Origin of the sequence: Pseudomonas sp. QC2 (genome assembly GCF_002859085.1) — a bacterium.
GTDB lineage: Bacteria > Pseudomonadota > Gammaproteobacteria > Pseudomonadales > Pseudomonadaceae > Aquipseudomonas > Aquipseudomonas petroselini.
Genome location: NZ_PKKS01000011.1, coordinates 1 through 115,343 on the forward strand (window position 1 = coordinate 1; position 115,343 = coordinate 115,343).

At 60.9% G+C, this 115,343-nt stretch carries 97 protein-coding genes and 2 tRNA genes (1 of these 99 running past the window's edge); 46 read left to right on the forward strand and 53 right to left on the reverse strand.

The window, feature by feature from the left end; genetic code table 11:
- Nucleotides 1-371 precede the first annotated feature (371 nt).
- Nucleotides 372-1,691, forward strand: coding sequence for an MFS transporter (locus tag QCBJ_RS11110; protein WP_015885648.1), 1,320 nt, complete (start codon nt 372-374; stop codon nt 1,689-1,691).
- A gap of 90 nt (nt 1,692-1,781) precedes the next feature.
- The gene (locus QCBJ_RS11115; protein WP_015885650.1) at nt 1,782-2,414 is read left to right on the forward strand and encodes a flavin reductase family protein; all 633 of its coding nucleotides are present in this window, start codon (nt 1,782-1,784) and stop codon (nt 2,412-2,414) included.
- A gap of 61 nt (nt 2,415-2,475) precedes the next feature.
- On the opposite strand, the gene QCBJ_RS11120 is transcribed toward QCBJ_RS11115, so the two are convergent.
- Both QCBJ_RS11120 and QCBJ_RS11125 read right to left on the reverse strand, forming a co-directional pair.
- A complete protein-coding gene (locus QCBJ_RS11120; protein WP_046035272.1) occupies nt 2,476-2,721 on the reverse strand; it encodes a hypothetical protein in 246 nt (81 codons plus the stop codon).
- 44 nt (nt 2,722-2,765) lie between these two features.
- Nucleotides 2,766-3,107 (reverse strand): antibiotic biosynthesis monooxygenase family protein, encoded by a 342-nt coding sequence (locus QCBJ_RS11125; protein ID WP_064054598.1) that lies wholly within the window; start codon nt 3,105-3,107, stop codon nt 2,766-2,768.
- A gap of 328 nt (nt 3,108-3,435) precedes the next feature.
- Between QCBJ_RS11125 and QCBJ_RS11130 the strand changes: the two genes are divergently transcribed.
- Nucleotides 3,436-4,365 (forward strand): AraC family transcriptional regulator, encoded by a 930-nt coding sequence (locus QCBJ_RS11130; RefSeq protein ID WP_015885653.1) that lies wholly within the window; start codon nt 3,436-3,438, stop codon nt 4,363-4,365.
- A gap of 123 nt (nt 4,366-4,488) precedes the next feature.
- On the opposite strand, the gene QCBJ_RS11135 is transcribed toward QCBJ_RS11130, so the two are convergent.
- The 4 genes from QCBJ_RS11135 to edd all read right to left on the reverse strand — a co-directional run bounded on the left by QCBJ_RS11135 (nt 4,489) and on the right by edd (nt 9,589).
- The gene (locus tag QCBJ_RS11135) at nt 4,489-5,916 is read right to left on the reverse strand and encodes an ATP-binding protein (RefSeq protein ID WP_218189864.1); all 1,428 of its coding nucleotides are present in this window, start codon (nt 5,914-5,916) and stop codon (nt 4,489-4,491) included.
- A gap of 31 nt (nt 5,917-5,947) precedes the next feature.
- Complete coding sequence (locus QCBJ_RS11140) at nt 5,948-6,682, reverse strand: response regulator (RefSeq protein ID WP_015885655.1); 735 nt, start codon at nt 6,680-6,682, stop codon at nt 5,948-5,950.
- A gap of 127 nt (nt 6,683-6,809) precedes the next feature.
- The gene (locus QCBJ_RS11145) at nt 6,810-7,766 is read right to left on the reverse strand and encodes a glucokinase (protein ID WP_015885656.1); all 957 of its coding nucleotides are present in this window, start codon (nt 7,764-7,766) and stop codon (nt 6,810-6,812) included.
- The gene (gene edd, locus QCBJ_RS11150) at nt 7,763-9,589 is read right to left on the reverse strand and encodes a phosphogluconate dehydratase (protein ID WP_015885657.1); all 1,827 of its coding nucleotides are present in this window, start codon (nt 9,587-9,589) and stop codon (nt 7,763-7,765) included. The genes QCBJ_RS11145 and edd overlap by 4 nt, the downstream gene beginning before the upstream one ends.
- Nucleotides 9,590-9,810: 221 nt before the next feature.
- Here edd and gap point away from each other — a divergent pair, with 221 nt between their 5' ends.
- From gap to QCBJ_RS11185, 7 genes are all read left to right on the forward strand, one after another.
- The gene (gene gap, locus QCBJ_RS11155) at nt 9,811-10,812 is read left to right on the forward strand and encodes a type I glyceraldehyde-3-phosphate dehydrogenase (protein ID WP_015885658.1); all 1,002 of its coding nucleotides are present in this window, start codon (nt 9,811-9,813) and stop codon (nt 10,810-10,812) included.
- A 138-nt stretch (nt 10,813-10,950) separates the two neighbouring features.
- Nucleotides 10,951-11,469 carry an RNA polymerase sigma factor gene (locus QCBJ_RS11160; protein ID WP_015885659.1) on the forward strand — a complete coding sequence of 173 codons (519 nt, stop codon included), beginning with the start codon at nt 10,951-10,953 and terminating at the stop codon, nt 11,467-11,469.
- Between the two features lie 74 nt (nt 11,470-11,543).
- Complete coding sequence (locus QCBJ_RS11165; protein ID WP_102060834.1) at nt 11,544-12,512, forward strand: FecR domain-containing protein; 969 nt, start codon at nt 11,544-11,546, stop codon at nt 12,510-12,512.
- A gap of 115 nt (nt 12,513-12,627) precedes the next feature.
- Nucleotides 12,628-15,198, forward strand: coding sequence for a TonB-dependent receptor (locus tag QCBJ_RS11170; RefSeq protein ID WP_046035270.1), 2,571 nt, complete (start codon nt 12,628-12,630; stop codon nt 15,196-15,198).
- Nucleotides 15,199-15,335: 137 nt separating this feature from the next.
- On the forward strand, nt 15,336-15,944 hold the full coding sequence (locus QCBJ_RS11175; RefSeq protein WP_102060835.1) for a biliverdin-producing heme oxygenase: 609 nt from the start codon (nt 15,336-15,338) through the stop codon (nt 15,942-15,944).
- 148 nt (nt 15,945-16,092) lie between these two features.
- Entirely contained in the window at nt 16,093-16,494 is a 402-nt protein-coding gene (locus QCBJ_RS11180; RefSeq protein WP_015885663.1) for a YbaN family protein, read from the forward strand.
- A 138-nt stretch (nt 16,495-16,632) separates the two neighbouring features.
- A complete protein-coding gene (locus tag QCBJ_RS11185; protein WP_102060836.1) occupies nt 16,633-18,771 on the forward strand; it encodes a methyl-accepting chemotaxis protein in 2,139 nt (712 codons plus the stop codon).
- A gap of 123 nt (nt 18,772-18,894) precedes the next feature.
- Here QCBJ_RS11185 and QCBJ_RS11190 read toward each other — a convergent pair whose 3' ends face one another.
- The gene (locus QCBJ_RS11190) at nt 18,895-19,458 is read right to left on the reverse strand and encodes an NAD(P)H nitroreductase (RefSeq protein WP_015885665.1); all 564 of its coding nucleotides are present in this window, start codon (nt 19,456-19,458) and stop codon (nt 18,895-18,897) included.
- A gap of 139 nt (nt 19,459-19,597) precedes the next feature.
- Between QCBJ_RS11190 and QCBJ_RS11195 the strand changes: the two genes are divergently transcribed.
- The 7 genes from QCBJ_RS11195 (at nt 19,598) to QCBJ_RS11225 (ending at nt 32,027) form a co-directional block, all read left to right on the forward strand.
- On the forward strand, nt 19,598-21,025 hold the full coding sequence (locus QCBJ_RS11195; protein WP_093543232.1) for a di-heme oxidoredictase family protein: 1,428 nt from the start codon (nt 19,598-19,600) through the stop codon (nt 21,023-21,025).
- A 31-nt stretch (nt 21,026-21,056) separates the two neighbouring features.
- Complete coding sequence (locus tag QCBJ_RS11200; RefSeq protein WP_102060837.1) at nt 21,057-22,121, forward strand: imelysin family protein; 1,065 nt, start codon at nt 21,057-21,059, stop codon at nt 22,119-22,121.
- Between the two features lie 2 nt (nt 22,122-22,123).
- Complete coding sequence (locus QCBJ_RS11205; protein ID WP_102060862.1) at nt 22,124-23,221, forward strand: DUF1513 domain-containing protein; 1,098 nt, start codon at nt 22,124-22,126, stop codon at nt 23,219-23,221.
- Between the two features lie 263 nt (nt 23,222-23,484).
- Nucleotides 23,485-24,642 carry an efflux RND transporter periplasmic adaptor subunit gene (locus tag QCBJ_RS11210; protein WP_102060838.1) on the forward strand — a complete coding sequence of 386 codons (1,158 nt, stop codon included), beginning with the start codon at nt 23,485-23,487 and terminating at the stop codon, nt 24,640-24,642.
- Entirely contained in the window at nt 24,639-27,698 is a 3,060-nt protein-coding gene (locus QCBJ_RS11215) for a multidrug efflux RND transporter permease subunit (protein WP_102060839.1), read from the forward strand. The genes QCBJ_RS11210 and QCBJ_RS11215 overlap by 4 nt, the downstream gene beginning before the upstream one ends.
- Nucleotides 27,699-27,866: 168 nt before the next feature.
- Entirely contained in the window at nt 27,867-28,997 is a 1,131-nt protein-coding gene (locus QCBJ_RS11220; protein WP_102060840.1) for an efflux RND transporter periplasmic adaptor subunit, read from the forward strand.
- A gap of 3 nt (nt 28,998-29,000) precedes the next feature.
- Entirely contained in the window at nt 29,001-32,027 is a 3,027-nt protein-coding gene (locus tag QCBJ_RS11225; protein ID WP_064054584.1) for a multidrug efflux RND transporter permease subunit, read from the forward strand.
- 60 nt (nt 32,028-32,087) lie between these two features.
- On the opposite strand, the gene QCBJ_RS11230 is transcribed toward QCBJ_RS11225, so the two are convergent.
- The 5 genes from QCBJ_RS11230 to colR form a co-directional block, all read right to left on the reverse strand.
- Complete coding sequence (locus QCBJ_RS11230) at nt 32,088-32,315, reverse strand: hypothetical protein (RefSeq protein WP_015885673.1); 228 nt, start codon at nt 32,313-32,315, stop codon at nt 32,088-32,090.
- Nucleotides 32,312-33,031: a lipopolysaccharide kinase InaA family protein gene (locus tag QCBJ_RS11235; RefSeq protein WP_015885674.1), complete on the reverse strand. Its 720-nt coding sequence runs from the start codon at nt 33,029-33,031 to the stop codon at nt 32,312-32,314. The genes QCBJ_RS11230 and QCBJ_RS11235 overlap by 4 nt, the downstream gene beginning before the upstream one ends.
- A 4-nt stretch (nt 33,032-33,035) precedes the next feature.
- On the reverse strand, nt 33,036-33,716 hold the full coding sequence (locus QCBJ_RS11240; RefSeq protein ID WP_043205833.1) for a class I SAM-dependent methyltransferase: 681 nt from the start codon (nt 33,714-33,716) through the stop codon (nt 33,036-33,038).
- Between the two features lie 187 nt (nt 33,717-33,903).
- A complete protein-coding gene (locus QCBJ_RS11245; protein WP_046035261.1) occupies nt 33,904-35,184 on the reverse strand; it encodes a HAMP domain-containing sensor histidine kinase in 1,281 nt (426 codons plus the stop codon).
- Nucleotides 35,174-35,857: a two-component system response regulator ColR gene (gene colR / locus QCBJ_RS11250; protein ID WP_003175870.1), complete on the reverse strand. Its 684-nt coding sequence runs from the start codon at nt 35,855-35,857 to the stop codon at nt 35,174-35,176. The genes QCBJ_RS11245 and colR overlap by 11 nt, the downstream gene beginning before the upstream one ends.
- Before the next feature lie 201 nt (nt 35,858-36,058).
- Between colR and QCBJ_RS11255 the strand changes: the two genes are divergently transcribed.
- Both QCBJ_RS11255 and QCBJ_RS11260 read left to right on the forward strand, forming a co-directional pair.
- Complete coding sequence (locus tag QCBJ_RS11255) at nt 36,059-38,008, forward strand: LTA synthase family protein (RefSeq protein WP_102060841.1); 1,950 nt, start codon at nt 36,059-36,061, stop codon at nt 38,006-38,008.
- Nucleotides 38,009-38,058: 50 nt separating this feature from the next.
- On the forward strand, nt 38,059-38,796 hold the full coding sequence (locus tag QCBJ_RS11260) for a phosphatase PAP2 family protein (protein WP_102060842.1): 738 nt from the start codon (nt 38,059-38,061) through the stop codon (nt 38,794-38,796).
- A 102-nt stretch (nt 38,797-38,898) separates the two neighbouring features.
- On the opposite strand, the gene groL is transcribed toward QCBJ_RS11260, so the two are convergent.
- From groL to QCBJ_RS11285, 5 genes are all read right to left on the reverse strand, one after another.
- Entirely contained in the window at nt 38,899-40,545 is a 1,647-nt protein-coding gene (gene groL / locus QCBJ_RS11265; RefSeq protein ID WP_015885679.1) for a chaperonin GroEL, read from the reverse strand.
- Between the two features lie 50 nt (nt 40,546-40,595).
- The gene (gene groES, locus QCBJ_RS11270; protein ID WP_003175874.1) at nt 40,596-40,892 is read right to left on the reverse strand and encodes a co-chaperone GroES; all 297 of its coding nucleotides are present in this window, start codon (nt 40,890-40,892) and stop codon (nt 40,596-40,598) included.
- Between the two features lie 247 nt (nt 40,893-41,139).
- Complete coding sequence (locus tag QCBJ_RS11275; RefSeq protein ID WP_015885680.1) at nt 41,140-41,616, reverse strand: FxsA family protein; 477 nt, start codon at nt 41,614-41,616, stop codon at nt 41,140-41,142.
- A 66-nt stretch (nt 41,617-41,682) separates the two neighbouring features.
- Nucleotides 41,683-42,414, reverse strand: a complete 732-nt coding sequence (locus tag QCBJ_RS11280; RefSeq protein WP_046035258.1) for a HugZ family protein — start codon at nt 42,412-42,414, stop codon at nt 41,683-41,685.
- 117 nt (nt 42,415-42,531) lie between these two features.
- On the reverse strand, nt 42,532-43,539 hold the full coding sequence (locus QCBJ_RS11285; RefSeq protein WP_046035257.1) for a DUF481 domain-containing protein: 1,008 nt from the start codon (nt 43,537-43,539) through the stop codon (nt 42,532-42,534).
- Nucleotides 43,540-43,740: 201 nt separating this feature from the next.
- Here QCBJ_RS11285 and QCBJ_RS11290 point away from each other — a divergent pair, with 201 nt between their 5' ends.
- The 4 genes from QCBJ_RS11290 to QCBJ_RS11305 all read left to right on the forward strand — a co-directional run bounded on the left by QCBJ_RS11290 (nt 43,741) and on the right by QCBJ_RS11305 (nt 48,521).
- Nucleotides 43,741-44,055, forward strand: coding sequence for an MGMT family protein (locus QCBJ_RS11290; RefSeq protein WP_046035256.1), 315 nt, complete (start codon nt 43,741-43,743; stop codon nt 44,053-44,055).
- 43 nt (nt 44,056-44,098) lie between these two features.
- A complete protein-coding gene (locus tag QCBJ_RS11295; protein ID WP_015885684.1) occupies nt 44,099-45,631 on the forward strand; it encodes an AmpG family muropeptide MFS transporter in 1,533 nt (510 codons plus the stop codon).
- A 200-nt stretch (nt 45,632-45,831) separates the two neighbouring features.
- The gene (locus QCBJ_RS11300) at nt 45,832-47,547 is read left to right on the forward strand and encodes a proline--tRNA ligase (protein WP_043205836.1); all 1,716 of its coding nucleotides are present in this window, start codon (nt 45,832-45,834) and stop codon (nt 47,545-47,547) included.
- Between the two features lie 20 nt (nt 47,548-47,567).
- Nucleotides 47,568-48,521, forward strand: coding sequence for a hypothetical protein (locus tag QCBJ_RS11305; RefSeq protein WP_015885686.1), 954 nt, complete (start codon nt 47,568-47,570; stop codon nt 48,519-48,521).
- A 69-nt stretch (nt 48,522-48,590) separates the two neighbouring features.
- Here the strand turns inward: QCBJ_RS11305 and dinB are convergent, their stop codons facing one another.
- Nucleotides 48,591-49,649: a DNA polymerase IV gene (gene dinB / locus QCBJ_RS11310; RefSeq protein ID WP_064054577.1), complete on the reverse strand. Its 1,059-nt coding sequence runs from the start codon at nt 49,647-49,649 to the stop codon at nt 48,591-48,593.
- Between the two features lie 278 nt (nt 49,650-49,927).
- Here dinB and QCBJ_RS11315 point away from each other — a divergent pair.
- The 4 genes from QCBJ_RS11315 to QCBJ_RS11330 all read left to right on the forward strand — a co-directional run bounded on the left by QCBJ_RS11315 (nt 49,928) and on the right by QCBJ_RS11330 (nt 54,603).
- Nucleotides 49,928-50,004 (forward strand) — tRNA-Met (locus tag QCBJ_RS11315).
- Between the two features lie 314 nt (nt 50,005-50,318).
- Nucleotides 50,319-50,395 (forward strand) — tRNA-Met (locus tag QCBJ_RS11320).
- 279 nt (nt 50,396-50,674) lie between these two features.
- The gene (gene mprF, locus QCBJ_RS11325) at nt 50,675-53,317 is read left to right on the forward strand and encodes a bifunctional lysylphosphatidylglycerol flippase/synthetase MprF (protein WP_015885688.1); all 2,643 of its coding nucleotides are present in this window, start codon (nt 50,675-50,677) and stop codon (nt 53,315-53,317) included.
- Nucleotides 53,317-54,603, forward strand: a complete 1,287-nt coding sequence (locus QCBJ_RS11330; protein ID WP_046035253.1) for a virulence factor family protein — start codon at nt 53,317-53,319, stop codon at nt 54,601-54,603. Before mprF ends, QCBJ_RS11330 begins: the two co-directional genes overlap by 1 nt.
- A gap of 136 nt (nt 54,604-54,739) precedes the next feature.
- Here QCBJ_RS11330 and recJ read toward each other — a convergent pair whose 3' ends face one another.
- On the reverse strand, nt 54,740-56,449 hold the full coding sequence (gene recJ / locus QCBJ_RS11335) for a single-stranded-DNA-specific exonuclease RecJ (protein WP_102060843.1): 1,710 nt from the start codon (nt 56,447-56,449) through the stop codon (nt 54,740-54,742).
- Nucleotides 56,450-56,605: 156 nt separating this feature from the next.
- Nucleotides 56,606-57,148 (reverse strand): YaeQ family protein, encoded by a 543-nt coding sequence (locus QCBJ_RS11340; protein WP_003193952.1) that lies wholly within the window; start codon nt 57,146-57,148, stop codon nt 56,606-56,608.
- A 148-nt stretch (nt 57,149-57,296) separates the two neighbouring features.
- On the opposite strand from QCBJ_RS11340, the gene QCBJ_RS11345 reads away from it, so the two are divergent.
- Together QCBJ_RS11345 and QCBJ_RS11350 are read left to right on the forward strand one after the other, a co-directional pair.
- Entirely contained in the window at nt 57,297-58,496 is a 1,200-nt protein-coding gene (locus QCBJ_RS11345) for a CaiB/BaiF CoA-transferase family protein (RefSeq protein WP_015885691.1), read from the forward strand.
- Nucleotides 58,496-59,368 carry a TIGR02285 family protein gene (locus QCBJ_RS11350; protein ID WP_102060844.1) on the forward strand — a complete coding sequence of 291 codons (873 nt, stop codon included), beginning with the start codon at nt 58,496-58,498 and terminating at the stop codon, nt 59,366-59,368. The genes QCBJ_RS11345 and QCBJ_RS11350 overlap by 1 nt, the downstream gene beginning before the upstream one ends.
- Nucleotides 59,369-59,538: 170 nt before the next feature.
- On the opposite strand, the gene QCBJ_RS11355 is transcribed toward QCBJ_RS11350, so the two are convergent.
- Nucleotides 59,539-59,823 carry a DUF3509 domain-containing protein gene (locus QCBJ_RS11355; RefSeq protein ID WP_043205838.1) on the reverse strand — a complete coding sequence of 95 codons (285 nt, stop codon included), beginning with the start codon at nt 59,821-59,823 and terminating at the stop codon, nt 59,539-59,541.
- Between the two features lie 318 nt (nt 59,824-60,141).
- On the opposite strand from QCBJ_RS11355, the gene QCBJ_RS11360 reads away from it, so the two are divergent.
- The gene (locus tag QCBJ_RS11360; RefSeq protein WP_043205840.1) at nt 60,142-60,342 is read left to right on the forward strand and encodes a hypothetical protein; all 201 of its coding nucleotides are present in this window, start codon (nt 60,142-60,144) and stop codon (nt 60,340-60,342) included.
- An 87-nt stretch (nt 60,343-60,429) separates the two neighbouring features.
- Here the strand turns inward: QCBJ_RS11360 and thrC are convergent, their stop codons facing one another.
- From thrC to ffh, 9 genes are all read right to left on the reverse strand, one after another.
- A complete protein-coding gene (gene thrC / locus QCBJ_RS11365; RefSeq protein WP_102060845.1) occupies nt 60,430-61,839 on the reverse strand; it encodes a threonine synthase in 1,410 nt (469 codons plus the stop codon).
- Between the two features lie 67 nt (nt 61,840-61,906).
- Entirely contained in the window at nt 61,907-63,211 is a 1,305-nt protein-coding gene (locus QCBJ_RS11370; protein ID WP_025854832.1) for a homoserine dehydrogenase, read from the reverse strand.
- A 129-nt stretch (nt 63,212-63,340) separates the two neighbouring features.
- Complete coding sequence (locus tag QCBJ_RS11375; RefSeq protein WP_015885696.1) at nt 63,341-64,072, reverse strand: thioredoxin fold domain-containing protein; 732 nt, start codon at nt 64,070-64,072, stop codon at nt 63,341-63,343.
- A gap of 141 nt (nt 64,073-64,213) precedes the next feature.
- Nucleotides 64,214-65,110 carry a site-specific tyrosine recombinase XerD gene (gene xerD, locus QCBJ_RS11380; RefSeq protein WP_015885697.1) on the reverse strand — a complete coding sequence of 299 codons (897 nt, stop codon included), beginning with the start codon at nt 65,108-65,110 and terminating at the stop codon, nt 64,214-64,216.
- 374 nt (nt 65,111-65,484) lie between these two features.
- A complete protein-coding gene (gene rplS / locus QCBJ_RS11385) occupies nt 65,485-65,835 on the reverse strand; it encodes a 50S ribosomal protein L19 (protein WP_003175895.1) in 351 nt (116 codons plus the stop codon).
- A gap of 45 nt (nt 65,836-65,880) precedes the next feature.
- Complete coding sequence (trmD, locus tag QCBJ_RS11390) at nt 65,881-66,654, reverse strand: tRNA (guanosine(37)-N1)-methyltransferase TrmD (protein ID WP_173390389.1); 774 nt, start codon at nt 66,652-66,654, stop codon at nt 65,881-65,883.
- Nucleotides 66,636-67,172 carry a ribosome maturation factor RimM gene (rimM, locus tag QCBJ_RS11395; RefSeq protein WP_102060846.1) on the reverse strand — a complete coding sequence of 179 codons (537 nt, stop codon included), beginning with the start codon at nt 67,170-67,172 and terminating at the stop codon, nt 66,636-66,638. Before rimM ends, trmD begins: the two co-directional genes overlap by 19 nt.
- 5 nt (nt 67,173-67,177) lie before the next feature.
- A complete protein-coding gene (rpsP, locus tag QCBJ_RS11400) occupies nt 67,178-67,429 on the reverse strand; it encodes a 30S ribosomal protein S16 (RefSeq protein WP_003175899.1) in 252 nt (83 codons plus the stop codon).
- A 251-nt stretch (nt 67,430-67,680) separates the two neighbouring features.
- Entirely contained in the window at nt 67,681-69,057 is a 1,377-nt protein-coding gene (ffh, locus tag QCBJ_RS11405; RefSeq protein ID WP_010207982.1) for a signal recognition particle protein, read from the reverse strand.
- 234 nt (nt 69,058-69,291) lie between these two features.
- Between ffh and QCBJ_RS11410 the strand changes: the two genes are divergently transcribed.
- From QCBJ_RS11410 to QCBJ_RS11420, 3 genes are all read left to right on the forward strand, one after another.
- A complete protein-coding gene (locus QCBJ_RS11410) occupies nt 69,292-70,104 on the forward strand; it encodes an inner membrane protein YpjD (protein ID WP_015885700.1) in 813 nt (270 codons plus the stop codon).
- 12 nt (nt 70,105-70,116) lie between these two features.
- Nucleotides 70,117-71,355, forward strand: coding sequence for a transporter associated domain-containing protein (locus tag QCBJ_RS11415; protein ID WP_015885701.1), 1,239 nt, complete (start codon nt 70,117-70,119; stop codon nt 71,353-71,355).
- Nucleotides 71,356-71,705: 350 nt separating this feature from the next.
- Nucleotides 71,706-73,016, forward strand: coding sequence for an MFS transporter (locus QCBJ_RS11420; protein WP_102060847.1), 1,311 nt, complete (start codon nt 71,706-71,708; stop codon nt 73,014-73,016).
- A 112-nt stretch (nt 73,017-73,128) separates the two neighbouring features.
- Here the strand turns inward: QCBJ_RS11420 and purT are convergent, their stop codons facing one another.
- The 5 genes from purT to QCBJ_RS11445 all read right to left on the reverse strand — a co-directional run bounded on the left by purT (nt 73,129) and on the right by QCBJ_RS11445 (nt 76,481).
- Nucleotides 73,129-74,310 (reverse strand): formate-dependent phosphoribosylglycinamide formyltransferase, encoded by a 1,182-nt coding sequence (gene purT, locus QCBJ_RS11425; RefSeq protein WP_014719785.1) that lies wholly within the window; start codon nt 74,308-74,310, stop codon nt 73,129-73,131.
- Nucleotides 74,311-74,379: 69 nt separating this feature from the next.
- Nucleotides 74,380-74,847: a VUT family protein gene (locus QCBJ_RS11430; protein WP_015885703.1), complete on the reverse strand. Its 468-nt coding sequence runs from the start codon at nt 74,845-74,847 to the stop codon at nt 74,380-74,382.
- Between the two features lie 258 nt (nt 74,848-75,105).
- Nucleotides 75,106-75,321, reverse strand: a complete 216-nt coding sequence (locus tag QCBJ_RS11435; RefSeq protein WP_015885704.1) for a DUF1289 domain-containing protein — start codon at nt 75,319-75,321, stop codon at nt 75,106-75,108.
- Complete coding sequence (locus tag QCBJ_RS11440; RefSeq protein ID WP_015885705.1) at nt 75,318-75,842, reverse strand: gamma carbonic anhydrase family protein; 525 nt, start codon at nt 75,840-75,842, stop codon at nt 75,318-75,320. Before QCBJ_RS11440 ends, QCBJ_RS11435 begins: the two co-directional genes overlap by 4 nt.
- 36 nt (nt 75,843-75,878) lie before the next feature.
- On the reverse strand, nt 75,879-76,481 hold the full coding sequence (locus QCBJ_RS11445; RefSeq protein WP_015885706.1) for a CoA pyrophosphatase: 603 nt from the start codon (nt 76,479-76,481) through the stop codon (nt 75,879-75,881).
- A gap of 146 nt (nt 76,482-76,627) precedes the next feature.
- Here QCBJ_RS11445 and QCBJ_RS11450 point away from each other — a divergent pair, with 146 nt between their 5' ends.
- From QCBJ_RS11450 to nagE, 7 genes are all read left to right on the forward strand, one after another.
- On the forward strand, nt 76,628-77,176 hold the full coding sequence (locus tag QCBJ_RS11450) for an NUDIX hydrolase (RefSeq protein WP_043205844.1): 549 nt from the start codon (nt 76,628-76,630) through the stop codon (nt 77,174-77,176).
- A gap of 37 nt (nt 77,177-77,213) precedes the next feature.
- Nucleotides 77,214-77,717 carry a murein L,D-transpeptidase family protein gene (locus tag QCBJ_RS11455; protein WP_015885708.1) on the forward strand — a complete coding sequence of 168 codons (504 nt, stop codon included), beginning with the start codon at nt 77,214-77,216 and terminating at the stop codon, nt 77,715-77,717.
- Nucleotides 77,718-77,979: 262 nt separating this feature from the next.
- Entirely contained in the window at nt 77,980-78,738 is a 759-nt protein-coding gene (locus QCBJ_RS11460; RefSeq protein WP_102060848.1) for a GntR family transcriptional regulator, read from the forward strand.
- Nucleotides 78,739-78,748: 10 nt separating this feature from the next.
- A complete protein-coding gene (nagA, locus tag QCBJ_RS11465) occupies nt 78,749-79,855 on the forward strand; it encodes an N-acetylglucosamine-6-phosphate deacetylase (protein ID WP_102060849.1) in 1,107 nt (368 codons plus the stop codon).
- Nucleotides 79,848-80,858, forward strand: coding sequence for an SIS domain-containing protein (locus QCBJ_RS11470; protein ID WP_102060850.1), 1,011 nt, complete (start codon nt 79,848-79,850; stop codon nt 80,856-80,858). The genes nagA and QCBJ_RS11470 overlap by 8 nt, the downstream gene beginning before the upstream one ends.
- Nucleotides 80,859-80,894: 36 nt before the next feature.
- Nucleotides 80,895-83,408 carry a phosphoenolpyruvate--protein phosphotransferase gene (ptsP, locus tag QCBJ_RS11475; protein ID WP_102060851.1) on the forward strand — a complete coding sequence of 838 codons (2,514 nt, stop codon included), beginning with the start codon at nt 80,895-80,897 and terminating at the stop codon, nt 83,406-83,408.
- A gap of 27 nt (nt 83,409-83,435) precedes the next feature.
- Nucleotides 83,436-85,133 carry an N-acetylglucosamine-specific PTS transporter subunit IIBC gene (gene nagE, locus QCBJ_RS11480; RefSeq protein ID WP_102060852.1) on the forward strand — a complete coding sequence of 566 codons (1,698 nt, stop codon included), beginning with the start codon at nt 83,436-83,438 and terminating at the stop codon, nt 85,131-85,133.
- A 151-nt stretch (nt 85,134-85,284) separates the two neighbouring features.
- On the opposite strand, the gene QCBJ_RS11485 is transcribed toward nagE, so the two are convergent.
- From QCBJ_RS11485 to purL, 5 genes are all read right to left on the reverse strand, one after another.
- Nucleotides 85,285-85,548, reverse strand: coding sequence for a DUF6124 family protein (locus tag QCBJ_RS11485; protein ID WP_015885714.1), 264 nt, complete (start codon nt 85,546-85,548; stop codon nt 85,285-85,287).
- 365 nt (nt 85,549-85,913) lie between these two features.
- Entirely contained in the window at nt 85,914-86,201 is a 288-nt protein-coding gene (locus QCBJ_RS11490) for a HigA family addiction module antitoxin (protein ID WP_010207958.1), read from the reverse strand.
- 14 nt (nt 86,202-86,215) lie between these two features.
- Nucleotides 86,216-86,494 (reverse strand): type II toxin-antitoxin system RelE/ParE family toxin, encoded by a 279-nt coding sequence (locus QCBJ_RS11495; RefSeq protein WP_015885715.1) that lies wholly within the window; start codon nt 86,492-86,494, stop codon nt 86,216-86,218.
- A gap of 331 nt (nt 86,495-86,825) precedes the next feature.
- Nucleotides 86,826-87,137 carry an NIF3 1 gene (locus tag QCBJ_RS11500; RefSeq protein ID WP_015885716.1) on the reverse strand — a complete coding sequence of 104 codons (312 nt, stop codon included), beginning with the start codon at nt 87,135-87,137 and terminating at the stop codon, nt 86,826-86,828.
- A 4-nt stretch (nt 87,138-87,141) separates the two neighbouring features.
- Nucleotides 87,142-91,038: a phosphoribosylformylglycinamidine synthase gene (gene purL, locus QCBJ_RS11505; protein WP_015885717.1), complete on the reverse strand. Its 3,897-nt coding sequence runs from the start codon at nt 91,036-91,038 to the stop codon at nt 87,142-87,144.
- A 287-nt stretch (nt 91,039-91,325) separates the two neighbouring features.
- On the opposite strand from purL, the gene mltF reads away from it, so the two are divergent.
- Complete coding sequence (mltF, locus tag QCBJ_RS11510) at nt 91,326-92,786, forward strand: membrane-bound lytic murein transglycosylase MltF (protein ID WP_015885718.1); 1,461 nt, start codon at nt 91,326-91,328, stop codon at nt 92,784-92,786.
- Between the two features lie 109 nt (nt 92,787-92,895).
- On the opposite strand, the gene QCBJ_RS11515 is transcribed toward mltF, so the two are convergent.
- From QCBJ_RS11515 to treP, 5 genes are all read right to left on the reverse strand, one after another.
- A complete protein-coding gene (locus QCBJ_RS11515; protein ID WP_102060853.1) occupies nt 92,896-93,174 on the reverse strand; it encodes a PTS transporter subunit EIIB in 279 nt (92 codons plus the stop codon).
- Nucleotides 93,175-93,176: 2 nt separating this feature from the next.
- A complete protein-coding gene (gene ptsP / locus QCBJ_RS11520) occupies nt 93,177-95,693 on the reverse strand; it encodes a phosphoenolpyruvate--protein phosphotransferase (RefSeq protein WP_102060854.1) in 2,517 nt (838 codons plus the stop codon).
- A 180-nt stretch (nt 95,694-95,873) separates the two neighbouring features.
- Nucleotides 95,874-97,094, reverse strand: a complete 1,221-nt coding sequence (locus tag QCBJ_RS11525; RefSeq protein ID WP_046035244.1) for a carbohydrate porin — start codon at nt 97,092-97,094, stop codon at nt 95,874-95,876.
- A 71-nt stretch (nt 97,095-97,165) separates the two neighbouring features.
- Nucleotides 97,166-98,812 (reverse strand): alpha,alpha-phosphotrehalase, encoded by a 1,647-nt coding sequence (treC, locus tag QCBJ_RS11530; RefSeq protein WP_102060855.1) that lies wholly within the window; start codon nt 98,810-98,812, stop codon nt 97,166-97,168.
- Between the two features lie 118 nt (nt 98,813-98,930).
- Nucleotides 98,931-100,373 (reverse strand): PTS system trehalose-specific EIIBC component, encoded by a 1,443-nt coding sequence (gene treP / locus QCBJ_RS11535; RefSeq protein WP_015885722.1) that lies wholly within the window; start codon nt 100,371-100,373, stop codon nt 98,931-98,933.
- A gap of 239 nt (nt 100,374-100,612) precedes the next feature.
- Between treP and treR the strand changes: the two genes are divergently transcribed.
- The gene (treR, locus tag QCBJ_RS11540) at nt 100,613-101,317 is read left to right on the forward strand and encodes a trehalose operon repressor (RefSeq protein ID WP_015885723.1); all 705 of its coding nucleotides are present in this window, start codon (nt 100,613-100,615) and stop codon (nt 101,315-101,317) included.
- Nucleotides 101,318-101,447: 130 nt separating this feature from the next.
- Here treR and QCBJ_RS11545 read toward each other — a convergent pair whose 3' ends face one another.
- The 5 genes from QCBJ_RS11545 to QCBJ_RS11565 form a co-directional block, all read right to left on the reverse strand.
- Nucleotides 101,448-101,693, reverse strand: coding sequence for a helix-turn-helix domain-containing protein (locus QCBJ_RS11545; protein ID WP_015885724.1), 246 nt, complete (start codon nt 101,691-101,693; stop codon nt 101,448-101,450).
- A gap of 185 nt (nt 101,694-101,878) precedes the next feature.
- Nucleotides 101,879-103,456, reverse strand: a complete 1,578-nt coding sequence (gene guaA / locus QCBJ_RS11550; protein ID WP_015885725.1) for a glutamine-hydrolyzing GMP synthase — start codon at nt 103,454-103,456, stop codon at nt 101,879-101,881.
- An 80-nt stretch (nt 103,457-103,536) separates the two neighbouring features.
- A complete protein-coding gene (gene guaB / locus QCBJ_RS11555; protein WP_015885726.1) occupies nt 103,537-105,006 on the reverse strand; it encodes an IMP dehydrogenase in 1,470 nt (489 codons plus the stop codon).
- Between the two features lie 104 nt (nt 105,007-105,110).
- Complete coding sequence (locus QCBJ_RS11560; protein WP_015885727.1) at nt 105,111-105,659, reverse strand: hypothetical protein; 549 nt, start codon at nt 105,657-105,659, stop codon at nt 105,111-105,113.
- A gap of 141 nt (nt 105,660-105,800) precedes the next feature.
- Complete coding sequence (locus tag QCBJ_RS11565; RefSeq protein ID WP_102060856.1) at nt 105,801-106,568, reverse strand: sulfite exporter TauE/SafE family protein; 768 nt, start codon at nt 106,566-106,568, stop codon at nt 105,801-105,803.
- Between the two features lie 99 nt (nt 106,569-106,667).
- Here QCBJ_RS11565 and QCBJ_RS11570 point away from each other — a divergent pair, with 99 nt between their 5' ends.
- From QCBJ_RS11570 to leuA, 4 genes are all read left to right on the forward strand, one after another.
- Nucleotides 106,668-107,558 (forward strand): LysR family transcriptional regulator, encoded by an 891-nt coding sequence (locus tag QCBJ_RS11570; protein WP_102060857.1) that lies wholly within the window; start codon nt 106,668-106,670, stop codon nt 107,556-107,558.
- A gap of 30 nt (nt 107,559-107,588) precedes the next feature.
- A complete protein-coding gene (xseA, locus tag QCBJ_RS11575) occupies nt 107,589-108,968 on the forward strand; it encodes an exodeoxyribonuclease VII large subunit (protein ID WP_102060858.1) in 1,380 nt (459 codons plus the stop codon).
- A 3-nt stretch (nt 108,969-108,971) separates the two neighbouring features.
- The gene (locus tag QCBJ_RS11580; protein ID WP_015885731.1) at nt 108,972-109,793 is read left to right on the forward strand and encodes a M23 family metallopeptidase; all 822 of its coding nucleotides are present in this window, start codon (nt 108,972-108,974) and stop codon (nt 109,791-109,793) included.
- 324 nt (nt 109,794-110,117) lie between these two features.
- Nucleotides 110,118-111,797 (forward strand): 2-isopropylmalate synthase, encoded by a 1,680-nt coding sequence (gene leuA / locus QCBJ_RS11590; RefSeq protein WP_015885732.1) that lies wholly within the window; start codon nt 110,118-110,120, stop codon nt 111,795-111,797.
- Nucleotides 111,798-111,959: 162 nt separating this feature from the next.
- Here the strand turns inward: leuA and QCBJ_RS11595 are convergent, their stop codons facing one another.
- From QCBJ_RS11595 to der, 3 genes are all read right to left on the reverse strand, one after another.
- The gene (locus tag QCBJ_RS11595) at nt 111,960-112,751 is read right to left on the reverse strand and encodes an amidohydrolase (protein ID WP_102060859.1); all 792 of its coding nucleotides are present in this window, start codon (nt 112,749-112,751) and stop codon (nt 111,960-111,962) included.
- A complete protein-coding gene (locus tag QCBJ_RS11600) occupies nt 112,739-113,887 on the reverse strand; it encodes a pyridoxal phosphate-dependent aminotransferase (RefSeq protein WP_102060860.1) in 1,149 nt (382 codons plus the stop codon). The genes QCBJ_RS11595 and QCBJ_RS11600 overlap by 13 nt, the downstream gene beginning before the upstream one ends.
- A gap of 114 nt (nt 113,888-114,001) precedes the next feature.
- A protein-coding gene (gene der, locus QCBJ_RS11605; RefSeq protein ID WP_043205850.1) for a ribosome biogenesis GTPase Der crosses the window boundary here: on the reverse strand, nt 114,002-115,343 show its 3' portion. 128 nt of this gene lie beyond the right edge of the window; the window shows 1,342 of its 1,470 coding nt (coding positions 129-1,470); its start codon lies off the right edge, out of view; it ends in the stop codon at nt 114,002-114,004.

The window sequence follows — 115,343 nt, forward strand, 5'->3', positions numbered from 1 at the left end:
TCGTTGGTTCATGGGGGACTCTTGGTTCCAGGGCATGATCAGTTACCTCCTGATCATGCGTATTAACCTGTAAACCATGTCCCCGGTTAGAAATGTAAACGATGTCCCCGGTTTGTACCGGGGCAAGCCCCCTCCCACATTTTGATTTGTGAACACGCTCAAGTGTGGGAGGGGGCTTGCCCCCGATGAGGACAGCAGCCATAAGCGGATTTCCGCTCATCACCTGAAAATCATCAGCAACTTTCCGCTCAATAAAATCTTGTAACCCTTCTATTCCGGGCCTTCACCCACCTGGCACAGCTCCTGCTATAGCTCCAGCCAGGCAGTGCTCAAGCACGCTCCATAAAAACAACTAGATGAAGGATCCTTCAATGGATAACTCCAACTCCCTGCCTCTGGGGTCGGCGGCTGCGCCGGCGAAAGAGCGCACCACGTCCAGCCGGATCAAATCGATTTTCAGCGGATCGGTCGGCAACATGGTCGAGTGGTACGACTGGTACGTCTACGCCGCTTTCTCGCTGTACTTCGCCAAAGCCTTCTTCCCGAAAGGCGACACCACCGCCCAACTGCTCAACACCGCCGCGATCTTCGCCGTGGGCTTCCTGATGCGCCCGATCGGTGGCTGGCTGATGGGCCTGTATGCCGACAAAGTCGGACGTAAAAAGGCCTTGATGGCCTCGGTCTACCTGATGTGCTTCGGCTCGTTGCTGATTGCCCTGAGCCCTGGCTATGAAATCATCGGTATCGGTGCGCCGATCCTGCTGGTATTTGCCCGTTTGCTGCAGGGCCTGTCGGTCGGCGGCGAATACGGCACCTCCGCCACTTACCTCAGTGAGATGGCGACCAAGGAACGTCGCGGTTTCTACTCCAGCTTCCAGTACGTGACCCTGATTTCCGGCCAGCTCATCGCCCTGGCGGTACTGATCGTGCTGCAACAAGTGCTGACCACCGAGCAACTGTATGCCTGGGGCTGGCGTATCCCGTTCGCCATTGGCGCCCTGTGTGCGGTGGTCGCGCTGTACCTGCGGCGCGGCATGGAAGAAACCGAGTCGTTCACCAAAAAGGAAAAAGCCAAGGAAAGCGCCATGCGCACCTTGATGCGCCACCCCAAGGAACTGCTGACCGTGGTCGGCCTGACCATGGGCGGTACGCTGGCGTTCTACACCTACACCACCTACATGCAGAAATACCTGGTGAACACCGTCGGCATGAGCATTTCCGACTCCACCACCATCTCGGCGGCGACGCTGTTCCTGTTCATGTGCCTGCAACCGATCGTCGGTGGGCTGTCGGACAAGGTAGGCCGTCGGCCGATCCTGATCGCCTTCGGTATCCTCGGCACGCTGTTCACCGTGCCGATCCTCACCACCCTGCACACCATCCAGTCCTGGTGGGGCGCGTTCTTCCTGATCATGGCTGCGCTGATCATCGTCAGCGGCTACACCTCGATCAACGCCGTGGTGAAAGCCGAACTGTTCCCGACCGAAATCCGCGCCCTGGGCGTGGGCCTGCCATATGCGCTGACGGTGTCGATCTTCGGCGGTACCGCTGAATACATCGCGCTGTGGTTCAAGAGCATCGGCATGGAGACCGGCTACTACTGGTATGTGACCGCATGCATCGCGGTGTCGCTGGTGGTCTACGTGACCATGAAGGACACCCGCAAGCACTCGCGCATCACCACCGACTAAAGAACCAATGCAGTAAAACAAGTGGGAGCGGGCTTGCTCGCTCCCACATTGGTTATGATGCGTGCCCCAGAACCGAGTATGGAACAGGCCATGTCCGACGATATCCACTTCTACGAACCCGCCAACGGCCATGGTCTGCCCCATGACCCGTTTAATGCCATCGTCGGGCCACGGCCGATCGGCTGGATTTCGTCACACGACAGTGAAGGCCGCCTGAACCTGGCGCCCTACAGCTTCTTCAATGCGTTCAACTACATTCCGCCGATCATCGGGTTTTCCAGTGTCGGGCGCAAAGACAGCCTGAACAACATCGAACAAACCGGCGAGTTTGTGTGGAACCTGGCGACCCGCCCGCTGGCCGAGCAGATGAACCAGAGTTGCGCCGCCGTTTCCCCCGAGGTCAACGAGTTCGAGTTGTCCGGCCTGACGCCGGTGGCTTCCAAGATCGTTGGCGTGCCACGGGTGGGCGAGAGCCCGGTGTCGTTCGAGTGCAAGGTGACGCAGATCATCCAGTTGCAACGTGCGGACAAAGCGTTGGTGCCGAGTTGGCTGGTGCTGGGCGAGGTGGTCGCGGTGCACATCGCCAAGTGGCTGCTCAAGGATGGGGTCTACGACACCGCCGCCGCCGAGCCGATTTTGCGCGGTGGTGGCCCGGCGGATTACTTCCAGTTGGGGCCGGAGGCGCTGTTCAAGATGTACCGGCCAGGCGCCACCAAACCCTGACTGAATACAATAAAAAGTGGGAGGGGGCTTGCCCCCTCCCACATTAGATTGTCGGCGTTGCTCAGTTGGCGGCGCTCGCCCAGGTCAGTTGACCCTCTTCATCCACACCGATCAGCCGTTCAAGCTGCACGGTGGCTGCATCGTCGGCGTCGGAAGCGGTCTTGAACGTCTGTCCATCAAGGATCTTGTGAAACTTCGGTGCGCCCATGCCATCCAGTGCCTTGACGGCGACGGCGGCGCTGTAGCCACCTTCACCCGGTACTACGGCGGATACGGCTTCGTGGTGGGCAAATTGTTTACGTGCCATGTTGCAGGTCCTGGCCAATGGAAAGTCGGCCATTCTAAACCTGATCAGCCGGCGAGTTGCAGGTACTCGCCGTAGGCATTCGCGGCGGATGCATCGGTGAAGGTCTGGAAGTCCATGCTGCGCACGACCATGTCGTTCAACAGCTCGGTAAAGATCATCAGGGCCGGAGAGTCGAAGTAGGCGCTCATCGCCTGCTCGCTGCTCCAGAAACCGGAGATCAACCAGACATCAGGGTCGACCTGGGAATGCTGCAACGAGAATTGCAGGCAACCCTGAGCCTGGCGGCCCGGTTCGATCAAACTGCTCAAGCGTGCACCGAGTTCGGTGCTGCACCCGGTGCGGGCGCGGATAAAGGCCATATGGCTCGCGGGAATGGGGGTGGACATGTTCGACTCTCCCGTTGAGAAGTGATGCTCGGCAAGCACTGTGAGGGTGTGTTGCCACAGGATCAAAGATAACGGCGCGGGTGAGCACGCGGTTAGTCGATTCCTGCCGGCTTATTGCACAATCCTGCGAGAAGCGTAGAGAGGACGTTCGGCCCAGGGCTTTATTCCACGGGCAAACGCCGTGTTTCAGGGAGATGACAGGCCCGCTGCTTGCCTGATTCACGATAGGGCGCAGGATCAGGCAAGGATTGTGCAGAATCGACGTAACACTGTTTGAACCGTCGCCGCTAAGCTTGCCCCCATCACCGCAGCCTGTAGAGGACGCCCCATGCCGTCGCCCGAATCCAAATCCATCCCCCTCGATGCCGAGATGGAAAAACAGCGCGCCGAGCTGGCCAGTATCGTGCACCGGCATACCTGGGAAGAAGGCTCCTACGGCACGGCCATCACGACGCTGTACCTGAACCGCCACAACACGCCGCGCGACTTCATGCCGGTGCTGGTCGAGCCGGCCCTGTGCATTCTGGCCAGCGGCAGCAAGGAAGTGCGCCTGGCTGACGAAATCTTCGCCTACGACCCGCTCAACTATTTAGTCTTTTCGGTGGCCATGCCGGTGGCCGGGCGGATCATTGATGCCACCCCGCAAGACCCGAACCTGTCGGTACGCATCAACATCGACCCGGCCCAGCTCACCGCCTTGATTGCCGAAGCCGGCCCGATGGGCGTGCCGACGCGTCCAACCTCCCGTGGCATGTACGTGGACCGTATCGACACCCAATTGCTCGACGCCGTGCTGCGCCTGGCGCGCCTGCTCGATACGCCCAAAGACATCGCCATGCTCGCGCCATTGATCAACCGGGAAATTCTCTATCGCCTGTTGCGGGGCCCGCAGGGTTATCGGCTGTATGAAATTGCCGTGGCCAACAGTCAGAGCCATCGCGTCAGCCAGGCGATCAAGTGGTTGAATGGCAACTACGAACAACCGCTGCGCATCGATGACTTGGCCAAGGAAGTGAACCTGAGCGTCTCGACCTTGCACCACCGCTTCAAGGCAATCACCGCCATGAGTCCGCTGCAATATCAGAAGCAACTGCGCTTGCAGGAGGCCCGGCGATTGATGATTGCCGAAGGGTTGGAAGCGTCGGCGGCGGGGTATCGCGTGGGGTATGAAAGCCCGTCGCAGTTCAGCCGGGAATACAGCCGGCTTTTTGGTGCGCCGCCATTGCGTGACCTGGCGCGGTTGCGCCAGAGCATCTGAACCAATGAAGATCAAAATGTGGGAGGGGGCTTGCCCCCGATTGCGGTGGGTCAGCTACAGACTAAGCTGACTGACATACTGTCATCGGGGGCAAGCCCCCTCCCACACGTTGACCGCTTGTGTTCAGTCTAAGCCGCGCGGTAGTTGCAGGGTCACCCGCAACCCACCCTCGCGCAGATTCTGCAAACTCACTTCGCCGCCATGGCTATGCGCAATGTTGCGCGCTATCCCCAAGCCCAAGCCGTAACCCTGCTGCTGCCCGGCCAGGCGGAAGTGCGGTTCGAACACCTGCTCCAACCGCTGCTCCGGCACGCCGGGGCCTTCGTCATCCACGTGCAGGATGAACTCCGCGCCATCGTCCTCGATGTGCAAATGCGCGTTCTGCCCGTACTTCAAGGCGTTGTCGATCAAGTTGCCGATGCAACGCTTGAGCGCCAGCGGCTTGCCCGGATAAGTGCTCAGGGCGCGGCCATGTTGAGTCACGCGGCCATTACCGTTAGGCGCCAGATACGGCTCCACCAGGCAGTCGAGCACGTGATTGAGGTCGACCGGCTCGATGTTTTCGTGGATATCGGTGTCTTTCACACATTGCAGCGCGCCCTTCACCAGCAACTCCAACTCATCCAGGTCGCGGCCAAACTTGGCTTGCAGGTTTTCGTCTTCAAGCAATTCAACGCGCAGGCGCAGGCGGGTGATCGGCGTGCGCAAGTCGTGGGAGATCGCACTGAACAATTGGCTGCGTTCGGTCAGGTAGCGGCTGATGCGCTCGCGCATGGCATTGAACGCACGCCCTACTTCCACCACTTCGCTGCCACCGCCTTCGGCCACCGGCTCAACATCGGCCCCCAGGGACATGTCCCGCGCCGCCCGCGCCAGGCGCTTGAGCGGCCGGCTCTGCCAGTGCACCAGCAACCCGATAAACAGCAGCAGGAAACCGCTGGTCAGCACGATAAACCACACTTGCTGGGACGGCAGGCCTTGTTCCTCAAGGCTGGTGTAGGGCTCGGGCAACAGCGAGGCGATGTACAGCCATTCGCCCTGGGCGAGTTGGATCTGGGTGACCAGCACCGGCGGGTTCACCGGTTCCAGGGTCAGGGCGTAGTGCGCCCAGGAGCGCGGCAGTTCATCGAGTTTCAGGCCGGCGTTGAAGATACGCAGGTCTTCGGCGCTGACGAACTCCACCGACATGTGCACATCGGCGCCGAGGGTTTGTTTCAACACCTCGTCCACCGCCTCGAGCACCGCCTGTTTACGCGGGGTCTGCGGCAGGATGGCCATGTCCAGCGGACGATCATTGAGGGTCACCACAAAACGCGTGCCGCCCATGCTGCGCAATTGGTCCAGCACCAACGGCCGATACGCCACCGGCAACGAACGGAAGTAACTCACGCTGGCGGTCATCGAATGCGCCAGGCTGCGGGCGCTGGTGACCAGCCCTTCGAGCTGGGTGGCACGCAACTGCGACACCCAGATCACACTGGACAGCGCCTGGGCAAACAACACGGCCAGCAGCGTCAGCAGCAGCATGCGCCCCAACAGCGAGCGCGGCACCGGGAAGCGCCGACGGCGCTCGGTCAATGGTTCAGTGGGCATTGCCGGCAACCACGCTGGCTGCCAGTTGATACCCACTGCCGCGCACCGTACGGATCAGCCTCGGCGGTTTTTCGGTATCGCGCAGGCGTTGGCGCAGGCGGCTGACGGCCATGTCGACGATACGGTCCAGCGGCATCAGGTCGCGGCCACGGGTGGCGTTGCCGATGGTGTCGCGGTCGAGGATCTGTTGCGGGTGGTCGAGAAATAATTTGAGCAAGGCAAAGTCGGCGCCGGAGAGGATCACCTCTTCGCCATCCACGTGGAACAGGCGGTGGCTGATCATATCCAGGCGCCACTCATCAAACACCAGCACATCGCCGCCACTGCTGCGCTCCTGGCCGAACTGGCAACGGCGCAACAGGGCCTTGATCCGCGCCTGCAGCTCGCGGGGGCTGAAAGGCTTGCCGATGTAGTCATCGGCACCCAGCTCCAGGCCGATCACGCGGTCAGCCTCGTCGGAGCTGGCGGTGAGCATGATGATCGGCACCTGCGCCTGGCGCGGGTGCTGGCGGATCCAGCGGCAGAGGCTGAAACCGTCTTCGTCTGGCAACATCACATCAAGGATGACCAGGTCGCAGGGCGCCTCGTTCATCGCCTGGCGGAACCCCGCGCCATCCGGCACGCCACGCACCTGGAAGCCGGCGCGACTGAGGTAGGTCTGCAGCAATTCGCGGATTTCCTGGTCGTCGTCGACGAGGAGAATCGATTTACTGATTACGCTCACGGGGTCCTCCTTGTTGTTATGGGGTGTACTTGATGGCCTCATCGAGGGCAAGCCCCCTCCCACACTTTGAATGTATTCACACATCAAACTGTGGGACGGGGCTTGCCCCCGACAGGGCCATCACTGCCTATGCAAAAGCCTGTTCGAGCGCCACACCCGCCCCGGTCAACCCGGAATACGGCGCCGTCACCAACCACACCGGAATGCCCTTGAAGTAGTCGCTCATGCAGCCTTTGTCACTGAAGCTCTTGGCAAAGCCACTGCGGATAAAGAAGTCGGCAAACCTCGGTATCACCCCGCCCACGATATACACACCACCGCGTCCACCGGTGGTCAGCACATTATTGCCTGCGACGCGGCCCAGCCAGATGCTGAACTGGTCCAATACTTCCATCGCCACCGGGTCACCGGCCAGGCCTGCGGCCGTGATGGCCTCGGGCGTTTCCAGGACCGGTGTGTGGCCATCAACCGCACAAATCGCACGGTACAGACGCGGCAACCCGCCACCGCTCAACGCGGTTTCCGCACTGACGTGACCGATCTCGCTGTAGATGTGCTGCCACAACTGGGTTTCCCGTGGGCTGCTCAGCGGCAAATCGACATGCCCGCCCTCCCCCGGCAACGCCGCAAAGCGGCCAGCGCCGAGGTCCAGCAACGTACCGACACCCAGGCCGGTGCCCGGGCCGATCACCACCGCCGGGCGCAACGGCTCCGGCGTGCCTGCGCAGACCACGCGGAATTCGTCGGGCTTGAGACGGGTCATGCCCAGGGCCATGGCCGAGAAGTCATTGACCAGCAGCAGCTCATCCACTTGCAGGGTTTTGCAGAAGGCAGTCTTGCTCAGGCGCCAGTGATTGTTGGTGAATTTAAATTCATCCCCGCTCACTGGCCCGGCGACTGACAGGCACACCGCGCCGATGTCCCCGATTTCCAGGCCTTCCTCGTTGAGGTAGACCTTGATCGCCTCTTCAGGACTCGTGTGATCCGCCGTGGCATGCACACGGATCGAATGCAGTTCCTGATCCCGCCACAACGCAAAACGGGCATTGGTGCCCCCGATGTCACCGACCAGCGCTAACTTCACTTAAGCGTCTCCAAGGCAGAGGTAAAGGCGCTGGCACCCTGCTCTGCGGAGCTTGCGGCCATGCGCATAAATGCAAACAGCTCGCGACCGGCCCCCACGTTATTGCCCAACAGGCCCGTGGCAGGCGCGCGCGCTGCAAACTCTTCGGCGTCCACCTTAAGCTCCAAGGTGCCCTTCACGCCATCCACGCGAATGATATCGCCATCGCGCACCCGCGCCAGTGGCCCGCCGCTCTGGGCTTCGGGGTTGACGTGAATCGCGGCGGGGATCTTACCCGACGCGCCGGACATCCGCCCGTCTGTTACCAGCGCGACCTTGAAGCCGCGGTCCTGCAGCACGCCAAGGAACGGCGTCATCTTGTGCAATTCGGGCATGCCGTTGGACCGTGGGCCCTGGAAGCGCATGACCGCGACAAAGTCTTTTTCCAGTTGCCCGGCCTTGAAGGCGTCGGCCAGGTCCTGCTGGTCCTGGAACACCACGGCAGGGGCTTCGACGATCTGGTGCTCCGGCGCCACGGCCGAGACTTTCATCACGCCACGGCCAAGGTTGCCTTCCATCACACGCAAGCCGCCTTCGGGGGAGAACGCACGGGCCACGGGGCGCAGGATGGTTTCGTCGAGGCTTTCGATGGGGCCGTCGCGCCAGATCAGCTCGCCGTCGACCAGGAACGGTTCCTGGGTGTAACGGCTCAGGCCCTTGCCGGCCACGGTGTTGACGTCCTCATGGAGCAGGCCGGCTTCGAGCAATTCGCGGATCAGGAACGACATGCCGCCCGCCGCCTGGAAGTGGTTGATGTCGGCCTTGCCGTTTGGATACACGTGGGACAGGGTCGGCACCACCTCGGAGAGGTCGGCCATGTCATCCCAGGTGAGGATGATGCCCGCCGACATCGCGATGGCCGGCATGTGCAGGGTGTGGTTGGTGGACCCGCCGGTGGCATTGAGCGCGATGATCGAGTTGACGATGGATTTCTCGTCGACGATCTCGCCGATCGGCGTGAAGTTGCCGTTGGCCTTGGTCAGGCGCGTGACCTGGTGTGCGGCTTCGCGGGTCAGCGCATCACGCAGCGGTGTGTACGGGTTGACGAACGAGGCGCCCGGCAAGTGCAGGCCCATCACTTCCATCAACAGCTGGTTGGTGTTGGCAGTGCCGTAGAAGGTGCAGGTGCCGGGGCTGTGGTAGGACTTCATCTCCGATTCCAGCAGCTCTTCGCGGGTGGCCTTGCCTTCGGCGTAGCGCTGGCGCACGTCGGCCTTCTGTTTGTTGGAAATACCCGACGGCATTGGCCCGCCCGGTACGAAGATCATCGGCAGGTGGCCGTAGCGCAGCGCGCCCATCATCAGGCCGGGGACGATCTTGTCGCAGATGCCCAGCATCAGCGCGGCGTCGAACATGTTGTGGGACAGCGCTACCGCCGTGGACATGGCAATCACTTCGCGGCTGAGCAGGCTCAGCTCCATGCCGGGCTCGCCCTGGGTCACGCCGTCGCACATCGCCGGGGTGCCGCCGGCGAACTGGCCGACCGAGCCGACTTCGCGCAGGGCTTTCTTGATCTGTTCCGGGAAATGTTCGTACGGCTGGTGCGCCGAGAGCATGTCGTTATATGAAGAAACAATTGCCACGTTGGCGGCATTCATCATGCGCAGGCTGTTTTTGTCTTCGGTGCCGCAACCGGCCACGCCATGGGCGAAGTTGGCGCATTGCAGCTTGCCGCGCATCGGACCGTCGCTGGCTGCGCCGCGAATGAGCGCAAGGTAAGCCTCGCGGGTGGCGCGGCTGCGGGCGATAAGCCGTTCGGTGACCTCAAGGACGCGGGGATGCATGTGTAGAACTCCAGGCTAACGGATGTGGCGACCTGAGTGTCTATGCTGATCAAACGCCCGCAGCGCATGGGATGGCAGGGAGTCGTTTGGATCATCGGACCAGTTGATTCAGGTCACTCGTTGTAGATTGAACAAAATATTGCCACTAAAAAGGCTTGTTTTCTATTTTTATGCGAATAATCTTGTAATTCTTACAACAAATCGACGACAGGCACTTTCCAATGACTCTTCGTATCGCAATCAATGGTTTTGGCCGTATCGGCCGTAATGTCCTGCGCGCACTGTATACCCAAGGCTACCGCCAGGATTTGCAGATCGTCGCCATCAATGATCTGGGCGACAGTTCGATCAATGCTCATCTCCTCAAATACGACACCGTACATGGCACTTTCGAAGCAGAGGTCGCCCACGATCAGGAAAGCCTGACCGTCAATGGTGACCGGATTGCCGTGAGTGCCATCCGCAACCCGGCCGACCTGCCGTGGGCCGCGCACAAGATCGACGTGGTGTTTGAATGCACCGGCCTGTTCACCGACCGTGACAAGGCTGCCGCCCATATTACCGCCGGCGCACGCAAGGTGATCATCTCGGCACCGGCCAAGGGCGCGGACGCCACGGTGGTCTACGGCGTCAACCATGACATTTTGCGTCAATCGCACCAGATCATCTCCAACGCCTCGTGCACCACCAACTGCCTGGCGCCGGTCGCCCAGGTGCTGCACCGCGAGTTGGGCATCGAAAGCGGCTTGATGACCACGATTCACGCCTACACCAACGACCAGAACCTCACCGATGTCTACCACACCGACCCGTACCGCGCGCGTTCGGCCACCCAGAACATGATCCCGAGCAAGACCGGCGCCGCCGAAGCGGTCGGCCTGGTGCTGCCGGAACTGGCGGGCAAGCTGACCGGCATGGCCGTGCGGGTACCGGTGATCAACGTGTCGCTGGTGGACCTCACTGTGCAGTTGAAGAAAGAAGCCACTGCCGAAGAAGTCAACGCGCTGCTGAAAGAAGCCAGCCAACACTCGAAGATCCTCGGCTACAACACCCTGCCGCTGGTTTCCAGTGACTTCAACCATAACCCGCTGTCGTCGATCTTCGATGCCAATCACACCAAAGTCAGCGGCAAATTGCTGAAAGTGCTGGCCTGGTATGACAACGAGTGGGGCTTCTCGAACCGTATGCTGGATAACTGCCTGGCGCTGTGCAACGCGGAATAATTTGAGTTGTGCAGGGCTTGTGTGGGAGGGGGCTCGCCCCCTCCCACATTTGATCGATACAGGCTCACAGCAATAGCCACTTGCCATTTTAGTTGATGATAAGCATTATCATTAACTGCAAACCGGTCTGGTATCACTGTGAGCCAATCTCGCTTCAACCACGTCTTTATCACCCAACGGGTGGTTCTGCTTCGCACCTTGCAGCGGATGGTGAATAACCACAGCACCGCCGAGGACCTGTTGCAGGAAACCTACCTGCGCGTCACCCGGGCCCTCAGTGAGCGGCCGATCGATCACCTTGAGCCCTTCGTCTATCAAACTGCGCGCAACCTCGCGCTGGATCATCTGCGCGCGCGTAGGATCCAGGCCCGTACGCTGCAGGAAGATGTTCCGATGGACGTCCTGCAAAGCGTCGCCGCGCCCATCAGCACCCCCGAAGACGCCACCCAGGCCGAGCAGATGCTTGAAGCCCTGAGTGTCAGCCTCGGCCAGTTGAGCGCCCGCCAACAGCAGATTTTCATCCTCAGCCGCCTGCACGGTTGCAGTTACCAGGAGATCGCCGATCAGTTGGAAGTGTCCTTGAGCACCGTGCAAAAGGAACTGAAATTGATCATGGCCATCTGTGTAGGTGTGGCCGAACGGCTGGATCGGCCTTAAGCTTCTCCCGACAGAAACGTCGACCCAAGCTGTAGGAAAGTTGAATAGAACGTGGCGAAGACCCGAGGAACACCGTGACGGACCCGAATAAACTGCGCCCCCATGAGCTGGCTCATGAGGTGTTGCAAGACACGGCTATGGACCAAGCCCTCGACTGGCTGATCGCCCTGCAGTGCCCGCTGCCCGGGCAGCGGGCTGAATTCGAAGCCTGGCTGGCCAGCGACCCCGCGCATGTCCACGCGTTCGGCAAGGCCCAAGCCGCCTGGGGTGGCGCGCCGGTCCACAGCGCTGCTGTCGCACTGGCCGCGCCGCGCAAACCCAGCGCCTGGCGCCGGGTCAAGCCGCATTGGAAACCGCTGGCGACTGCCGCCGTGTTGTTGATCGGCCTGTTCAGCTTCAGCAACCTGCCGGTACGCCTGCAAGCCGACCACCTCACCGTGGTGGGCGAACGCCAGCGCCTGCAATTGGACGATGGCTCCAAAGTGCTGCTCAACACCAACTCGGCGTTTTCCAGCAGCATCAAGGACCACCAGCGCATCGCCCGCCTGTACCAGGGCGAAGCGTTTTTCGACGTCGTGCCCAGCCATGGCCTGCCCCTGGAGATCGACGCCGGCCCCGTACGCGCCAGCGTGCGCGATACCGCCTTCGCCGTGCGCTACCTCAATGGCGAAGCGCAGGTGCAAGTGCAGCGCGGCGATGTGGACCTGAGCAATACCTTCGACGATGCCCGTGTGCGCCTGAGCGCCGGTGAAAGTATCCGCATCGGGCCCAAGGGCTTTGGCCAACCCGCCAAACTGGACGCCAACAAGGACTTGGCCTGGGTGCAAGGCCGGCTGATCTTCGAAAACTGCCCGATGAGCGAAGTGCTCGCCGAGCTGCGTCGCTATTACCCCGGCTGGATCGTCAACACCAACGACCAACTCGCCAGCGTCGCCGTCACCGGCAATTACCGCCTCGACCAGCCCCTGGACGTGGTGCGTTCGCTGGCGCACATCACCTCGGCCAAGCTGTCGGAATACCCGGCGCTGGTGATCTTGAACTAAATGAGAATTATTTTTACTCGATAGCTGTCGGTGGTACGTCTCGTCTTAGCCAATGCAACTGATTCCTATTTGTCTCAGTTCGCAACTATAAGACTCGTACCCCGGAGCGCTCTCGATGTCCTCTTGTTTCAACCGCCGGTCCTCTTCGCCCGTCCTGTCCTTGCTGACGGCAGCCATCCTGCTGGCCGCTGCGCCAGTGATGACCGCCACCGCCGCCGAACCTGCCCCGCGCAGCCACGGCAATTACACTTTCAGCATCGAGCAGCAGCCGCTGGTTTCGGCACTGAACGCCTTTACCGCCGTGACCGGCTGGCAAGTGGGCCTGCCGGCGGAACTGGGCCAGGGTGTATCGTCCCCTGGCGTAAGCGGCCCGTTGTCGCCGGAAAAAGCCCTGGACCGGCTGTTGGTGGGGACCAACCTGAGCTACCGCAAACTGGGCAGCAACAGCATCGTCCTGGAAAAGCGCGCAGCGGGCGGCGCCCTCAACCTGCAACAGGTGACCATCAGCGCCACCCGTAACGAGCAGGATGTGAGCAGCGTGCCGAGCACCGTCAGCGTGCATGAGCGCGAAGCGCTGGACCGCCAGAACGTCAACACCATTCGCGAACTGGTGCGCTACGAGCCTGGCGTTTCAGTCGGCGGCGCCGGCACCCGTGCCGGTAACGCCGGTTTCAACATTCGCGGCATCGACGGCGATCGCATCCTCACCCAGGTGGACGGCGTGGAAGTGCCGGACAACTTCTTCAACGGCCCCTACGCCAAGACCCGTCGCAACTACGTCGACCCGGAAATCGTCAAGCGCGTGGAGATCCTACGCGGCCCGGCGTCGGCCCTGTACGGCAGCAGCGCGATTGGTGGCGCGGTGAGTTACTTCACCCTCGATCCGGACGACATCATCAAGCCCGGCCAGGACGTCGGCGCGCGCCTGAAGACTGGCTACAGCTCCGCCGACGAAAGCTGGCTGACCTCCGGCACCGTCGCCGGCCGTGTGCAGGACGTCGACGGCTTGCTGCACCTGAGCCAGCGCAATGGCCACGAGATGGAGTCCTACGACGGCAACAACGCCACCGGCCTGGCCCGCACCGGCGCCAACCCGGAAGACGCACGTACGACCAATATCCTGGCCAAGCTCGGTTGGAACTACGGCGATGACAACCGCCTGGGCCTGACGTATGAAAAGTACAAGGATGATCGCGACACCAACCTCAAGAACGCCGTGGGCGGCCCGTTCAACGCCGGCCCCTTCGTCTCGAACTGGTACCGTGCCCGTACCGGCAACGACACCATTACCCGCGAACGCTTCGGCCTGGAAAACAGCATTGCCCTCGAGTCGCCGATTGCCGACCGCATCAAGACCAGCCTCAACTACCAGATTGCCAAGACCGACCAGACGACGGCCGAAATCTACCAGCCAAGTCGACGCGTATTGCGTACCCGCGAGACCTTGTACCAAGAACGGCAATGGGTGTTCGACGCCCAGCTGGACAAGGCTTTCAGCCTCGGCGAAACCGATCACCACGTCACGTACGGTACCACCCTCAAGCAGCAGAAAGTCACCGGTTCGCGCGAAGGCGCCGCCACCTGCCTGGCCGTCGGCAGTGGTTGCACGGCCATCGGCGCACCCAGCCCCTCGGCCGGTGACAGCGTGCGCAAGGCCAGCGACTTCCCAGACCCGACCATCAACACCTACTCGCTGTTTGCCCAGGACCAGATCGCCTGGAACAACTGGACCTTCCTGCCCAGCGTTCGCTACGACTACACCCAGCTCAAGCCCAAGCTGACCGAGGACTTCCTCAACGCCACCGACCCGACCCGCATTTACCCCCACGACGACAGCACCAAGACCTGGCACCGGGTCTCGCCGAAATTCGGCCTGACCTACGCGCTGACCGATCACTACACCTGGTTCGGCCAATACGCCGAAGGCTTCCGCACGCCGTCGGCCAAGGCGTTGTACGGTCGCTTTGAAAACCTCCAGCAAGGTTACGTGGTCGAGCCCAACCCGGACCTCAAGCCGGAAACCAGCAAAGGCATCGAGACCGGGATTCGCGGCAACTTCGACGCGGGCAACTTCGATGTCGCGGTGTTCTACAACAAGTACAAGGACTTCATCGACGAGGACAACACCTCGGTAAGTCCGACCGGCACGATCTTCCAACCCTTCAACATCAAACGCGCCACCATCAAGGGCATTGAAGCCAAGGGCCGCATGAACCTGGACGCCTTCGGCTCACCGCAGGGTCTGTATACACAGGGCGCCGTGGCCTACGCCTACGGCCGTAACGACGAAACCGGCCAGCCGCTCAACAGTGTCAACCCACTCAAGGGCGTGTTCGGCCTGGGTTATGACCAGGAGCAATATGGCGCCCTGGTCAGTTGGACCCTGGTCAAGAAACAGAACCGCGTCGACAAAAATACGTTCTTCTCGCCCGACGGCAACACCACCAGTGCCCCGTTCAAGACCCCAGGCTTCGGCATCGTCGACCTGACCGGTTTCTACAAGGTCACCCACGACGTGACCGTCAACGGCGGCCTCTACAACCTGACCGACAAGAAGTACTGGAACTGGGACGACGTGCGCAGCTACGACGGCGTCGGCGAAGCCGGTGTGACCTCCCCGGCCAACCTCGACCGCCTGACCCAGCCAGGTCGCAACTTTGCGATCAACGTGATCTGGGACATCTGATGAAACCCGCCTCACCCCGGCGTAATTATTCAGCGCCGGGGTGAGGATTTTTTACTGTGCCGCGTCTTCTTGTTCGTCTAGTTGATAACAGCTCTCTTTCGGGCACCCAGGCGCTTCCCTTCTCAAGGACTTTTTCCATGACCGCTTCCCCTACCGCTGAACGCCCAAGCCTGCGCTCCCAGCGCCTGAACCAGATCACCCACGAGCCACACACCAAGCTCGACGCACTGGTGAAGGCTCATGCCCCGTTTGAAACCCAAGCCAACTTCGCCCGTTTCGTGGTGGCGCAATACCTGTTCCAATCGGAACTGGTGGCCCTGTACAACGATGCCGAACTGATCAAGATCGTGCCGGACCTGGCCGAGCGCTGCCGCGCCGAAGCCGCCAAGCTGGATCTGGGCGACCTGGACACCGACGTGCCTGCACCGGTCGCCGGCGCCGTGAAAAACCCGAGCAAGGCCGAAGCCCTGGGCTGGCTGTTTGTGTCCGAAGGTTCCAAGCTGGGCGCCGCGTTCCTGATCAAGCGCGCCGTGGGCCTGGGCCTGAGTGAAACCTTCGGTGCCCGCCACCTGGGTGAGCCGGCCGGTGGTCGTGCCGAAGGCTGGAAAAGCTTCACGCGCACTCTCGACGCCCTGCCATTCAGCGCCGAAGAAGAAGCTGCTGTGGAAAAAGGCGCGATCGACGCGTTTGTACGCTTCACCGTATTGCTGGAACAGGCGTACGCTAGCGCCCCTGAATTGGCCTGACCTCCAGATTGAAATGCCATCAACTGTGGGAGGGGGCTTGCCCCCGATAGCTGAGTACCAGTCACCCTCTACAGTGACTGAACTACTGCCATCGGGGGCAAGCCCCCTCCCACAGTTGGCGCTCACTTCGCGACGTTACAAATAAACCATGACCCGCAAAACCCCATCCACCTCGAAAATCGCCCGGATCCTCTTCGGCCTGCTGGCCTACGTCAGCCTGGGCATCGGGTTGGTGGCGATTGTCATACCGGGTTTGCCCACCACCGAATTCATCCTGCTGGCCGCCTGGGCCGCCACCAAAAGCTCGCCGCGTCTCAGCGCCTGGCTGGAAAACCATCGGCTGTTCGGGCCGATCCTGTCCAACTGGCGCAACGGCAAGATCATTGCCCGGCGGGCCAAGGTCAGCGCCACCGTGAGCATGCTGCTCTGCGCCACGCTGATGCTGGTGATGCTCGACCACGGCTGGCCGATCTACCTGGCGATTGCCGGGATGAGCCTGGGCAACCTGTGGATCTGGTCACGCCCCGAACGGCTCGCACAGCCCGTATAACGGCGCGTACAGGCGCTTACGCGCCGTTCATCGCCTGCCTCTCATGTATTGATTTATGACGCCGATGTTTCAGACATAGCGCTGAATGGACTTGGCTCTGGTGCTTGCATACCCATGAGTGCATTCGTGAGTGAACCTATGTTCAACACCCTCTCCATCCGCTTGAAAATTGTGCTGCTGTCCGGTCTTTGCCTGTTGGGGGTGATAGCGCTGATCATCAGCATCAACCTCTACGAGACCGATCAGAACGACCATCTGATCAGCGATTCAAGCTCACGAATGCTCACAAGCAGCGTCCAGAACCTGCTGCAAGCCAAGGCTGCCGAACAGGCGGTGCAACTTCAGAAAACCTTCGGCGAGAACCTGCTGGTGGTGACCGCCCTCGCCGACCAAGTCAAAGACCTGCGCAACCTCGCCATCAAACGCTCACTGGACCCAGGCGCCTTGCGTGAAGAACTCAACCAGAGCCTGAAAACCACCTTCGAACGCAACAGCAAGGTGCTCGGTGTCTGGCTGTCGTTCGAGCCCAATGGCCTGGATGGCAAGGACAGTGATTTCGTCGACGACAAGGCCCGCGCCTCCAACGAAAAAGGCCGTTTCTCCAGCTACTGGAACCGCGTCGGTGGTGAAGGTTTGAACACCCTCATGGTTGAGGAAGATCTGACCAAGACCACCCTCAACCTCAGCGGAACGCCCTACAACATTTGGTACACCTGTCCACGAGACACCCGCAGTATTTGTCTGCTGGACCCGTACGAAGACACGGTGACTGGCACACCGGTACTGATGACCACTATCTCCCTACCGCTGATCGTGGACGGCAAAGTGATCGGCGTGGTCGGTGTCGATATCGGGCTCAACAGCCTGCAAGCGGCGACGGACTCGGCACAAAAAGAACTGTTTGACGGTGCGGCGCACTTGGAGATCCTGTCCAGCACCGGCCTGATTGCCGCCTACAGCGGTGAATCAGACAAAGTTGGCAAAAACCTGGTCGACATTCTGGGTACCGAAGGCAAGGAAATCGTGCAACTGCTGGCCAGTGGCACCAACGTCAACCGCGAACAGGGCGATACGATCCGTGCGGTCTACCCGGTCAAACCAATTGCCGATGCAAAAGCCTGGGGCGTGGTGATCAAACTGCCCAAACACGTGATGCTTGCCGACGCCACGAAACTGCAAGGCGTGCTCGACGCCGCCCAGGCCAGCGGCACTCTCAAGGCCTTATTGGTAGGCGCCGCCGCGTGCCTGCTTGGCCTGCTGCTGATCTGGCTGACCGCCACCGGCGTGACCCGTCCGATCAACAGCGTGGCCGCCATGCTCAAGGACATCGCCAGCGGCGAAGGCGACCTCACCCAACGCCTGGCCTATGCCAAAAAGGATGAACTGGGCGAACTGGTGAACTGGTTCAACCGCTTCCTCGACAAGCTGCAACCGACCATCGCCCAAATCAAGCAGAGCATCACCGAAGCCCGGGGCACGGCGGACCAGTCTTCCGCCATCGCGCGCCAGACCAGTGAAGGCATGCAGGTGCAGTTCCGCGAAATCGACCAAGTGGCCACCGCGTCCAATGAAATGAGCGCCACCGCCCACGACGTCGCCAACAGCGCCTCGAATGCTGCCAACGCGGCACGCGGTGCAGATCAATCGGCACGCGAAGGCATGCAAATCATTGAGCAGAGCACACGGGATATCACGACCCTGGCCGGGGAAGTCAGCAAGGCGGTGACGGAAGTCGAAGCCCTGGCGGTCAATAGCGAGCAGATCGGCTCAGTGCTGGAAGTGATCCGCAGCATTGCCGAGCAGACCAACCTGCTGGCCCTCAACGCCGCCATCGAAGCGGCGCGCGCCGGGGAAAGTGGCCGTGGGTTTGCGGTGGTGGCCGACGAAGTGCGCAACCTGGCCAAGCGCACCCAGGATTCGGTGGAGGAAATCCGCCTGGTGATCGAACGCATCCAGAGCGGCACCCGTGGCGTGGTGGCCACCATGCATTCGAGCCAAAGCCAGGCCCAGAGCAATGCGGGGCAGATCCATCAAGCGGTGCAGGCCCTGGGCAAGATCAGCGATGCTGTCACCGTGATCAGCGACATGAACCTGCAGATCGCCAGCGCCGCCGAACAACAAAGCGCGGTGGCCGAAGAGGTCAACCGCAATGTCTCGGCGATCCGCACCGTGACCGAAACCCTGACCGGGCAGGCGACTGAGTCGGCGGCCATCAGCAGCCAACTCAATGCCTTGGCCAGCCAGCAGATGAAACTCATGGATCAGTTCAAGGTTTAAATAACACCAAAGGAGCAATGTGGGAGGGGGCTTGCTCCCGATGGCAGAGTATCAGTCTACTTATCTGTAGCTGACACACCGCTATCGGGGGCAAGCCCCCTCCCACATGGGGTCCACGAACGGCTAAAGACCCTGCCAGGCCTGGACGAACGCCGCCACATCTTCCTTAGCCGCCGTACGCGGCGGGTTCTGCGGCGTACCCAAATAGAGGAAGCCAATCACTTCCTCATCCGCCGTCAGCCCCAGGCCTTTGGCGACGTGGGCCGAGTAGGACAACTCACCAGTGCGCCACACCGCACCAATCCCTTGGGCATACGCGGCCAGCAGGATGCCGTGGGCCGCGCAGGCGGCGGCCAGCCGTTGTTCGGACTTGGGCACCTTGAAGTGTTCCTGCAAACGGGCAATCACCACCACCACCAGCGGCGCACGCAGCGGGCCGTTCTGGGCCTTGTCGATGGCGGCTTGCGGTGCGTCCGCGTCTTGCAGGCGCGCAGCCTCGGCCAGCAGCGTGCCCATTTGCTCACGGGCAGCCCCTTCAACCGTCAGGAAACGCCAAGGGCGCAGCTGGCCGTGGTCGGGTGCACGCATGGCGGCGGCGAACAGCACGTCGCGCTGCTCCTGGGTCGGTGCCGGTTCCAGCAGGCGCGGCACGGAAACACGGTTGAGCAAAGCGTCGAGAGCCTGCATTGGCCACCTCCAGAAAAAAATGTGCGGTCATTCTAGCGGGAATGAATCGGATACCACCAAACGATAATTGCTCTTATTCATTGCGCCCCGCCCTGTTAGACTTTGCGCCCCTATTTTGCGCCTTCACTCAGGAAACCCGATGTTCCGTTCGCTTTTTCGCCTGTCCGCAGGGTTGCTGGCCTTGAGCCTGACTGCCTGCGATGACGCGCCCAGGTTTACCAAGGCCGAGCCGGGTGAATCACGGGCGGGCGGCGCTGCGACGGTGAACAAGCGCGACCAGAACGCGTTTTCCTTGCCCTCGGCGAACCTGTCGCCCACGCGGCGCCTGGACTTCAGCGTCGGCAACAGCTTCTTTCGCAGCCCGTGGGTGATCGCCCCGTCCACCACCACGGCGCGTGATGGCCTGGGCCCGTTGTTCAACACCAACGCCTGCCAGAACTGCCATATCAAGGACGGCCGTGGGCATCCGCCGTTGCCCGACGCACCCAATGCGGTGTCGATGCTGGTGCGCCTGTCGATTCCGGACGCTGCGCCCTATGCCAAACTCATCGAACAGATCGGCGTAGTGCCCGAGCCGGTCTACGGCGGGCAACTGCAGGACATGGCGGTGCCGGGCGTAGTGCCCGAAGGTAAGGTGCGCATGGACTACACACCGGTCAACGTGACGTTCAAGGACGGCACCGTGGTCGAGTTACGCAAGCCGGACCTGCAAATCACCCAACTCGGCTACGGCCCGATGCATCCGGACACACGCTTCTCCGCCCGCATCGCCCCGCCGATGATCGGCCTGGGCCTGCTCGAAGCCATCAGCGATGCCGATATCCTGCGCAACACCGACCCGAAGACCGCCGACAAGGAAGCCATCGTCGGCCGCGCCAACTGGGTCTGGGACGACGCCCAGCAAAAAACCGTGCTCGGGCGTTTTGGCTGGAAAGCCGGGCAACCCAACCTCAATCAACAAAATGTTCACGCGTTCTCTGGTGATATGGGCCTCACGACTTCCCTGAGACCGTTCGATGACTGCACCGATGCCCAAGTCGCCTGCAAACAAGCCCCTAACGGCAATGGCCCCGACGGCGAGCCGGAGGTCAGCGACAATATCCTGCGCCTGGTGCTGTTCTACACCCGTAACCTGGCCGTACCGACGCGCCGAGGCGTCAACACGCCACAGGTGCTGGCCGGTAAAAACCTGTTCTATCAAGCTGGCTGCCAGGGTTGCCACACGCCCGCGTTCACCACGGCCGCCAACGCCGCCGAACCTGAGCTGGCCAACCAAGTGATCCGCCCCTACAGCGACCTGCTGTTGCACGACATGGGACCGGGCCTCGCCGACAACCGCAGCGAATTCAAGGCCGGCGGCCGCGACTGGCGCACGCCGCCGTTGTGGGGTATCGGCTTGACGCAAACCGTGAGTGGCCACACCCAGTTCCTGCATGACGGCCGCGCTCGCAACCTGCTGGAAGCCGTGCTGTGGCACGGCGGCGAAGCACAAGCGGCGCAGCAGCATGTGTTGTCTTTTAATGCCGAGCAGCGCGCTGCGTTGCTGGCGTTCCTGAATTCTTTATAAGCTTCGCCCCAATTACAGAAGGGAGCTCGACATGTTCCGTCCCAAGTTGTTGTTCACCAGCCTTGCCGCCCTCGCCCTCGGTGCCTGCTCGCCGCAAGACCCGCAAGCCGTGACCTCGGCGGCCATCGCCAAGCAAGTGATTCTGCCCACCTACAGCCGCTGGGTTGAAGCCGACCGCCAACTGGCCGTCAGCGCCCTGGCCTACTGCCAGGGTAAAGAGAGCCTGGACACCGCGCGTGCCGACTTCCTCCACGCACAAAAGGCCTGGGCCGAGCTGCAACCGCTGTTGATCGGCCCGCTGGCTGAAGGCAACCGTGCGTGGCAGGTGCAGTTCTGGCCGGACAAGAAAAACCTGGTCGGCCGCCAGGTCGAGCAACTGGTCGCCAGCCAGCCGCAGATCGACGGTGCCACCCTGGCCAAGTCCAGCGTGGTGGTGCAAGGCCTGTCGGCCTACGAATACATCCTCTACGACGCCAAGACCGATATCGCCGACGACGCCCAAAAGGCCCGTTACTGCCCACTGCTGATGGCCATCGGTGATCGCCAGAAGGCGCTCGCCGAAGAGATCCTGGCCAGCTGGAACAGCACCGACGGCATGCTCGCGCAGATGACCAAGTTCCCGAACCAGCGCTACGCCGATTCCCACGAAGCCATTGCCGATCTGCTGCGCGTCCAAGTGACCGCACTGGACACCCTGAAGAAAAAGCTCGGCACGCCGATGGGCCGCCAGACCAAGGGTATCCCGCAGCCTTTCCAGGCCGATGCGTGGCGTAGCCAGTCGTCCCTGCAAAGCCTGCAAGCCAGCCTCGCGGCGGCCCAGACCGTGTGGGTCGGCGTCGACAACAAAGGCCTGCGCGGCCTGCTGCCGTCCGAGCAGAAACCGTTGGCTGACAAGATCGACGCCGCCTACGCCGCGTCCCTGAAACTGTTCGACAGCAACCCGCGCACCCTCAACGAGCTGCTGGCCGACGATGCCGGGCGCCAGCAGCTCAACGATATCTATGACAGCCTCAACGTCGTCCACCGCCTGCACGAAGGCGAATTGGCCAAGGCGCTGGGCATCCAACTGGGCTTCAATGCCAACGACGGTGACTGATGATGCTCAGGCGACAGGCTTTGGCCGTTGGCAGCGTGCTGCTCAGCGCACTCACGTTGGGTGGCTGGACGCTGTTCAAAAGTAAAGACAAGGGCCCGCTGCTGCTCTCGGCGCGGGATGATGCGGACGGCAAGCACTACGCCGTGGGCTATCGCCTGGACGGCAAGCCGGTGTTTGCCACCCAGGTCGGCCAGCGCTGCCACGACATCATCAACCACCCGACGTTGCCGATTGCGCTGTTTGTCGCCCGTCGCCCGGGCACCGAGAGTTACCTGATCGACCTGCGGGATGGCGCGTTGCTGCAAACCATCACCTCGAAGGCCAACCGCCACTTCTATGGCCACGCGGTCATTCACAAGAGCGGCGACTGGCTGTACGCCACCGAAAACGATACGTCCGACCCTGGCCGCGGCCTGCTCGGCGTGTACACGTTCGAAGGCGAACGGCTGGTGCACACTGGCGAAATCTCCACCCACGGTATCGGTCCGCACCAGGTGTCGTGGATGCCCGACGGCGAAACCCTGGTGGTGGCCAACGGCGGCATTCGCACCGAAGCCGAAAGCCGCGTGGAGATGAACCTCAACGCCATGGAACCGAGCTTGGTGCTGATGCAGCGTGACGGTACGCTGATCAGCAAGGAAACCCTCGGCCAGCAGATGAACAGCGTGCGCCATATGGGGATCGCCCGCGACGGCACCATTCTCACCGGGCAGCAGTTCATGGGGCCGTCCCAGGAACGCTCCGAGTTGTTGGCGATCAAGCGTCCAGGGCAGCCCTTCGTGGCATTCCCGGTGGCCGATGAACAGCTGCAGGCCATGGGGCACTACACCGCCAGCGTTGCAGTGCACAGCGAGCTGCGCTTGGTGGCGTTGACCGCACCGCGTGGCAACCGCTTCTTCATCTGGGACATGGACAGCGGCGAACTGCGGCTTGATGGGCCGCTGCCCGACTGTGCCGGTGTCGGTGCCGTAGACGATGGGTTTGTCGTGACGTCGGGACAAGGGCGTTGCCGGTTCTACGACTGCCGCCAGAACCCACTGCTTGCAAAACCGTTGGAGCTGCCGGCGGGGCTCTGGGATAACCATCTGCATCTGATCTAACGCCGGGACTCTCTTCAGCGCCTTAGCGCCTGGGCTGACGCCCTGGCGCATGCCCCTCCCTCAGCAACACTCCGCATTTTTCCTACAGCAAATATGAAAAAACCTTTCATTTAGAGATCTGTATTCCTACAGAAACTCGCGAATTTACTGCTTATTGCCCCCGCCTTTCTCGTGAAAACTTCGGCGCTCAGCGTGTCGTCGGATGGTCCTGCCTGCGCGTCCTTCATGCAACACCTCACTCGCCTCACTATAAGGAACCAGCTATGCCGGGCCGTCGGATGCTTACCATGCTCAGTATCGTCCTGTTAGTCGTACTGATGCTTGCCAGCTACAAGGCGTTTTGGGTTTACCAACAGCTGCAGATCCTGCATGCGCCAAAGCCGTCCGTGAGCGTGGCGGTCTCCAACGCATTCGAAAAGCGCTGGCAGCGCCAGTTGCCGGCGGCTGGCACGTTCAAGGCATTGCAAGGTATCAATTTAAGTATCGAAGTCCCCGGCGTGGTCACCCAGCTGCACTTCGAGTCAGGGCAAAGGGTCGATGCGGGCCAACCGTTGTTGCAACTTGAGCACCAGACCGAACAGGCCGAGTTGGACATGGCACGGGCGGACCAACGTTTGGCCCGGCAGAACTTCGAACGCGGCAAGGAGCTGGTGACGATCAACGCCATTTCCCGAGGTGAGTACGATCGACTGAGTGCAGAGCTCACGCGGCACAATGCCCTCGTTGCGCAACGCAGCGAAGCACTGAAAAAGAAATCTATCGTCGCCCCTTTCAGCGGCATCATCGGTATTCGCCAAGTGGATCTGGGTGACTTCCTGCAAAGCGGTACGGTGATCGCCAGCCTGCAGGACACCAGCAGTCTTTACGTTGATTTCCATGTCCCCGAGCAAGCCGCCCAATTGATCACGATCGGCCAGTCGGTTCAGGTTGAAGTCTCCGCGCGCCCCGGTGTTTTCAGCCTCGCCAGCGTCAGCGCCATCAACCCGATCGTTGATGACAGCACGCGAAATGTATTGGTGCGGGCGACCCTGGCAGACCCGCCCAAAAATGTGCTGCCAGGCATGTTCGCTGACCTGCGGATACAGCTGGCCGACCCGCAATTGCACACGGTGGTTGCGGAAAGCGCGATCACGTTCAGCCCCTACGGCCAATACGTGTACGTTGTGGCCCCCCCCGATGACACCCAGGAGCATGGGCTGCAGGAAGACGGCACGCCCGTGCTGATCGCCGAGCGGCGCTTGATCCAAAGCAGCGAGCGACGCGATGGCCTTGTCGTGGTCGACAAGGGCCTGCACAAGGGTGAACAAGTCGTCACTGCCGGTCAGAACAAGCTGGTGCACGGTACGCCGGTGCATATCAGCATCGACAGGAATCAACCGGACGACCTGCCCCAGGCGACCTATCGGGAAAACGAAGAATGACGATCACCGACCTGTTCATTCGCCGCCCCGTACTTGCGCTGGTGGTGAGTCTGTTAATTGTGTTGCTGGGCTGGCAGGCGTACGGAAAATTGCCGTTGCGCCAGTTCCCACAGATGGAAAGTGCGCTGATCACGGTGACCACGGTCTCTCCAGGCTCAAGTGCCGAGAGTGTTCAAAGCTACATCACCCAACCGTTGCAGAAGAGCCTGGCCAGCGCGCAAGGCATCGATTACATGAAGTCTTCCAGTCGCCAGAACATCTCGATCATCTCGATCTACGGGCGAGTCGGCGCCGACAGCGACCGCTTGTTCACGGAGCTGCTGGCCAAGACCAATGAAGTCAGGAACCAGTTACCGCGCGAGATTGACGACCCGATACTGAGCAAGGTCGCGGCTGACAATACCGCGTTGATGTACCTGAGCTTTTCCAGCGAAACCATGAACAACGCCCAGATCACTGACTACCTGAGTCGTGTGATTCAACCTCGGCTGGTGACCCTGCCGGGCATGGCCGAAGCGCAGATCATCGGCAACCAGAGCTTTGCCATGCGCCTGTGGCTGGACCCTATAAAACTCGCTGGTTTTGGTTTGAGCGCCAGTGAGGTGACGCAGGCGATCAAGCGCTACAACGTGCAGCCCACCGCAGGTGATGTGACAGGTGAATATGTCGTCACCAGCATCCAGACCAACACCGAACTCCATTCGGTAGAGGGGTTTAATGCGATCCCCCTGAAAACCAAGGGCGACAGCCAGGTGCGCCTGGGTGACGTGGCACGCGTGGAATTGGGTTCCCAGAACTACGACAGTTTCAGTACGTTCAATGGCATCCCTGCACTCTACATCAGCATCAAACCGGCCCCCGACGCCAACCCCCTGGAGTTGGCCAAGCACGTTCGCGAATTGCTGCCGCAGCTGCAATCGCAGATCCCACCTGGCCTGGACGTGGACATCGCCTACGACTCGACGCTGTACATCAACGCCTCTATCGACCAGGTGCTGTCCAGCCTGGTGGAGGCCATCGTGATCGTGGTGTTGGTGGTTTTTTTGTTCCTGGGTTCGCTGCGCTCAGCGGTAATTCCAGTCGTCACTATTCCGCTGTCACTGATTGGCACGCTGTTTTTCATGCAAGTGATGGGGTACTCCATCAACGTTCTGACCCTGCTGGCCATGGTTCTGGCGATCGGCCTGGTCGTCGATGACGCCATCGTGGTGATGGAAAACATTCACCGGCGCATCGAAAGGGGTAAATCCCCTCTTGAAGCGGCTATCCGGGGTGCGAGAGAGATATGTGTGCCGGTGCTGTCCATGACCATCACACTGGCTGCGGTGTATACCCCTATCGGTTTCCTGCAAGGCCTTACGGGCGCCTTGTTCAAGGAGTTCGCCCTGACGCTCGCCGGTGCCGTGGTGATTTCCGGTATCGTCGCGCTGACCCTGTCACCGATGATGTGCGCGGTGTTGCTACGCCCCGAGGAACAGCCCAAGGGCCTGTTCCTGATCCTGGACCGCTTCTTTAATGCGTTGAGAAAAAGCTATCAGCAACGCCTGCATCAGATCATGAAAGCGCAGTCGGTGGTCTTGGTGTTTGCCCTGGTCATACTCGGCCTGATTCCCGTAATGCTCATGTTCACCCTTTCGGAACTGGCGCCCGATGAGGACAAGGGCCTGATATTCATCCTTTCCAGTGCGCCGCAGCCGACCAACCTGGCCTACCTGAATACGTATACCCAAGCATTTATCGAGCCGTTCAAGACGCTGCCCGAATACCAGGCTTCGTTCCAGATCAACGGCCTGGACGGTGTTCATTCAGGTGTCGGTGGGTTTCTACTCAAACCCTGGAAAGAGCGTGACCGCACACAGATGCAGGTACTTGCCCCCCTGCGCGAAAAATTGGACCGTATCCCCGGCCTGCAGGTCTTCGCGTTTAACCTGCCGTCCCTGCCAGGAGGGGGTGAGGGCCTGCCCTTCGGCTTCGTGCTCAGTTCCCAGCAAGACTATGAGTCGATGATGAGCGTGGCCGAACGCATCAAGCAACGTGCAATAGACTCAGGAAAATTTGCCTACGTGGATATCGACCTGGCGTTCGACCGCCCCGAAGTGGTGATCGACATCGACCGGACCAAAGCCGCGCAAATGGGGGTATCCATGGAAGAGCTGAGCCTGACCCTGGCGACCCTGCTGGCTGAAACGGAAATCAACCGGTTCAGCATTGATGGCCACCTCTACAAGGTGATTGCCCAGGTCGAGCGCACCTACCGAGACAATCCGCAATGGCTGAGCCACTACGCAGTCAAAAACGCCGACGGTCAATTGCTTCCCCTTTCGACATTAATCAAAGTATCCAGCCAACAGGTGCGACCACGGCAGTTGAATCAGTTCCAACAGCTCAATTCAGTCATCGTTTCAGGGTTTCCGATTGTCGGCATGAGTCATGCGCTCGAAACCCTGCAAGCAATCGCCCAAGAGGAGGCGCCACCGGGCTACACCTTCGATTACAGCAATGCTACCCGCCAGTTTGTTCAGGAGGGGAACGCGCTGTGGGGCACCTTCGGCCTGGCGCTGGCGATCATCGGCCTGGTATTGGCCGCACAGTTCGAAAGCCTGCGCGATTCGTTGGTGATACTGGTGACGGTGCCACTGTCGATAGCCGGGGCGTTGATCGCGCTGTTCCTGGGCTGGTCCACCCTGAACATCTATACGCAAATCGGTTTGGTCACGTTAATAGGCCTGATCAGTAAGCACGGTATCCTCATCGTCGAATTTGCTAACCAACTGCGCAAGGAACAGGGCCTTTCACCGCGTGCCGCCGTCGAGGAGGCAGCAGCAATCCGTCTGCGACCTATTCTGATGACCACCCTGGCAACCGTGCTGGGGGTGATCCCGCTGATTTTGTCCAGCGGCGCAGGCGCCGTCAGCCGATTTGATATTGGCCTGGTGATCGCCACCGGCATGTCGATCGGGACATTATTTACCTTGTTCGTCCTGCCATCGGTGTACGCGGCATTGACCAAAGCCGACCCTGCGGCTCGAACGGTTGGCAGCACATCCCCGCACTGATTCACTGGAAAGGGCTGACAGCCCTTTCTCACCTTTTACAACTGACAATCGGTGAGTTCCAGCCTGCCACCGACGGTAAAACTTACCCGCTGGAATACCTCCGACACTCGGAGTATGTTCCGGATGTGCCTGTCTTCGTCTGCCCCAGTTTTTCCAAGGAACCGGAATATGCTGCGCCGTCGCCTGCTGATCATGTTGGGTGTTGTCCTGTTAATTGTCCTGCTGCTGGCGGGCTATAAAGCCTTTTCCATCTATCAGCAAATCCAGGTCTTCTCCAAACCCAAGCCACCCGTGAGTGTGGCCGTCGCCACGGCGACCGAGCAGCCCTGGCAACTACGCCTGCCCTCGGTGGGTACGCTCAAAGCCTTGCAAGGGGTCAACCTGAGCCTGGAGGTTGCCGGCACAGTCAAGGACGTGCAGTTCGCGTCCGGGCAGAAGGTCAAGGCCGGGCAGCCGCTGGTGCAACTCGACAGCGCAGTGGAAAGCGCCCTGCTGGAAACCGCCCAGGCCGACCTCGGCCTGGCCCAGCTGGACTACGGTCGCGGCAGCCAACTGGTCGGCAGCCAAGCCATCTCCAAAGGCGAGTTCGACCGCCTCTCCGCGCAACTGCAAAAGAACAAGGCCACGGTCAATCAGCTCAAGGCGTCGTTGGCGAAAAAGCACATCGTCGCGCCATTCAGCGGCACCATCGGCATTCGCCAAGTGGACGTAGGCGACTACCTGGCCAGCGGCACGGTGATCGCCACCTTGCAGGACATCAGCAGCCTCTACGTCGACTTCTATATCCCCGAGCACTCCGTGCCCAAAGTCGCCCTTGGGCAGGCCGTGCAGGTCGCCGTCTCGGCTTACCCAGGCGAACCATTCCCCGGCAGCGTCAGTGCGATCAACCCCAAGGTCGAGAACAGCACGCGCAATGTGCTGGTGCGCGCCACCCTGGCCAACCCGGAGGGCAAGCTGCTGCCCGGCATGTTCACCAGCCTGGACGTGCTGCTGCCCAATCCCGCCGCGCAGATCGTGGTGCCGGAAGGCGCGATTACCTACACCCTCTACGGCAACTCGGTGTACGCCGTGGCCGAGAAAAAAACCCAGGGCGGCGAGGTGGAAAAGGATGCCGATGGCAAGCCGCTGCTGATCGCCGAACGGCGGTTCGTCGAGACCGGTGAGCGGCGCGGCGGCCTGGTGCTGGTGAGCAAGGGCCTGAAAGCCGGCGAGCAGGTGGTCAGCGCCGGCCAGCTGAAGCTGGACAACGGCACGCCCATTGCCATCAGCCCGGACAAAAACCTGCCGGCAGGGCACTGAGCCATGAAGTTCACCGACGTCTTTATTCGCCGGCCCGTGCTGGCCATGGTGGTCAGCCTGCTGATTGTGCTGCTGGGTTTCCAGGCTTACAGCAAGCTGCCGCTGCGCCAGTATCCAAGCATGGAGAACGCTCTGATCACGGTGACCACCGCCTACCCCGGTGCGAACGCCGAGACCATCCAGGGCTATATCACCCAACCCCTGCAACAAAGCCTGGCCAGCGCCGAAGGCATCGACTACATGACCTCGGTGAGTCGCCAGAACTTCTCGGTGATCTCGATCTATGCGCGCATCGGCGCCAACAGCGACCGCCTGTTTACCGAATTGCTGGCCAAGGCCAACGAGGTCAAGAACAAGCTGCCCCAGGATGCCGAGGACCCGGTGCTGAGCAAAGAAGCCGCCGACGCCTCGGCGCTGATGTACATCAGCTTCTCCAGCGGGCAACTAAGCAATCCACAGATCACCGACTACCTGTCTCGGGTGATCCAGCCCAAGCTCGCCACCCTGCCCGGCATGGCCGAAGCGGAGATCCTCGGCAACCAGGTATTCGCCATGCGCATCTGGCTCGACCCGGTGAAACTCGCCGGTTTCGGCCTCAGCGCCAGCGACATCACCGACGCCGTGCGCCGCTACAACTTCCTGTCCGCCGCCGGCGAGGTGAAGGGCGAGTTCGTGGTCACCAGTATCAACGCCAACACCGATCTCAAGTCCGCCGACGCGTTTGGCGCGATCACGGTGAAAACCGACGGCGACAGCCGTGTGCTGCTGCGGGACGTGGCGCGGGTGGAAATGGGCGCGGAAAACTACAACGCCATCAGCTCATTTGGCGGCACGCCGTCGGTGTACATCGGTATCAAGGCCACGCCCAGCGCCAACCCGTTGGATGTGATCAAGGAAGTGCGCAAGATCATGCCGGAGCTGGAATCCCAGCTGCCGCCCACCCTCAAGGCCGAAATCGCCTACGACGCCACGCTGTTTATCCAGGCCTCCATCAACGAAGTCGTCAAGACGCTGTTTGAAGCGGTACTGATCGTGATTGTGGTGGTGTTCCTGTTCCTCGGTGCCCTGCGGTCGGTGGTGATCCCGGTCATCACGATCCCGCTGTCGATGATCGGCGTGCTGTTTTTCATGCAGTTGATGGGCTATTCGATCAACCTGCTGACGCTGCTGGCGATGGTCCTGGCCATCGGCCTGGTGGTGGACGATGCCATCGTGGTGGTGGAAAACATCCACCGGCATATCGAAGACGGCAAGACGCCTCTGGATGCAGCGCTGGAAGGCGCGCGGGAAATCGCGCTGCCGGTGGTGTCGATGACCGTCACCCTGGCGGCGGTGTATGCGCCGATTGGTTTTCTCGAAGGGCTCACGGGTGCGCTGTTCAAGGAATTCGCCCTCACCCTCGCCGGTGCAGTGATCATTTCCGGCATCGTCGCCCTGACGCTGTCGCCGATGATGTGCGCGCTGTTGTTGCGTCACGATGAAAACCCTTCGGGCCTGGCTCACCGCCTCGACCGGATCTTCGACAGCCTCAAGCGCCGCTACCAGAGCATGCTGCACGGCACCCTGAACACGCGGCCGGTGGTGATCGTGTTTGCGTTGATCGTGCTGTGCCTGATCCCGGTGTTCCTCAAGTTCACCCAGTCGCAACTGGCGCCTGACGAAGACCAAGGCATCATCTTCATGATGGCCAGCGCGCCGCAGCCGACTAACCTGGACTACCTCAACACCTACACAGACGAGTTCATCAAAATTTTCAAGGAGTTCCCGGAGTACTACTCGTCGTTCCAGATCAACGGCTTCAACGGTGTGCAATCGGGCATCGGCGGTTTTCTGCTCAAGCCGTGGAACGAGCGCGACCGCACCCAGATGCAAATCCTGCCCGAGGTACAAAAGCGCCTCGAGCAGATTCCCGGCCTGCAAGTGTTCGGCTTCAACCTGCCCTCTTTGCCGGGCACGGGCGAAGGCTTGCCGTTCGGCTTTGTGATCAACACGGCCAACGACTATGAGTCGTTGCTCGATGTGGCCAACCGGGTGAAAAAGCGCGCGATGGCGTCGGGTAAGTTTGCCTTTGTCGATATCGATCTGGCATTCGACAAACCCGAAGTGGTGGTGGATATCGACCGTGCCAAGGCGGCGCAGATGGGCGTGTCGATGCAGGACCTCGGCGGCACCCTGGCGACGTTGCTCGCGGAGGCGGAAATCAACCGGTTCACCCTGGATGGACGCAGCTACAAAGTGATTGCCCAGGTCGAGCGTGCCTACCGCGACAACCCCGACTGGCTGAACAACTACTACGTGAAAAACGCCCAGGGCGAGTTGCTGCCACTCTCGACCCTGATCACGTTGACGGACCGCGCCCGCCCCCGGCAGCTGAACCAGTTCCAGCAACTCAACTCGGCGCTGATCTCGGGGTTTCCCATCGTCAGCATGGGCGAGGCCATCGACACCGTGCGCCAGATCGCCCTTGAAGAAACCCCGCCCGGCTATGCGTTCGACTACAGCGGCGCGTCCCGGCAATTTATCCAGGAAGGCACGGCGCTGTGGGTCACCTTTGGCCTGGCCCTGGCGATTATCTTCCTGGTGCTGGCGGCGCAGTTCGAGAGTTTCCGTGACCCGTTGGTGATTCTGGTGACAGTGCCGTTGTCGATCTGCGGGGCGCTGATTCCGCTGTTCCTGGGTTGGTCAAGCATGAACATCTACACCCAGGTCGGTTTGGTGACGCTGATCGGTTTGATCAGTAAGCACGGGATCCTGATCGTGGAGTTCGCTAACCAACTGCGCAAAGACAAGGGCCTGACGCCACGCCAGGCGGTGGAAGAAGCCGCAGCGATTCGCTTGCGACCGGTGTTGATGACCACCGCGGCGATGGTGTTCGGCATGGTGCCGCTGATTTTCGCCACGGGTGCGGGCGCGGTCAGCCGGTTTGATATCGGTATGGTGATTGCGACAGGTATGTCGATCGGCACGCTGTTTACATTGTTTGTGCTGCCTTGCGTGTATACCTTGCTGGCCAAACCGGATAAGGCCTGACCTGCAGGCAAAAAAAAGGGCCTCGCATCGCAAGGCCCTTTTTCGGGGGTTTGAATCGTTTCAACTCTGCGGCCTCATCCCTTGAGACATTCCAAACATGAACAGCAACAACTCATGATCAGGCTTGACCGCCACACTGGTCTTGGCGACGCGCGGCAACAGGCATTGCCCGCCACCCTGCGTCGCACTGAGCACCTGTGTGCGGGGCTGTTCCCACGCCGCCAGCGCCAAGGCTGCAACGCCCAGCGCCCCGACCAGGAACAAACCTCGTGCTATTTCTAGCTTCATCTGGTTAAACCCTTGATAGCGCTGCCAAACGCCGTCTCATAAAAATAGCTGAGTTTCTTCCAGTCGGTATCGTTCCACGACGAATGGCGGCGCAATTGCAGCATGTCATGGGAGGCCGCCCGATAAGCGGTCAAACGCTGGCGGCATTTCTCGAAATCCAGCAGCGCCACTTCCACGTTGGCCGAGTCACCTTCGCCCGTCACCCGCACGAAAATATGCTTGATGTACAGGCAGCCATGCTGCCAACGGCCCTTGTGCATACGCGCCAGGGTGCCGGCCAATTCCTTGAGCAGACGCTCGTGAACCAACTCGCCGTACTGTTCGCGGCCACCGGCGGCGTACCAGTTTTCGATTTCGTCGAAACCGTCGAGAGAGGCGGTGACCAACAACGCCTTCCATTGGTGCTCGGGGTCGCGGCGCGCCTCGCAAAACACCATCTCCGGCACTCGCACATCCAACAGGCGCAGGCCCTTGATGGCATCGCGCTCGCGCAACACCGTGGGGCGGCCGAACGGGTGCAACCAGCTGCGGTAGATATGACCAGTCTGGCGTTTGCTGTAGAGCAAGCGTCCATTGGGGCCCATGACCCGTTGCACGCCACTTTCACCGCCACGCCGACGGTTAGGCTCCTCGACCCACTCGCCCTGCTGGCGCCAGAAATAATCGAATCGCTCTTCGGGAGCTACGTGACTGCCCGCTACGCACTCAACTGCCATCCTGTTACCTCTTGCGCAATACATAGACTCGCCACATGGCGTAGAGCGGTATGAAGTCCAGGGACTCCTGGACACGGAAACCCGCTTCCTCGAATTCTGCTTCAACAGTAGCAGCCGGTAACACAAACCGGTTTTGGTAACCTTCCTGCTCACCCTTGTTGCGACGTTTTACTTCGGCGCGCTTGCGTTTCCAGGCCTTGAAATTGCCATCCACCCACAGCGAAATGATGACGCTGTCGCGGGTAACACGCTGAAATTCCCGCAGTATCGCTAGCCTGTGCGCCGGATCACCAATATGGTGCATCAGGCGCATGCAGAAGATGCTGTCGACCGAGTTATCTGGCAAATCGATATCAAAGGCAGATGTCTGCAAGGGGCGTACCCGTTTCACCACGTCCGCCGGTTGGGCGATTGTGGCGACCTTCAACATCGACGCTGAATTGTCGGCACCGATAATCACACGGTTGGGCTTCTCCGCCAGCAACGGCCAGAACCGCCCGGCCCCGCATGGCAAGTCCAGCACCAACCCCGGCTCACCGGCCATGGCCAGCGCACCGCGCGCTAATTGCTCGTCGCGTTTGTGGGACAGCCGGCGAGCCAGATTGTCCTGATGCTTGAGCAAATAATTCTGCGCGTGCTCGTCGTCGTACTTTTCGGAAAATTCGAGTTTGATCGGGGTAGACATCACTGATCTCCAGTTACTGATGCCTACAACCTTAAGCAGTGAACTGTGATCAACAGGTCAACCAGTTGTGAAAAACTTGTCCTGTCCAATCCCATACATTTCAAGACTTTACAGACACAAGCAATGGCATGGGGCCATCTTCGCCGAATAGCGGGGATCTCTGGCAGGATTGCGGCAGAGGGTAGAGTCAGGCGTTGACCTGACTCAATTGCACATGAAAGCGACAGCCGTTGGGCTCCATGGTGCTGAGGCTGACGCTCCAGCCCTGGTTTTCGCAGATCCGCTGGACCAGCGACAAGCCCAAGCCCAAGCCTTCACCGCGTTTCTCGTTGCCGCGCACGAAGGGCTCGAACATCGCTTCGCGCTTGTCTTCCGGAATGCCCACTCCGGAGTCTTCCACCACAAAACCGCTCGGCTCCAACGTGAGGCGGATAAAGCCGTGTTCGGTGTAGTGCAAGGCGTTGCGTAACAGGTTGCCCATTACCGCATGCAGGAAGGTGGTGTTGTAGCGCGTGTCCAGGGGGTTACCCGGCTGGTAGATCAGTTCCAGGCCTTTACGCTCGATTTGTTCACGCCAGATGCCGAGTAAGTCGTCGGCGACCTGCGGCAACGTCACCTGCGGCGACATTGACGCATTGTCGTGTTCGGCGCGGGCAAGCATCAGGAAGGTTTGCACCAGCTCACGCATCTCTTCACACGCCCGGGCAATACGCTGTACCTGGTTACGCCCACGCTGATCGATGGCCGGGTTTTCCAGCAACAGTTCGCAGGAGCTGGCCAATACCATCAACGGCGTGCGCAATTCGTGGCTTACATCGCTGGTAAACATCTGCTCGCGGGACAGCGCCTGACGGAGCCTTCCCAGCGTGGCATCAAAGGCCACGGCCAGCTCACCCACTTCATCCGCCGCGTAGTCCGGCGCCAGGGGCGGTGCCAGGCCCAGCAACTGGTCACGGTGACGTACCTGGCGGGCCAGACGCACGACCGGTGCCATCACTTTGCGCGCCAGCACCCAACCCAGGAACACCGCCAGCGCCAGGCTGAGGACGAAGCCCACCAGCACGACCGCAAACAGCACCCGCTCGCGTTCTTCGAAATCGCTTTGATCCTGCAGCAGCACATAGCGCCTGCCGTCGACGACTTCGACCATGGCGTGGTACGACAGCGTCTCGCGGAATACTTCATGGAACCCAGGCTCAAGGTGCCGCAAATCCTTGGGCAACTCGAAGTCGCCAGGCCCACCGCTGAAGTAAAACAGTTGGTCCGGCTCGGGCCGGTGCCGCCAGTCCTCGACCGTGTCCATCAGCAGCAGACGCTGCAAGTCACCGCCCAGGCCCGCCGAGATCAACTTTTCTTCGACCAAGTGCACAGTCGCCACGATGCCCATGGCAAAGGCGCCCGCCACCAACGCACTCATCAAGGCAAAGGCGATGATGATCCGCTGGGAAAGGCTTTGCTTAAACTCCATCACGACCCTCGGCCAGGCGATAACCCACGCCGTGCACCGTTTGCAGCAACGGTTTGGCGAACGGCTTATCGATCACTTGGCGCAATTGGTGAACGTGGCTGCGCAGGCTGTCACTGTCCGGGCAGTCATCGCCCCACAGGGCTTCTTCGAGAATTTCGCGGCGCAGCACGTGCGGGCTCTTCTGCATCAGGACCGCCAGCAGTTTCAGGCCGACCGGGTTGAGCTTGAGCAGGCGCCCCTCGCGGGTGACTTCCAGGGTGTCGAGGTCGTAGCTCAGGTCACCCACCTGCAGGGCGCGGCGACCGCCGCCCTGGGCACGGCGCAGCACGGCTTCGATACGCGCGGCCAGTTCCGACAGGGCAAACGGCTTGAGCAGGTAGTCATCGGCACCGGACTTGAAGCCCTGTAGCCGGTCGTCGAGTTGGTCGCGGGCGGTGAGCATGATCACCGGCGTGTCACGGCGGGCGTCTTCACGCAGGCGCTTGCACAGGGTGTAGCCGTCGATGCCGGGCAGCATGATGTCGAGCACGATCAGGTCGTAATGCTCGGTGGCGGCCAGGTGCAGGCCTGACAAACCGTCCTGCGCACAGTCCACGGTATAGCCCTTCAAACCCAGGTAATCCGCCAGGTTGGCGAGGATATCGCGGTTGTCTTCAACCAATAAAATTCGCATGGGCAGTGTCTCCGTACGCGGTAACGGCCGTGTTGGCTCGCGCAGCTTAAGGCCAAGTGGGGCTCAGGGATAGAGCTGAAAGGCCTGTCGATAAAGCTTTTCAACTGATTGTATTGTCGAACGAGTTTTTCACTATAGCTTCACAAACTGACTACAGTGTCAGGGCGAAGATCGCCTCCCATTGATATAAGGAACATAGACATGGGTTTGTTCAAAACAGCGCCAATGCGCTATTTGCTGTTGGTAACCGGTGCCTGGCTGGTTGTTTTCTTGCTCACACGCAGCGTACTGCTCATCACTCACCTGGACGAGGTCGGAGGCAACTTACTGCCGGTGTTTGGTGTGGGTTTGCTCTACGACTTGGGTTTTCTAGCCTACGCGGCCCTGCCACTGGGGCTGTACCTGCTGCTATGCCCGCCCGCCCTGTGGCGCCGCCGTGGGCACCGTTGGTTCCTGCAGGCAGTGCTGACTGTCAGCCTGTTCGCCATGTTGTTTACTTCGGTTGCCGAATGGTTGTTCTGGGATGAATTCGGCGTGCGCTTCAACTTTATCGCCGTCGATTACCTGGTGTATTCCGATGAGGTGTTGAACAACCTGTTGGAGTCCTACCCGATCGGCAAACTGCTCAGCCTGCTGGCGATGCTGGCCATTGTGCTGAGCCTGGCCCTGCGCAAGCCATTCAACGCAGCGATGAGTGCCCCGCTGCCGGCGATGCGTGGTCGTCTGCTGAACGCCCTCGCCTTGCTGGTCGTCACCGGCCTGAGCCTGCAACTGATCAGCCAGGACAGCCCGCGCACGCAGGGCGGCAATGCCTACAAGAACGAGTTGGCGAGCAATGGCCCGTATCAGTTCTTTGCCGCCTTCCGTAATAACGAGCTGGATTACCCGCAGTTCTACAAAACCCTGCCGACGGACATCGTGGCCCGACAACTGCGCGCTGAACTCAGCGAACCCAACGCGCGCTTCATCGGCCAGGACCCGCTGGATATCCGCCGCGCCATCACCAACCCAGGCACGCTACGTAAACCCAACATCGTGCTGGTGACCATCGAAAGCTTCAGCGCCAAGTACCTGGGCAGTAATGGCGATGGCCGCAACCTTACGCCTAACCTGGATGCGCTGCGCAAACAGAGCCTGTATTTCAATAACTTCTACGCCACCGGCACCCGCACCGATCGCGGTCTGGAGGCAATCACCCTGGCAATTCCACCCACGCCTGGGCGCTCGATCGTCAAGCGCATTGGCCGGGAAAGCGGCTTCGCCAGCCTCGGCCAACACCTCAGCGCCATTGGCTATGACAGTGTGTTCGTCTACGGCGGGCGTGGTTACTTCGACAATATGAACGCGTTCTTCAGCGGCAACGGTTATCGGGTCGTCGATCAGAGCAGCGTGCCTGAATCGGAGATCTCGTTTAAAAACGCCTGGGGCATGGCCGACGAGGATCTGTATAAACAGACCCTCAAGCTGGCCGATGCCGACTACGCCAAACAGCAGCCGTTTTTGTTGCAACTGATGACCACGTCCAACCATCGCCCCTACACCTACCCGGACGGGCGCATCGATATCAAATCCGGCAACGGCCGTGATGGCGCGGTGAAATACACCGACCATGCCATCGGCGAGTTCCTGGAGGCAGCGCGCCAGAAGCCGTGGTTCGATAACACGATTTTCGTGTTCGTCGCCGACCACACGGCCGGCAGCGCGGGCAAGGAAGACTTGCCTATCACCAACTACCAGATTCCACTGTTCATCTATGCGCCCAAGCTGATCGATGCTCGGGAAACCGCGCAACTGGCCAGCCAGATCGACCTGGCGCCAACCTTGCTGGGCCTGATCAACCTGAGCTACGAATCAACCTTCTTCGGCCGCAACCTGTTGCAGGACAACCCGCTGCCACCGCGCGTAGTGGTCGGTAACTATCAACACCTGGGTTTGTTTGACGGCACTGACCTGGCGATCCTGAGCCCACGCCTGGGTCTGCGTCGCCACGATCAAGCCTTGGGCGAGAGCCAGGAGCTGCGGGTCGGCAGCGATGACGCGTTGATCCAACGGGCGATCACCTACTACCAAGCCGCCAGTTACGGGTTCAAGCAGCAATTACTTGGATGGCGAGCCCCTAAGGACGAGGCTCCGGTACTCAGCACGCGTTAACGAACACGTCCCGTGCCGTTCGGTACGGGATTCTTCAATCAAGGTTTGTCATGCAGTCCACACTCGCGGCGCCGGCTTCCAAGCCGCTCAATCTTTGGCTGTGCTTGGGCATACCCGCCGGTGCCGCGCTCCTGATGCTGTTGCTGGAGCTGACATCGCTGAACATGGACCTCGCCAAGCGTTTCTACAATGCGGCGGATGGCGGCTTCATCGGGCGTTACAGTTTCTTCCTTGAAGACATCCTGCATGACCGTGCCAAGCAATTGGTCATCCTGTTTTCGGTTCTGGCGATTCTAGGGCTAGTCGGCACCTTCATCCTGCAACGGCTCAAGCCTTATCGCCGCGAACTGGTCTGCCTGGTCCTGTCCCTCGGCCTGGCGACGGCCTTCGTCTCGCCGTTGAAAACCATCACCGCCGTGCAGTGCCCCTGGAGCCTCAAGGAATTCGGCGGCCAGGAAACCTACAGCGAACTGCTGAGCCCGCGCCCGCCCACGGATAAACCTGGGCGCTGCTGGCCCGGCGGTCATGCGGCAACCGGGTTTGCCTTGTTTGCCTGGTTCTTTGCGCTACGCGATCGCCGGCCACGCCTGGCGCGCAAGGCGTTCATCTTTGCCATCGGCTTGGGCAGCGCTTTTTCAGTGAGCCGCATGCTGCAAGGCGCCCACTTCTTCTCCCACAATGTATGGACGGCGATTTTCTGTTGGCTGATCTGCCTGGGCCTGTACTGCCTGTTGCTCTACCGGCCCTCGAGGGTTGAGGTGCCGCAGGTGCGGGAACTCCACACGTAGACGGGCAACCTGTTCAGCCACTGCCGATGCCCACACAGGCACAAAAAAGCCCCGCCTGCATCACTGCAGGCGGGGCTTATTCAGAGCGGGGGTAAGGCTGGCTTACATCATGCCGCCCATGCCACCCATGCCGCCCATGTCTGGCATACCGCCACCGCCAGCGCCTTCAGCCTTAGGCTTGTCAGCGATTGCAGCTTCGGTGGTCAGGATCAGGCCACCGATGGAGGCTGCAGCTTGCAGCGCGGAACGAGTCACCTTGGTAGGGTCCAGGATGCCCATTTCGATCATGTCGCCGTAGACGCCAGTCGCAGCGTTGTAACCGTAGTTACCTTTGCCGTTCTTGACTTCGTTGACCACAACGCTTGGCTCGTCGCCGGAGTTGGCAGCGATCTGGCGCAGCGGCGCTTCAACAGCACGACGCAGTACAGCGATACCGACGTTCTGGTCAGCGTTGTCGCCGGTCAGGTTGGTCAGGGCTTCCAGAGCACGGATCAGCGCAACGCCACCGCCAGGTACCACGCCTTCTTCAACGGCTGCGCGGGTTGCGTGCAGGGCGTCTTCAACGCGGGCTTTCTTCTCTTTCATTTCAACTTCGGAACCGGCGCCAACCTTGATCACTGCAACGCCGCCGGACAGCTTGGCCAGACGCTCTTGCAGTTTTTCACGGTCGTAGTCGGACGAAGTTTCGGCAACCTGGGCACGGATCTGGGTGATGCGAGCCTGGATGTCCTGCTCTACGCCAGCACCGTCAACGATGATGGTGTTTTCTTTGGAGATGGTCACGCGCTTGGCGCTGCCCAGGTTTTCCAGGGTGGCGCTTTCCAGGCTCAGACCGATCTCTTCGGAGATAACGGTACCGCCGGTCAGAACGGCGATGTCCTGCAGCATGGCCTTGCGACGGTCGCCGAAGCCTGGAGCCTTGACGGCTGCGACTTTAACGATGCCACGCATGTTGTTCACAACCAGCGTCGCCAGGGCTTCGCCTTCAACGTCTTCGGAAACGATCAGCAGTGGGCGGCCGGCTTTGGCAACGGCTTCCAGCACTGGCAGCATTTCGCGGATGTTGGAGATTTTCTTGTCGACCAGCAGGATCAGCGGGCTGTCCAGCTCGGCAACCATGGTTTCCGGCTTGTTGACGAAGTACGGGGACAGGTAGCCACGGTCGAACTGCATGCCTTCTACAACCGACAGTTCGTTTTCCAGGCCAGTGCCTTCTTCAACGGTGATCACGCCTTCTTTACCGACTTTTTCCATGGCTTCGGCAATGATGTCGCCGATGGAGCTGTCGGAGTTGGCGGAGATGGTGCCTACCTGAGCGATAGCCTTGGTGTCAGCGCATGGCTTGGACAGGTTTTTCAGCTCGGCAACGATGGCGATGGTCGCCTTGTCGATGCCGCGCTTGAGGTCCATCGGGTTCATGCCGGCAGCGACGGCTTTGTAGCCTTCGTTGACGATCGCCTGGGCCAGGACGGTAGCAGTGGTGGTGCCGTCGCCTGCGTCATCGTTGGCACGGGAGGCAACGTCTTTGACCAGCTGCGCGCCCATGTTTTCGAAACGGTCTTCCAGTTCGATTTCTTTGGCGACGGAAACGCCGTCCTTGGTGATGGTCGGAGCGCCGAAGCTCTTCTCGATGATCACGTTACGGCCTTTCGGGCCCAGGGTCGCTTTTACTGCGTCAGCCAGGACATTGACACCGGTGAGCATTTTCTTGCGGGCGGAATCGCCGAATTTAACTTCTTTAGCAGCCATGATCGATATTCCTTAAATACTTTGTAGTAACGGGAAAATGAGCGGGGAAATCAGTCTTCCAGAACGGCGAGAATCTCGTTCTCAGCCATAACCAGCAGGTCTTCGCCGTCGACTTTCACAGTGTTGCTGCCGGAGTAAGGGCCGAATACAACCTTGTCACCGACTTTAACGGCCAGCGCACGTACATCACCGTTTTCCAGGGTCTTGCCTGGGCCAGCAGCGACGATCACACCGTGGTTGGCTTTTTCAGCAGCCGAACCTGGCAGAACGATCCCGCCGGCGGTTTTCTTTTCTTCTTCGCTGCGACGGATTACGACGCGGTCGTGCAGAGGACGAAGCTTGCTCATTGTCGATCTCTCCTAATTGTGTTTTTCATCGGCCGGTGTGTGTACCGGCGGGTTGTCTTCCGGCTGTGCCGGTCGCGCCTCGCCAAGCAAGACGCGGAAGTCTGTCTGGTGTCGCCACCAGAAACCTTGCGGTGACCGTTACATAAGGGCGCATAAGCTTATTACAAGGGGCCGCGGCGGAAATTTTTTACCTGTGCCGACGGCTGAAAGCAACACGGCACCCGAAGGTGCCGTGCCAATGAAGCGGTTATTTGCTGTCGCGGTGTTCGAACTCACCTTCGATCACATCGCCTTCACGCCCCAGGGGCTGGCGCGGAGCCGGGCCACCACGGGGTTGCAGGTCTTCGGCGAAGGCACGCTGGCGAATCGCAGCCTCTTCAGCCCGCTGGCGCATCTTGCCGGCCAGCAGCTTACGGGTGACTGGCAGCAACATCACCAGGCCCACCACATCGCTGATAAAGCCTGGCAGGATCAACAGGCCACCCGCCAGGGCCATCATCAGGCCTTCAAGCATGGTCTGCGCGGGCAGTTCGCCACGGTTGAGGCTTTCACGGGCACGTAGCGCCGTGGCCAGGCCGGCGACGCGCAGCACCAGGACGCCGAGCATCGAGCCGAGAATGATCAGCAACAGGGCCGGGAAAAACCCGATCGCACTGCTGACTTGAACGAATACGAACAGCTCCAACACCGGGAACAGCAGAAAGAGCAATAAAAAAGGGCGCATCAAATGGTTCCTCAACGCAAGAATGCCTTGCCAGTCCACCTTAGATGACGTCGCCATTTCGTGAATTCAAGCGTCAGCGGCCTCTTTTTTCGGCCAGACCTCGGCGTGAGCCAATGAAACCAGCGCTTCGCGGACTTGTGTCGGCGTGTTGCAAGGCGCTGCAAAAGGCAACCAATGCAACGACTGGCCAATACGCAAATGCATGCCTTCGCTGTCGATGCCCGCCAACTGCGCAGGTTCGGTGGCAGGCAGGCCTGCCAGTTCAACGTAGTGGGCAATGGCCTTGGTGTGATCGCTATTCATGTGTTCGATCATGCTGCGCTCAGCCTGGCCGGCGAACGGGTTGGCGAGGGTCAGTTGGTCAACCCAGTGAATCGCGCCAAAGCCGCCGATGTAGCGGTGGCGCACCGGCTTGAGTACCCAGAAGTCGAAGTCGTGGGCCTTGTGGTAGTTGGCCGAATCGGGGAAGTACCGATAGTAGCGTTCGGCCGCCGCTTCAATCGCGGCGCCCTCTTCCAGTTTTTCGGCTTCGGCCAGGTAGGTCAGGCGCCCGACCGCCTGCACGTCATCCGCCTCACGTTCACCCACCAGCAATGAGCACTTGGGGTCTTTTTGCAGGTTATGGGTGTGCTGGGCAATCCGGCTGATCAGGATCAGCGGGCGGCCCTGCTCGTCCAGGCAATACGGCACGACCGACCCGAAAGGGAAACCGGGCATGGCCTTGGACAATGTGGAGAGGGCCCCACGGTATTCCTTGAGCAACAGCTCTCGGGCGTTCTTGGCAACCTGTGCGCTCAACGTTTGACTCCTCGGGTATTCCGCCGCCCATGGCATATGGGAATGGATCTCAACACAAGGTAATCAATCTACGCACCAGTTGCCAGAGGCTCTCCTGCCGGGATGTGTCGAAGGCTGTTACCAGGCCACACCGAAGCCTGCGGTGTAACGGGTCTTGCTCAGGCTGCTTTCCGAGTCGCCACTGATGACATCGCGTTCAGCCTTGAGGTTGAGCGAGGCCCATTCGGTGACTTTGTAGCGCAGGCCCATTTCCGCATCCAGGGAATACTCCGCCGGACCACCGATGGGTTTGCCGAGTTCGCCGCTGGTGAAGAACTCAACGGTCTTGCCTACCAGATAGCGGTTGTAGTTCCACTTCATGGCCAGGGAATAGAAGTTGTCCTTGCCGCCGTCGGAATATTCGTAATCGGTGCGGTTAACCAGCGAGCCCAGGGAGAATGCCCCCAGCTCATCATCCCAGAACTGATAGCCCGGGCCGGTACCGACCGTACGCTGGCGGGCGAGGTCTTCAACCTTGTCACGCTTGTAGGTCAAGCGACCTTGCCAGAACCAATGTTCGGTCAGGAAGCGGTCGAGGTCGTATTCCAACGCCCAGTTGTCGGTGGTGGTCACGTCGTCCTGGAATTCGCGGTTGTACTCGCCCTGCCCGGTATGGCGCCATTGGCCATGCCGCGCGGTGGTCTTGAAGTCGACGTCGTAGTCGTTGGTGTCCTTCTCGGCGCGCTTGTAGTCCAGCGCCATGTCGACATTGCCCTTCCACACCAAGTCTTCGATCACCGGCTTGGGCTTGATGATCTGCTGGATACTGGCCAGGTCGACGGTCTTGGGCGCCTCGCCATTGGCCAGCACCACTTTGCCATCATCCGCCGCTTGCAATGATTTGGCCTTCTCGCCCGTGTAGGCATCCTGCTTGACCAGTAACTCCTGGTCGCTTTGCAGGGTCTTGACCTGCTTCCAGTCCACCGGGATGGCGCCCGCGTAGTCGGTCTGGATCAGCAACTTACCGCCGTCGAAGACCTTGATCTTGCCGGTCAGGCGGTCACCGTTCTTTAACCACACGGTATCTGCGAGCAAGGGCGTTGAGGCGCTGACAACAGCGAGGCACAGCAGGGTTCTGGACAACATAAGCGGATTCGAGGCTCGGGCTTGGCGAAAAGAGGGCATTATCGTGTTAGATAACGTCTTAGCAAGGACTGACTCAAGGATCGGGGTTGAGTTCAATGCTCATCGCCATGTTTACAGACGTTTCTTACACAAATGACGACGATTTCAACGGATAGACTCACAGTGAATAAATCTGCCGAGCCCCCGCAAAGCCCCGCCGAGATGCGCCGCACCGCGCTGTACCTGACTCTGGCGCAAGTGCCTGAAGGTTGCGTGGTCAGTTACGGCGAGCTGGCACACCTGGCCGGGCTCGGACGCGCGGCGCGCTGGGTGGGCCGCACCTTGAGCCAGCTTCCCGAAGACACCAAGCTGCCTTGGCACCGTGTATTGGGTGCCGGTGGTCGGATAAGTCTGCCGGCGGGCAGTGCGTCAGGTGACGAACAGCGCGCGCGTTTACGCGATGAAGGTGTCACTGTCCGCAACAATCGCGTGGATATTCAGCGCCATGGCTGGCGCCCGGTAGAGCACAGCGGTTAGAGTGCGCGCTTTGTTTCCGCAAACCTGAGGCAGACTCCAGCCCATGCCCCGTAAAACCTGGCGCGCCGCGCTCGCCGCCTATGCCAGCCCCTCGACGTTAGTCCTGTTGTTGCTCGGCTTTGCCGCCGGCTTGCCTTACATGTTGGTGTTCTCGACGCTTTCAGTGTGGTTGCGTGAGGCCGGTGTGGCCCGCGAGACCATCGGTTACGCGAGCCTGATCGGTCTGGCGTATGCCTTTAAATGGGTCTGGTCGCCGCTGCTCGACCAATGGCGCCTGCCGTTGCTCGGCAAACTCGGACGCCGCCGCTCCTGGCTGGTGTTGGCCCAATCGCTGGTGATCCTCGGATTGATCGGCATGGGCTTTTGCGACCCGCAGAAACACTTGTCCTGGCTGATCGCTATCGCCGTCGTCGTGGCCTTCGCGTCGGCGACCCAGGACATCGCCGTCGACGCCTACCGCCTGGAAATCGCCGACGACAGCCGCCAGGCTGCCCTGGCCGCCAGCTACATGTCCGGTTATCGCATCGCTGCGCTGCTGGCCACGGCGGGTGCACTGTTCTTTGCCGAAGGCTTCGGTTCCACCGGCTTCAACTATAAACACTCGGCCTGGACCGGCACCTATGTGCTGTTCGGCGTGTTGATGATTCCTGCGCTGCTGACCACCCTGTTCATGCGCGAACCCAATGTGCCACTGCGCACCCAGTTGCAGGCCGGGCGCTACAGCTTCGTGCATCAATTGGTCTCGGTGTTTGTGCTGATCGTGTTGCTGGTGTCGGTGCCGGCGATGTTCACCCAACTGTTCAACACGGATTTCGCAAGCGTGCTGTTCCACGGCATGAGCCTGTGGGACTTGCTGATGGAAGACCGTGCCTTCCTGCGCGCCATCCTCTATATCACCCTGACCGCCCTGTGCCTCTCGGCCATGGGGCGACGCGGCCTGGCCCCTGTGCTGACGCCGGTCAATGACTTCATCCTGCGCTACCGCTGGCAAGCATTACTGCTGCTGGGGCTGATCGCCACCTATCGCATGTCCGACACGGTGATGGGCGTAATGGCCAACGTGTTCTACATCGACCAGGGCTTCACCAAAGACCAGATCGCCGGGGTCAGCAAGATCTTCGGCCTGATCATGACCTTGGTGGGTGCCGGCATGGGCGGCCTGCTGATCGTGCGCTTCGGCATCCTGCCGATCCTGTTTATCGGCGGTATCGCGTCGGCCGGCACCAACCTGCTGTTCGTGATGCTGGCGGACATGGGCCCGGACCTGCAGATGCTGATCTTCACCATCTCGCTGGACAACTTCAGCTCGGGGCTGGCGACCTCGGCGTTCGTCGCCTACCTTTCAAGCCTGACCAACCTGAAGTTCTCCGCCACCCAATACGCCCTGCTCAGCTCGATCATGCTGCTGCTGCCGCGCCTGATCGGTGGGTATTCGGGGGTGATGGTCGAAAAGTTCGGGTATCACAATTTCTTCCTGATCACCTGCATGTTGGGTGTGCCGACGTTGTTGCTGATTGCGCTGCATTGGTATCAGGAGAATCGGCGGATTCGGTTGAATCCACCGGTAGACGACTGACACACATGCTTGTGTAGTGAGGGAGCTTGCTCCCGCTGGGGTGCGAAGCGTCCCTATAAAAGCCGGCTCCAGCTGCGCTGTCGAACGGGAGCAAGCGCCCTCACTACAAACAGCCCTGTATTCTGATGCCTGTACGGCGGCAGCTTGCGCCCGTACAATCCCAAGTCATTTCAAGTCCAAGCAACCGACAACGGCCTACCATGCGTACCAGTCAATATTTGCTCGCCACACAGAAAGAAACGCCTTCCGACGCGGTCGTGATCAGCCATCAGCTGATGCTGCGCGCCGGCATGATCCGCAAACTGGCCTCCGGCCTGTACACCTGGCTGCCCATGGGCTTGAAGGTGATGCGCAAGGTCGAAGCCATCGTGCGTGAAGAGATGAACGCCGCCGGCTCTCTGGAAGTGTTGATGCCGAGCACCCAACCGGCTGAGCTGTGGCAGGAATCCGGGCGCTGGGAAGAGTACGGCCCTGAACTGCTTCGCTTCAAGGACCGTCATGGCCGCGACTTCTGCGCCGGCCCGACCCACGAAGAAGTGATCACCGACCTGATGCGCAACGAGCTGAGCAGCTACAAGCAGCTGCCGCTGAACCTGTATCAGATCCAGACCAAATTCCGTGACGAAATCCGCCCACGCTTCGGTTTGATGCGCGGCCGCGAATTCATCATGAAGGACGCCTATTCGTTCCACGCTGACCAGGCGTCCCTGCAGGTCACCTACGACCGCATGCACCAGGCCTACTGCAACGTGTTTACGCGCCTGGGCCTGAAATTCCGCCCGGTTGAAGCGGACAACGGCTCCATCGGCGGTGCCGGCTCCCACGAATTCCACGTGCTGGCCGAGTCCGGCGAAGACGATATCGTATTCAGCAACGGTTCCGACTACGCAGCGAACATCGAGAAAGCCGAAGCCGTGCCACGGGAAACCTCCCGTCCAGCGCCGGCTGAAGAGCTGCGCCTGGTGGATACGCCAGAGACCAAGACCATCGCGGCCCTGGTGGAGAAATTCAATCTGCCGATTGAAAAGACCATCAAGACCCTGATCGTGCGCGCCGAAGAAGAAGGCAAGCTGATCGCCCTGGTGATCCGTGGCGACCACGAGCTCAACGAAATCAAGGCCGCCCAGCAACCTGGCGTGGCCAGCCCGCTGGTCATGGCCTCCGACGCCGAACTGCGCGACGCCATTGGCGCCGGTGCCGGCTCCCTCGGCCCGTTGAACCTGCCGCTGCCGATCATCATCGACCGCTCGGTCGAGCTGATGAGCGACTTCGGGATCGGCGCCAACATCGACGACAAGCACTACTTCGGCGTGAACTGGGAACGTGACCTGCCGGTGCCGACCGTGGCCGACCTGCGTAACGTGGTGGCCGGCGACCCAAGCCCGGATGGCAAGGGCACCCTGGAAATCAAGCGCGGCATCGAAGTCGGGCACATCTTCCAGCTGGGCAACAAGTACAGCAAGGCGATGAAGTGCGAAGTGCTGGGCGAGAACGGCAAGCCGATCACCCTGGAAATGGGTTGCTACGGCATTGGCGTATCGCGCGTGGTGGCCGCTGCCATCGAGCAGAACAACGACGAGAAAGGCATCATCTGGAGTGACGCCCTGGCGCCGTTCCAGGTTGCCCTGGTACCGCTGCGTTATGAAACCGAGCAAGTGCGCGAAGCCACCGACAAACTGTATGCCGAACTGACGGCCGCCGGTTTTGAAGTGTTGCTGGATGACCGGGACAAGAAAACCAGCCCGGGCATCAAGTTCGCCGACATGGAACTGATTGGCATCCCGCACCGGATCGTGGTCAGTGACCGCGGCCTGGCCGATGGCAATCTGGAATACAAGAGCCGGACCGAAGCCGAAGCCCAACCGTTGCCGGTGGCTGACGTGCTGTCTTTCCTTCAGGCGCGTATTCGTCGCTGAAAACCAGATCAAGAGAAGTCATGTTCAAGCGAAACACCAGAGCCCTGGGGGGCGCCGCCTTGTGCGGCGCCCTGCTGGTCAGCGGCTGCGCCAACCAGATGTCGCAACGCAGTGAGCACGAGGAGCGAGTCGAGCGTAAGTTGCTCGACCACAGCCTGCAGATCGATGTAGGCGAACCCAAAGTGCTGGAGCTGCCGCAACGCCGGGTACGCATTCACGAGCAAAAGACCTTCGAGGTCACTGAGTTCGAAGTCACCCGTCGCTACGATCGCTACACCCCTTACCAACCCTGGCGCAAACTCTATGAGATGCCCTTGGGCGCGGTCGCTTTGGTGGCGGGCGCGGGCGCCAACGTGGTGAACATCTTCGCCCTCGGCAACCTGCCGACCAGCATGACCCACGACTGGCTGACCTACGGTGTGGACGGTCTCAACCCGTTCATGAACGTGCAATCCCACGGCCGTGCGCAACAGAACCTGGCGGGCATCGATGAAGTCCAGCGCGACAAGCGTGTGGAGTATTCGAGCCTGCCCTGGAGCGAACGCCCGGTACAGGTCACTGCCGGCAAGCAAGTGCATGAGCTGACCACCGACCGCAACGGCGTGCTGCGCCTGAACCTGTTGGACAGCCCGTTTGCCGAGCAGGACTTGAACCGCGTCACGACCTTGAAGATCAGCGTGGAAGATGGCCAGGACGATGTGCATTCGGACTCGACCCTGGCGATCAGCAACACCCTGCGCGGCAAGTTGCTGGAAGCCCATGGCCTGATCTACGACGATCTGGAAGACGACGAAGTCAGCCAGTGGGTGCACCGCGTCAAGCGCCTGTCGGAGCTGGGCCTGGAAGAGGAAGCCAGCGAGCTGGAACAAAGCCTGATCGAACTGACCCGCAATGATCCCGAGTTGCAGCAGGAATTCCTGCAGGCACTGACCAAGGATGCGGGGCGGCTAGTCGCAGACCCTGGAGCACGCTGAGACGCTCGAAGTGTTGCAGAACAAATGTGGGAGGGGGCGTGCCCCCTTCCACATTTTGGTTCCGGGTTCCTACCAGGAGAACTCGAGCTGTTCGTTGCCGTTGCTCAGGTCCAGCAACCGCACACCAATCCCCAACAACCGCACCGGCTTCCCGCCACGATTGAACGCCTGGGTCAGCAGTTGCTGATAACTCTCCAGGTCCCGCCCGGCCCCCGCCTGTTCCAGGGTTGTCTGGGTAAAGTCATGAAACTTCACCTTAACGAACGGCTTGCCCGCACGGTAACTGCTGTCGATGCGCGCCATGCGTCCGGCCAGGGTTTCCATCAATTCGGGGAGTTTGGCCAGGCAGCTTGAGAGGTCAGGCAGGTCCACGTCGTAGGTATTTTCTACACTGATAGACTGCCGGCGACTGTCGTTCTGCACGACACGATCATCGATCCCACGGGCCAGGCTCCACAGCCGCTCGCCAAAACTGCCGAATTCGCGCACCAGCGCCAGCTTGTTCCATTCACGCAACTGCAAGCAGTCTTCTATGCCCAGGCGCGCGAGCTTGTCGGCGGTGACCTTGCCCACACCGTGCAACTTGCTCACTCGCAACTGCGAGACAAAGTCTTCGACCTGGTCCGGGGTAATCACGAACAACCCGTTGGGTTTCTTCCAGTCACTGGCGATCTTGGCCAGGAACTTGTTCGGCGCCACGCCTGCGGACACGGTGATGTGCAATTGGTTGGAGACGCGGCGGCGAATGTCCTGGGCGATACGCGTGGCGCTGCCGCCAAAATGCGGGCTGTCGGACACGTCCAGGTAGGCTTCATCCAGCGACAGCGGTTCGATCAGGTCGGTGTAATCGCGAAAGATCGTCTGGATTTCCTTCGACGCTTCCTTATAAGCATCCATGCGCGGCTTGACGATGGTCAGGTCCGGACACAGCTTCAAGGCATGGCGTGACGACATCGCTGAGCGCACCCCGTAGGCGCGTGCCTCGTAGTTGCAGGTAGCGATCACCCCGCGCCGGTCCGCCGAGCCGCCCACCGCCAACGGCTTTTGCGCCAGGCTCGGGTCATCGCGCATCTCGATGGCGGCGTAGAAGCAATCACAGTCGACGTGGATGATTTTGCGCTGCGTCATATAAACGGGGTGTGAACCTACGGGGCGCCAGTATCGCATTCACACCTGTATATAGCACCAGTAGTTTGAATCTTCCGCTTGAGCGGTAGGAAAATTCCAAGATGAATTTATTTTCTCAATCGAATTTCGCATCCCAATAGAGCTGAAACCCTCGGCCCGACTGGCCCAGAGCCTCATCCGGCGTCAGCGTGGAGAGCTAACCACTTGAACCACAAGCGCTTTTCTTCAATTCACAGGTTGACACACACGCGTTCCTCTGTAGAATGCCGACACACAGACGCGGGATGGAGCAGTCTGGTAGCTCGTCGGGCTCATAACCCGAAGGTCGTCGGTTCAAATCCGGCTCCCGCAACCAAACATCAAAAAAGGCTACTCGAAAGAGTGGCCTTTTTTGTGCGTGCTTTTTTTGTATCTGCTTTTTTGTAGTGAGCGGGCTTGCCCCGCGCTGGGGGGCAAGCCGCCCCAAACCAGGCGACTTGGTTTATCAGGCGCTCGGCGGTGTCTTTGTTGGGGCGGCTTCGCCACCCAGCGCGGGGCAAGCCCGCTCACTACAAAAGCGTTTTCTATCGCGTACTTAGGGTGACTGGCAGGTCAAATTACACTTATTTGACCCATCGGCCCATTAACGGTTGACACCTCGCCGCTGGGCTGTAGAATGCCGCCCACAGACGCGGGATGGAGCAGTCTGGTAGCTCGTCGGGCTCATAACCCGAAGGTCGTCGGTTCAAATCCGGCTCCCGCAACCAAACATCAAAAAAGGCTACTCGAAAGAGTGGCCTTTTTTGTATCCGGTAAAAAAGTTCTTCTGAAACAATGGCATGGCATCTTTCATGAAACCCCACACGGGTTGTAGAGTCCATGTCATTGCAAGCTATGCTGAATGCTCAAGCACTACCCTCTACGACCAATGGCCGCTGTCGCCGCCCCCGGTGATACGCGTTAATATTTGTAATTATTTTGTCCATAGGGATTGGTAACTTGGCTGGATACCTCCATCCTGTCGCGCACAATCCACGAGGTGATTGATGCGCGCCAACTCGTCTGAACCACAAGACACCGTCACAGCAGAACAACCGATCCCGCCAACGCGTTTGCGTTGGCTGGACCTGGTGAGCAAGTACCGGCAACCCATCGGGCTGGCCGTCACGTTGCTGCTGTTCGCCATCGCCTTGATCGCTTGCCGACACCTGCTGCTGGAGCTGGACCTTTACGCCCTCCACGACTCGATCCTGGAAGTGCCCAAGCCCGCCCTGCTCGGCGCATTTGCCGCGGCCGTCGCCGGCTTTGTGATCCTATTGGGCTACGAGTTTTCCGGTGCGCGCTATGCAGGGGTGAAGCTACCCGCCAAGACCCTGGCCCTGGGCGGCTTTACCGCGTTTGCCATTGGCAATGCGATTGGCCTGTCGATGCTCTCGGGCGGCTCGGTGCGTTACCGTTTATATGCACGCCATGGTATCGGGGCGTCGGAAGTTGCCCACATGACGGTGTTCGCCAGCCTGGCCCTGGGCTGCGCACTGCCGCCCCTTGCTGCACTGGCCACCTTGAGCAACCTGCCGGCGGCATCCACCTATCTGCATCTGCCGCAAAGCCTGCTCGGCGGCATCGCCGGCGCGGTGCTGCTGTTGTCGGTGGTGTTGTGCATCGGCATTTATCGCCGTCGCCTGCCGGAACAGCCCTACCCGGACAACCTGCTGGTCAAAGCCGGCCGTCGTACCCTGCGCCTGCCGGGTCGCCGCCTGACCTTCCTGCAACTGATCATCACCGCACTGGACGTCGCCGCTGCCGCCACCGTCCTTTATATGCTGCTGCCGGAAGCGCCGCCCTTCGGGCCCTTCCTGCTCGTGTACCTGCTGGCCCTGGCCGCCGGCGTGCTCAGCCATGTACCGGGCGGCGTGGGGGTATTCGAAGCGATCCTGCTGGCGGCCTTCGCCGATAAACTCGGTGCCGCGCCATTGGCTGCTGCCCTGCTGCTGTACCGCATGATCTATGTGGTGCTGCCGCTGCTGATCGCCTGCGTGTTCCTGCTGGTCAACGAAGCCCAGCGCCTGTTCCAGACCCAGCAAAGCCTGCGGGTCGCCTCGGGGCTGGCGGCGCCAGTACTGGCCGTACTGGTTTTTTTGTCCGGCGTGGTCCTGCTGTTTTCCGGCGCCACGCCCGAAATCGACTCACGCCTGGAAAACATCGGCTTCCTGATTCCCCACCGCCTGATTGACGCCTCGCACTTCGGCGCCAGCCTGATCGGCGTGCTCTGCCTGCTGCTGGCCCAGGGCCTGCGTCGACGCTTGTCAGCCGCCTGGATGCTGACCATGGTGCTGCTGCTGGTGGGCGCCCTGCTCTCGCTGCTCAAAGGCTTCGATTGGGAAGAAGCCAGCCTGATGACCATGACCGCCATCCTGCTGGCAATCTTCCGCCGCTCGTTCTACCGCGCCAGCCGCCTCACCGAGCTGCCCTTCTCGCCGCTGTACCTGGTCGCCAGTGTCTGCGTGCTGGGAGCCTCGATCTGGCTGCTGCTGTTCGCTTACCAAGACGTCCCTTACAGCCACCAGCTGTGGTGGCAGTTCACCCTGGACGCCAACGCCCCACGCGGCTTGCGCTCGCTGCTGGGCGCCGCCGTGCTGCTGGTGATCGTGTCGCTCACCTGGCTGCTGCGCACCGCGCGCCCGGTGATCCACCTGCCGACCCCCGACGAACTGGAGCGCGCCAGCAAGATCCTGATGGCCTCGTCCCAGCCCGACGGCGGCCTGGCGCTGACCGGTGACAAGGCGCTGCTGTTCCATCCCAATGATGAAGCTTTCCTCATGTACGCCCGTCGCGGGCGCAGCCTGGTAGCCTTGTACGACCCAATCGGCCCGACCCAGCCCCGCGCCGAAATGATCTGGCAGTTCCGCGACCTGTGCGACATCCACCACGCGCGCCCGGTGTTCTACCAGGTCCGCGCGGAGAACCTGCCGTACTACATGGACATCGGCCTCACCGCGATCAAGCTGGGCGAAGAAGCCCGCGTCGACCTGAAACGCTTTGACCTGGAAGCCAAGGGCAAAGAGATGAAGGACCTGCGCTACACCTGGAACCGCGGCACCCGGGACGGTCTGTCCCTGGAGATCTTTGAACCGGGCACGGCGCCGATGGATGAGCTCAAGGTCATCTCCGATGCCTGGCTGACCGGCAAGAACGTGCGGGAAAAAGGCTTTTCCCTGGGGCGTTTCAGCGACGACTACCTCAAGCACTTCCGCATTGCGATCATTCGCTTCGAAGGGCGCCCGGTGGCCTTCGCCAACCTGCTCGAGACCTACAACCATGACCTGGCCAGTCTCGACCTGATGCGCGCCCACCCGGACGCGCCCAAGCTGACCATGGAGTTCATGATGGTCGGCCTGATTCAACACTATAAGAGTCACGGCTACGCGCGCTTCAGCCTCGGCATGGTGCCGTTGTCGGGCCTGCAACCACGCCGCGGCGCCCCGCTGACCCAACGCCTGGGCTCGATGGTGTTCCGACGTGGCGAGCAACTGTATAACTTCCAAGGTTTGCGCCGCTTCAAAGACAAGTTCCAGCCTGACTGGGAACCCCGTTACATGGCCGTGCCCGCAGGACTTGATCCGCTGGTGGCACTGGCCGATACCGCCGCCCTGATCGCGGGCGGCTTGACTGGATTGGTGAAACGCTGATGATTCGACGTTCCTGGCGGTATGTATTGGCCTTTGTAGTGCTGCTCGCCCTGATCCTGGGTGGCGGCTATTGGTACTGGAACCGCCCTGCCCCGCAGCCGACCCTGGAGCAACTGCCCCAGGCCGACGGTTCGGTGATGACCCGCGTGACCCCGTACGGCACGCCCAAGGCCCGTGTGGCCGTGGCCGTGATGGCCGATGAAACCCTGACGGACAGCCAACTGATTGCCTTGAGCCAAGGCGGCAAGGCGCAGATTGTCCAGGTGATCCTGCCCAAGGACGATTGCAAGCTGCAGGAACAAGCCCTGCAAAGCGCCCTGGGCCAGCTCAAGGGCCCGGCGACGCTGGTCAGCGGCATCGGCCCTGGCGCAAGCCTGGCCTGGCGCTGGCTGGCGGCACAGAGCGACGACAAGGCCAACGCCATCTCCGTCGGTTTCGCCATGACCCAGCCAGGCTGCAACGACCCTTTGCCAAAAACCTCAGCCCACGGCAATTGGCTGGTGGCCTGGAACGACAACCCTGAGGATGATGCCGCCAGTTTCGTACGCGATACCCCACGTGCCACGACCAGCATCAGCGACTACGACATTCATTACCCGCAAGTGCTGAACAACGAGCTGCGCAAGCAACTGGTGGGCTCGGACAACGGCGGCCTGGCGATTCCAGTGGTTGAAGTCCCGGCGGGCCAAGCCAAGGACACCGTCACCCTGTTCCTCTCCGGCGACGGCGGCTGGCGTGACCTGGACCGCGACGTGGCCGGTGAAATGGCCAAGATCGGCTACCCGGTGGTGGGCATCGACACCCTGCGCTACTACTGGCAGCACAAGAGCCCGGAACAAAGCGCCAAGGACCTCACCGAGCTGATGCAGCACTACCGGCAGAAGTGGGGCACCAAGCGCTTCGTGCTGACCGGTTACTCGTTCGGCGCCGATGTACTGCCGGCCATCTACAACCGCCTGCCGGAAAACGAGCAACAGCGCGTGGACGCGATCATCCTGCTGGCATTTGCGCGCACTGGCAGCTTCGAGATTGAAGTGGAAGGTTGGCTGGGCAACGCAGGCAAAGAAGCCGCCACCGGCCCGGAAATGGCCAAGCTGCCGCCTGAGAAAGTGGTGTGCATCTACGGTGCGGAAGAAGTCGACGAGAGCGGCTGCACGGACAAGACCGCCGTGGGTGAAGCCTTGAAGTTGCCAGGTGGGCATCACTTCGACGAGAACTACCCGGCGCTGGCCAAGCGTTTGGTGGACATCATTGTGAAGCACCAGGCCAAGGACAAAGCCGAGTAATTTCTGCCATACGCAAAACCAAATGTGGGAGGGGGCTTGCTCCCGATAGCGGTGGGTCAGCCAAAGATCAGTTGGCTGGTCTACTGCCATCGGGAGCAAGCCCCCTCCCACATTGGCTTTGTGGTGTTGCTTAGATCTAGCGTGGCTCGATGTGCGCGATCATCAGTTGCACGGTTTCATTCCCGCGAAACTCGTTCACATCCAGCTTATAGGCCAGCTCCACCCAACGCACCGTCGGGTTCGGCCAGACCTCACGGTCCACCCCAAACGCAATGCCGTCGAGCTTCACCGACCCGCATTCGCTCTTGAGCACCACTTTCAGGTGCCGCTCGCCCACCACGCGCTGTTCCACCAACTGAAACACCCCGTGAAACAACGGCTCGGGAAAGTGTTGCCCCCAAGGGCCCGCGTGCCGCAATGCGCGGGCCAGTTCCAGGTGAAACTCTTCCACTGCCAGAGTACCGTCGGACAGCAGGCGCCCGGTCAGGTCTTCTTCGCGCAGCTGCCGACGCACTTCGGCATCAAAGGCCTCGGCAAACAGCGGGAAGTTTTCCTCGGGCAGCGTCAAACCGGCCGCCATGGCATGGCCGCCGTATTTGGCGATCAGGTGGGGATGCTGGCTGGCGACCACCGCCAGCGCATCGCGGATATGAAACCCCGGCACAGAGCGCCCTGAGCCCTTGAGCAGGCCATCTCCGGCATCAGCGAAGGCGATGGTCGGGCGGAAATAGCGCTCTTTCATGCGCGAGGCGAGAATGCCGATCACGCCTTGGTGCCATTCCGGGTCGAACAGGCACAGCCCGTAGGGCATCGACTCCACCGGCAAGTCCTTGAGCTGGGCCAGGGCCTCGCGCTGCATGCCTTGCTCGATGGATTTACGGTCCTGGTTCATGCCGTCCAGTTGCGCGGCCATTTCACGCGCGGCGGAAACGTCGGTGGTGAGCAGGCATTCGATGCCCAGGCTCATGTCATCCAGGCGCCCGGCGGCATTCAGGCGCGGCCCGAGGATAAAGCCCAGGTCGGTGGAGGTGATACGTGCCGCGTCGCGCTTGGCCACTTCAAGGATCGCCTTGATCCCCGGCCGTGCGCGACCGGCGCGGATGCGCTCCAGGCCCTGATGCACCAGGATGCGGTTGTTGGCGTCCAAGGGCACTACGTCGGCCACACTGCCCAGGGCCACCAGGTCGAGCAGTTCGCCGATGTTGGGTTGAGGCTTATGCTCGTACCAGCCCAAGCTGCGCAGGCGCGCCCGCAGGGCCATCAGCACGTAGAAGATCACGCCCACACCGGCCAGCGCCTTGCTCGGGAACTCACAGCCCGGCTGGTTCGGGTTGACAATGGCATCCGCCGCCGGCAATTCATCGCCAGGCAAATGGTGGTCAGTCACCAGCACCTTCAGCCCGGCCGCTTTCGCCGCCGCCACGCCTTCGACGCTGGAGATACCGTTGTCCACAGTGATCAGCAACTGCGGCTCGCGCTGCAGCGCGACTGCGACGATTTCCGGGGTCAGGCCGTAGCCATACTCGAAGCGGTTGGGCACCAGGTAATCGACATGGGCGGCGCCGAGCAAGCGCAGACCCAAGGTGCCTACGGTGCTGGCAGTGGCGCCGTCGGCGTCGAAGTCGCCGACGATGAGGATACGCTGGCGCTGTTCCAACGCGGTCACCAGCAAGTCCACCGCTGCGTCGATGCCCTTGAGCCGCTGATAGGGAATCAACCGCGCCAGGCTTTTGTCCAGCTCGGCTTCGGACTGCACCCCGCGCGCGGCGTAGAGACGGGTCAACAGCGGTGGCAAGTCACCGAGAAACGGCAGGACGGCAGGCAACGGGCGAGGATCGATACGCATGGGGCGACGGGAGCTTCTCTTTGATAAAACGGTTAAACAACAAGGCTACAAACGACACAGGTCATTGTGGGAGGGGGCTTGCTCCCGATTACGGTGTATCAGTCAATGGGGTGCTGACTGAACGCCGCGATCGGGAGCAAGCCCCCTCCCACCGTTTCAACCGCGTTCGCCGACCAGCCATTGCAGTTGGACTTCATGCTGGCCACGGTCGTCGGTGACGAAAATCGTGCCTTCGCTGATCATCACGTCCCACTTGATAACGCGAGGCATGTCCTTGGCCAGCGTCTCGAGGACTTCCTGGGGCACGGCGGCGATGTGCACGTTTTTCAGGTTATTCGCCACAGGCACCACCTTGCCTTCCCACACCCGCAGGCTGCCGTAGGCCAGCAGGCTGGTGCGTTCGGTGCGGCGCGAGCACCAGGTGAGGCGGTCGGCATCCGGCTGGCCGACTTCAATCCAGTGCAAAACCCGGTCATCCAGGCTTTTTTCCCACAGGGCTGGCTCGTCTACATCTGACAGGCCACGACCGAATGCCAACTGCTCGTTGTACCAGAGGGCGTAGGCCAGCAGACGTACGGTCATGCGCTCTTCGGTTTCCGAAGGGTGGCGGGCGATGGTCTGTTTAACGCTCTCGTACACCGAGCGGTCAAGGTCGGTGAGGTTGAGTTCGAATTTGTAGGTCGTGGACGGCTGGGCCATGAACGGACTTCTAGAGACAGGGAAAGGCGGCCAGTCTAACCGATGGCGAGGCCATTCAACGAATCCTGCGCTGCATCATCCTTATCCCTGGGCCGCTCGCCTATGTTAAAAGGCATCACACCACCGCCCCGCGCAGACAAGGATCCTCATGTCGTTTAATGCCAAACCGCTTGCCGGCCTGAAAGTCATCGAACTCGGCACCCTGATCGCCGGCCCGTTCGCCTCACGTATCTGCGCGGAATTCGGCGCCGAGGTGATCAAGGTCGAATCGCCGGACGGCGGCGACCCGCTGCGCAAATGGCGCAAGCTGTACGAAGGCACGTCGCTGTGGTGGTTTGTACAGGCGCGCAACAAGCAATCGCTGACGCTGAACCTCAAGCATCCGGACGGCCTGGCCATCCTCAAACAGCTGTTGGCCAACGCCGACATCCTGATCGAGAACTTCCGCCCCGGCGTGCTGGAGAAACTCGGCCTGAGTTGGGAAACCCTGCACGCCCTCAACCCCAAGCTGGTGATGGTGCGCCTCTCCGGCTTTGGCCAGACCGGGCCAATGAAAGACCAGCCAGGGTTTGGTGCGGTGGGTGAATCCATGGGCGGCTTGCGCTATATCACCGGGTTCGAAGACCGCCCGCCGGTGCGTACCGGCATTTCTATCGGCGATTCGATTGCCGCGTTGTGGGCGGTGATCGGCGCGCTGATGGCGCTGCGTCATCGCGAAGTCAACGGTGGCCTGGGCCAGGTGGTCGATGTGGCGCTGTATGAAGCCATCTTCGCCATGATGGAAAGCATGATCCCGGAGTTCGACGTGTTCGGCTTTATTCGCGAACGCACCGGCAACATCATGCCCGGTATTACGCCCTCCTCGATCCACACCAGCGCCGACGGCAAGCATGTGCAGATTGGCGCCAACGGGGACGCGATCTTCAAGCGCTTCATGTCAGCCATTGGCCGTGAGGACTTGGCCAACGATCCCTCGCTTGCCAGCAATGACGGACGCGACAGCCGTCGCGATGAGCTGTATGGGGTGATTGATCGCTGGGTGAACTCACTGCCGCTGGATCAGGTGGTGGAGCGGCTGAATAAAGCCGAAGTGCCTGCCAGCCGCATCTACAGTGCCGAGGACATGCTGGGCGACCCACAATTCCTTGCCAGGGAGATGTTCCTCAAGGCCCAGCTTCCCGACGGCAAGGCGTTCAAGATGCCGGGCATCGTGCCCAAGCTGTCGGACACGCCGGGCAGCTGTGAATGGGTGGGGCCACAGTTGGGTGAACATAACAGCACGGTGCTGGGCAGCCTGGGTTATGACGCGGCCGCGATTGTGCGTTTACGCGAGGACGGCGCGATCTGATGGCTCGTCGGCTTATTCAGCTAGGCCTCAGCGTCATGCTCGCCTGCGGCTGGCCCCTGCCGGCCAGCGCTGAAGACACGCTGATCTGGCTAGTGCGTGACTTGCCACCTTTGACCATTTTCGAAGGCCCGCGCAAAGGCCAGGGCGCGCTGGATCAACTATTGCCGATACTGATCGAGCGCCTGCCGGAATACCGGCATCAGGTGCTGCACGTCAACCGCGCTCGGGGCACGCAAATGTTGAGTGAACCCTCATTCACCTGCGATCCATCGCTGCTGTGGACGCCGGAACGGGCCAAGTACGTGGTGTTTTCTCGCCAGGCGTTCGTTACCCCCAGCAATGGCATCGCGATACGGCGCAGCCAACAGGACGCCATGGCGCCGTTCATCGTGGACGGCGAGTTCGACCTGCAGGCTTTTCTCGACGCCCGTGGAACGCGGGTGGGTGCCACGGCGGAGCGCAGCTACGGCCCGGTGATCGATGAGCAGCTTAAACACGCCGATGTACACACAGTGGCGCTTCATTACGGCAACGACGCCCTTGGCAGCTTGTTGCAAATGCAGCGCCGGGGACGGCTGGAAGCGGTGTTGGGGTATTGGCCGGAAATCCGCTATCACGCGCTGCAACAGAGGATTGCTTCGGACGACCTGAGCTTTTATCCGATCAAAGGCTCAATGCCCTACCAACGTACGCATATCGCCTGTTCGGATACCGCCCAGGGGCGTCGTGCCATTGAACGAATCGACCAGGTGCTGCGCGACATACCACAGGAACAGGTGCAGCAGTCCTATGCTGCTTGGCTGGATCCGGTCATGCGCGAACAATACCTGCGCGACAACCCGCGCTTTTTCCAGGACTCACCCGAACCGTGACAAATCGCAGGCAAAAAGAAACCCCGAAGGGTGGGGAGACACCTCGGGGTTAAACGTGGCCTACAAAGACCAGTACAGCAAGGCACAAACACCGGAGCACAATGTTTGCTCTTGCTGTTACGAAATCTGACCGGCCACGTTGTAGGAAGTTTCCACAGTTAAACAATTCTTCATGCGACGGCGGGGCTGCGCGTCTGGGCAGCATTGCGCAAGGCTGCAATGACCGACGGTTCCAGGCGCCCTTCGGCAATCTTGAGGTCGCGCAACAGGCAATCCACCACATCCACCAGCACGCGCTTGTCCATCAGTTGCGCACGATCGACTTCACGCTCGACCACGATAGCGCCAGCAGGATTCTTCACCGTCACCAGGCACTCGCCCTGCACACCAGAGGTGGTCAGCGTAACCTGATAAGGGCTCAGTGCTTCTTCGAGCAATAGGCTGATACTTTCCATCTCGATCACCACTCAATAGTTCGGGAACAATCGTTTCAACGGGAGCTGCATCTATCCTAAGTGACTGTTTGTGACGTAGGAAAGTTCGCTTTATCGTCTTTATGGGGCCGTCAGGGGGTGACGGATTCCAGCATGCGCTTGCAACATGACAACCAAAAAACGGACGCACACAAGTGCTTACGCAATGGTGGGCCGTTTTGAGGTTTGCCGAAGGCTCGGACCAGAGGTGAATCCTATACTCGGTGAGCGCCGGTGGCTCCGCCACGCAGATAAACGCGCAGGTCAGAAGGCCCTTGTTGATTGCGAAGGATAAAGACGATGCTGGAACACGATAAAGAGCAAGCTGCGTTAGAGAAGATTCACGCCGACATATCACGCATTTATGCGGAGCAACGCAAACTCACTGCTGAGACACACAAGATAACCCGTGAGAATTTCTGGTATCCCTTAGGGGTCGTCATGGCCATGTTTACAGCGTTCAGCACCGTATTGGCCATCGTGCAGAAACTGCTCACCTAGTCGCTTGCGCCAAGTGGGGCCTGCCAAAACAAAAAACGCCGCTGACCCAAGGAAGGGAAAGCGGCGTTTTTGTCTACGCGGTGTGCGTTACAGCGGCTTACCCCGGTTGCCGTGCTGGCTCACAAACGCCTGCACAGCCTTCAGGTCATTGGCCAATACGGTGCAACGCTCTTCACGCTCGAACAGGTTTGCCAGGTGCACCGGCAATTCCAGTGCCTTGGCAACCCCGGCCTTCTCCACCGCTTCCGGGAATTTCACCGGGTGCGCGGTGCCGAGTATCACCATCGGGATGTCCAGGCTGCGACGGCATTCGCGCGCGGCCTTCACACCGATGGCGGTGTGCGGGTCGAGCAGCTCGCCGGTCTGGGCGTAGACTTCAGCGATGGTTTCGCAGGTCTGTGCGTCGTCCACGGCCAGCGAGTCGAACAGCTTGCGGGTTTCTGTCCAGCGCTCTTCGTCAACGCTGAAACCGCCACCGCTCTTGAAGGTGTCCATCAAGCCGGCAATCGCCGCGCCGTTGCGGCCGTGCATGTCGAACAGCAGGCGCTCGAAGTTCGAAGAAACCATGATGTCCATCGACGGCGACAGGGTCGCGTGCAGGGTTTCCTTGACGTACTGGTTGCCGCTCATGAAGCGGTGCAGGATGTCATTGCGGTTGGTGGCGACGATCAACTGGTTGATCGGCAGGCCCATGTTGCGCGCCAGGTAACCGGCGAAGATGTCGCCGAAGTTGCCGGTTGGCACCGAGAACGACACCGAACGCGCCGGCCCGCCCAACTGCAGGGAGGCATGGAAGTAGTAGACGATCTGGGCCATGATCCGCGCCCAGTTGATCGAGTTCACCGCCACCAGGCGCGTGCCTTTCAGGAAGCTCTGGTCGGCGAAGCTGTTCTTGACCATTTCCTGGCAGTCATCGAAGTTGCCTTCGATGGCGATGTTGTGGATGTTCTCGCCAAAAATGGTGGTCATCTGGCGACGCTGCACTTCCGACACGCGCTTGTGCGGGTGCAAGATGAAGATGTCGACGTTTTCGCAGTGCTTGCAGCCTTCGATGGCGGCCGAACCAGTGTCACCGGAGGTGGCGCCAATGATCACCACGCGCTCACCGCGCTTCTCCAGCACATAATCCAGCAAACGACCGAGCAGTTGCAGGGCGAAGTCCTTGAACGCCAGGGTCGGACCGTGGAACAGTTCAAGCACCCACTCGTTGCCATTCAGCTGGCGCAGAGGCGCGATGGCGCTGTGGGAAAACACGCCGTAGGTCTCTTCCAGAATCTTTTTAAAGTCCGCATCGGGAATGCTGCCGGTGACGAACGGGCGCATCACCCGGAAGGCCAGCTCGTGGTATGGCAGGCCGGCCCACGAAGCGATTTCTTCCTGGGTGAAGCGTGGCAGGTTTTCCGGCACATACAGGCCGCCGTCAGTGGCAAGGCCTGCCAGCAAGACATCTTCGAAATTCAGGGCCGGTGCCTGGCCGCGGGTGCTGATATAACGCATGACTGGCTCCTCTAGAGCATTCTTGAACAAGGGCCGCCGAACCTGCGGGGCCCTTGCAACAAAACCATTAGTTCAGGTGTTCGACGCGAATCCGCACCACCGGCCCGACGACGCCCTGCAGGGCTTCCAGCGCGGCGATAGCATCGTTGATGTGCTGTTCGAGCACGCGGTGAGTCAGCAGGATCATCGGCACCTGGCCGTTTTGCTCCTCGACTTCCTTCTGCATGATCGACTCGATGTTGATGCCGCGCTCCGACAGGATGCTGGCGACCTGGGCCAACACGCCCGGATGGTCTTGGGCCTGGATGCGCAGGTAGTAGGCGCTTTCGCAGGCTTCGATCGGCAGGATCGGGTGGGCCGACAGCGAATCCGGCTGGAAGGCCAGGTGCGGCACGCGGTTTTCCGGGTCGCTGGTCATGGCGCGGACCACGTCCACCAGGTCGGCGATCACCGACGAAGCGGTCGGCTCCATGCCGGCACCGGCGCCGTAGAACAGCGTCGAACCCGCGGCATCACCGTTGACCATCACCGCGTTCATCACGCCATTGACGTTGGCGATCAGGCGGTCGGCCGGGATCAGCGTCGGGTGTACACGCAACTCGATACCGGCCGGTGTGCTGCGCGCCACGCCCAGGTGCTTGATGCGATAACCCAAGGCTTCGGCGTAGTTCACGTCGGCGGTGGTCAGCTTGGTGATGCCTTCGGTGTAGGCCTTGTCGAACTGCAGCGGGATACCAAAGGCAATGGACGCCAGGATGGTCAGTTTGTGCGCCGCGTCGATGCCTTCCACGTCAAACGTCGGGTCGGCTTCGGCATAACCCAGGGCCTGGGCTTCGGCCAGCACGTCTTCGAAGGTACGGCCCTTCTCGCGCATTTCGGTGAGGATGAAGTTACCGGTGCCGTTGATGATGCCGGCGACCCAGTTGATACGGTTGGCGGACAGGCCTTCACGGATCGCCTTGATCACCGGGATGCCACCGGCCACGGCGGCTTCGAACGCCACGATCACGCCCTTCTCGCGCGCCTTGGCGAAGATCTCGTTACCGTGCACGGCGATCAGCGCCTTGTTGGCGGTGACCACGTGCTTGCCGTTCTCGATGGCCTTGAGCACCAGCTCGCGGGCCACGGTGTAGCCACCGACCAGCTCGATGACGATATCGATTTCAGGGTTGGTGGCAACGGCGAAGACATCGTTGGTAATCGCAATACCGGTCGTTTGGAACTGAGGCTTTGGCGAACGCGTGGCAATTTGCGCCACTTCAATCCCGCGGCCTGCGCGACGGGAAATTTCTTCAGCATTACGCTGAAGTACGTTGAAGGTGCCGCCACCGACGGTCCCTAACCCACAGATGCCTACTTTGACCGGTTTCACTGAAGAACTCCCCATGAAACGGCCGACGCTAGGTCGGCCGTGGAAAACAGCCGCACAACTGCGGCTTTCAATTAATGGCCCGTCGACTTAGCCACGGGCCATGATCGTCAAAGGTTCGACGATGCTGGTTTATTTGGCACTCAGCGCCAGTTTGGCAACTTGTGGTGCCGGCTGGTAGCCCGGAATCACCTGGCCGTCAGCCAAAACGATGGCCGGTGTACCGTTCACGCCAATGGACTGGCCCAGGGCGAACTGCTTGGAAACCGGGTTGGCGCATTTGGCCGCCTTGATTTCCTTGCCGTCGACCATCTTGTCCATGGCCGCCTTCTTGTCGGCTGAGCACCATACGGCTTGCAACTGCTCGTCACCCGGCGAACCCAGGCCCTGGCGCGGGAACGCTACATAGCGTACTTCCACGCCCAGCTTGTTCAGCGCAGGCACTTCGGCGTGAAGCTTGTGGCAGTACGGGCAGGTGGTGTCGGTGAACACGGTGATGTGCGTCTTGGTCTCGCCGATGGCCGGGTACACCACGGTTTCAGCCACCGGGATGCCGTTGATCAGCTTGGACACGCCCAGGCGCTCGGCCTTCTCGGTCAGGTTGACCGGCTTGCCGTCCTTCAACTGGAACAGGTAGCCCTGCACGATGTACTGGCCGTCGGCACTGGCGTACAGCACGCGGCTGCCCTTGAGCTTGACTTCGTACAGGCCGGCCATCGGGCTGGCGCTGATGCTTTCGATCGGCGTGTCGAGCTCCAAGTTGGCCAGGCTCTTGCGAATGGTCTGCTCGGCCGCGTCATCGGCGACAACAAAGGTGGAAACCAACGCAATGGCTGCGGCGGCAATAATCTGGGTCAAGCGCATGGGAACTCCTGAAGGCAGATGCAAGGACGGGTGCAGGTACGCCGATATGAAACCCGGGTGTGGGCCGTCCCCTTTGCTAACCGGCAAAGCCTACCACAGTTGGGCCGCAGGGCAGCCCGTGGCGGGATAAAATGGCGGTTTTCACCCCCGCGGGTGGTGCTTGGCGTGCATATCCTGCAAGCGCGCGCGCGCCACGTGGGTGTAGATCTGGGTTGTGGATAAGTCGCTGTGCCCGAGGAGCATTTGCACCACCCGCAAATCGGCGCCGTGGTTGAGCAAATGGGTGGCGAATGCATGCCGCAGGGTATGGGGCGACAGGGCCTTGCCGATTCCAGCGACCTTGGCCTGGTGCTTGATGCGATGCCAGAAGGTCTGGCGAGTCATCTGCTCGCCGCGCAAGCTGGGGAACAGCACATCACTGGGGCGCCCGCCCAGCAGTTCGCCACGCGCATCGCGCATATAGCGCTCCACCCACACAATCGCCTCCTCACCCATCGGCACCAGCCGCTCCTTGCTGCCCTTGCCCATTACTCGCAGCACGCCCTGGCGCAGGTTCACTTGCTCCAGGGTCAGGCTGATCAGCTCGGTCACCCGCAGCCCGCAGGCATACAACACTTCGAGCATGGCGCGGTCACGCTGGCCGATGGCTTCGCTCAGGTCAGGGGCGGCGAGCAAGGCATCCACGTCGGCTTCCGACAGGGACTTGGGCAATGGCCTACCGAGTTGCGGCATCTCGACTTGCAGGGTGGGGTCGAGGGCGATCAGTTTTTCTCGCAGCAGATAGCGATAAAACCCACGCACACCCGAGAGGAATCGCGCCGTGGAGCGCGGCTTGTAGTTCTGCTCCAGGCGCCAGGCCAGGTGATCGAGGATCAGCTCGCGGCCGGCGTTGATCAGTTCGAGGTTTTTCTCCTGCAACCAGCCATTGAACAGCGCCAGGTCGCTGCGATAAGCCTGGCGAGTGTTGTCCGACAGGCCTTTTTCCAGCCAGAGGGCGTCGAGGAAGCGGTCGATCAGGGGGTGGTCAATGGCGGGCATGGGGGCTCAGGCAAAATTATGTGGCGTCTGTCAGATCCTATCGCAGGCAAGCCCGCTCCCACAGTGGATCATCGTCGGTCACAACATGGGGGGCAGGCAACACAGCCTGCGATAGCCGTAGGTAGATACACAACACTGTAGTGAGCGGGCTTGCCCCGCGCCGTGCTGCGAAGCGGCCCCAATAAAAGCACTGCCGCGCTCCAGATAGAGCCAATTCGCCTGGTTTGGGGCCGCTTCGCAGCCCAGCGCGGGGCAAGCCCGCTCACTACAAAGAGGTGTAGCCATCCAGGCTGTGTCAGCGGCGAATAGTTAACAAATTTCAGGCACAAAAAAGCAGCCCGTAGGCTGCTTTTTTCTGCATCGGGAAGCTGGACTTAAGCCAGTTTTTCCTTGATGCGAGCTGCTTTACCGGACAGGTCACGCAGGTAGTACAGCTTGGCTTTACGTACGTCACCGCGACGCTTGACGGCCATGCTGTCGATTTGCGGGCTGTAGGTCTGGAAAGTACGCTCTACGCCAACACCGTTGGAGATTTTACGAACAGTGAAAGCACTGTTCACACCACGGTTACGCTTGGCGATTACCACGCCTTCGAACGCTTGCAGACGCGAACGGTCGCCTTCCTTCACTTTCACCTGAACGACAATAGTGTCGCCCGGGGCAAAGGTAGGGATCTCTTTGGTCATCTGCTCTGCTTCGAGTGCAAGGATGATTTTGTTAGTCATGCTGTGCTCCTAAGGTAAGTCAATGGACCTACCATCGATACGTTGTTAACTATCGTCCCGCGCGAGGATGTATTCCTCGAGCAGCTTCTTCTCTTCTCCAGAAAGCGAGCGGCTTTCCAGAAGATCGGCGCGTCGTTCATAGGTCCGACCAAGGGACTGCTGTAAACGCCAACGCCGGATGTGTGCGTGATTGCCACTTAGCAATACGTCGGGAACACGCTGATCCGCATACACCTCCGGACGGGTGTAGTGCGGGCAATCCAGCAAACCATCCGTGAAGGAATCTTCCTCCGCGGAGTCCGCATGCCCTAAAGCTCCAGGCAGCAGTCGTGTAACCGCATCTATCAGGACCATCGCCGGCAGCTCACCGCCAGACAGGACATAGTCCCCAATCGACCACTCTTCATCGACATGAGCCTCAATAAAGCGCTCGTCAATGCCTTCATAGCGACCGGCAATCAGGATCAGTGCTTCCTCATTCGCCAGTTCGCGCACCCCAGCCTGTTTCAGCTGGCGGCCTTGAGGGGACAGGTAAATTACCTTCGCCTTCTCCCCGGCGGCGGCCTTGGCCTGAGCCAACGCGTCTTCCAGGGGCTTGATCTTCATCACCATGCCCGGGCCACCGCCAAATGGGCGATCGTCCACAGTGTGATGTCGATCCGTCGTGTAGTCTCGCGGGTTCCAACAGGTAAGCTGCAACAGCCCCTGTTTCACCGCCCGACTGGTGATGCCGTACTCGCTGATGGCGGAGAACATCTCGGGAAACAAACTGATCACTTCAATGCGCAAATTAGCCACGCTTAGAAGTCCGCGTCCCATTCCACCTTCATCTCGCCTGCTTCCAGGTCGACAGCAAACACGCATTGCTTCGTATAAGGCAACAGGCGTTCGCGATCATCCAGGCTGCCAGCGCAAGGCTTGACCACCATTACATCATTGGCGCCGGTTTCCAGAAGATGATCGATTTTCCCGAACAATTGCCCGAGTTGATCAATAACCTTCAGACCTTCCAGCTGGTACCAGTAGTACTCGCCGTCGGTCAATTCAGGGAACAGGTTGCGCGGCACGCAGATCTCATAACCGGCCAGAAGACGAGCTTCTTCACGGTCATCAAGACCCTTGAGCTTTGCGACCAGGAACTTATCGCTCCCGCGTCCACTGACCAGCTCGACCTGTTTCACACTACCTTCGCGCTTGAGCGTCCAGGTCTTGTACTGCAACAGGTTTTCAGTCGGATCAGTAAAGGAATACACCTTCACTTCGCCGCGAACGCCATGAACAGAGTAAATCTTGCCGATAACGATCAAATCATCAGCAACAGCTGGCGTCGCGTTCATATTGCTCAGGCTGCGGCCTTAGCCGAGTCCTTCAACAGTTTTGCAACGCGCTCGGATGGCTGTGCACCCACGCTCAGCCAGTAGGCTACGCGCTCTTGGTTCACGGACAGACGAACTTCTTGACCACGAGCAACAGGGTTGAAGAAACCAACCTGTTCCTTGTGCGAACCGTCGCGCGGGTTGCGGCTGTCGGTTACGGTCAAGTGGTAAAACGGGCGCTTTTTGGAGCCGCCAAGGGCAAGACGGATTGTTAGCATGTGAACATCGTTCCTGTAGTCGGTGCTGCAAATCTAAATGCACAGCGGGCATAGGTGCCCGAAAGGCCGCATATTCTAAGGAATATCCGGACTTTTGCAAATGTCTTTTTCTGGCGCCTATCAGCGTGCCATTCAGATCTGCTATAGAGCCGTCGATTAAAACGGCGAGTCAGCGCCCGCCAACGGCGGGTTTGCTGGAGATCCCACATCCCTGTGGGTCGGAGCAGGAGCCGGGCTCCCGCTCGAATACTTTACATTTTAGGCATGCCACCGCCGGGCAACATACCGCCCATGCCGCGCATCATCTTGGCCATTCCGCCTTTTGCGGAGAACTTCTTCATCATCTTCTGCATCTGCTTGTGCTGCTTGATCAAGCGACCGATGTCCTGCACCTGCGTGCCGGAACCCATGGCGATCCGACGTTTGCGCGAACCGCTGATCAGCTCAGGGTCGCGGCGCTCGGCCGGGGTCATGGAGTTGATGATGGCTTCCATCTGCTTGAACTGCTTCTCTGCCGCGCCCTGGGCATTGCCCATTTGCGCCAGGTTCACACCGCCGATGTTCGGCAGTTTGTCCATCAAGCCGCCGAGGCCGCCCATGTTCTTCATTTGTTGCAGCTGGTCGCGGAAGTCTTCGAGGTCGAAGCCCTTGCCCTTCTTCAGCTTCTTGGCCAGCTTATCGGCCTTGTCCTTGTCGAGGGTCGCTTCGGCCTGTTCGATCAGGCTGAGCACGTCGCCCATGCCGAGGATGCGCGAGGCGATACGCTCCGGGTGGAACGGCTCGAGCGCGTCGCTCTTCTCGCCCATACCGATGAACTTGATCGGCTTGCCGGTGATGGCACGCACCGACAGCGCGGCACCGCCACGAGCATCGCCGTCGACCTTGGTCAGGATCACGCCGGTCAGTGGCAGTGCGTCGCCGAAGGCCTTGGCGGTGTTGGCCGCATCCTGGCCGGTCATGGCGTCGACCACGAACAGCGTCTCGACCGGGTTGATCGCGGCATGCAGCGCCTTGATCTCGCCCATCATCTCTTCGTCGATGTGCAGGCGACCGGCGGTATCGACGATGACCACGTCGATGAACTTGAGCTTGGCTTCTTTAATAGCGGCGTTGGCGATGTCGACCGGCTTCTGGCTCAGGTCGGACGGGAAGAAGGTCACGCCCACTTCGCCCGCGAGCATTTCCAACTGCTTGATGGCCGCTGGACGGTAGACGTCGGCCGACACCACCATCACGGACTTTTTCTTGCGCTCTTTAAGGAAGCGCGCCAGCTTGCCGGCGGTGGTGGTCTTACCCGCACCCTGCAGACCCGCCATCAGCACGACGGCCGGTGGCACGGCGCTGAGGTTCAAGTCTTCGTTGGCCGCGCCCATCAGGCTTTCGAGTTCGGCCTGGACGATCTTCACAAACGCCTGGCCCGGGGTCAGGCTGCGGGACACTTCGGTGCCCACTGCGCGCTCTTTGACCGAGTTGACGAAGTCCTTTACCACCGGCAAGGCGACGTCGGCTTCCAGCAACGCCATGCGCACTTCGCGCAGGGTGTCTTTAATATTGTCCTCGGTCAGCTTGGCCTTGCCGGTTACGTGGCGCAGCGTCTGCGAGAGACGGTCAGTCAAGTTTTCAAACATGCGCGATCCTTTCAGGCCCTATTCATCGAAATGCATTGGTAGACCGAGGTAATGGCGGCCCAGGCTGCGGTAAATCGCTATTAAAAACAGCGCTCGGCGAGCCTGCGGCGTGGGCAGGTCGCGGATTATAGCGAAGACTGCGCCCATGCACACCCGCTGTCTGGTCCGGGAGTCTTTCGTGTTACGCAGGGGTATGCCAAACTCAGCGCCTTTCGGGCCTGCTTAACAGGATTTATGCTCCCTTTGTCACCCAGTTTGCTACCCAGCCTCGCCGCCGCCATTTTGTATGCCGCTGCGACTTTCTATCAGGGCACTCGTCTGGCCCAAGGCACCAAGGCGGACAAACGCCTGCTGGTGGGCCTTGGCGTCCTCGCCCTGCTGGCTCACGCTGCCAGTTTGTTTACCCACCTGATGACGCCCGTCGGCCTGGGCCTGGATTTTTTCAGCGCCGCCAGCCTGATTGCCGCCGCCGTCATCGCACTGACCCTGATGGCCTGCTATCGGATTCCCGTCGAGAACCTGCTGGTGCTGTTATTCCCGCTGGGCGTGCTGACGGTGCTGCTGGCGCAATTCGCGCCCACCGGCACGGTGCAGGTGATTGATGAAGAACCGGGCATCCTCGCGCACATCCTGCTGTCGATCCTGGCCTACGGCATGTTCACCATCGCGGTGTTCCAGGCCCTGCTCCTGCTGTTGCAGGACCACCAGCTCAAGCACAAGCACCCCTCCGGGCTGATCAAGAACTTCCCGCCGTTGCAAACCATGGAAAGCCTGCTGTTCGGCTTCCTGTGGGCCGGCTGGACGCTGCTGTCGTTGTCGTTGATCTCCGGCTGGCTGTTTGTCGAAAACCTGTTCGCCCAGCACCTTGTGCACAAAACCCTGCTGGCGTGCCTGGCCTGGGTGGTGTTCAGCGTCTTGCTGTGGGGCCGCAACCGCCTCGGCTGGCGCGGGCACAAGGCGATCCGCTGGACGCTGGCCGGTTTCTGCCTGCTGATGCTGGCCTATTTCGGCAGCAAGCTGGTTCGCGAATACATCCTGCATATCTGACGGGCAGCAAAAATGGACAACTTGCCCCTGGGGCCGATGCTCGCGGTAATTGCCTTGCTGCTGTTATGGGCGGCACTGTTTACCGCCATCGAGGCCGCGCAACAACACCTGCTGGCCCTGCGCCCCGGAACGCGCCAGGGTGACAAGGCCGCCGCTCGCCTGAACTTCCCGCGCCATAGCCTGATCCTGTGCAACAGCCTGTGCCGCGCGGCGGTGGTGATCCTCTGCACGCTGCTGGCGATCTACGCCTGGGCGCAGAATGGCCCGTGGCTCGGCTGGCTGATCTCCTGTGCCCTGCTGCTGATCCTCGCCGACTACTTGCCGCGCACTCTGGCCACTCGCCACCCTCAAGCGGTGCTGGGCTTTGGCAATACGCTGCTGGGCGTCCCGCTGAAAATCCTCTACCCCCTGGCCTGGCTGCTCAATGGCATCAGCCTGTTGCTGCTGCGCCCGTTCGCACGCACATCCGGCGTGGTGAAAAAGAGCGACGAACCGCAGCCCGACCACGACGATGAACCGGAACCGGAGGCCGACGAAAACCGTACCCCCGGCATGCCAGGCATCCACGCCCTGGACAACATCACGGTCAACGACATCCTGGTGCCCCGCAGCGAAGTGGACGGCATCAACCTGGATGACTCGGTCGAAGAGATCATCGAGCAACTGCGCACCTCCGAGCGCACCCGCCTGCCGGTGTTCCACAGTGATATCAACCAAGTCCAGGCCGTACTCAACACGCGGCAGATCCAGCACCTGCTGCCTGACGCCAGCCTGACCAAAGAAGCGTTGCTGGCGGCTTGCCACGAACCCTACTTCGTCCCCGAAAGCACGCCCCTGCAACTGCAATTGCTGAATTTCCACAAGCAACAGCGACGCCTGGGCATGGTGGTGGACGAGTACGGCGAAGTGCTGGGCATTGTCACCCTGGAAGATATCCTCGAAGAAATCGTCGGCGAATTCGAAAGCGAGCAGAGTGCAGACAACCCGCATATCGAAGCGCAACCGGATGGCCGCTATATCATCGACGGCGCCGCCTCGATCCGCGAACTGAACAAGAGCCTGAACTGGCACCTGCCCAGTGATGGCCCCAAGACCCTCAACGGCCTGGTCACCGAAGCCCTGGAGACCATCCCGGACTGCGCGGTGTGCCTGAAAATCGGCCGCTACCGCCTGGAAATCCTCGAGACCGAAGACAACCGGGTGAGCAAGGTGCTGATCTGGCACACCAGCAAAATGCCCGTCGCCGCTTAGTTTCCAGACAAAACACAATCAAATGTGGGAGGGGGCTTGCCCCCGATGGCCGAGTGTCAGTCACTGCATCAGGTGACTGATACTCTGCTATCGGGGGCAAGCCGAATCGTCTCACTGCTCCCCACATTTTGACTTGTTGTCTGTTCAAACCCCTTCCTATAATCCCTGCGGCTTATCCAAGCCCCGCCCGACCGCGTGCTACCCGCACCCAACGCGTCCAGGCACCGCTTTATCGTGTCTGACCGGTGTTCGCTCCCATCCCGAGCCACCCCGCGTACACCCCTGATCCATGGGTGTTCGACCAATAATAATCCGCGTCCAAACGCGCAATGACCGTCAGGGATATCGCCATGAGCACCACCTACAACGAGGCCGCGACCGCCGCCCCGACCAACTCGACTGCACGGGTCGCCACGGCGAGCATCGTCGGCACCGCCATCGAGTTCTACGATTTCTATATCTACGCCACGGCAGCTGCGCTGGTGATCGGCCCGGTGTTCTTCCCGCAGACCTCCGGCACCGCGCAGATGCTGGCGTCGTTCCTGACCTTCGGTATCGCCTTCATCGCCCGCCCATTGGGCTCGGCGCTGTTCGGCCACTTCGGTGATCGCATCGGGCGTAAATCGACGCTGGTGGCTTCGCTGCTGCTGATGGGTGTGTGTACCACGCTGATTGGCTTGCTGCCGGGTTATGACAGCATCGGGGCCTGGGCGCCGATCCTGTTATGCATACTGCGGTTTGGCCAGGGCTTGGGGCTCGGTGGGGAATGGGGCGGCGCGGCACTGCTGGCGACCGAGAATGCGCCCAAAGGCAAGCGCGCCTGGTTCGGGATGTTCCCGCAACTGGGCCCTTCGATTGGCTTCCTGGCGGCCAATGGCTTGTTCCTGATCCTGGCGATGAGCCTGAACGACGAGCAGTTCCGCAGCTGGGGCTGGCGCATCCCGTTCATCCTCAGCGCTGCGTTGGTGATGGTGGGCCTGTATGCGCGCTTGAAGCTGCATGAAACGCCAGTCTTCGCCAATGCCGTCGCCAAAGAAGCGCCGGTAAAAGTGCCGTTGGTGGACCTGTTCAGCCAGCATTGGCTGCCCGTATTGCTGGGCGCCGCGTCGATGGTGGTGTGTTATGCGTTGTTCTACATCACCACCGCGTTTTCACTGAGCTACGGCGTTTCGACCTTGGGCTATAGCCGCGAGACCTTCCTTGGCTTGTTGTGCTTTGCCGTGCTGTTCATGGGCCTGGCCACGCCGCTGGCGGCCTTGGCCAGTGACCGTTACGGGCGCAGGCCTGTGCTGATCGTCGGTGCGATCCTGGCGATCCTGTCGGGCTTTACCATGGAGCCATTGCTGACCCACGGTTCGACCTGGGCGGTGGCGCTGTTCCTGGCCTTGGAGCTGTTCCTGATGGGCGTGACCTTCGCGCCCATGGGCGCCATGCTGCCGGAATTGTTCCCCACGCGTGTGCGTTATACCGGCGCGTCGGCGGCGTATAACCTAGGTGGGATCGTGGGGGCTTCAGCGGCACCGTTCTTCGCGACCAAGCTGGTGGCGATGGGTGGGCTGAGTTATGTCGGCGGGTATGTGTCGGCGGCGGCGTTGCTCAGCTTGATTGCTGTGCTGTGCCTGAAAGAGACGCGGGATAATGATTTGAACAAGGTTGCCTGATAGACCGTCTTCGCGAGCAAGCCCCCACACATTTGATCGGGTTCACACATTTTGACTTGTGAACTCATTCAAGTGTGGGAGCCGGGCTTGCCCGCGATGGGCGCGACGCGGTTTAAAGCTCTACGACAACAGCCTTGGAAGCACGAGTAGCCTTCGCCCGAGCCGCTTCAATCGACTCATCCCGCGCCAGTGCCACACCCATGCGACGCTGGCCATTCACTTCCGGCTTGCCAAACAGGCGCAACGCCGTGTCCGGCTCGCTCAACGCGGCGCCCAAGTTGGCGAACGCGGTCTGGGTCGACTGCCCTTCCACCAGAATCACCGCCGAAGCCGAAGGCCCGAACTGACGGATCAACGGGATCGGCAGGCCCAGGATGGCGCGAGCGTGCAAGGCGAACTGCGACAGGTCTTGGGAAATCAGGGTCACCAGGCCGGTGTCATGCGGGCGCGGCGACACTTCACTGAACCACACCTGATCACCCTTGATGAACAGCTCCACGCCAAACAGGCCACGACCGCCCAGGGCCTCGGTCACCGCTTTGGCAACGCGCTCGGACTCGGCCAGGGCAATCGGGCTCATGGCCTGCGGCTGCCAGGATTCCTGGTAGTCGCCCTTCTCCTGACGGTGACCGACTGGCGCGCAGAAGGTGGTGCCACCGATGTGACGCACGGTCAGCAGGGTGATTTCGTAGTCGAAGTCGATAAAGCCTTCGATGATCACGCGGCCTTTACCGGCACGACCGCCTTCCTGGGCGTAATCCCAGGCCTTCTGCACATCGTCTGTGCTGCGCAGCAGGCTCTGGCCCTTGCCCGACGAACTCATCACCGGCTTGACCACGCACGGGAAGCCCAGGTCCTGGACGGCCTTGCTGTAGTCTTCGAAGGTATCGGCGAAGTGGTACGGCGAGGTCGGCAGGTCCAGCTCTTCGGCGGCCAGGCGGCGGATGCCTTCGCGGTTCATGGTCAGCGAGGTAGCACGCGCGGTCGGGATCACGGTGAAGCCTTCAGCTTCCAGTTCCACCAGGGTGGCGGTGGCAATGGCTTCGATTTCCGGCACGATGAAGTGCGGTTTTTCCGCCTCGATCACCGCACGCAGGGCGGCGCCGTCGAGCATGTTGATCACGTGGCTACGGTGCGCCACCTGCATGGCCGGCGCGTTGGCGTAGCGATCCACGGCAATCACTTCAACGCCCAGGCGTTGCAGTTCGATTACCACTTCCTTGCCCAGCTCACCGCAGCCACACAGCAAAACGCGGGTCGCGGTTGGCGACAATGGAGTTCCGATTCGGGTCATCTCAGGTCCTCAGGGGAGCGGATCATGGGGAGAAAGGCGGGCATTTTACATGAACTGTAAAAATTGGCCTCAGTTGGCGACGGCCCGCTTGCGGATTCGCCAAGCCATGATCAGCCACACCACCGTGACCCCGGCGAATTTCGATACCAGCGCGGTGCCCGCCACGGCCGGGGTGAGCGCGCCGATCAGGCCGAAGAAGATAAACGTGTCGAGGGGAATGCTCAGTGCTGAACTTATCCACAGGCGATCGTGCAGCGGGCGCTTGGTGATACTGAACACCAGCCAGTCGATGCACTCGGACACTGCGAACGCCGTGGCGCTGGCCAGGGCAATGGCCGGGTCGGACGTGACATACGACAGCACCAGCGCTGCCAGCATGGCAATGATTGCACCGTGGCCGAAGCGGGTTTGCACCATGTCGCGCAAGATAAAGACCAGGCCACCCCAGGCGGACCAGATGACGTCCAGGTGCGGGGCGGTGGAGAAGGCGAAGTTGATCAGCACGACGCTGCTGATGTAGGCGATCAGGAAGAGCATGGAGGACGGACCTGTGGGTGATGCCGCACAGGGTACTTCACAGCAACCCTTGTAGCGAGCGGACCTCTTGTGGTGAACGGGCTTGCTGTGGTGAGCAGGCTTCTTGTGGTGAGCGGGCTTCTTGTGGTGAGCGGGCTTGCCCCGCGCTGGGTGGCGAAGCCGCCCCATTTCAGGCACTGAGTTTTCCCAGTTAGAACTGAGTGCCTGGGTTTGGGGCGGCTTCGCCACCCAGCGCGGGGCAAGCCCGCTCACTACAAATCAGGCACCGGATTCCCCGGAGACCATAAACACCAACCCACTCGCCACCGCCCGCTCATGGCACAACCCCAACACCACCCGCCGCTCGGCATTGTCCATGCGGCTCCAACGTGTGATCTCATCCACCGTACGCTGGCAGCCGGTGCATATGTCGTCATCGTCCAGCGCGCAAATGCTCACGCACGGCGAGGCGACGGGGCGTTCAATGGGGCTCATGCTTCCTGCTCAACCAGGTCACGCGCATAACGCTGCGAGTTGTGCACATAGTGCGCAGCGCTGGCTTCGAGCATGCGTTTTTGCGCGTCGGTCAGTTCACGCACCACCTTGCCCGGCGAGCCCATCACCAGCGAACCATCCGGGATTTCCTTGCCTTCGCCGATCAGCGAGTTGGCGCCGATGATGCAATGTTTGCCGATCTTCGCGCCGTTGAGGATCACAGCATTAATGCCGATCAGGCTGTAATCGTCGACAGTGCAACCATGCAACATGGCGTTATGACCAATGGTCACGCCAGTGCCCAGGGTCAGCGGGTAGCCCATGTCGGTGTGCATCACGCTACCGTCCTGCACGTTACTGTTCTTGCCGATCAGGATCAGTTCGTTGTCGCCACGCAACACCGCGTTGAACCAGACGTTGGCGCCCTCCTCCAGCTTGACCTTGCCCACCAGTGTGGCATTCGGTGCCACCCAGCTCTGTGGATGAGTCTCGACACGGGCGTCGCCCAGGCGGTATTTCATGGTTTTCCCTCACGGCATTGCCATTCAAGCGATGGCTTAGGTATTGATGAAGCTCTTGGGCGGCTGATGCAGGCTGATCTGAGCGTCGTCATAGAGCAGATTGATCAGCTCGACGATCATGATTGCCGTCAGCCCCCAAATCTTGTATTCGCCGAACCGATAGCTGGGCACGTACCAACTGCGACCCTGGTAATCAATCCGATGGGTATGTTCGCGCGGGTCCTGTCGGAAGAAGTCCAACGGCACGCTGAAAACGGCGGCAATCTCGGCATCGTTGGCCAGGTATTCGACGTAATCGGGGATAACGCCCACATACGGCGTGACGCGAATGCCATGCAGGGAGATCAACGGGCTCAGGGGGCCGATCACTTCGACCAGCCCAGGCGGCAGGCCAATTTCTTCTTCGGCCTCGCGCAGCGCGGTGAAGATCAGGTCCGGGTCTTCAGGGTCGCGGCGCCCGCCGGGGAAGGCCACTTCGCCACCATGGGTCGACAGGCCGCTGGCGCGCAGGGTCAGGATCAGCTCAGGTTCGTCACTGCGGGTAATCGGCACCAATACAGCGGCCTCGGGGAAACGTCCGTCCGTTTCCAGCGTATGCGGCGTGTGATTGCTTACCCGGCGAAGTAGCTCGTCCAGCATGAGTCATCTCGGTCTGTTGGCTACCTTGCATCATGCACCAAAGCGTGCGGGTGCCCAACCCCAAAACCCGCGCAGTGTCGCTAAACGACAACTTGCAGCGCCCTGCCCGTCACGCCAAGATAGACGCACTTTCCAGGAACCCCAGCATGAATTTCTGCAGCCAGTGCGGTAAACCGGTTACCCAACGCATCCCCGAAGGCGACGGCCGCCTGCGCTTTGTGTGTGATCACTGCTCGACCATCCACTACCAGAACCCCAATATCGTCGCCGGCACCGTACCGGTGTGGGGCGATAAAGTGCTGCTGTGCCGCCGCGCCATCGAGCCGCGCCTGGGTTACTGGACCCTGCCCGCAGGGTTTATGGAGAACGGCGAGACGGTGCAACAGGCCGCCGCCCGCGAAACCCTGGAAGAAGCCTGCGCCCGTGTGCACAACCTGAGCCTCTACACGCTGATCGACGTGCCGCACATCAACCAGGTGCATATCTTCTACCGCGCCGAGCTGGTGGACCTGGACTATGCCGCCGGCCCCGAAAGCCTTGAAGTGCAGTTGTTCGACGAAGCCGACATCCCTTGGTCCGAGCTGGCTTTCCGCACCGTGGGCCGTACCCTAGAATACTTTTTCGCTGACCGTCGGCAACAGTCGTTCCCGGTGCGCAGCGAGGCCGTGCCGCCAATGGGCAAGCCCACCCCATAACACTCTGGCAGATGGCCTTTAAAGGGATACCGTTTCAATGCGTTGGTTGCTTGCTCTTATCTGCCTGTCGTTCGTTACCCTGTCATCGGCCTCCACCGTGGAAACCCTGGGCGGTAAAACCGTCGAAAAAGTCCTGGTGCTCAAGTCCGCCCACCAACTGCAGTTGATCAACGACGGCAAGCCCTTCAAGACCTACCGTATTTCCCTGGGCAAAAACCCCAAGGGCCACAAGTTGATCGAGGGCGACCGCCGCACGCCGGAGGGCCTGTACTGGATCGACTGGCGCAAGACCAGCGAGCGCTTCAACCTGGCCATGCACATCTCCTACCCGAATATCAGCGACGCCGCCCGCGCCCGCCGCGAAGGCGTGAAGCCGGGCAGCATGATCATGATCCACGGCACCCCCGACACCGAGGATTACCCGGAGCAGTGGTTCCACACCCTGGACTGGACCGACGGCTGCATCGGCATGCGCAATGTGGATATGCGTGAAGTCTGGACCCTGGTCAAAGACGGCACCCTGATCGAGATTCGGCCGTAATCTCGTACCGTTCGTAAAATAATCTGAAAATAATTCCTGCCCCTGGCAGCGCCTGCCGGTGAATACCAGTTCACCGGGCGGGCTGCGCACTTCTGCGCGCGATAAAGACCTCTCTAATACCACTTGATACCAGGCACCAATAGAGCGCCCTAAAACCGGTGCTTGCACCGTTTTGGCAGCATTGACATGGTATTTAAGTGGTATTAATTTCCGACCCATACCGGGCGACAACACTCCAATAACCGCATCGGAAACCTCACAGATGAACCCCATCCTGACGCTGCGTCCCGACGACAAACAATCCACGCCGCTGTACCTGCAACTGGCGCGCAACCTCGAAGCGGCGATCCATGCCGGCCAGTGGAAATCCGAACAGGCACTGCCGTCGGAGCGCGCCCTCAGCGAGCAGTTGAGTATTTCGCGAGTGACTGCGCGTAAAGCGCTGGAAGTGCTGTTTGCCCAAGGCCTCATCCGCCGCAGCCAAGGCTCCGGCACGTTTATCACGCCGCGCCTGGAACAACCGCTGTCACGCCTGTCGGGCTTCAGCGAGATGCTGCGGCTGAAGGGTTTTGTCCCCACCTCCCAGTGGCTGGAGCGCGATATCACCCCGCCGACCCACGAAGAGCTGATCCGCCTGGGCCTGTCGCCCACCGCCAAAGTGGCGCGCCTCAAACGCCTGCGCAAAGCCGATGACACGGTCATGGCGATTGAAATGACCGCCATGCCCGCTTCAGTGCTGCCCCACCCGCAAGCCATCGGCAATTCGCTGTACGAATACCTGGAAAGCATCGGTAAGCCTGTGGTGCGTGCCCTGCAGCACATCCAGGCCATTAATGCCTCGGATGAGTTCGCCAAGTTGGTAGGCATTGCTCCCGGCACCGCCATGCTGCTGATGACCCGGGTCGGCTACACCGCCGACAACACGCCGATTGAAATCACCGACACCTACTGCCGCAACGACTACTACGACTTCGTCGCAGAACTGCGCCGCCATGACTATTCCGCTGAACTGCGAATTTAGAGAACTGCCCATGTCCGAAGACAACATCCTCACGCCCAGCGGCTGGATTCGCGGCCGCCTGGTGCACGAGCACGGCAAGGTCGTCGCCATCGAAGGCGCGCCGTGCGACCCGGCTGACAACGACTTGCCCTACTTGCTGCCCGGCTTTATCGACCTGCATGTGCACGGCGGTGGCGGCAAGGACATCATGGAAGGCGTTGAAGCCTTCGAGACCATCACCCGCACCCATGTGCGTTTCGGCACCACCTCGCTGCTGGCCACCACCATGACGGCACCGGTGGATGAAATCTCCCGCGTGCTCGGCCAGCTCGGCAACTTCTGCGAGCAACGTCCTACAGGCAGCGCCCGTGTGCTCGGCGTGCACTTGGAAGGTCCCTACATCAATCCAGGCAAACTCGGCGCCCAACCTAACTTCGCCCACACCGCGTTGATGGCCGAAGTGGAAGCCTACCTGCGCCTGGCGCCGATCCGGGTGATCACCATCGCGCCGGAAATCGCCGGCCACGATGCGCTGATCCGCGCCCTCAGCGAACGCGGCGTGCGCATGCAGATCGGCCACACCCTGGGCAGCTATGAAGAAGGCGTCGCCGCCCTCGCCGCCGGTGCCACCAGCTTCACCCATTTGTACAACGCCATGAGCCCGCTGCATCACCGCGAGCCGGGCATCGTCGGCGCCGCGCTGGCGCACGCCCAGTACGCCGAATTGATCCCCGACCTGCTGCACGTCCACCCCGGCGCCATGCGTGTGGCACTGCGCGCGATCCCCTGCCTGTACTGCGTCACCGACTCCACCGCCGCCGCCGGCATGCCCGATGGCGAATACAAGCTGGGCAGCCACACCGTGACCAAATGCCTGGGCGGTGTGCGCCTGGCCGACGGCACCCTGGCCGGCAGCACGCTGACCATGGACCAGGCGCTGCGCAACCTGGTGAAGATCGGCCTGCCCATCAGCGAAGCCTCACAACGCCTGTCGCAATTTCCTGCGGACTACTTGGGCCTGGAAGAACGCGGCCGCCTGCAACCCGGCAGTTTTGCCGACTGCGTGCGCCTGGACCGCTCCCTGACACTCACCGACGTAATGGTCGAAGGAGAAACCATTGACTTCAAAAATGCTTGAAGAGGCCCTGGCCTCCTGCGACGCCGTCGCGGCGCAGCTGCAACGCCTGGACCCGTTGCTGGAGGAAGTCGCCGGCTGCCTGCGCCGCCAGCCGCCGCAAGTGGCGATGACCATCGCCCGTGGCAGCTCGGACCATGCCGCCAGCTACTTCGCGTACTTGGCCATGCAGCATGTGGGCATTCCGGTGGCGTCATTGCCCATGTCCGTGGTGACCTTGTTGCAAGCGCCAATGAAAGTCAGCGGCCAGGTGGCATTTGGGTTCTCCCAATCGGGCCAGAGCCCGGACCTGGTCAACAGCCTGCGCCTGCTGCGTAAACGTGGCGCCCTGAGCGTTTCGCTGGTCAACGCCGAAGATTCGCCCTTGGAAGCTGCCTGCGAATTCCACGTGCCGCTGTGCGCCGGGCCGGAACACAGCGTGGCCGCCACCAAAAGCTTTATCGCCACCCTCAGCGCCAGCGCGTTGTTGATCGGCCACTGGAACCAGGAAGCCGATTTGCTCGAAGCCTGCCGCGCCCTGCCCGACGAGCTGCGTACAGCCGCCAAGCAGGATTGGAGCACAGCCATCGACGCCCTGCGCGATTGCCAGCAATTGATGGTCATCGGCCGAGGCGCCGGTTTTGCCATCGCCCAGGAAGCCGCGCTCAAGCTCAAGGAAACCTCGGCGATCCAGGCCGAAGCGTTCAGCAGCGCCGAAGTGCGCCACGGGCCGATGGCGTTGATCGGTGACAACTACCCATTGCTGGTCTTCGCCCCACGCGGCGCCGAGCAAGCCGGCCTGCTGAGCCTGGCCGCCGACATGCGCCAACGCGGCGCCCGCGTGTTGCTGGCCGCGCCGGACGATATCGCCGAACGCGACCTGACTTTGAGCCGCGCCGAACACCCGAGCCTGGACCCGATCCTGGCGATCCAGAGTTTCTACGTGATGGCCGCAGGCCTGGCGGTCGCCCGGGGCATGGACCCGGACCAACCGCGCCACCTGAGCAAAGTCACTCGTACTCACTGAGTCGAGTGCCGTGTTTTCCTGATGAGTACCGTGCCCATGTCCAACAACAATAATGATCTGACCCTCTGCGCGCCCCTCAGCGGGCCGGTACTGACCCTGGGCAATGTTCCCGACGACGTGTTCGCCAGTGGCGCCATGGGCGACGGCATTGCCATCGACCCGCTGAATGATTGCCTGCACGCGCCGTTTGACGGGGAAATCATCCACGTCGCGCGCACCGGGCACGCCCTGACGATCCGCGCCAAGAACGGTGCCGAGGTGTTGATGCATGTGGGCATCGATACGGTGGAACTGAATGGCGAGGGGTTTGCCTTGCTGGTGAAGAACGGCGCGCGGGTGAGCCAGGGCCAAGCCCTGGTTCAGTTTGACCTGGACCGCATTGCGCGCCAGTGCAAGAGCCTGGTCAGCCTGATCATCCTGACCAATGGCGAGCGCTTTGAATTGCGTGCGCTTGCCGGGCGAACGGTCAAGGTCGGCGAGCCGTTGTTGCAGATCGCGGCGCGTTCGGCGGCGTCGGCTGAAGCGCCTGTGGATAACTCGGCAGGTGAAGCCAGCGCCAGCGTACGCATTACCCATCGGGGCGGATTGCATGCGCGTCCGGCGGCATTAGTGCGCAAGGCCGCGCAGGGTTTCAGCAGCCAGGCGCAACTGCATTTTGGCGACAAGTCGGCGTCGTGCGACAGCCTGATTGGCTTGATGGGCCTGGGCATTGGTGAAGGTGATGAGGTCCGCGTGAGCTGTCGTGGCAAGGACGCTGAGGCGGCGCTGCAGGCGCTGGTCGCGGCCTTGTCCGCCGCCATTAAAGAAGAACACCACGCCCCCGCCGCAGCCCCCGCTCCGCGCCGGGCGAATACCGAAGTCGGTGTGTTGCAAGGCGTGTGTGCTGCGCCGGGCCTGGTGTGCGGGCCGCTGTTCCGCCTGACCGGCATCGAACTGCCTGCCGACACCGGCAACCACTCTGCCGATGAGCAACTGCAGCGTCTGGACGCGGCTCTGGAGCAAGTGCGCAGCGAAATCCGCAGCACCCTCGACCACGCCCGCCAGCGCAAGAACGCCGAGGAAGAGGACATCTTCGCCGCCCACCTCGCGCTGCTGGAAGACCCTAATTTGCTCGAAGCTGCGACCGGCTCGATTGAACAAGGCAGCGCGGCTACCCACGCCTGGCGCGATGCAATCCAGGCGCAATGCGCAGTGCTGCTGGCCCTGGGCAAACCGCTGTTCGCCGAGCGCGCCAATGACCTGCGTGACCTGCAACAACGGGTACTGCGCGCATTACTGGGTGAAGCCTGGCACTTCGAATTGCCGGCCGGGGCGATTGTCAGCGCCCATGAACTGACGCCGTCTGACCTGCTGCAACTGAGTGCGCAACACGCCGTCGGCCTCTGCATGGCCGAAGGCGGCGCCACTTCTCACGTAGCCATTTTGGCTCGGGGTAAAGGCCTGCCTTGCGTAGTGGCGTTGGGCGCCGACGTACTCGACGTGCCCCAGGGCCAACGCGTGGTGCTGGACGCCGCCAACGGTCGCCTGGAACTGGCCCCCAGCGATGCGCGCCACGCTGAAGTGCACCAGATTCGCGACGCGCAAAAGTTGCGGCGCCAGCAGCAACAGGCGCAAGCCCAACAACCCGCTCACACCACCGACGGTGTGAGCATCGAGATCGCCGCGAATGTCGCCTCCAGCGCCGAAGCCCAGGTGGCGTTCGAAAACGGTGCCGATGGCGTCGGCCTGCTGCGCACCGAATTTCTCTTCGTCGACCGCCGCACCGCGCCCGATGAACAGGAACAACGCCACGCCTACCAAGCCGTGCTGGATGCCATGGGTGACAAGTCAGTGATCATCCGCACCATTGACGTGGGTGGCGACAAGCAACTCGACTACCTGCCGTTGCCCGTCGAAGCCAACCCGGTACTGGGCCTGCGTGGCATTCGCCTGGCCCAGGTGCGCCCTGACGTGCTCGACCAGCAACTGCGTGCCCTGCTGCAAGTCAGTCCGCTGGCGCGCTGCCGGATCCTGCTGCCGATGGTCAGCGAGGTCGATGAACTGCTGCACATCCGCCAACGCCTGGATGAGCTGTGCGTGGAGTTGGAACTGACCCAGCGCCCAGAACTGGGCGTGATGATCGAAGTGCCCGCCGCTGCACTGATGGCCGAGCAGCTTGCGCGGTATGCAGACTTCCTGTCCATCGGCACCAATGACCTGTCCCAGTACACCCTGGCGATGGACCGCGACCACGCCGGCCTCGCCGCCCGCGTCGATGCGTTGCACCCGGCGCTGCTGCGGCTGATCGCCCAAACCTGCGCGGGCGCTGCGAAACACGGGCGTTGGGTCGGCGTGTGTGGCGCCCTGGCATCCGACCCGCTGGCCACACCGGTGCTGGTCGGCCTGGGGGTCAGCGAGCTGTCCGTCAGTCCGCTGCAGATCGGCGAAATCAAGGACCGCGTCCGCCACCTGGATGCGGCGCAATGCCGGCAACTGAGCCAGGGCATGCTCGACCTGAGCAGCGCCAAGGCCGTTCGCCAAGCCTGTCAACACCACTGGCCGCTGAGCTGACAACAACAAGAAAAAAGGAGACACGCCATGTACCAACATTTTATTGAAGGCCTGCAACGCCTCGGCCGCGCGCTGATGCTGCCGATCGCAATCCTGCCGATCGCCGGCCTGCTGCTGCGCCTGGGCGACACCGACCTGCTGAACATCGCGGTGATGCACGACGCCGGGCAGGCGATCTTCGCCAACCTGGCGTTGATCTTCGCCATCGGCATTGCCGTGGGCTTTGCCCGCGACAACAACGGCACGGCCGGACTGGCCGGGGCCATTGGTTACCTGGTGATGGTCTCCACGCTCAAGGTGATGGACACCACCATCAACATGGGCATGCTCGCCGGGATCGCCAGCGGCTTGATGGCGGGCGGGCTGTATAACCGCTTCAAGGACATCAAGCTGCCGGAGTACCTGGCGTTCTTCGGTGGGCGACGGTTTGTGCCGATTGTCACCGGGTTTTCGGCGGTCGGCTTGGGCGTTATTTTTGGTTTGATCTGGCCGCCGATCCAGCATGGCATCAACAGCTTCGGCGTCTTGCTGATGGAAAGCGGCAGCCTGGGGGCGTTTGTGTTTGGCGTGTTCAACCGCCTGCTGATCGTTACCGGCCTGCACCATATCCTCAACAACATGGCGTGGTTTGTGTTTGGCACCTTTACCGACCCGGTGACCGGGGCGGTCGTGACCGGTGACCTGACCCGCTACTTTGCTGGCGACCCCAAAGGCGGTCAGTTCATGACCGGCATGTTCCCAGTGATGCTGTTCGGCCTGCCGGCTGCGTGCCTGGCGATGTACCGCAATGCATTGCCGGAGCGCCGCAAAGTGATGGGCGGGATTTTCCTGTCGATGGCGCTGACCTCGTTCTTGACCGGGGTGACTGAGCCGATTGAATTTGCGTTTATGTTTCTTGCGCCGTTTTTGTACCTGATTCACGCCGTGCTGACGGGCCTGTCGATGGCTGTCACCAATATGCTGAATATCCACCTGGGCTTTACCTTCTCCGGTGGGTTTATCGACATGGTGCTGGGTTGGGGCAAGTCCACCAATGGCTGGCTGGTGTTCCCGGTGGGGTTGGCCTACGCGGTGGTCTACTACAGCGTGTTCAACTACTGCATTCGTCGCTTCAACCTGAAAACGCCGGGCCGGGAAGATATCCAGGTGGTGCAGGCTGAGGTGATGACGGATAACCAGCGGGCCACGGCATACATCCAAGCCCTGGGCGGCGCGGAGAACCTGCTGAGCGTTGGCGCCTGCACCACACGCCTGCGGTTGGACATGGTGGATCGCAACAAGGCGGTGGATGCGGAGTTGAAAGCGCTGGGCGCCATGGCCGTGGTTCGGCCGGGGAACGGCGGGAGCTTGCAGGTGGTGGTTGGGCCGATGGCGGATAGCATTGCTGATGAGATTCGCTTGGCGATGCCTTCGTTTGTTGCCAGTACACCTGTGACGGTTGCGCCTGTGGATAAGCCGCTGGCGGTGAATGTACAGGAAGCCGAGAAATGGCTGAGCGCCTTGGGTGGCCGTGGGAATGTGCGGCAGCTGGAAGCCGTGGCGATGACCCGGTTGCGGGTGGAGTTGGGGGATGATTCGGGGTTGTCTGAAGCTGATCTCACTGCACTGGGTTGCCAAGGGGTGAGCCAGCTGGAAAGCGGTGCTTGGCACCTGTTGATTGGTGACAAGGCATCCGGGTTGAGTGAGGCGCTGGAGCGGTTGGTGACCCGCCCAATCAACGCCTGATCACCCTGTGGCGAGGGAGCTTGCTCCCGCTGGGCTGCGTAGCAGCCCCTTGTTCAGAACACCCATTTTTTCAGACAGAACGCTGTGGCAGGTTTTGGGGGCGCTTCGCACCCCAACGGGAGCAAGCTCCCTCGCCACAGAGTGGGTGTGGTCAGTTGCTGATCGGCACTTCCTGTAGGTCCAACACCCGATCGACCATCAACTGGATACCTTCCACCATTCGATGAATCCCCAGCACCGCATCACGCTGGGGGCCGTCGACGTCAAACGCCAGATTGCCCGCCAGTGCCTGGACTGATGCCAGGTCTTGGGAAGCATTGGCGAGCAGGGTTTCGCTGTTCAAGTTGGGTAGTACAGTGAAGAGTTGGTCGGCGGGCTGAGAATCAGATGGAGGATTTGGACTGTTTTTGATCATGGTAAAACTCCTAACAAAAAGTGGGAGCTACCGACATCACTTGCAGATGATGGGTGGCAGCTGTGTACGGGTCTGCAAGACCGAGTTGTTAGGAACCTCGGCAGACCCGAGGGTCTCCCGCACACAGCCACCATGAATCAATAACCGCTTTATGAAAGCGGCATGATTATAGGTGCGCTGTTCAGCACTAACAAATTATCGGCGGGCTTGCAGTCCCGGTCACTGAATTGGCAGCGACGGGAAAAGGTTAGTGAGGTGAGTTCCGAGGGACAACCTGAAAGGCTTGTAGGAAATCTCTGAGGCGCCTGTACCGACGCCATCGCAGGCAACGAAAACCCGGCCAAAGCCGGGCGCTTTAATCTCGGTTACTCAATCCGAGCAAACCGCTCAATAACAGGCTGTTCTCTATGCTCTGCCTGCCACAGGTCATAACTGCTCTGCATTGAGAGCCACATCTGGGCCTTGCTGATGCCCGCGCGCTCAAGCCGCACAGCTAGATCAGGGCTAACAGGCGCATGCCCATGAAGAATTCTTGAAAAGGTTTCCCTAGCGAAACCCAGGCGGCGAGCAACTTCAGTGATCGTCATTCCCAGCCCGGGAATGACATCCTCAAGCAGTATTTCCCCTGGGTGAGGAGGATTGTGCATACCCATAAACAGACCCCTTCTCAGTGGTAATCCAGATAGTCGACCAGCTCGACTTGATCGTCATACATGCGAAAAATGATGCGCCAGTTACCACTGATGCTCACTGACCAGTAGTCGACAAGATCCCCCTTCAAGCGATGGAAGCGCCAACCTGGCAGTTCCAGATCGCTCCAATGAATCGCGCTGTCTAAAATCAGCAAGACACGGCGCAAGCGATTCACGTGGTTGGCATTGATCCCTTTCGTTGAGCCCGTTTCATAAAAGATGCGAAGGCCTTTATGTTTCCAACTAACGATCATGGCGCAATTGTGATGTGATACATCACGCCATGCAATAGCCGCATATCAGTTCTGGTCGTCAGACTCATAACATTCCACCACTGAGAAAATGCAAAGCAGGGAGGCTAGGGAGATGGGTTCCGAGGGACAACCTGAAAGGCCTGTGGGAAAGATCTGACGCGCCTGTCCCAACGCCTTCGCGAGCAAGCCCGCTCCCACATTCGACTGCATTCCTTCAGGATAAACGCGGTCGAATGTGGGAGCTGGCTTGCCTGCGATTGGCCCTTACAGCCAACAAAAAACCCGCTGACCAAACTGGCCCAGCGGGTTTCTTGTTTCTACAGCCAACAGATCAAAAATCCGCCAGCTGCCACACCTCATACGCCGGTGTCTCATACGGATGGCTAAGCTTGAGTGCAGCCACGACAGCCACAATCAACTCATCCGCCACCACCAGTTCAACCTTCCATTCCTCAACCACTTCAACCTGGCCAACTTGCCCAATAAACGGCTGGCTGCCGTCCAACGCGCGGAATTGGCCCTGGCCCAGCACTTGCCAGGCGCAGCTGTCGTAGTTGCCGATGCGCCCGCCGCCAGCTGCGAAGACGGCGGTTTTCACCGTCTCCACGTGGCTGTCGGGCACGAAGAAGCTGAGCTTGTACACGGCCTTAGTTCACCCACACGCGGGCGTTGCGGAACATGCGCATCCAGGCGCCGTCCTCGTCCCACTCTTCCGGGCGCCACGAGTTCTGCACGGCGCGGAATACACGCTCCGGGTGCGGCATCATGATGGTCACGCGGCCGTCGCGGCTGGTGAGGCCAGTGATCCCGCGCGGCGAGCCGTTCGGGTTGGCCGGGTAGGTCTCGGTGACCTTGCCGTGGTTGTCGACGAAACGCAGGGCAACGGTACCGGACAGGTCAGCCTCAAGCAGGGCTTCTTCGCTGGCGAACTCGGCATGGCCTTCACCGTGGGCGATGGCGATTGGCATGCGCGAACCGGCCATGCCTTGCAGGAAGATCGAGTTGGACTCCTGCACCTGCACCATGGCGACACGGGCTTCGAACTGCTCGGAACGGTTGCGCACAAAGTGCGGCCAGAACTCGCTGCCTGGGATCAGTTCGCTAAGGTTGGACATCATCTGGCAACCGTTGCACACACCCAGGGTGAAGCTGTCGTTGCGTTCGAAGAAACCCTGGAACGCATCACGGGCACGGCTGTTGAACAGGGCCGATTTGGCCCAGCCTTCACCGGCACCCAGCACGTCGCCGTAGGAGAAACCGCCGCAGGCGACGAGGCCTTTGAACTCATTGAGGTCAACGCGACCGGCGAGGATGTCGCTCATGTGCACGTCGATCGCATTGAAGCCGGCGCGGTCGAACGCGGCCGCCATTTCCACCTGGCCATTGACGCCCTGCTCACGCAGTACGGCAACTTGTGGGCGAATGCCTTTCTTGATGTAAGGCGCGGCGATGTCCTGGTTGACGTCGAAGCTGAGCTTGGTGCTCAGGCCCGGGTTGTCTTCTTCCAGGATCACGTCGAATTCCTGCTCGGCGCAGTCGGCGTTGTCGCGCAGGCGTTGGATCTGGTAGCTGGTCTCGGCCCACTGGCGTTGCAGCAAGCGGCGCTGGCCGGCAAACACGGTGTCGCCGTTGAACGAGATGTTGATCTCGCCGTTGTTGATCGGCTGGCCGATCACCGCGACGCAGTCGTCCAGGCCGGCGGCGCTGAATTGTGCAAGCACGTCCGGGGTGGCGTCCTGGCGAACCTGGATCACTGCGCCCAACTCTTCGTTGAACAGGATGCCGTTGATTTCGGAGGCATCCTCGGCAACGCTGTCGAGCACGATGTTCAGGCCGCAGTGACCGGCGAAGGCCATCTCGACGACGCTGGTCAGCAAGCCGCCATCGGAACGGTCGTGGTAGGCCAGCAAGTGACCGTCGGCGTTGAGGCCTTGGATCACGGCGAAGAAGGCTTTGAGGTCTTCGGCGTCATCGACGTCCGGCGCGTGTTTGCCGAGCTTGCCATGGGTCTGTGCCAGGATCGAGGCGCCCATGCGGTTCTGGCCACGGCCCAGGTCGATCAGGATCAGGTCGGTGGTGCCCTTGTCCATGCGCAATTGCGGGGTCAGGGTCTGGCGGATGTCGGTGACCGGTGCGAAACCGGTGACGATCAGCGACAGCGGCGAAGTGACGCTCTTGTCGGTGCCGTCTTCGTTCCAACGGGTGGCCATGGACATGGAGTCCTTGCCCACCGGAATGGTGATACCCAGCTCAGGGCACAATTCCATGCCGACCGCTTTGACGGTGTCATACAGGCGTGCATCTTCGCCTGGGTGACCGGCTGCCGACATCCAGTTGGCCGACAGTTTGATGTCGGACAATTTACCAATGCGCGACGCGGCGATGTTGGTGAGGGTTTCACCAATGGCCATCCGGCCCGACGCCGGAGCGTCCAGCAGGGCCAGCGGCGTGCGCTCGCCCATGGCCATGGCTTCACCGGTGTAGACGTCGAAGCTGGTGGCGGTGACGGCAACGTCAGCCACGGGAACCTGCCACGGGCCGACCATTTGGTCACGGGCCACCAGGCCGGTGATGGTGCGGTCGCCGATGGTGATCAGGAAGCTTTTGCTCGCCACGGCCGGGTGGTGCAGCACACGTTCGATGCTGTCGGCCAATTCCAGCGTGCTTGGGTCGAAGTCATCGCCCAGTTCGGCTTCACGTACCGCCGAACGGTGCATGCGTGGGGCTTTGCCCAGCAGCACTTCGAGCGGCATGTCCACCGGGCTGTTGCCGAAGTGGCTGTCGGTAACGGTCAACTGCGGCTCGGCAGTGGCTTCGCCGACCACGGCAAACGGGCAGCGCTCGCGTTCGCAGATGGCCTGGAAGCGCGCGAAGTCTTCAGGGCCGACGGCCAGTACGTAGCGTTCTTGGGATTCGTTGCTCCAGATTTCGTGCGGGGCCATGCCCGGCTCGTCGTTAGGAATGTTGCGCAGTTCGAAACGGCCACCACGGTCGCCATCGTTGACCAGTTCCGGGAAGGCGTTGGACAAACCACCGGCGCCGACGTCGTGGATGAAGCTGATCGGGTTCTTGTCACCCAACTGCCAGCAGCGGTCGATGACTTCCTGGCAGCGACGCTCCATCTCAGGGTTTTCGCGCTGTACGGACGCGAAGTCCAGGTCTGCCGAGCTGGTGCCGGTGGCCATGGAGGAAGCTGCGCCGCCGCCCAGGCCGATCAACATCGCCGGGCCGCCGAGTACGATCAGCTTGGAGCCGACCAGGATCTCGCCTTTCTTGACGTGTTCTTCGCGGATGTTGCCCATGCCGCCGGCCAACATGATTGGCTTGTGGTAGCCGCGCACTTCATCGCCACGCGGGGTGGTGATGGACTGTTCGAAGGTACGGAAGTAACCAGTCAGCGCCGGACGCCCGAACTCGTTGTTGAACGCGGCGCCGCCCAGTGGGCCTTCGATCATGATGTCCAGCGCGGTCACAATGCGCTCAGGCTTGCCGTACGGCACTTCCCACGGCTGTTCGAAGCCTGGGATCTGCAGGTTGGACACGGTGAAACCGGTGAGGCCCGCCTTGGGCTTGGCGCCACGGCCGGTTGCACCTTCGTCACGGATTTCGCCGCCGGAACCGGTGGCTGCGCCTGGGAATGGGGCAATCGCGGTCGGGTGGTTGTGGGTTTCAACCTTCATCAGGATGTGCACCGGCTCCTGCACCGCGCCGTACTGGCGGGTTTCAGGGTCCGGGAAGAAACGGCCGGCGACGGAGCCGACGATCACCGAAGCGTTGTCCTTATAAGCAGACAGAACGCCTTCGCTGTGCATCACGTAGGTGTTCTTGATCATGCCGAACAGGCTTTTTTCCTGGCTTTCGCCGTCGATGTCCCAACTGGCGTTGAAGATCTTGTGACGGCAGTGCTCGGAGTTGGCCTGGGCAAACATCATCAGTTCGATGTCGTGCGGGTTGCGCTTCAAGCCGTTAAAGGCGTTGACCAGGTAGTCGATCTCGTCTTCGGCCAAGGCCAGGCCCAGCTCGGTATTGGCCTTCTCGAGGGCGGCGCGGCCACCGCCGAGCACGTCAATCGCGGTCAGCGGCTTGGGCTCGGCGTGGCTGAACAGGCCGGCAGCCTGTTCCAACTGGCTGACGATGATCTGGGTCATGCGGTCGTGCAGGCTGCTGGCGATCAGCTCGGCTTCGGCATCGCTGAACTGGCCGGCGACGTAGAAAGCGATACCACGCTCCAGGCGCTGGATTTTGTCCAGGCCGCAGTTGCGGGCGATATCGCTGGCCTTGCTCGACCAGGGCGAGATGGTGCCGAACCGCGGCAATACCAGGAACAAGCGGCCGTTAGGCTCTTGAACCGGAACGCTTGGGCCGTACTTCAGAAGGCGCGCCAGCACTTGCTGTTCGTCGGCGGTCAACACGCCGGTAACGTCGGCGAAGTGAGCAAATTCAGCATACAGGCCTGTAACCGCTGGAACCTTCTGGCTCAGTTGCTCAAGGAGTTTGCTGTGGCGAAAGGCAGAAAGGGCAGGAGCGCCGCGCAGGATCAACATCTTCGGGACAGCCTCGGGAAGGGGGTGTGCTTTGAGGCCGTGCATTCTAGCGTAAACCGTCGCCAACGGCACCCGAAACGCTACCGGTGGCTGGCGCCGAACGTCAGTTGGCCGGATTACAGCCCTTTCGAGGGGTCATAGTGGGCATTCGGCGCAGTTATTTTAACCGTCACAATCCCCTGCCAAGCCACGTTTCTGCGGGCTACAGCACAGTTTTGCGGGCGCTAGCAGACAAGTCCCGCGCTGTCGAGATATGGCGCCGTGGGCCGTTTGCGTATACTGCGCAGATGTTCTCCCCAACTGCTTTGCGCCCGCGATGCGCCAAATGGCTCATCGCAACCGGACTCTTCCTGATGCTCAGCGCCTGTGTTGATAAGCCCAGCACGCTCGAGCGAATCAAGGAGGATGGCGTATTGCGGGTGGTTACCCGGAACAGCCCGGCGACTTATTTCCAGGACCGCAACGGTGAAACCGGTTTCGAATACGAACTGGTCAAGCGCTTTGCCGACGACCTGGGCGTGAAGCTGGAGATCGAGACCGCCGACAACCTCGACGATCTGTTCGGCCAGTTGGGCAAGCCCAACGGCCCGGTCCTCGCGGCGGCCGGCCTGGTCAGCAGTGAACAGCGCCAGGCGCAGGTACGTTTCTCCCACCCTTACCTTGAAGTCACCCCGCAGATCATCTATCGCAATGGCCAGTCCCGCCCGACCAATGCGGCGGACCTGGTGGGCAAGAAGATCATGGTGCTCAAGGGCAGCACCCACGCCGAGCAACTGGCGGCGCTTAAAAAGCAGAACCCTGCCATTGAATACGAAGAATCAGACGCCGTTGAGGTCGTCGACTTGCTGCGCATGGTGGACGAGGGCCAAATCGACCTGACCCTGGTGGACTCCAACGAAGTGGCGATGAACCAGGTGTACTTCCCCAACGTGCGCGTCGCGTTCGACCTCGGCAATGCCAGCAACCAGAGCTGGGCCGTCGCCGCCGGTGACGACAACAGCCTGCTCAACGAGATCAACAGTTACCTGGATAAAGTCGAGAAAAACGGCACGTTGCAGCGTCTGAAAGACCGCTACTACGGGCATGTCGATGTACTCGGCTATGTGGGCGCCTACACCTTCGCCCAACATCTGCAGCAGCGTTTGCCCAAGTACGAAAAACACTTCCGCGCCTATGCCAAGGAAGAAAAGGTCGATTGGCGCCTGTTGGCAGCCATTGGCTATCAGGAATCGCTGTGGCAGCCGGCCGTCACGTCCAAGACCGGCGTGCGCGGCCTGATGATGCTGACCCAGAACACCGCCCAGGCGATGGGCGTGTCCAACCGCCTGGACCCCAAGCAAAGCATCATGGGCGGTGCCAAGTACTTGGCCAAGATCAAGGATGAACTGGACGACAGCATCGCCGAGCCGGATCGCACCTGGTTCGCCCTCGCCGCCTACAACGTCGGCACCGGCCACTTGGAAGATGCCCGCACCTTGGCCAAGCGCGAAGGCCTGAACCCGAACAAGTGGCTGGACGTGAAGAAGATGCTGCCGCGCCTGTCGCAGAAGCAGTGGTACAGCAAGACCCGCTATGGGTATGCGCGCGGTGGGGAGCCGGTGCATTTTGTGGCGAACATCCGGCGTTACTACGACATCCTCACCTGGGTGACCCAGCCGCAGTTGGAAGGCAACCAGGTGGTCGAAGGTAACTTGCATGTGCCGGGCGTGGACAAGACCAAGCCGCCGGAAGATAACCCGCAGTTGTAAACACACTCTCCCAAACACCACAAAACCCTGTGGGAGCCGGGCTTGTGTGGTGAGCGGGCTTGCCCCGCTCACCACACAAGCCCCCTTCACATCTTGACCTTCAGTTGGCTTAGAGGCCGGTGAGCAGATGCACTACTCCGCCCTCCAACACCATCACATCCAGAACACCCGCAGCCTTTAACACCGCAGCATCCACCTTCGCAGCATCCTGCAACTGCACCCTCACCCGCGTCAGCGCCACCCGCTGCTGCGACTTGAGGTTATCTGCCCCACCTAACGCGTTCATCACCTCGGTCGACAGCAGACTCTGCGTTGGCGCAACGACCGTCTCGGCAATCAAATCCGGCGTCAGCGCCTTCCAGAACGCCCGCTGTAATTTCTCGAACATGCTCAGTGCTCCACGACAGGTGAGGTTTCAACGGTAGCCGCGTGATATTGGCGCAGGGCCTCACGCACTTGGGAGGCTTCTTCCAGGCCCAACACCTGGCGGGCGATGATCTGGCAGTCAGCCAGGTCCAGCTCGCGCACGGTGGCCTTGATGGTGGGGATCAACGGCACACTGACCGACAACTCGTCCACGCCCAGCCCGATCAGCACCGGCACGGCCAGCGCTTCGGACGCCAACGCGCCACACACACCGACCCACTTGCCATGGGCATGCGCGGCCTTGACCGTGGTGGCGATCAAGCGCAGCACCGCCGGGTGGAAGCTGTCGGCCTGGCTGGCCAATCGCGGGTGGTCGCGGTCCATGGCCAGCGTGTATTGGGTCAGGTCATTGGTGCCGATGGAGAAGAAGTCCACATGGGGGGCGAACACGTCCGCCATCAGCGCCGCCGACGGCACTTCAATCATGATGCCCAGCTTCGGCAACTCGGTGAGCTTCAGCGCCAGCGCTTCCTCTTCAAGGATCTTGCGCGCCAGGTGCAGCTCCGACAGCAGGCTGACCATCGGCAACATGATGTGCAGCCGCGCAAAACCGGCACTGGCGAGGATCGCGCGGAACTGTTCGCGCAGCAGCTCAGGACGTTCCAGGCACAAGCGAATGCCGCGCAGGCCAAGAAAGGGATTGGTCTCAGCGTCCATGGGCACATAGGCCAACGGTTTGTCGCCGCCAACATCCAGGGTGCGCACTACCAGGTTGCGCTCGGAGCCCAGGGCGCGGGCGATCGCGGTGTAGGTGCCGGCTTGCTCCTCGGGGCTCGGCGCGCGGTGGCGATCCAGGTAGAGGAACTCCGAACGCAACAGGCCGACACCTTCGCCGCCGAGGGTCAGGGCGTGCTCCACTTCTTGCAACGAGGCCACGTTGGCGGTGACTTCGACGTGATGGCCGTCGCGGGTGGTGGCCGGTAACGACGCCTGCGCCACGTCGCGCTGATGGCGCAGCGCCTGCTGTTTGCGCGCGGCCTCCAGGTGTTCGATCTCGGCCAGGTTCGGCTCCAGGTGCAGGTCGCCTTTGTCGGCGTCGAGCAGCACCTGTTTGCCATTGGCCAACCCCAGCACGTCGGCCGAAACACCGCAAATGGCCGGCAGGCCAAGGGCACGGGCGAGGATCGCGACATGGCTGGTCGCGCCGCCGCCGACGGTGACGAACCCCAGCACTTTGCGGGTATCCAGGCTGGCAGTCTGCGAAGGCGTCAGTTGCTCGGCGATCAGGATTGCACGTTCCGGCAAGTCCCAGGCGCTGTCCTGAATCCCCAGGATCAGCTTCAGTACACGCTGGCCGACGTCCGCCAAGTCTGCCGCACGTTCGGCCAACAGGGCATTGCCTGAACCCTGGAACAGCTTGGCTGTGGCGAGCGTGGCACGGTTCCAGGCAAAGGCGGCGCTCTTGCCGTCAGCCAGCAGACTGTGGGCTTGTTCGAGCAAGGTCGGGTCCTCGAGCAATTCCTGATGAGCGCGGAAAATCTCCGCCTGGGCACTGCCGCAAGCCTTGTCTTGCAACGTTCGCAGGGCCTCGGTGGCAGCCAGCAAGCCACGCGCCAGGGCGGCACGCTCCGTCGCTTCATCCGTACCGTGTTCAGGAATGGCCAGTTCGGGCTCGATCACCTGAACCACCTGGCCAAATGCCGAACCCGGTGAGGCGCACACGCCTTTAAGCAACGTCGCCGACAATACCGTCGCGGCCGGTTCGGCAACGGTCGCCACCGCCTCGCCACAGCCTTGCGCCAACAAGGCCACCAGTGCCTTGATCGCCGCCTCGGCATCCTCGCCCGCCGCGCTCACTTGCAGGGTGTCGCCCTTCACCGTTTGCAACGCCATGATCGCCACCAACGACTTGGCGTTGGCGCTCTGGGTTTGCTTGTGCAGGTAGATGCTGGCCTTGAAACCCTTCGCCGCCTGGGCGAATACCGCCGCTGGGCGAGCGTGCAGGCCGTTGGCGTTGGGTAAGGTCAGCGGCTTGGAAAACAGTGCCTCGCCCTCCTCCTCGTCCATCACGTCAATGGCTTCACTTGGGGATAACTGCAACAGTGGCTGGCCGGACGCCACAAGACCGCTTGCCAATACGCTAAACGGCTCGCCGCTGACCACCAGCATCAAGGTCAGCAAACTGCGTGCGTTGAGTGCCACGTAGTCGGCATCGAATTCGATCAGCGCCTGCCCGGCCTCCACCCGCTGGCCTTCCTGCACCCGCCGGGTGAAGCCCTGGCCTGCCAGGTTGACGGTGTCCAGACCGATATGCAGCAGCACTTGGACGCCGTTGTCGTCGGTGATGCTGACGGCATGCCCGCTGTCCTGGATATTGCTGATCACCCCAGCCAACGGGGCACACAAGGTCTGCGAGGTCGGGTCGATGCACAGGCCGTCGCCGATCACGCGACTGGAGAATACCGGGTCGGGGACCTTGTCCAGTGCCAGCAGCACACCGGATAGGGGCGCCAGCAGTTCCAGGGGTTTAGATGGGGTCATGACTTCACCTGCTGTTTTGTTCTGTAAAAATCATTGGGTGATGCAACCCCAAGATGACGACGATCCAATGTGGGAGCTGGCTTGCCTGCGATAGCATCGCCTCGGTTTTACTGAAAGACCGAGTCGCCCGCATCGCAGGCAAGCCAGCTCCCACACAAAGCGCATTCACATGAGTTCGCGCTATTTCCACCAGTATTCGACTTGCACACCCACGTTCGACCCATGCCGCGCCGTGCCATAGGAACCGGTATCAGATAACGCCGACCCCGCCGCCAATTCATTCGCCGCGCGCTTGGCCGCCTCGTTCCAGGTTGCATAGGTGTAGTACAAGCGCACCTCCGGCCGCGCCCAGAATTCCGGGCCTTTAGGGGACCAGGTCGGGGCGAAGGTGAATTTGCTCAGTTTGCGTGTGCCGCCAGTGGCGTCGACCTGATCATGCCCAAGCTCGGTGACCAGTTTGAACTGCTCGCTGATCGCGTACGCCGGGCGCACACCGATGGACATCCAGGTCTGGTCCTGGCTGCCGGGACGAATATCCTTCTGGTACACCGCCTCGACCTGTCCACCAAAACGCGGGGTCACCTGCCAGTCGAAAAACTCCACGGCGCGGTAACTTTTGCTACTGTTGTCCAGGAACGTATTGCCGGTGTAGCCCAGGCCGGTGCCGGGCCCTTCGCCGTACTGCAAGGCGAACTTGTTCTTGCCACCCAGGAAAGGTTTTTGCACATGCTGCGCAGTGATCGCCCAGCCGCTGTTGGTGTCACGCCCGCCGGCTTTTTCGATGTAGCTCAGGCCCAGTTCCAGCTCGCCGCCGGGGTTGGTCTTGAAGCCCGCGACGTTGAAGTCGTGACGGGTGGCGTATGCCTTCTGGTACAGGTTGTCCTTGCGCGAAATGGCGTAGCTGTATTTGAGGTCGCCGATCAGCACGTCCTCAATCCCGCCGCCCGTAGCGCTCTGGTTCCAGTAGTAGAAGTCGGAGATATGGATGTCGTTACGTTTGTAGTAACGCCGACCGGCCCACAGCGAGCCACCATTGAGGCTGGGCAGGTTGGACCATTGTGCATACAGCTGCGGCATGCGCGCGGTGCCGTTGTTTTCGCCCTGGAATTTCAGCTCACGATCGTACTTGTTGTAGAGCGACGCCATTGCATCGACGCTGAGCACCGAACCGTCATCAAGGGTGAGCAGGTCCTGGCGCAGTTCCAGCTCGGCGTATTGCTCGCATTCGTTACCCAGACGGTACTTGGTTTGTGCCCCCGGCAGTTGGAAACATTGCTGTGGGCCGCTGCCCGTTGAAGTGCCCGCGCCGCTGCGCAAGTAACCGGCGAATTCCAACGCCTGAGCGCCAAACGGCAGGCTCAGACAAGACGCAACGAGGCCCAGCTTTATTGTTGTTTTCATGCAGCACTCCGATATTTTTATTATGTTTTTTTCAACGCGCCCCGTGCTCCCACACGGGGTTACAACGGGCCTCAGTCCTTGAGGTGCAACACAAACGATTCGTACGGGCGCAGCGCTACCGTGCCCGTACGCACCGGGCAGTCCGGGTAGTTGCTGATCAGCAGGCGTTGTTCGCTGGCCGGGTTGATGACGCCGTCCGGCAGTTGGATTTCGCAGGGCGTGCCGTAGAAGTTGTTCAGCACCAGCAGCCGCTCGCCATGGCCTTCGCGCAGGTAGGCCCAGACCTGCAGATGGTCTTGCAGCAACTGGCGATAAACACCGGCCTGGATCAGCGGCTCGTGACGGCGCAAGGCGATCAGCGCACGGTAGTGATGCAGCACTGAATCCGGGTCATCCAGCTGGCGCTCGACGTTGATCTGCGCCGCATTGGCCGGGATGCCGATCCACGGCTCGCCGCTGCTGAAGCCGGCGTTCGCCTGGGCATTCCACTGCATCGGCGTGCGGCCGTTGTCGCGGGACTTCTGCATGATCGCGGCCATGCTCGACGCCTCGGACTCGCCCGCATCGCGCTTGAGCCGGAAGATGTTGAGGGTCTCCACATCGCGGTACTGCTCGACCCTGTCGAAGCCCGGATTGGTCATGCCCAGCTCTTCGCCCTGGTACACAAATGGCGTGCCTTGAAGGAAGTGCAGCGCGGTCGCCAGCATCTTGGCCGAGACCACACGGTGCTCACCGTCATGGCCGAACCGCGAGACCACCCGTGGCTGGTCGTGGTTACACCAGAACAGCGCGTTCCAGCCGCCACCGGCCTGCATGCCCAGTTGCCAATCCGAGAGGATCTGCTTGAGCTGCAGGAAGTCGAAGTCGGCCTTCACCCACTTCTGAAGGTTCGGGTAATCGACTTTCAGGTGATGAAAGTTGAAGGTCATCGACAGCTCTTTCGACTCTGGTCGTGAGTAGCGGATGCAGTGTTCGAGGCTGGTGGACGACATCTCGCCGACGTTGATCAGGTCGTGCCCTTCGAAGACTTCGCGGTGCATTTCCTGCAGGTAGTCGTGCACGTTCGGGCCGTCGGTGTAGAAGCGACGGCCGTCGCTGCTGTCTTCGGGGAAATCGGCGGGCTTGGAGATCAGGTTGATCACGTCCAGGCGGAAACCGCCCACGCCTTTGTCGCGCCAGAAGCGCATCAGCTTGAACACCTCGGCGCGCACCTTGGGGTTGTCCCAATTCAGGTCGGCCTGGGTGTGGTCAAACAAGTGCAGGAAGTACTGCCCGGTTTGCGCCTCGTATTCCCAGGCCGAGCCACCGAACTTGGATTCCCAGTTGTTCGGCTGGTCGCGCCAGATGTAGAAGTCGCGGTACGGGTTGTCGAGGCTGCTGCGCGCCTGCTGGAACCACTCGTGTTCGATGGACGTGTGGTTGACCACGATATCGAGCATCAGCTTGATGCCACGCTTGGCCGCTTCGCTGATCAGCAGGTCGCAGTCGGCCATGGTCCCGTAGCTGGGGTCGATGGCGTAGTAGTCGCTGATGTCGTAGCCGTTGTCGCGCTGTGGCGAGCGCAGGAACGGCGTGATCCACAGGCAGTCGACACCCAGCCATTTGAGGTAGTCGAGTTTGTCCACGATGCCCAGCAGGTCACCGGTGGCGTTACCCGCGTGGCTGTGGAAGCTTTTGGGGTAGATCTGGTAGATCACCGAGTGTTGCCAGTTTTGCATGGTGGGTTCCTTCAGTTGATTTTTGTGCAGGCCTTTCGGGCCTCATCGGGGGCAAGCCCCCTCCCACATTTGAAATGCGTTTCAATGTGGGAGGGGGCTTGCCCCCGATTGCGGTAGATCAAGCAACCCTGTACCCAGGCCGAACAATCTTCATGCTCAACGCACAGGTCAAAACAAACGGCACGACCATCGCGATGACCATGCCGATCACAAACACCGCGATGGATTGCGGCACGATCGAAATAAACCCGGGCAAGCCCCCCACGCCGATGGCCGACGCCTGCACCTTGTTCAGCGACAGGAAAATGCTGCCCAGCGCCGAGCCCACCAGGGCCGCATAAAACGGAAACTTGAAGCGCAGGTTCACCCCGAACATCGCCGGTTCAGTGATGCCGAAGTACGCGGAAATCGCCGAGGTCGACGCCATGCTTTTGTCCCGCGCATTGCGGGTGGTGTAGAACACCGCGAGCGCGGCGCTGCCTTGGGCCAGGTTGGACATGACGATCATCGGCCAGATAAAGGTGCCGCCCTGGGTGGAGATAAGCTGCAGGTCCACGGCGAGGAACATGTGGTGCATGCCGGTGATCACCAGCGGCGCATACAGCAGGCCGAAAATCGCCCCGCCGACCATCGGCGCCAGGTCAAACAGGGTGACCACGCCTTCGGTGATCAGGATGCCAAGGTGACGGGTCACCGGGCCGATGATGGCCAGGGCCAGCACACCGGTCACGACAATGGTGGTGATCGGCACGACGAGGAGTTGAATTGCATTGGGCACCCGCGCACGTAGCCATTTCTCGATCACACTCATCACATAAGCCGCCATCAGGATCGGCAGGATCTGCCCTTGGTAGCCCACCTTCTCGATCTGGAACCAACCGAAAATATCGAAGTACGGCAGGCTTTGACCGTCGAGCCCGGCCACTGCCTTGCCATAGTTCCAGGCGTTGAGCAGGTCCGGGTGCACCAGCATCAGGCCGAGCACGATGCCAAGGATTTCACTGCCGCCAAAGCGCTTGGCCGCCGACCAACCGACCAGCGCCGGCAGGAACACGAACGAGGTGTTGGCCATCAGGTTGATCAGGCTCCACAGGCCATCCAGGTTCGGATACGCCTCCAGCAGCGTCTTGCCCTCGATGAACATGCCCTTGGCGCCCATCAGGTTATTCACGCCCATCAACAGGCCGGCGATGATCAGTGCGGGCAGGATCGGCATGAACACATCGGAGAACACCCTTACCAGGCGCTGCATGGCATTGGTCTTGTCGGCGCCCTTCTTCTTCACATCGGCGATGGTGGCGGCGGCGAGGCCGGTCTGTTCGCGCAGGGCGGCGTAGACCTTTTCCACTTCACCGGGGCCGATCACCACTTGGAACAGGCCACCGGTAAAGAACGAACCCTTGACCAGATCGACCTGGTTCAGCGCGCTGCTGTTGACCAGGCTCGGGTCCTTGAGCGCCAGGCGCAGGCGGGTCACACAGTGGGCAGCTTGCTCAAGGTTGTCGCTGCCCCCGAGGTTTTCGAGGATCTCGCGGGCAATGTTCGAATAGTCGTGGCTCATGCTTGTTTTCCACTTTGATTTTTTTATTTGAGGGGCAGTCATTGGCAGCACGCCGAGGGCAAAAGTACTCGTCTGTACGAGTTAAAGCAACAACTCGTCTGTACGAGTTTAATTTTGTTTATTTCCTGTAGGCCGCCGCATCGCTGCAAGCCGCATAAATCCAAGGGTCTAATGGACAAACCCCCTCTCTGCCACTAAGGTTCCTGCCTTGACCGCAACCCCGGCAAAGAGCCATCCCCATGAGCAAATACAACCAGATCTATACGGATCTGCTTGCCAGCATCACCACTGAACGCCTGCAGCGCGGCACGCGCCTTCCCTCCGAAACCGAATTGATGGACAGCTACCAGGCCAGCCGAGGCACCGTGCGTCGGGCCATCGAGCAGTTGCAGGAGCGTGGGTTTGCGCAAAAGATCCACGGCAAGGGCACCTTCGTGTTGTCGCCCAACCCGATCGAGTTCCAACTGGGCGGCATCGTCAGCTTCCACGAAACCCACGCCGACCTGGGCGATGACGTACGCACCGAAGTGGTCGAATTCACCCAGTTCCCACTGGAAGGTTCACTGCTGCAACACATCGAAGCCGAACCGGGCGCCCTGATCACCCGCATCAAACGGGTACGGCGCATCGGCGGCAAACGGGTGATCCTCGACATCAACCACTTCGTGGCCGACGTGATCCCCGGCCTGGACCGCGCGATTGCCGAGCAGTCGATCTACGCGTTTATCGAACAGACGCTGCAGCTGCAAATTGCCTATGCCCAACGCACCATCGAGGCCCTGCCGCGCGGCAAAGACGACCAGACGCACCTCGACCTCGAGGGCCAAAGCCACGTGATCGTGGTGAGCAACCAGACGTTTTTGCAGGACGGGCGGCAGTTCGAGTACACCGAGTCGCGGCATACGTTGGATAAGTTTTACTTTTCGGATATTGCGCGGCGTTGAGCATAAGTTGGGAAGATCATTGCACTGTGATGCTCTTCGCCAGTCCTGCTGCCCAGGCAGCGGTCATCTTCTCTCCTACCGCCGCGAACTCTGGGTAAGTGCTTCGCCGATATACAACCGATCCCTTTGACTAATCATGGAAGCTCACTGATTTCAATTCATCGAGGGTTTTGCGCCGACGTTTTGGTATGGCGGTCAATTCGTACCCCAAGCCCTCGAGGATCGCTGCGACTTTGCGAGTTCCCACTTCGGAGATCGTGTTGTTCTCGATCCCCGAAATGGTGGAGCGGCTCATGCCATGACGGTGCGCAAGCTGACTTTGTGAAAGGCCAGCTGTTTTACGGAGGCTACGGATCAATTTGCCTAACTCTTCCATATCAAAATGCACCCCATACACTGCATGAATAGATAAATCTGAATTTATGCACCCTATACGATGCATTCCATTCTGAATATTGTTTATCTGATACAGTTTTTGACCAAAAGCTTACATGCCATAAACACAAAACCCCGGCACATGGCCGGGGTTTTGTTATTCAGCACTCACCTGCTACCGCAGGATCACTCCCACTCAATCGTCGCCGGCGGCTTGCTCGACACGTCATACGTCACGCGCGAAATACCTTCGATCTCGTTGATGATACGGCCGCTGACAGTCTCCAGCAGTTCGTACGGCAGGTGCGCCCAACGCGCGGTCATGAAGTCGATGGTTTCTACGGCACGCAGGGCCACAACCCATGCGTAACGACGGCCATCGCCTACTACGCCAACCGACTTAACTGGCTGGAAGACCACGAAGGCCTGGCTGACTTTGTGGTACCAGTCGGCCTTGCGCAGTTCTTCGATGAAGATGTGGTCGGCACGACGCAGCAGGTCGGCGTATTCCTTTTTCACTTCACCGAGGATGCGTACGCCCAGGCCTGGGCCTGGGAATGGGTGGCGGTAGACCATGTCGTACGGCAGGCCGAGTTCCAGGCCCAGACGGCGGACTTCGTCCTTGAACAGTTCGCGCAGCGGTTCTACCAGCTTGAGGTTCATTTCCTCAGGCAGGCCACCCACGTTGTGGTGGGACTTGATCACGTGGGCCTTGCCACTCTTGGCGCCGGCCGACTCGATCACGTCAGGGTAGATGGTGCCTTGGGCGAGGTACTTGATGTTGTCCAGTTTGTTGGACTGGGCATCGAAGACGTCGATGAAGGTGCGGCCGATGATCTTGCGCTTCTTCTCGGGGTCGGACTCGCCGGCCAGGTTGTTGAGGAACTGGTCCTCGGCGTTGGCGCGGATCACTTTGACGCCCATGTTCTCGGCGAACATGGCCATCACTTGCTCGCCTTCGTGCAGGCGCAGCAGGCCGTTGTCGACGAAGACGCAGGTCAGTTGGTCGCCGATGGCTTTGTGCAGCAGCGCGGCGACCACGGAGGAGTCAACGCCGCCGGACAGGCCGAGCAATACGTTGTCGGTGCCGACCTGGGCACGAACCTGGGCGATGGCGTCTTCAGCGATTTTCGACGGGGTCCACAGGGCTTCACACTCGCAGATGTCGAGAATGAAGCGCGACAGGATGCGGCCGCCTTGTTTGGTGTGGGTCACTTCCGGGTGGAACTGCACGCCGTAGTAGCGACGCTCGTCGCTGAACATGCCGGCGATCGGGCAGCTCGGGGTGCTGGCCAGGATGTGGAAGTCTTCCGGCATCTTGGTGACTTTGTCACCGTGGCTCATCCACACGTCGAGGCCGAACAGGCCGTCGGCGTCGATGTGGTCTTCGATACCGTCCAGCAGGCGGCTCTTGCCGACCACGTCCACACGGGCATAACCGAATTCACGCAGCTCGGAACCTTCAACCTTGCCGCCCAGTTGCTCGGCCATGGTCTGCATGCCGTAGCAAATGCCGAAGACCGGTACGCCCAGGTCGAATACGGCTTGCGGGCAGCGCGGGCTGTTGGCTTCGTGCACGGACTCGGGGCCACCGGCGAGGATGACGCCTTTCGGTGCGAATTCGCGGATCGCTTCGTCATCCATGTCGAACGGGTGCAGTTCGCAGTACACGCCGATTTCACGCACGCGGCGGGCAATCAGCTGGGTGTACTGGGAACCGAAGTCGAGGATCAGGATGCGGTGGGCGTGAATGTCGAGGGCCATGAAGTCAGTCTCGTCTAATGAATCAGAAACAACTCGGGGCTGAAGAACAGCCCCGGTTACTTAACATTTTGCTGGAAGCCTCAACCTACGCGGTAGTTTGGCGCTTCCTTGGTGATCTGCACGTCGTGGACATGGGATTCAGCCATGCCGGCGCCGGTGATCCGTACGAACTCTGGCTTGGTGCGCATTTCTTCGATGTCGGCGCTGCCGGTGTAGCCCATCGAGGAACGCAGGCCGCCCATCAGTTGATGGATGATCGCGCTCAGGGTGCCTTTGTACGGCACACGGCCTTCGATGCCTTCCGGGACGAGCTTCTCGGCGCCTGCCGAGGAGTCCTGGAAGTAACGGTCGGAAGAGCCTTGCGCCTGGGACATGGCGCCCAGCGAACCCATGCCGCGGTAAGCCTTGTAGGAACGGCCCTGGAACAGTTCGATCTCGCCCGGTGCTTCTTCAGTACCGGCGAACATCGAGCCCATCATCACGCAGGAAGCACCGGCCACGATGGCCTTGGACAGGTCACCGGAGAAACGGATACCGCCGTCGGCGATCAACGGGACGCCAGTGCCTTCAAGGGCAGCGGCGACATTGGCGATGGCGCTGATTTGCGGCACGCCGACACCGGCGACGATACGCGTGGTGCAGATCGAGCCAGGGCCGATACCGACCTTGACCGCGTCAGCGCCGGCTTCGGCAAGCGCCTTGGCCGCTGCGCCGGTGGCGATGTTGCCGCCGATCACTTGTACGTCAGGGAAATTCTGTTTGACCCAGCGCACGCGGTCGATCACGCCTTTGGAGTGACCGTGGGCAGTGTCGACCACCACCACGTCAACACCGGCAGCAACCAGCGCCGAAACGCGGTCGCCGGTGTCTTTACCGGTACCGACTGCTGCGCCGACGCGCAGACGACCTTGGTCATCCTTGCTGGCGAGCGGGTAAGCCTTGGCTTTTTCGATGTCGTTGACGGTCATCATGCCTTTGAGGGCGAATTTGTCGTCGACGATCAGCACGCGCTCGATGCGGTGCTTGTGCAGCAGTTCGCGCACATCGTTCTTGTCGGCGCCTTCCTTGACCGTGACCAGACGCTCTTTAGGCGTCATCACTTCGCGGACGGTGACTTCAAGACGGTTCTCAAAACGCACGTCACGGGAAGTGACGATGCCGACCAGGTCGCCATCGTGCAGCACCGGAACGCCGGAGATGTTGTGCAGGCGGGTCAGTTCGAACAGGTCACGCACGGTGGCGTCGGCTTCGATGGTGATTGGATCTTTCACCACACCGGCTTCGTAACGCTTGACCTTGCGCACTTCGGCAGCTTGCTGCTCGATGGTCATGTTCTTGTGGATGATGCCGATGCCGCCTTCCTGAGCCATGGCAATTGCCAAACGGGCTTCGGTGACGGTGTCCATGGCAGCGGAAACCAGGGGAATATTCAGCTCGATGCCACGGGTTAGGCGGGTCTTGAGACTGACTTCGTTAGGAAGCACCTCGGAATAACCGGGCACTAGGAGAATGTCGTCGAATGTCAGAGCTTCTTGGCTGATACGCAGCATCGCGGGGGCTCCCGAGCGGGAAAATGGAAGCGCGCCATTATATACATGCACCCTGCCGGGCTCAATGTAAAACTCTGACAAACTTGGTAATACTGATAGATGGGTTAAAGCTCGACTTTGACCCAACTCATCTTCTGGTCCAGCCAATCGGCGAATTCGTCGATAAAGCTCTGCTTGAACCCCGCCTCCGCCCAGTTGTTGAAGATGAATCCCAGGTTGGAAAAACCGCATTCCTGCAGGAACAGGAACCCGTTGATGTCGTCTTCATGCCCACACAGCGGGCAGGTGAAGTTGTCGGTGTGGCCGGGCATCCAGTCTTCCAGGCTTTCGAACAGGGCTTCGCCGACTTCCTTGAGGCATTCCGGGCAACCGGCTTCCTCGAGAAAGCCTTTGGCCGGGGTGTAGATGCAGCGTTTGTAGATGATTTCCAGCCCGTTGATGGGCTCGTTGAACGGCAACGCCTCGGGGTGCAGCACCACGGCGCGGGCGCCATCGGCCAGGGCGTAGGCCATGCGGTTGCCGGTGCGACCGCAGGTGGTCAGCTCTTCCTTGATGATGTTCTTGCGCACCAGCCAACGCACGATCGCCCGGGCGCGGGGTTCGTGGACGGGCAAGGTGGAGATTTTCGGGACAAGGATGCTTTGGGAATTCATGGGAGTCCTGCGGTGTGGCGTCTGGCGTCATCGGGGGCAAGCCCCCTCCCACATTTTTGAAGGGTGAATACCTTCAAAGGTGGGGGGTTTGCCCGCGAAGAGGCCCTGAAGGCTGGCAGCTTAATCCCTGCCCCACACAGGTCAAGTACTCAAATACCGTCCAATCAACGCAATTCCACTGGCGAGCACCAACCATGTCACCAACCGCACAAACGCCTCACGCGACATCCGCATCGTCAACCTGCGCCCACACCACAGCCCGAGCGCCATCGCTGGCAACAGGCACAGCGCCAACATCAGCAACGGCAGATCCCCATACACCCCGGCAATCAAAAACAGGCTCAAGCGCACCACCGTGCTGCAACTGATCAACGCACTTTGGGTGGCACGCGCCGCGTCCTTGGGCAGGCGGCTGTTCAAGTAGATCGCATATAAAAAGCCGCCACTGCCAAACAACGCGCCGAATAAGCCGCCCACCGTCCCCATTGGAATCGACCACCCCGCCGCCAGCTGCGCGGGCCGCGCCTTGACCATCAGGCTGTAGAGCGCATAGGCGCTGATAAACAGGCCCATCAACAGCAGCAACACGTCGGAATGCAGATTGAGCAAAAACACCACACCCAGCGTGCAACCGATGGCCATGCATGGCAGCAATCGCAGCAGCTCCGGCGTGTTCACGTCCCGCCGCGATTGCAGCAAGTTGCCAAACGCCGCGACAAAGTCCAACAGCACCAGCAACGGGATGATTTTCGACAGCGGCATAAATAGAATCAGGACCGGGCCCGCGACCAGCGCAGTGCCGAAACCCGCGATGCCAAACACGATGTAGGCCACCACCACACCCACGCCGATCAGCAGCCAATCCGCACCACCAAACGACCACTGACTCATCAGCTCAACCGGGCTCATGGGGAATTCCTTGTTAGAGACAGTCATCACTTTAGCCATCGGCGAGCGATGCGACTAATATCTTCAAAGCCCTCCACTCATCTCGAAAAGGCATGACGTGTGATTTCCACCCGCCAACTGCGCTACTTCGTCGAAATCGCTGACAGCGGCAGTTTCAGTGCCGCCGCCGAGCGCCTGTTCGTCGCGCAATCGGCCCTGAGTCGACAGATCAAAGCGCTGGAGACCCAGCTGCACACCCCGCTGTTCGAACGCACCGCACGCCAACCGCGACTCACGGCTGCGGGTGAGGCCTTCTATCCGCGTGCACGCAACCTGCTGAGTGAATTACTCAAGGCCAGCGAGATGGCAACCCAAGTGGGCAATGGCGAACTCGGCACGCTGCGCCTGAGCCATTCGAGCACCGTGCCGATCAGCGGCCCGCTGCTGCAAGGTATCAGCACCTGGCTGGAGCGCTGCCCTGGGGTGTCGATGGATATCGTCAAACTGTCCTCCGAAGCGCAGCTGGAAGAAATCGCCGACGGTCGCCTGGAAGTCGGCGTGCTGCGCTTGCCCGTGCTGCGCCAGCGTGAGGGGGTGCGGGTGGTGCCTTTATACAGCGAACAACTGCTGCTGGCGGTGCCGCCCAATCATGCGCTGGCGCGCAGTCCTGCGCCCATCGAGCTGGAGCAATTGCGGGACGAAGCGTTTATCTCGATCCCCCACCCACAACGGGGCGGCCTGAGTTATCTGTCAGCCGAGTTATGCATGCGCGCGGGATTTTTCCCCAAGGCCGCGCGAGTGATGTCGCGCAAGACCACCCAGCTGCAGCTGATCCAGGCCGGCTTCGGCATTGCCTTGTTACCAAAATCCATGCAGGACATTGCCCCGGCCAACGTGCATTTTTTGCCCCTGGCCGACCCGGACTGCCTCAGCACCGTGGCGCTGGCCTGCGCACAGACGCCGAGCGCGCTCGTGGAGCAATTCTGCCAAACCTTGCGCGAATGCCTATAAACTGCCGCCCATGATTAAAGATCGCTCCTCATGATTAAAGACCCGTTTGCCCGACTGGGCCTGGACCGCGAAGTCCTGACTGTCAGCCAGCTCAACGGCCGCGCGCGGGTGTTGCTGGAAGACGTGTTCACCAATATCTGGGTAGAAGGCGAGATCTCCAACCTCGCCCGCCCGGCCTCCGGCCACGTGTATTTCACCCTCAAGGACAGTGGCGCCCAAGTGCGTTGCGCGCTGTTCCGCAATAACGCTGCACGGGTGCGCCAGGCATTGAAAGATGGCCTGGCCGTGAAAGTGCGCGGCAAGGTCTCGCTGTTCGAGGGCCGTGGCGACTACCAGTTGATCCTCGATACCGTCGAGCCAGCCGGTGATGGGGCGTTGCGCCTGGCGTTCGATGCGTTGAAGGAAAAGCTCAGCGCCGAAGGCTTGTTCAGTGCCGAGCGCAAGGTACCGTTGCCTGCGCACCCTCGGCGCATTGGTATTATCAGCTCGCCGACTGGCGCGGTGATTCGCGACATCATCAGCGTGTTCCGCCGTCGGGCGCCGAACATTGAATTGACGCTGATCCCCACCGCCGTGCAAGGCCGCGAAGCCATCCCTCAGATTGTGCGCGCGTTGAAACTGGCGGATGCCCGTGGCTTCGACGCGCTGATCCTGGCCCGTGGCGGCGGCTCACTGGAAGACCTCTGGTGCTTCAACGAGGAAGCGGTGGCCCGTGCTGTGGACGCCTGTATCACGCCCATCGTCAGCGCTGTCGGGCATGAGACCGATGTGTCCATCAGCGATTTCGTGGCGGACGTGCGCGCCCCTACCCCCTCCGCCGCGGCTGAACTGCTCGCGCCAGACGCCAGCCACCTGGTGCGCCAGGTCGAAAACCTGCACCGCCGCCTGGTGATGTTGATGCGCAACCGCCTGAGCCATGACCGCCTGCGCCTGGAAGGCATGGCCCGGCGCCTGCGTCACCCCGGCGAACGCCTGCGCCAACAGGCCCAGCGCCTGGACGACCTGGACATGCGCCTGCGTCGCGCGTTTGAGCGCAGCCTCAATACCCGGCGCGAACGGCTGATCCGCCTGGAAACCCGCCTCGCCGGCCAACACCCAGGCCGTCAACTGGCCCTGCTGCGCCAACGCCTGGAGAGCCTCGCCGAACGCCTGCCTCGCGCCATGCGCGAAGGCCTCAAGGCGCGTCGCCTGCAGCTGCAAAGCCAGGTGCAGACGCTGCACGCGGTCAGCCCGCTGGCGACCCTGGGCCGTGGCTACAGCATCCTGCTGGACGAGCGTGGCCAGGCCATTCGCACTGCCGCGCAGACCCACACCGGACAGCGCCTGACCGCACGCCTCGGTGAGGGCCAATTGCAAGTGCGGGTGGAAGACAACCACCTGACACCCGTCACCCTTTCGTTATTGGATTGATTGATGCCACGTCTATTTAGCCTGTTGATGCTGCTGTGCCTCACGTTTAACGCCCATGCCGACAGCTACATCACCCGCACCCTGAACAAACCGGTGCCAGGGGGTGTGGCCGTGGTCGAGCTGGGCCCTTCGGCCGCCGCACCGAAAGCCACGTACCAAGGCAAGCCGGTGCTGGTGGTGAAAGAGGCGGACAACTGGCTGGCGATTGTCGGCATCCCTCTGACCGTCAAGCCGGGCAACGAGCGCATCAGCAGTGGTGGGCGCAGCCTGCCGTTTATCGTCGGCTACAAGCAGTACCCGGAACAACGCATCACCCTGAAAAACAAAAGCCAGGTGAACCCCGACCCGGCGCAGCTCAAACGCATCGAGGCGGAGCTGGCAGTGCAGATCAAAGCCTACCGCAGCTTCAGCCCGAACCTGCCGAGCAACCTGGTGCTGGACAAACCGGTGAACGGGCCGCTGTCGAGCAAGTTTGGCGTGCGCCGCTTCTTCAACGGTGAAGAGCGCAACCCCCACTCGGGCCTGGACTTTGCCGTGCCCGCCGGTACGCCGATCAAGACGCCGGCGAACGGTAAAGTGATTCTGGTGGGCAACTACTTCTTCAACGGCAACACGGTGTTCGTCGACCATGGCCAGGGCTTTATCAGCATGTTCTGCCACATGTCGAAGATCGACGTGAAAGTGGGCCAGCAACTGGCACGCGGCGCAGTGGTGGGCAAGGTCGGTTCGACGGGCCGCGCGACGGGGCCCCACATGCACTGGAATGTCAGCCTGAACGACGCACGGGTTGACCCGGCGATCTTTATCGGCGCGTTCCAACCCTGAAACGCTCAATTGCGCGCCCGATAATGGGCGCGCAATTAAAACCAGCCTGCCACTCATCCCCAAGCATAAAATCTCGTTTCCTACGCAGATAGAAGAACTTCTCTCAATTTTTAGCGACTGCTTGCCATCTTTCACCCCGGCGGTTAGGGTTGAGCTTATGAAAACCTCTCACACCCTCATTCAGCTCCGCCAGCACCGCAGCCTGTGCCTTGTCAGCGCACGACTGCCAGGCTGAATCGATCTGCCTCGTCCTTACGTTTTATCCCTAAAAACAGTTCTACGGCAGGCCGCCTTTTCTCGGCCCCTACTACAAAGGATTTCCCGATGAGCATGCTCAAAGACCCGTCTTCGAAGTACCGCGCTTTCCCGACCATCGATATCCCGGACCGCACCTGGCCATCGAAGACCATCACCGAAGCGCCGATCTGGTGCAGCTCCGACCTGCGTGATGGCAACCAGTCGTTGATCGAGCCGATGGATGCCGTGAAAAAGCTGCGGTTCTGGAAGACCCTGGTCGCCGTTGGCGTGAAGGAAATCGAAGCGTCGTTCCCGGCCGCCTCGCAAACCGACTTCGACTTCGTACGCACCCTGATCGAAGACAACCACATCCCCGAGGACACCACCATCCAGGTGCTGACCCAGGGCCGTGAAGATTTGATCGCACGGACCTTCGAATCCCTGCGCGGTGCCAAGAAAGCCATCGTGCACTTGTACAACGCCACGTCGCCGTCGTTCCGCCGCATCGTATTCAACCAGGATAAGGAAGGCATCAAGGCCATTGCGGTCAACGCGGCCAAGCTGTTCGTCAAATACGCCGCCCAGCAGCCGGAAACCCAGTGGACCTTCGAATACTCCCCGGAAACCTTCAGCGCCACCGAGCTGGAATTTGCCAAGGAAGTCTGTGACGCGGTGATCGAGGTGTGGAACCCGACGCCTGAGCACAAGATGATCCTCAACCTGCCGGCCACCGTGGAATGCGCCACGCCGAACATCTATGCCGACCAGATCGAATGGTTCGGTCGCCATATCAACCGTCGTGACAGCGTGATCATCAGCCTGCACACCCACAACGACCGTGGCACCGGCGTGGCCGCCACCGAACTGGGCCTGATGGCCGGCGCCGACCGTGTCGAAGGCTGCCTGTTCGGCAACGGCGAGCGTACCGGTAACGTCGACCTCGTCACCGTCGCGCTGAATATGTACACCCAGGGCCTCGACCCGCAACTGGACTTTTCCGACATCGATGGCGTGCGCAAAGTCGTCGAGGAGTGCAACCAGATCCAGGTTCACCCGCGTCACCCATACGTCGGTGACCTGGTGCATACCGCGTTCTCCGGTTCGCACCAGGACGCGATCCGCAAGGGCTTCACACAGCAGAAAGACGACGCGCTGTGGGAAGTGCCGTACTTGCCGATCGACCCAGCCGACATTGGCCGCAGCTACGAAGCGGTGATTCGCGTGAACAGCCAGTCGGGCAAAGGCGGCATCGCCTACCTGCTGGAGCAGGAATACGACATCAGCCTGCCGCGTCGCATGCAGATCGAGTTCAGCCAGGTAGTACAGGCCGAAACCGACCGCGTCGGCCTGGAAATGACCGCACCGCAGATCTACGCCTTGCTGCAGCGTGAATACCTGCAAGCCAACACCCCGTATGCGCTGGTCAGCCATCGCCTGCAGGAAGAGAACGGCAACAGCTTTGTCGAGGTGGAAGTTTCGGGCAAAGGCCAGGGCGAAACCAACCTGCACTGGAAAGGCAAAGGCAACGGCGCGCTGGAAGCGCTGGTGGCGGGCCTGCCGATTGGCGTGGAGATCATGGACTACAACGAACACGCAATCGGTGCGGGCACCAACGCTAAAGCGGCGGCGTACATCGAACTGCGCGTGAACGGCGAGCGCCCGGTGCATGGCGTGGGTATTGATGAAAACATCACCACGGCCAGCTTCAAGGCCCTGTTCAGTGCGCTTAATCGCTCGTTGAGCCAGCAGGAAGCCAAAGCGGCTTAAGCAGTCTGCTTAAATGTGAAAGGCCCCTGGATATGAGTCCAGGGGCCTTTTTTTGGTTTTGTGATGTCTGTGAGGGCCTCATCGGGGGCAAGCTCCCTCCCACATTTTGAATGTATTCACAGATCAACGTGTGGGAGGGGGCTTGCCCCCGATAGCGGTCTGTCAGACAAACTGGAAAGTATCGGCATCCAGGTTCGCCGGAAACCGCGTGCGATACGCCGCCAATTCCGCCGCATCCAGGTTCACCTGGAACACCCCATCCGCCTCCCCCGCACTCAGCAAGGTCTCACCCTGGAAGTCCAACACCTGACTGTCCCCGGTGTAGGCAAACCCCTTCCCGTCCGTCCCCACCCGATTCACCGCCGCCACGTAGCACAGGTTCTCGATGGCCCGCGCCGGCAGCAGGCGGTTCCAGTGCGAGCGCCGCGCTCCGGGCCAGTTGGCGGTGTATAGCAGCAAGTCAGTGTCCTGGGCATCGCGGCTCCACACCGGAAAACGCAGGTCGTAGCAAATCAACGGCCGAATGCGCCAGCCCTTCAATTCGAACTGCACCTGGCGCTCGCCGGGGGTGTAATGGTCGTGCTCGCCGGCCATGCGGAACAGGTGGCGCTTGTCGTAATGCAGCACCTCGCCATCCGGCCGCGCCCACAGCAGGCGGTTGCGGTGGCTGCCGTCGGCGGCCTGGATGATCACACTGCCGGTGATGACCGCGTTGTACTTGGACGCCTGGTTTCGTAACCAGCGATGGGTCGGACCGTTTTCCGGCTCGGCGAGCGTCTCGGATTCCATGGAAAAACCGGTGGTGAACATCTCTGGCAGCACGATCAGGTCGGCGCCTTTGGCTTGCTCCAGCAACAATTCGAAGTGCTCAAGGTTAGCCTGGCGGTCGTGCCAGGCCAGAGTGGTCTGGACCAGGGCGATGTTCAGGTTCGGCAACGCATTCAGATCACGCATAGTTTTTCGGCTGCTTGTTGCAGCGTTTCCTCGCGTTTGGCAAAGCACAGGCGCACCAGGCGCTGGCCTTGGGGTGGGTTCTGGTAGAACACCGAGACCGGGATGGTGGCCACGCCGTGTTCACGTGTCATCCACAGCGACATGGCGACGTCGTCCAAGTCCGGACGGATCTGTGAGTAATCCACCAGTTGGAAGTAGGTGCCGGTGACGCGGGTAAAGCTGAAACGCGATGGCGCCAGTAAGTCACAGAACAGGTCGCGCTTGGCTTGGTAAAAAGCCGGCAGCTCCTCGACATGCTCCGGATGTTCGGCCATGAAGTCGGCCAACGCGTACTGCAACGGGGTGACGCCGCAGAAGTTAACGTATTGGTGGACCTTGCGCAGTTCGGCTGTCAGGGCCGGTGGCGCGACGACGTAGCCGGTTTTCCAGCCGGTGACGTGGTAGGTCTTGCCGAAGGAACTGACCACGAAGGCGCGCTGATAAAGCTCCTCGTGGGCCAGTACGCTGACGTGGGGCACGCCGTCAAATACCAGGTGCTCGTAAACCTCGTCGCTGACCAGGTAGATATCGCGGTCGCGGATCAATGCCGCTAACAGATCAAGCTCGGCGCGACTGATCAGCGCGCCCGTCGGGTTGTGCGGTGTGTTGAGGATGATCATGCGCGTACGCGGCGACAGCGCCGCCTGGATCCTCTCGAAGTCGAGGGCAAAGCCATCCAGGCTCAGTTGCACGTGCACGCAACGGCCACCGGCCAGCTCGACCGAGGGCTCGTAGCTGTCGTAGCACGGGTCAAACACGATGACCTCATCGCCATGACGAATCACCGCTTGAATTGCGCAGAAGATCGCCTCGGTGGCCCCAGGGGTGATGGTCACTTCACTGTCGGCATTGACCGTGGCGCCATAACTGCGGGCGATCTTGGCGGCCACCTGCTGACGCAGCACCGGCAGGCCGGTCATGGGTGCATATTGGTTGTGACCGAGGGCGATATGCTTGCCGACCGCGTCAAGCAAACCCTGAGGGCCATTGAAGTCCGGGAAGCCTTGGGACAGGTTGAGCGCACCGGTTTCGGCGGCGAGTTGCGACATCGTGGTGAAAATCGTCGTGCCGACATTCGGCAGCTTGCTGGTGATCATCGGAGGCCCCTGCAGGTGAGCCCCAAGTTTTAAGCTGCCAGCCGCATCGGGTCAAGGCACAAACCTGCGGGCACAAAAAAGGGCTCATCAAGAGCCCTTTTTGCGAGGTCGGAATCAGCGCTTGTCGCGGCGCTTCTTGTCGGCCTTCTTGTGGTGAGTCATCAAACGACGCTTCTTGTTCACCTGACGGTCCGTCAGTGTGTTCTTGTTGCCTTCGTACGGGTTCTCGCCACCCTTGAACTCGATACGGATCGGCGTACCGACCAGTTTCAAGACACGGCGGTAGGTGTTTTCCAGGTAACGCACGTAGGACTTCGGCACCTTCTCGATCTGGTTACCGTGGATCACGATAATCGGCGGGTTGGCACCGCCCAAGTGGGCGTAACGCAGTTTGATCCGGCGGTTGTTGACCATCGGCGGCGCGTGCTCGCCAACGGCGTCTTCCAGGATCTGGGTGAGGCGGTTGGTCGGCCAGCGGGTAACCGCGGACTTGAACGAGTTCTGCACGGACGCGTAGAGGTTGCCCACGCCGGTACCATGCAGTGCCGAGATAAAGTGAATATCGGCGAACTCGACAAAAAACAGTCGGCGCTGCAGCTCGATCTTGACGAAATCGCGCTCGCTCGGCGTCATGCCGTCCCACTTGTTGATCGCGATGACCAACGCTCGACCGGCTTCCAGGGCAAAGCCCAGCAGGTTGAGGTCGTGGTCCACCACGCCTTCGCGGGCATCCATCACGAAGATCACCACGTTGGCGTCTTTGATCGCTTGCAGGGTTTTGACCACCGAGAACTTTTCAACTTCCTCGTGGATCTTGCCGCGCTTGCGCACACCGGCGGTGTCGATCAGCGTGTACTTCTCGTCGTTACGCTCGAACGGGATGTAGATGCTGTCGCGGGTAGTGCCGGGCTCGTCGTAGACGATGACCCGGTCTTCACCGAGCATGCGGTTGACCAGGGTCGACTTGCCGACGTTAGGGCGACCGATGATGGCGATCTTGATACCGTCTTTTTCACTCGGGCCAGGAATGCGCTTGGCTTCCTCACCTTCGGCGACGATCTCTTCTTCACCCTCTTCCTCCTCATCGTCATCCTTCGGGAAGGTGCTGAGGGCAATTTCCAGCATCTGGGTGATGCCGCGACCGTGGGCACCGGCGACCGGGATCGCGTCGCCCAGGCCCATCGGGCTGAATTCGGCACGGGCCTGCTCAGGATCGATGTTGTCGATCTTGTTGGCGACCAGATAGGAACGCTTGTTGCGCTTGCGCAGGTGCTCGCCGATCATCTGGTCGGCAGCGGTGTAGCCCGCACGGGCATCCACCAGGAACAACACGACATCGGCTTCTTCAATGGCCAGCAGCGACTGCTCGGCCATCTTTTCATCCATGCCATGCTCGTCACCGGAGATACCACCGGTGTCGACAATAATGTAGGAGCGCCCTTGCCACTTTGCCTCA

Excerpts from the sequence above, each read along its gene's own strand:
- QCBJ_RS11110 (WP_015885648.1), top strand. The coding sequence starts at position 372 with ATGGATAACTCCAACTCCCTGCCTCTGGGGTCGGCGGCTGCGCCGGCG.
- QCBJ_RS11115 (WP_015885650.1), top strand. The coding sequence starts at position 1,782 with ATGTCCGACGATATCCACTTCTACGAACCCGCCAACGGCCATGGTCTG.
- QCBJ_RS11120 (WP_046035272.1), bottom strand. The coding sequence starts at position 2,721 with ATGGCACGTAAACAATTTGCCCACCACGAAGCCGTATCCGCCGTAGTA.
- QCBJ_RS11125 (WP_064054598.1), bottom strand. The coding sequence starts at position 3,107 with ATGTCCACCCCCATTCCCGCGAGCCATATGGCCTTTATCCGCGCCCGC.
- QCBJ_RS11130 (WP_015885653.1), top strand. The coding sequence starts at position 3,436 with ATGCCGTCGCCCGAATCCAAATCCATCCCCCTCGATGCCGAGATGGAA.
- edd (WP_015885657.1), bottom strand. The coding sequence starts at position 9,589 with ATGCATCCCCGCGTCCTTGAGGTCACCGAACGGCTTATCGCCCGCAGC.
- gap (WP_015885658.1), top strand. The coding sequence starts at position 9,811 with ATGACTCTTCGTATCGCAATCAATGGTTTTGGCCGTATCGGCCGTAAT.
- QCBJ_RS11170 (WP_046035270.1), top strand. The coding sequence starts at position 12,628 with ATGTCCTCTTGTTTCAACCGCCGGTCCTCTTCGCCCGTCCTGTCCTTG.
- QCBJ_RS11175 (WP_102060835.1), top strand. The coding sequence starts at position 15,336 with ATGACCGCTTCCCCTACCGCTGAACGCCCAAGCCTGCGCTCCCAGCGC.
- QCBJ_RS11180 (WP_015885663.1), top strand. The coding sequence starts at position 16,093 with ATGACCCGCAAAACCCCATCCACCTCGAAAATCGCCCGGATCCTCTTC.
- QCBJ_RS11185 (WP_102060836.1), top strand. The coding sequence starts at position 16,633 with ATGTTCAACACCCTCTCCATCCGCTTGAAAATTGTGCTGCTGTCCGGT.
- QCBJ_RS11190 (WP_015885665.1), bottom strand. The coding sequence starts at position 19,458 with ATGCAGGCTCTCGACGCTTTGCTCAACCGTGTTTCCGTGCCGCGCCTG.
- QCBJ_RS11195 (WP_093543232.1), top strand. The coding sequence starts at position 19,598 with ATGTTCCGTTCGCTTTTTCGCCTGTCCGCAGGGTTGCTGGCCTTGAGC.
- QCBJ_RS11200 (WP_102060837.1), top strand. The coding sequence starts at position 21,057 with ATGTTCCGTCCCAAGTTGTTGTTCACCAGCCTTGCCGCCCTCGCCCTC.
- QCBJ_RS11205 (WP_102060862.1), top strand. The coding sequence starts at position 22,124 with ATGCTCAGGCGACAGGCTTTGGCCGTTGGCAGCGTGCTGCTCAGCGCA.
- QCBJ_RS11210 (WP_102060838.1), top strand. The coding sequence starts at position 23,485 with ATGCCGGGCCGTCGGATGCTTACCATGCTCAGTATCGTCCTGTTAGTC.
- QCBJ_RS11215 (WP_102060839.1), top strand. The coding sequence starts at position 24,639 with ATGACGATCACCGACCTGTTCATTCGCCGCCCCGTACTTGCGCTGGTG.
- QCBJ_RS11220 (WP_102060840.1), top strand. The coding sequence starts at position 27,867 with ATGCTGCGCCGTCGCCTGCTGATCATGTTGGGTGTTGTCCTGTTAATT.
- QCBJ_RS11225 (WP_064054584.1), top strand. The coding sequence starts at position 29,001 with ATGAAGTTCACCGACGTCTTTATTCGCCGGCCCGTGCTGGCCATGGTG.
- QCBJ_RS11230 (WP_015885673.1), bottom strand. The coding sequence starts at position 32,315 with ATGAAGCTAGAAATAGCACGAGGTTTGTTCCTGGTCGGGGCGCTGGGC.
- QCBJ_RS11235 (WP_015885674.1), bottom strand. The coding sequence starts at position 33,031 with ATGGCAGTTGAGTGCGTAGCGGGCAGTCACGTAGCTCCCGAAGAGCGA.
- QCBJ_RS11240 (WP_043205833.1), bottom strand. The coding sequence starts at position 33,716 with ATGTCTACCCCGATCAAACTCGAATTTTCCGAAAAGTACGACGACGAG.
- QCBJ_RS11245 (WP_046035261.1), bottom strand. The coding sequence starts at position 35,184 with ATGGAGTTTAAGCAAAGCCTTTCCCAGCGGATCATCATCGCCTTTGCC.
- colR (WP_003175870.1), bottom strand. The coding sequence starts at position 35,857 with ATGCGAATTTTATTGGTTGAAGACAACCGCGATATCCTCGCCAACCTG.
- QCBJ_RS11255 (WP_102060841.1), top strand. The coding sequence starts at position 36,059 with ATGGGTTTGTTCAAAACAGCGCCAATGCGCTATTTGCTGTTGGTAACC.
- QCBJ_RS11260 (WP_102060842.1), top strand. The coding sequence starts at position 38,059 with ATGCAGTCCACACTCGCGGCGCCGGCTTCCAAGCCGCTCAATCTTTGG.
- groL (WP_015885679.1), bottom strand. The coding sequence starts at position 40,545 with ATGGCTGCTAAAGAAGTTAAATTCGGCGATTCCGCCCGCAAGAAAATG.
- groES (WP_003175874.1), bottom strand. The coding sequence starts at position 40,892 with ATGAGCAAGCTTCGTCCTCTGCACGACCGCGTCGTAATCCGTCGCAGC.
- QCBJ_RS11275 (WP_015885680.1), bottom strand. The coding sequence starts at position 41,616 with ATGCGCCCTTTTTTATTGCTCTTTCTGCTGTTCCCGGTGTTGGAGCTG.
- QCBJ_RS11285 (WP_046035257.1), bottom strand. The coding sequence starts at position 43,539 with ATGTTGTCCAGAACCCTGCTGTGCCTCGCTGTTGTCAGCGCCTCAACG.
- QCBJ_RS11290 (WP_046035256.1), top strand. The coding sequence starts at position 43,741 with ATGCGCCGCACCGCGCTGTACCTGACTCTGGCGCAAGTGCCTGAAGGT.
- QCBJ_RS11295 (WP_015885684.1), top strand. The coding sequence starts at position 44,099 with ATGCCCCGTAAAACCTGGCGCGCCGCGCTCGCCGCCTATGCCAGCCCC.
- QCBJ_RS11300 (WP_043205836.1), top strand. The coding sequence starts at position 45,832 with ATGCGTACCAGTCAATATTTGCTCGCCACACAGAAAGAAACGCCTTCC.
- QCBJ_RS11305 (WP_015885686.1), top strand. The coding sequence starts at position 47,568 with ATGTTCAAGCGAAACACCAGAGCCCTGGGGGGCGCCGCCTTGTGCGGC.
- dinB (WP_064054577.1), bottom strand. The coding sequence starts at position 49,649 with ATGACGCAGCGCAAAATCATCCACGTCGACTGTGATTGCTTCTACGCC.
- mprF (WP_015885688.1), top strand. The coding sequence starts at position 50,675 with ATGCGCGCCAACTCGTCTGAACCACAAGACACCGTCACAGCAGAACAA.
- QCBJ_RS11330 (WP_046035253.1), top strand. The coding sequence starts at position 53,317 with ATGATTCGACGTTCCTGGCGGTATGTATTGGCCTTTGTAGTGCTGCTC.
- recJ (WP_102060843.1), bottom strand. The coding sequence starts at position 56,449 with ATGCGTATCGATCCTCGCCCGTTGCCTGCCGTCCTGCCGTTTCTCGGT.
- QCBJ_RS11340 (WP_003193952.1), bottom strand. The coding sequence starts at position 57,148 with ATGGCCCAGCCGTCCACGACCTACAAATTCGAACTCAACCTCACCGAC.
- QCBJ_RS11345 (WP_015885691.1), top strand. The coding sequence starts at position 57,297 with ATGTCGTTTAATGCCAAACCGCTTGCCGGCCTGAAAGTCATCGAACTC.
- QCBJ_RS11350 (WP_102060844.1), top strand. The coding sequence starts at position 58,496 with ATGGCTCGTCGGCTTATTCAGCTAGGCCTCAGCGTCATGCTCGCCTGC.
- QCBJ_RS11355 (WP_043205838.1), bottom strand. The coding sequence starts at position 59,823 with ATGGAAAGTATCAGCCTATTGCTCGAAGAAGCACTGAGCCCTTATCAG.
- QCBJ_RS11360 (WP_043205840.1), top strand. The coding sequence starts at position 60,142 with ATGCTGGAACACGATAAAGAGCAAGCTGCGTTAGAGAAGATTCACGCC.
- thrC (WP_102060845.1), bottom strand. The coding sequence starts at position 61,839 with ATGCGTTATATCAGCACCCGCGGCCAGGCACCGGCCCTGAATTTCGAA.
- QCBJ_RS11375 (WP_015885696.1), bottom strand. The coding sequence starts at position 64,072 with ATGCGCTTGACCCAGATTATTGCCGCCGCAGCCATTGCGTTGGTTTCC.
- xerD (WP_015885697.1), bottom strand. The coding sequence starts at position 65,110 with ATGCCCGCCATTGACCACCCCCTGATCGACCGCTTCCTCGACGCCCTC.
- rplS (WP_003175895.1), bottom strand. The coding sequence starts at position 65,835 with ATGACTAACAAAATCATCCTTGCACTCGAAGCAGAGCAGATGACCAAA.
- trmD (WP_173390389.1), bottom strand. The coding sequence starts at position 66,654 with ATGGGACGCGGACTTCTAAGCGTGGCTAATTTGCGCATTGAAGTGATC.
- rimM (WP_102060846.1), bottom strand. The coding sequence starts at position 67,172 with ATGAACGCGACGCCAGCTGTTGCTGATGATTTGATCGTTATCGGCAAG.
- rpsP (WP_003175899.1), bottom strand. The coding sequence starts at position 67,429 with ATGCTAACAATCCGTCTTGCCCTTGGCGGCTCCAAAAAGCGCCCGTTT.
- ffh (WP_010207982.1), bottom strand. The coding sequence starts at position 69,057 with ATGTTTGAAAACTTGACTGACCGTCTCTCGCAGACGCTGCGCCACGTA.
- QCBJ_RS11410 (WP_015885700.1), top strand. The coding sequence starts at position 69,292 with ATGCTCCCTTTGTCACCCAGTTTGCTACCCAGCCTCGCCGCCGCCATT.
- QCBJ_RS11415 (WP_015885701.1), top strand. The coding sequence starts at position 70,117 with ATGGACAACTTGCCCCTGGGGCCGATGCTCGCGGTAATTGCCTTGCTG.
- QCBJ_RS11420 (WP_102060847.1), top strand. The coding sequence starts at position 71,706 with ATGAGCACCACCTACAACGAGGCCGCGACCGCCGCCCCGACCAACTCG.
- purT (WP_014719785.1), bottom strand. The coding sequence starts at position 74,310 with ATGACCCGAATCGGAACTCCATTGTCGCCAACCGCGACCCGCGTTTTG.
- QCBJ_RS11430 (WP_015885703.1), bottom strand. The coding sequence starts at position 74,847 with ATGCTCTTCCTGATCGCCTACATCAGCAGCGTCGTGCTGATCAACTTC.
- QCBJ_RS11435 (WP_015885704.1), bottom strand. The coding sequence starts at position 75,321 with ATGAGCCCCATTGAACGCCCCGTCGCCTCGCCGTGCGTGAGCATTTGC.
- QCBJ_RS11440 (WP_015885705.1), bottom strand. The coding sequence starts at position 75,842 with ATGAAATACCGCCTGGGCGACGCCCGTGTCGAGACTCATCCACAGAGC.
- QCBJ_RS11445 (WP_015885706.1), bottom strand. The coding sequence starts at position 76,481 with ATGCTGGACGAGCTACTTCGCCGGGTAAGCAATCACACGCCGCATACG.
- QCBJ_RS11450 (WP_043205844.1), top strand. The coding sequence starts at position 76,628 with ATGAATTTCTGCAGCCAGTGCGGTAAACCGGTTACCCAACGCATCCCC.
- QCBJ_RS11455 (WP_015885708.1), top strand. The coding sequence starts at position 77,214 with ATGCGTTGGTTGCTTGCTCTTATCTGCCTGTCGTTCGTTACCCTGTCA.
- QCBJ_RS11460 (WP_102060848.1), top strand. The coding sequence starts at position 77,980 with ATGAACCCCATCCTGACGCTGCGTCCCGACGACAAACAATCCACGCCG.
- nagA (WP_102060849.1), top strand. The coding sequence starts at position 78,749 with ATGTCCGAAGACAACATCCTCACGCCCAGCGGCTGGATTCGCGGCCGC.
- QCBJ_RS11470 (WP_102060850.1), top strand. The coding sequence starts at position 79,848 with ATGCTTGAAGAGGCCCTGGCCTCCTGCGACGCCGTCGCGGCGCAGCTG.
- ptsP (WP_102060851.1), top strand. The coding sequence starts at position 80,895 with ATGTCCAACAACAATAATGATCTGACCCTCTGCGCGCCCCTCAGCGGG.
- nagE (WP_102060852.1), top strand. The coding sequence starts at position 83,436 with ATGTACCAACATTTTATTGAAGGCCTGCAACGCCTCGGCCGCGCGCTG.
- QCBJ_RS11485 (WP_015885714.1), bottom strand. The coding sequence starts at position 85,548 with ATGATCAAAAACAGTCCAAATCCTCCATCTGATTCTCAGCCCGCCGAC.
- QCBJ_RS11490 (WP_010207958.1), bottom strand. The coding sequence starts at position 86,201 with ATGGGTATGCACAATCCTCCTCACCCAGGGGAAATACTGCTTGAGGAT.
- QCBJ_RS11495 (WP_015885715.1), bottom strand. The coding sequence starts at position 86,494 with ATGATCGTTAGTTGGAAACATAAAGGCCTTCGCATCTTTTATGAAACG.
- purL (WP_015885717.1), bottom strand. The coding sequence starts at position 91,038 with ATGTTGATCCTGCGCGGCGCTCCTGCCCTTTCTGCCTTTCGCCACAGC.
- mltF (WP_015885718.1), top strand. The coding sequence starts at position 91,326 with ATGTTCTCCCCAACTGCTTTGCGCCCGCGATGCGCCAAATGGCTCATC.
- QCBJ_RS11515 (WP_102060853.1), bottom strand. The coding sequence starts at position 93,174 with ATGTTCGAGAAATTACAGCGGGCGTTCTGGAAGGCGCTGACGCCGGAT.
- ptsP (WP_102060854.1), bottom strand. The coding sequence starts at position 95,693 with ATGACCCCATCTAAACCCCTGGAACTGCTGGCGCCCCTATCCGGTGTG.
- QCBJ_RS11525 (WP_046035244.1), bottom strand. The coding sequence starts at position 97,094 with ATGAAAACAACAATAAAGCTGGGCCTCGTTGCGTCTTGTCTGAGCCTG.
- treC (WP_102060855.1), bottom strand. The coding sequence starts at position 98,812 with ATGCAAAACTGGCAACACTCGGTGATCTACCAGATCTACCCCAAAAGC.
- treP (WP_015885722.1), bottom strand. The coding sequence starts at position 100,373 with ATGAGCCACGACTATTCGAACATTGCCCGCGAGATCCTCGAAAACCTC.
- treR (WP_015885723.1), top strand. The coding sequence starts at position 100,613 with ATGAGCAAATACAACCAGATCTATACGGATCTGCTTGCCAGCATCACC.
- QCBJ_RS11545 (WP_015885724.1), bottom strand. The coding sequence starts at position 101,693 with ATGGAAGAGTTAGGCAAATTGATCCGTAGCCTCCGTAAAACAGCTGGC.
- guaA (WP_015885725.1), bottom strand. The coding sequence starts at position 103,456 with ATGGCCCTCGACATTCACGCCCACCGCATCCTGATCCTCGACTTCGGT.
- guaB (WP_015885726.1), bottom strand. The coding sequence starts at position 105,006 with ATGCTGCGTATCAGCCAAGAAGCTCTGACATTCGACGACATTCTCCTA.
- QCBJ_RS11560 (WP_015885727.1), bottom strand. The coding sequence starts at position 105,659 with ATGAATTCCCAAAGCATCCTTGTCCCGAAAATCTCCACCTTGCCCGTC.
- QCBJ_RS11565 (WP_102060856.1), bottom strand. The coding sequence starts at position 106,568 with ATGAGCCCGGTTGAGCTGATGAGTCAGTGGTCGTTTGGTGGTGCGGAT.
- xseA (WP_102060858.1), top strand. The coding sequence starts at position 107,589 with ATGATTAAAGACCCGTTTGCCCGACTGGGCCTGGACCGCGAAGTCCTG.
- QCBJ_RS11580 (WP_015885731.1), top strand. The coding sequence starts at position 108,972 with ATGCCACGTCTATTTAGCCTGTTGATGCTGCTGTGCCTCACGTTTAAC.
- leuA (WP_015885732.1), top strand. The coding sequence starts at position 110,118 with ATGAGCATGCTCAAAGACCCGTCTTCGAAGTACCGCGCTTTCCCGACC.
- QCBJ_RS11595 (WP_102060859.1), bottom strand. The coding sequence starts at position 112,751 with ATGCGTGATCTGAATGCGTTGCCGAACCTGAACATCGCCCTGGTCCAG.
- QCBJ_RS11600 (WP_102060860.1), bottom strand. The coding sequence starts at position 113,887 with ATGATCACCAGCAAGCTGCCGAATGTCGGCACGACGATTTTCACCACG.